This window comes from Flavobacterium sp. AK-345 (genome assembly GCF_058310175.1).
The window spans coordinates 1-115343 of record NZ_JBZEER010000001.1; the positions used below are offsets into that span (position 1 = coordinate 1).

At 33.3% G+C, this 115343-nt stretch carries 104 protein-coding genes (1 of these 104 running past the window's edge); 67 read left to right on the forward strand and 37 right to left on the reverse strand.

Features of this window, described 5'->3' with window-relative positions; all coding sequences use genetic code 11:
• Nucleotides 1–76: 76 nt before the first annotated feature.
• From tpiA to AC4FQ3_RS00035, 7 genes are all read right to left on the reverse strand, one after another.
• The gene (gene tpiA, locus AC4FQ3_RS00005) at nucleotides 77–829 is read right to left on the reverse strand and encodes a triose-phosphate isomerase (RefSeq protein WP_042564318.1); all 753 of its coding nucleotides are present in this window, start codon (nucleotides 827–829) and stop codon (nucleotides 77–79) included.
• 87 nt (nucleotides 830–916) lie between these two features.
• Complete coding sequence (locus AC4FQ3_RS00010) at nucleotides 917–1411, reverse strand: TlpA family protein disulfide reductase (protein WP_491181003.1); 495 nt, start codon at nucleotides 1409–1411, stop codon at nucleotides 917–919.
• Between the two features lie 400 nt (nucleotides 1412–1811).
• Entirely contained in the window at nucleotides 1812–2474 is a 663-nt protein-coding gene (locus tag AC4FQ3_RS00015) for an alpha/beta hydrolase (protein WP_491180397.1), read from the reverse strand.
• A 73-nt stretch (nucleotides 2475–2547) separates the two neighbouring features.
• Nucleotides 2548–2700, reverse strand: coding sequence for a hypothetical protein (locus AC4FQ3_RS00020; RefSeq protein WP_491180398.1), 153 nt, complete (start codon nucleotides 2698–2700; stop codon nucleotides 2548–2550).
• On the reverse strand, nucleotides 2697–3170 hold the full coding sequence (locus AC4FQ3_RS00025) for a DUF6934 family protein (protein WP_491180399.1): 474 nt from the start codon (nucleotides 3168–3170) through the stop codon (nucleotides 2697–2699). The genes AC4FQ3_RS00020 and AC4FQ3_RS00025 overlap by 4 nt, the downstream gene beginning before the upstream one ends.
• Before the next feature lie 109 nt (nucleotides 3171–3279).
• The gene (locus AC4FQ3_RS00030) at nucleotides 3280–4380 is read right to left on the reverse strand and encodes a BT_3928 family protein (protein ID WP_491180400.1); all 1101 of its coding nucleotides are present in this window, start codon (nucleotides 4378–4380) and stop codon (nucleotides 3280–3282) included.
• Nucleotides 4381–4467: 87 nt separating this feature from the next.
• Nucleotides 4468–5010: a DUF1599 domain-containing protein gene (locus AC4FQ3_RS00035; protein ID WP_042564323.1), complete on the reverse strand. Its 543-nt coding sequence runs from the start codon at nucleotides 5008–5010 to the stop codon at nucleotides 4468–4470.
• 144 nt (nucleotides 5011–5154) lie between these two features.
• On the opposite strand from AC4FQ3_RS00035, the gene folP reads away from it, so the two are divergent.
• Both folP and AC4FQ3_RS00045 read left to right on the forward strand, forming a co-directional pair.
• Nucleotides 5155–5979 (forward strand): dihydropteroate synthase, encoded by an 825-nt coding sequence (gene folP, locus AC4FQ3_RS00040; RefSeq protein WP_491180401.1) that lies wholly within the window; start codon nucleotides 5155–5157, stop codon nucleotides 5977–5979.
• A gap of 145 nt (nucleotides 5980–6124) precedes the next feature.
• Nucleotides 6125–6757 carry a hypothetical protein gene (locus AC4FQ3_RS00045; protein ID WP_491180402.1) on the forward strand — a complete coding sequence of 211 codons (633 nt, stop codon included), beginning with the start codon at nucleotides 6125–6127 and terminating at the stop codon, nucleotides 6755–6757.
• A gap of 43 nt (nucleotides 6758–6800) precedes the next feature.
• Here the strand turns inward: AC4FQ3_RS00045 and rlmH are convergent, their stop codons facing one another.
• The 9 genes from rlmH to AC4FQ3_RS00090 all read right to left on the reverse strand — a co-directional run bounded on the left by rlmH (nucleotide 6801) and on the right by AC4FQ3_RS00090 (nucleotide 14717).
• Nucleotides 6801–7274: a 23S rRNA (pseudouridine(1915)-N(3))-methyltransferase RlmH gene (gene rlmH, locus AC4FQ3_RS00050; protein ID WP_491180403.1), complete on the reverse strand. Its 474-nt coding sequence runs from the start codon at nucleotides 7272–7274 to the stop codon at nucleotides 6801–6803.
• A 108-nt stretch (nucleotides 7275–7382) separates the two neighbouring features.
• A complete protein-coding gene (locus tag AC4FQ3_RS00055) occupies nucleotides 7383–7685 on the reverse strand; it encodes an antibiotic biosynthesis monooxygenase family protein (protein ID WP_073393703.1) in 303 nt (100 codons plus the stop codon).
• Nucleotides 7686–7763: 78 nt separating this feature from the next.
• Nucleotides 7764–9179 carry an amidohydrolase family protein gene (locus tag AC4FQ3_RS00060; RefSeq protein ID WP_491180404.1) on the reverse strand — a complete coding sequence of 472 codons (1416 nt, stop codon included), beginning with the start codon at nucleotides 9177–9179 and terminating at the stop codon, nucleotides 7764–7766.
• Nucleotides 9180–9568: 389 nt separating this feature from the next.
• Nucleotides 9569–9853, reverse strand: coding sequence for a GNAT family N-acetyltransferase (locus AC4FQ3_RS00065; RefSeq protein ID WP_491180405.1), 285 nt, complete (start codon nucleotides 9851–9853; stop codon nucleotides 9569–9571).
• A gap of 5 nt (nucleotides 9854–9858) precedes the next feature.
• Complete coding sequence (locus AC4FQ3_RS00070; protein WP_042564328.1) at nucleotides 9859–10254, reverse strand: OsmC family protein; 396 nt, start codon at nucleotides 10252–10254, stop codon at nucleotides 9859–9861.
• Nucleotides 10255–10256: 2 nt separating this feature from the next.
• Nucleotides 10257–11138, reverse strand: a complete 882-nt coding sequence (locus tag AC4FQ3_RS00075; protein ID WP_042564329.1) for a pirin family protein — start codon at nucleotides 11136–11138, stop codon at nucleotides 10257–10259.
• A gap of 228 nt (nucleotides 11139–11366) precedes the next feature.
• On the reverse strand, nucleotides 11367–12122 hold the full coding sequence (locus AC4FQ3_RS00080) for a YwqG family protein (protein WP_042564330.1): 756 nt from the start codon (nucleotides 12120–12122) through the stop codon (nucleotides 11367–11369).
• A 33-nt stretch (nucleotides 12123–12155) separates the two neighbouring features.
• A complete protein-coding gene (locus AC4FQ3_RS00085; protein WP_491180406.1) occupies nucleotides 12156–13256 on the reverse strand; it encodes a DNA alkylation repair protein in 1101 nt (366 codons plus the stop codon).
• A 168-nt stretch (nucleotides 13257–13424) separates the two neighbouring features.
• Entirely contained in the window at nucleotides 13425–14717 is a 1293-nt protein-coding gene (locus AC4FQ3_RS00090) for an esterase/lipase family protein (RefSeq protein WP_491180407.1), read from the reverse strand.
• A 217-nt stretch (nucleotides 14718–14934) separates the two neighbouring features.
• Here AC4FQ3_RS00090 and nadC point away from each other — a divergent pair, with 217 nt between their 5' ends.
• From nadC to priA, 6 genes are all read left to right on the forward strand, one after another.
• Nucleotides 14935–15792, forward strand: coding sequence for a carboxylating nicotinate-nucleotide diphosphorylase (gene nadC, locus AC4FQ3_RS00095; protein ID WP_491180408.1), 858 nt, complete (start codon nucleotides 14935–14937; stop codon nucleotides 15790–15792).
• An 80-nt stretch (nucleotides 15793–15872) separates the two neighbouring features.
• Complete coding sequence (locus AC4FQ3_RS00100) at nucleotides 15873–16796, forward strand: YihY/virulence factor BrkB family protein (RefSeq protein WP_042564333.1); 924 nt, start codon at nucleotides 15873–15875, stop codon at nucleotides 16794–16796.
• Nucleotide 16797: 1 nt separating this feature from the next.
• A complete protein-coding gene (locus AC4FQ3_RS00105; RefSeq protein WP_491180409.1) occupies nucleotides 16798–17229 on the forward strand; it encodes a DUF2147 domain-containing protein in 432 nt (143 codons plus the stop codon).
• Between the two features lie 13 nt (nucleotides 17230–17242).
• Nucleotides 17243–17998, forward strand: coding sequence for a subclass B1 metallo-beta-lactamase (gene bla-B1-FLAV / locus AC4FQ3_RS00110; RefSeq protein WP_491180410.1), 756 nt, complete (start codon nucleotides 17243–17245; stop codon nucleotides 17996–17998).
• Between the two features lie 75 nt (nucleotides 17999–18073).
• Nucleotides 18074–18310, forward strand: a complete 237-nt coding sequence (locus AC4FQ3_RS00115; protein ID WP_491180411.1) for a hypothetical protein — start codon at nucleotides 18074–18076, stop codon at nucleotides 18308–18310.
• Between the two features lie 116 nt (nucleotides 18311–18426).
• Entirely contained in the window at nucleotides 18427–20877 is a 2451-nt protein-coding gene (priA, locus tag AC4FQ3_RS00120) for a replication restart helicase PriA (RefSeq protein WP_491180412.1), read from the forward strand.
• On the opposite strand, the gene AC4FQ3_RS00125 is transcribed toward priA, so the two are convergent.
• Nucleotides 20878–21576, reverse strand: a complete 699-nt coding sequence (locus AC4FQ3_RS00125; protein WP_042564338.1) for a LytR/AlgR family response regulator transcription factor — start codon at nucleotides 21574–21576, stop codon at nucleotides 20878–20880.
• A gap of 176 nt (nucleotides 21577–21752) precedes the next feature.
• On the opposite strand from AC4FQ3_RS00125, the gene rpsF reads away from it, so the two are divergent.
• From rpsF to AC4FQ3_RS00175, 10 genes are all read left to right on the forward strand, one after another.
• Entirely contained in the window at nucleotides 21753–22094 is a 342-nt protein-coding gene (gene rpsF, locus AC4FQ3_RS00130) for a 30S ribosomal protein S6 (RefSeq protein ID WP_007810575.1), read from the forward strand.
• A gap of 5 nt (nucleotides 22095–22099) precedes the next feature.
• Nucleotides 22100–22396: a 30S ribosomal protein S18 gene (gene rpsR / locus AC4FQ3_RS00135; protein WP_002987043.1), complete on the forward strand. Its 297-nt coding sequence runs from the start codon at nucleotides 22100–22102 to the stop codon at nucleotides 22394–22396.
• 65 nt (nucleotides 22397–22461) lie between these two features.
• Nucleotides 22462–22902, forward strand: a complete 441-nt coding sequence (gene rplI, locus AC4FQ3_RS00140) for a 50S ribosomal protein L9 (protein ID WP_042564339.1) — start codon at nucleotides 22462–22464, stop codon at nucleotides 22900–22902.
• A gap of 100 nt (nucleotides 22903–23002) precedes the next feature.
• A complete protein-coding gene (locus AC4FQ3_RS00145) occupies nucleotides 23003–26173 on the forward strand; it encodes an outer membrane beta-barrel protein (RefSeq protein WP_491180413.1) in 3171 nt (1056 codons plus the stop codon).
• Between the two features lie 117 nt (nucleotides 26174–26290).
• Nucleotides 26291–26764: a DUF6495 family protein gene (locus tag AC4FQ3_RS00150; RefSeq protein ID WP_042564341.1), complete on the forward strand. Its 474-nt coding sequence runs from the start codon at nucleotides 26291–26293 to the stop codon at nucleotides 26762–26764.
• 1655 nt (nucleotides 26765–28419) lie between these two features.
• Complete coding sequence (locus AC4FQ3_RS00155; protein WP_491180414.1) at nucleotides 28420–39786, forward strand: Ig-like domain-containing protein; 11367 nt, start codon at nucleotides 28420–28422, stop codon at nucleotides 39784–39786.
• Between the two features lie 45 nt (nucleotides 39787–39831).
• Nucleotides 39832–40764: a PorP/SprF family type IX secretion system membrane protein gene (locus AC4FQ3_RS00160; protein ID WP_491180415.1), complete on the forward strand. Its 933-nt coding sequence runs from the start codon at nucleotides 39832–39834 to the stop codon at nucleotides 40762–40764.
• 11 nt (nucleotides 40765–40775) lie between these two features.
• Nucleotides 40776–42713 carry an OmpA family protein gene (locus AC4FQ3_RS00165; protein WP_491180416.1) on the forward strand — a complete coding sequence of 646 codons (1938 nt, stop codon included), beginning with the start codon at nucleotides 40776–40778 and terminating at the stop codon, nucleotides 42711–42713.
• Between the two features lie 259 nt (nucleotides 42714–42972).
• Complete coding sequence (gene ligA, locus AC4FQ3_RS00170; protein WP_491180417.1) at nucleotides 42973–44979, forward strand: NAD-dependent DNA ligase LigA; 2007 nt, start codon at nucleotides 42973–42975, stop codon at nucleotides 44977–44979.
• Nucleotides 44966–45661 carry a lysoplasmalogenase family protein gene (locus AC4FQ3_RS00175; protein WP_471733420.1) on the forward strand — a complete coding sequence of 232 codons (696 nt, stop codon included), beginning with the start codon at nucleotides 44966–44968 and terminating at the stop codon, nucleotides 45659–45661. Before ligA ends, AC4FQ3_RS00175 begins: the two co-directional genes overlap by 14 nt.
• Here AC4FQ3_RS00175 and AC4FQ3_RS00180 read toward each other — a convergent pair.
• Nucleotides 45647–46558 carry a bifunctional metallophosphatase/5'-nucleotidase gene (locus tag AC4FQ3_RS00180; RefSeq protein ID WP_491180418.1) on the reverse strand — a complete coding sequence of 304 codons (912 nt, stop codon included), beginning with the start codon at nucleotides 46556–46558 and terminating at the stop codon, nucleotides 45647–45649. The two genes, AC4FQ3_RS00175 and AC4FQ3_RS00180, sit on opposite strands and share 15 nt — an antisense overlap.
• Before the next feature lie 107 nt (nucleotides 46559–46665).
• A complete protein-coding gene (locus tag AC4FQ3_RS00185) occupies nucleotides 46666–47445 on the reverse strand; it encodes a 5'-nucleotidase C-terminal domain-containing protein (protein WP_042564348.1) in 780 nt (259 codons plus the stop codon).
• Nucleotides 47446–47491: 46 nt separating this feature from the next.
• Here AC4FQ3_RS00185 and AC4FQ3_RS00190 point away from each other — a divergent pair, with 46 nt between their 5' ends.
• The 17 genes from AC4FQ3_RS00190 (at nucleotide 47492) to AC4FQ3_RS00270 (ending at nucleotide 63757) form a co-directional block, all read left to right on the forward strand.
• Entirely contained in the window at nucleotides 47492–48004 is a 513-nt protein-coding gene (locus AC4FQ3_RS00190) for a DUF6913 domain-containing protein (RefSeq protein WP_491180419.1), read from the forward strand.
• Nucleotides 48005–48018: 14 nt separating this feature from the next.
• Nucleotides 48019–48912 (forward strand): 4-hydroxy-tetrahydrodipicolinate synthase, encoded by an 894-nt coding sequence (gene dapA / locus AC4FQ3_RS00195; RefSeq protein WP_491180420.1) that lies wholly within the window; start codon nucleotides 48019–48021, stop codon nucleotides 48910–48912.
• Nucleotides 48913–49036: 124 nt separating this feature from the next.
• The gene (locus tag AC4FQ3_RS00200; RefSeq protein WP_042564351.1) at nucleotides 49037–49831 is read left to right on the forward strand and encodes an outer membrane protein assembly factor BamD; all 795 of its coding nucleotides are present in this window, start codon (nucleotides 49037–49039) and stop codon (nucleotides 49829–49831) included.
• 9 nt (nucleotides 49832–49840) lie between these two features.
• A complete protein-coding gene (locus tag AC4FQ3_RS00205) occupies nucleotides 49841–50158 on the forward strand; it encodes a DNA-directed RNA polymerase subunit omega (RefSeq protein ID WP_008463064.1) in 318 nt (105 codons plus the stop codon).
• A 9-nt stretch (nucleotides 50159–50167) separates the two neighbouring features.
• On the forward strand, nucleotides 50168–51376 hold the full coding sequence (gene coaBC / locus AC4FQ3_RS00210) for a bifunctional phosphopantothenoylcysteine decarboxylase/phosphopantothenate--cysteine ligase CoaBC (protein WP_073393723.1): 1209 nt from the start codon (nucleotides 50168–50170) through the stop codon (nucleotides 51374–51376).
• Nucleotides 51377–51452: 76 nt separating this feature from the next.
• Nucleotides 51453–52340, forward strand: a complete 888-nt coding sequence (gene porD / locus AC4FQ3_RS00215) for a type IX secretion system protein PorD (RefSeq protein WP_073393724.1) — start codon at nucleotides 51453–51455, stop codon at nucleotides 52338–52340.
• 54 nt (nucleotides 52341–52394) lie between these two features.
• Nucleotides 52395–54047 (forward strand): DNA repair protein RecN, encoded by a 1653-nt coding sequence (gene recN, locus AC4FQ3_RS00220; protein ID WP_491180421.1) that lies wholly within the window; start codon nucleotides 52395–52397, stop codon nucleotides 54045–54047.
• Between the two features lie 17 nt (nucleotides 54048–54064).
• Complete coding sequence (locus AC4FQ3_RS00225; protein WP_042564355.1) at nucleotides 54065–54586, forward strand: hypothetical protein; 522 nt, start codon at nucleotides 54065–54067, stop codon at nucleotides 54584–54586.
• An 18-nt stretch (nucleotides 54587–54604) separates the two neighbouring features.
• Nucleotides 54605–55795 (forward strand): enoyl-ACP reductase FabV, encoded by a 1191-nt coding sequence (gene fabV, locus AC4FQ3_RS00230; protein ID WP_491180422.1) that lies wholly within the window; start codon nucleotides 54605–54607, stop codon nucleotides 55793–55795.
• Between the two features lie 126 nt (nucleotides 55796–55921).
• Complete coding sequence (locus AC4FQ3_RS00235) at nucleotides 55922–56920, forward strand: glycosyltransferase family 2 protein (protein WP_073393728.1); 999 nt, start codon at nucleotides 55922–55924, stop codon at nucleotides 56918–56920.
• Nucleotide 56921: 1 nt separating this feature from the next.
• A complete protein-coding gene (gene coaE, locus AC4FQ3_RS00240; RefSeq protein ID WP_042564358.1) occupies nucleotides 56922–57518 on the forward strand; it encodes a dephospho-CoA kinase in 597 nt (198 codons plus the stop codon).
• A 59-nt stretch (nucleotides 57519–57577) separates the two neighbouring features.
• Nucleotides 57578–59164, forward strand: a complete 1587-nt coding sequence (locus AC4FQ3_RS00245) for a sensor histidine kinase (protein ID WP_042564359.1) — start codon at nucleotides 57578–57580, stop codon at nucleotides 59162–59164.
• Between the two features lie 3 nt (nucleotides 59165–59167).
• Nucleotides 59168–59884, forward strand: coding sequence for a response regulator transcription factor (locus AC4FQ3_RS00250; protein WP_042564360.1), 717 nt, complete (start codon nucleotides 59168–59170; stop codon nucleotides 59882–59884).
• Nucleotides 59885–60496: 612 nt separating this feature from the next.
• Nucleotides 60497–61258: a hypothetical protein gene (locus AC4FQ3_RS00255; RefSeq protein ID WP_302095591.1), complete on the forward strand. Its 762-nt coding sequence runs from the start codon at nucleotides 60497–60499 to the stop codon at nucleotides 61256–61258.
• Nucleotides 61248–62639 carry an RtcB family protein gene (locus AC4FQ3_RS00260; protein WP_491180423.1) on the forward strand — a complete coding sequence of 464 codons (1392 nt, stop codon included), beginning with the start codon at nucleotides 61248–61250 and terminating at the stop codon, nucleotides 62637–62639. The genes AC4FQ3_RS00255 and AC4FQ3_RS00260 overlap by 11 nt, the downstream gene beginning before the upstream one ends.
• A 13-nt stretch (nucleotides 62640–62652) precedes the next feature.
• On the forward strand, nucleotides 62653–63342 hold the full coding sequence (prfH, locus tag AC4FQ3_RS00265) for a peptide chain release factor H (RefSeq protein ID WP_491180424.1): 690 nt from the start codon (nucleotides 62653–62655) through the stop codon (nucleotides 63340–63342).
• A complete protein-coding gene (locus tag AC4FQ3_RS00270) occupies nucleotides 63329–63757 on the forward strand; it encodes a hypothetical protein (protein WP_491180425.1) in 429 nt (142 codons plus the stop codon). Before prfH ends, AC4FQ3_RS00270 begins: the two co-directional genes overlap by 14 nt.
• Nucleotides 63758–64031: 274 nt before the next feature.
• Here AC4FQ3_RS00270 and AC4FQ3_RS00275 read toward each other — a convergent pair whose 3' ends face one another.
• From AC4FQ3_RS00275 to AC4FQ3_RS00310, 8 genes are all read right to left on the reverse strand, one after another.
• Nucleotides 64032–64778 (reverse strand): acyl-[acyl-carrier-protein] thioesterase, encoded by a 747-nt coding sequence (locus AC4FQ3_RS00275; protein WP_491180426.1) that lies wholly within the window; start codon nucleotides 64776–64778, stop codon nucleotides 64032–64034.
• A 60-nt stretch (nucleotides 64779–64838) separates the two neighbouring features.
• A complete protein-coding gene (gene miaA / locus AC4FQ3_RS00280; RefSeq protein ID WP_491180427.1) occupies nucleotides 64839–65759 on the reverse strand; it encodes a tRNA (adenosine(37)-N6)-dimethylallyltransferase MiaA in 921 nt (306 codons plus the stop codon).
• Nucleotides 65760–65910: 151 nt separating this feature from the next.
• Nucleotides 65911–66753, reverse strand: coding sequence for an ion transporter (locus AC4FQ3_RS00285; RefSeq protein WP_491180428.1), 843 nt, complete (start codon nucleotides 66751–66753; stop codon nucleotides 65911–65913).
• A gap of 31 nt (nucleotides 66754–66784) precedes the next feature.
• On the reverse strand, nucleotides 66785–68146 hold the full coding sequence (locus tag AC4FQ3_RS00290; RefSeq protein ID WP_042564368.1) for an exonuclease domain-containing protein: 1362 nt from the start codon (nucleotides 68144–68146) through the stop codon (nucleotides 66785–66787).
• Between the two features lie 84 nt (nucleotides 68147–68230).
• Nucleotides 68231–68887, reverse strand: a complete 657-nt coding sequence (locus tag AC4FQ3_RS00295; protein ID WP_491180429.1) for a YggS family pyridoxal phosphate-dependent enzyme — start codon at nucleotides 68885–68887, stop codon at nucleotides 68231–68233.
• The gene (locus AC4FQ3_RS00300) at nucleotides 68878–69402 is read right to left on the reverse strand and encodes a hypothetical protein (protein WP_491180430.1); all 525 of its coding nucleotides are present in this window, start codon (nucleotides 69400–69402) and stop codon (nucleotides 68878–68880) included. The genes AC4FQ3_RS00295 and AC4FQ3_RS00300 overlap by 10 nt, the downstream gene beginning before the upstream one ends.
• A gap of 12 nt (nucleotides 69403–69414) precedes the next feature.
• Nucleotides 69415–70302, reverse strand: a complete 888-nt coding sequence (locus tag AC4FQ3_RS00305) for a 3-hydroxyacyl-CoA dehydrogenase family protein (RefSeq protein WP_491180431.1) — start codon at nucleotides 70300–70302, stop codon at nucleotides 69415–69417.
• Nucleotides 70303–70390: 88 nt separating this feature from the next.
• Entirely contained in the window at nucleotides 70391–71356 is a 966-nt protein-coding gene (locus tag AC4FQ3_RS00310) for a Gfo/Idh/MocA family protein (protein ID WP_463461483.1), read from the reverse strand.
• A 143-nt stretch (nucleotides 71357–71499) separates the two neighbouring features.
• Here AC4FQ3_RS00310 and AC4FQ3_RS00315 point away from each other — a divergent pair, with 143 nt between their 5' ends.
• On the forward strand, nucleotides 71500–72141 hold the full coding sequence (locus AC4FQ3_RS00315) for a protein-L-isoaspartate(D-aspartate) O-methyltransferase (protein WP_042564372.1): 642 nt from the start codon (nucleotides 71500–71502) through the stop codon (nucleotides 72139–72141).
• A gap of 28 nt (nucleotides 72142–72169) precedes the next feature.
• Here the strand turns inward: AC4FQ3_RS00315 and AC4FQ3_RS00320 are convergent, their stop codons facing one another.
• The 3 genes from AC4FQ3_RS00320 to smpB form a co-directional block, all read right to left on the reverse strand.
• Complete coding sequence (locus tag AC4FQ3_RS00320) at nucleotides 72170–73174, reverse strand: helix-turn-helix domain-containing protein (protein WP_073393741.1); 1005 nt, start codon at nucleotides 73172–73174, stop codon at nucleotides 72170–72172.
• An 85-nt stretch (nucleotides 73175–73259) separates the two neighbouring features.
• Nucleotides 73260–73898: a DUF4136 domain-containing protein gene (locus AC4FQ3_RS00325; protein ID WP_042564374.1), complete on the reverse strand. Its 639-nt coding sequence runs from the start codon at nucleotides 73896–73898 to the stop codon at nucleotides 73260–73262.
• Between the two features lie 74 nt (nucleotides 73899–73972).
• On the reverse strand, nucleotides 73973–74428 hold the full coding sequence (gene smpB / locus AC4FQ3_RS00330) for an SsrA-binding protein SmpB (RefSeq protein WP_491180432.1): 456 nt from the start codon (nucleotides 74426–74428) through the stop codon (nucleotides 73973–73975).
• A gap of 161 nt (nucleotides 74429–74589) precedes the next feature.
• On the opposite strand from smpB, the gene AC4FQ3_RS00335 reads away from it, so the two are divergent.
• Both AC4FQ3_RS00335 and AC4FQ3_RS00340 read left to right on the forward strand, forming a co-directional pair.
• A complete protein-coding gene (locus AC4FQ3_RS00335; RefSeq protein ID WP_491180433.1) occupies nucleotides 74590–75228 on the forward strand; it encodes a hypothetical protein in 639 nt (212 codons plus the stop codon).
• Between the two features lie 100 nt (nucleotides 75229–75328).
• A complete protein-coding gene (locus tag AC4FQ3_RS00340) occupies nucleotides 75329–75556 on the forward strand; it encodes a VF530 family protein (RefSeq protein WP_073393744.1) in 228 nt (75 codons plus the stop codon).
• On the opposite strand, the gene AC4FQ3_RS00345 is transcribed toward AC4FQ3_RS00340, so the two are convergent.
• From AC4FQ3_RS00345 to AC4FQ3_RS00355, 3 genes are all read right to left on the reverse strand, one after another.
• Nucleotides 75557–76111 (reverse strand): DUF3575 domain-containing protein, encoded by a 555-nt coding sequence (locus AC4FQ3_RS00345; protein ID WP_042564595.1) that lies wholly within the window; start codon nucleotides 76109–76111, stop codon nucleotides 75557–75559. It abuts the gene before it with no gap.
• A gap of 135 nt (nucleotides 76112–76246) precedes the next feature.
• A complete protein-coding gene (locus AC4FQ3_RS00350) occupies nucleotides 76247–76795 on the reverse strand; it encodes a GNAT family N-acetyltransferase (protein WP_463461478.1) in 549 nt (182 codons plus the stop codon).
• A gap of 10 nt (nucleotides 76796–76805) precedes the next feature.
• Nucleotides 76806–77657: an aldose 1-epimerase family protein gene (locus tag AC4FQ3_RS00355; RefSeq protein WP_073393745.1), complete on the reverse strand. Its 852-nt coding sequence runs from the start codon at nucleotides 77655–77657 to the stop codon at nucleotides 76806–76808.
• Nucleotides 77658–77843: 186 nt separating this feature from the next.
• Between AC4FQ3_RS00355 and AC4FQ3_RS00360 the strand changes: the two genes are divergently transcribed.
• The 15 genes from AC4FQ3_RS00360 (at nucleotide 77844) to AC4FQ3_RS00430 (ending at nucleotide 95664) form a co-directional block, all read left to right on the forward strand.
• Nucleotides 77844–80111 (forward strand): M1 family metallopeptidase, encoded by a 2268-nt coding sequence (locus AC4FQ3_RS00360; RefSeq protein WP_491180434.1) that lies wholly within the window; start codon nucleotides 77844–77846, stop codon nucleotides 80109–80111.
• A gap of 552 nt (nucleotides 80112–80663) precedes the next feature.
• The gene (locus tag AC4FQ3_RS00365; protein ID WP_302095609.1) at nucleotides 80664–81305 is read left to right on the forward strand and encodes a GNAT family N-acetyltransferase; all 642 of its coding nucleotides are present in this window, start codon (nucleotides 80664–80666) and stop codon (nucleotides 81303–81305) included.
• 62 nt (nucleotides 81306–81367) lie between these two features.
• Nucleotides 81368–82561, forward strand: a complete 1194-nt coding sequence (locus AC4FQ3_RS00370) for an argininosuccinate synthase (protein ID WP_042564382.1) — start codon at nucleotides 81368–81370, stop codon at nucleotides 82559–82561.
• The gene (gene argC / locus AC4FQ3_RS00375) at nucleotides 82554–83531 is read left to right on the forward strand and encodes an N-acetyl-gamma-glutamyl-phosphate reductase (RefSeq protein ID WP_491180435.1); all 978 of its coding nucleotides are present in this window, start codon (nucleotides 82554–82556) and stop codon (nucleotides 83529–83531) included. Before AC4FQ3_RS00370 ends, argC begins: the two co-directional genes overlap by 8 nt.
• A gap of 161 nt (nucleotides 83532–83692) precedes the next feature.
• Entirely contained in the window at nucleotides 83693–84832 is a 1140-nt protein-coding gene (locus tag AC4FQ3_RS00380) for an aspartate aminotransferase family protein (protein ID WP_491181004.1), read from the forward strand.
• Between the two features lie 83 nt (nucleotides 84833–84915).
• Nucleotides 84916–86109, forward strand: coding sequence for a glutamate-5-semialdehyde dehydrogenase (locus AC4FQ3_RS00385; RefSeq protein ID WP_491180436.1), 1194 nt, complete (start codon nucleotides 84916–84918; stop codon nucleotides 86107–86109).
• Nucleotides 86110–86310: 201 nt separating this feature from the next.
• Entirely contained in the window at nucleotides 86311–87072 is a 762-nt protein-coding gene (gene proB / locus AC4FQ3_RS00390) for a glutamate 5-kinase (protein WP_491180437.1), read from the forward strand.
• 81 nt (nucleotides 87073–87153) lie between these two features.
• On the forward strand, nucleotides 87154–88101 hold the full coding sequence (locus tag AC4FQ3_RS00395) for an N-acetylornithine carbamoyltransferase (protein ID WP_042564387.1): 948 nt from the start codon (nucleotides 87154–87156) through the stop codon (nucleotides 88099–88101).
• A gap of 46 nt (nucleotides 88102–88147) precedes the next feature.
• Nucleotides 88148–88840, forward strand: coding sequence for a hypothetical protein (locus AC4FQ3_RS00400; RefSeq protein WP_491180438.1), 693 nt, complete (start codon nucleotides 88148–88150; stop codon nucleotides 88838–88840).
• Nucleotides 88841–88879: 39 nt separating this feature from the next.
• The gene (gene argB, locus AC4FQ3_RS00405) at nucleotides 88880–89653 is read left to right on the forward strand and encodes an acetylglutamate kinase (RefSeq protein WP_491180439.1); all 774 of its coding nucleotides are present in this window, start codon (nucleotides 88880–88882) and stop codon (nucleotides 89651–89653) included.
• Nucleotides 89654–89867: 214 nt separating this feature from the next.
• Entirely contained in the window at nucleotides 89868–90938 is a 1071-nt protein-coding gene (locus tag AC4FQ3_RS00410) for a M20 family metallo-hydrolase (protein WP_491180440.1), read from the forward strand.
• A gap of 207 nt (nucleotides 90939–91145) precedes the next feature.
• Nucleotides 91146–92426, forward strand: coding sequence for an argininosuccinate lyase (argH, locus tag AC4FQ3_RS00415; protein WP_491180441.1), 1281 nt, complete (start codon nucleotides 91146–91148; stop codon nucleotides 92424–92426).
• A 355-nt stretch (nucleotides 92427–92781) separates the two neighbouring features.
• Nucleotides 92782–93357, forward strand: a complete 576-nt coding sequence (locus AC4FQ3_RS00420; protein ID WP_491180442.1) for a hypothetical protein — start codon at nucleotides 92782–92784, stop codon at nucleotides 93355–93357.
• Between the two features lie 145 nt (nucleotides 93358–93502).
• Nucleotides 93503–94504, forward strand: a complete 1002-nt coding sequence (locus AC4FQ3_RS00425; protein ID WP_491180443.1) for a DUF2157 domain-containing protein — start codon at nucleotides 93503–93505, stop codon at nucleotides 94502–94504.
• Complete coding sequence (locus tag AC4FQ3_RS00430; protein ID WP_491180444.1) at nucleotides 94501–95664, forward strand: hypothetical protein; 1164 nt, start codon at nucleotides 94501–94503, stop codon at nucleotides 95662–95664. The genes AC4FQ3_RS00425 and AC4FQ3_RS00430 overlap by 4 nt, the downstream gene beginning before the upstream one ends.
• 104 nt (nucleotides 95665–95768) lie before the next feature.
• On the opposite strand, the gene ytxJ is transcribed toward AC4FQ3_RS00430, so the two are convergent.
• Nucleotides 95769–96158 carry a bacillithiol system redox-active protein YtxJ gene (gene ytxJ, locus AC4FQ3_RS00435; protein WP_042564394.1) on the reverse strand — a complete coding sequence of 130 codons (390 nt, stop codon included), beginning with the start codon at nucleotides 96156–96158 and terminating at the stop codon, nucleotides 95769–95771.
• Between the two features lie 209 nt (nucleotides 96159–96367).
• On the opposite strand from ytxJ, the gene clpB reads away from it, so the two are divergent.
• The 7 genes from clpB to AC4FQ3_RS00470 all read left to right on the forward strand — a co-directional run bounded on the left by clpB (nucleotide 96368) and on the right by AC4FQ3_RS00470 (nucleotide 103590).
• Nucleotides 96368–98971, forward strand: a complete 2604-nt coding sequence (gene clpB / locus AC4FQ3_RS00440) for an ATP-dependent chaperone ClpB (protein WP_491180445.1) — start codon at nucleotides 96368–96370, stop codon at nucleotides 98969–98971.
• A 148-nt stretch (nucleotides 98972–99119) separates the two neighbouring features.
• On the forward strand, nucleotides 99120–99611 hold the full coding sequence (locus tag AC4FQ3_RS00445; protein ID WP_491180446.1) for a T9SS type A sorting domain-containing protein: 492 nt from the start codon (nucleotides 99120–99122) through the stop codon (nucleotides 99609–99611).
• A gap of 21 nt (nucleotides 99612–99632) precedes the next feature.
• The gene (locus AC4FQ3_RS00450) at nucleotides 99633–100673 is read left to right on the forward strand and encodes a DUF8740 domain-containing protein (protein ID WP_491180447.1); all 1041 of its coding nucleotides are present in this window, start codon (nucleotides 99633–99635) and stop codon (nucleotides 100671–100673) included.
• 156 nt (nucleotides 100674–100829) lie between these two features.
• Entirely contained in the window at nucleotides 100830–100952 is a 123-nt protein-coding gene (locus AC4FQ3_RS00455) for a hypothetical protein (protein WP_042564396.1), read from the forward strand.
• 54 nt (nucleotides 100953–101006) lie between these two features.
• Nucleotides 101007–101897 carry a DUF808 domain-containing protein gene (locus AC4FQ3_RS00460; protein ID WP_491180448.1) on the forward strand — a complete coding sequence of 297 codons (891 nt, stop codon included), beginning with the start codon at nucleotides 101007–101009 and terminating at the stop codon, nucleotides 101895–101897.
• A 123-nt stretch (nucleotides 101898–102020) separates the two neighbouring features.
• Nucleotides 102021–102434 (forward strand): hypothetical protein, encoded by a 414-nt coding sequence (locus AC4FQ3_RS00465; protein ID WP_042564398.1) that lies wholly within the window; start codon nucleotides 102021–102023, stop codon nucleotides 102432–102434.
• Nucleotides 102435–102699: 265 nt separating this feature from the next.
• Nucleotides 102700–103590 carry a carbon-nitrogen hydrolase gene (locus AC4FQ3_RS00470; RefSeq protein WP_042564399.1) on the forward strand — a complete coding sequence of 297 codons (891 nt, stop codon included), beginning with the start codon at nucleotides 102700–102702 and terminating at the stop codon, nucleotides 103588–103590.
• Between the two features lie 121 nt (nucleotides 103591–103711).
• Here the strand turns inward: AC4FQ3_RS00470 and AC4FQ3_RS00475 are convergent, their stop codons facing one another.
• Nucleotides 103712–104977 carry an OmpA family protein gene (locus AC4FQ3_RS00475; RefSeq protein WP_491180449.1) on the reverse strand — a complete coding sequence of 422 codons (1266 nt, stop codon included), beginning with the start codon at nucleotides 104975–104977 and terminating at the stop codon, nucleotides 103712–103714.
• A gap of 224 nt (nucleotides 104978–105201) precedes the next feature.
• The gene (locus tag AC4FQ3_RS00480; protein WP_491180450.1) at nucleotides 105202–106725 is read right to left on the reverse strand and encodes a choice-of-anchor I family protein; all 1524 of its coding nucleotides are present in this window, start codon (nucleotides 106723–106725) and stop codon (nucleotides 105202–105204) included.
• A 187-nt stretch (nucleotides 106726–106912) separates the two neighbouring features.
• Here AC4FQ3_RS00480 and AC4FQ3_RS00485 point away from each other — a divergent pair, with 187 nt between their 5' ends.
• Together AC4FQ3_RS00485 and AC4FQ3_RS00490 are read left to right on the forward strand one after the other, a co-directional pair.
• Nucleotides 106913–107953, forward strand: a complete 1041-nt coding sequence (locus tag AC4FQ3_RS00485; RefSeq protein WP_491180451.1) for an agmatine deiminase family protein — start codon at nucleotides 106913–106915, stop codon at nucleotides 107951–107953.
• Nucleotides 107954–108186: 233 nt separating this feature from the next.
• Entirely contained in the window at nucleotides 108187–109365 is a 1179-nt protein-coding gene (locus AC4FQ3_RS00490) for an endonuclease/exonuclease/phosphatase family protein (RefSeq protein WP_491180452.1), read from the forward strand.
• Nucleotides 109366–109454: 89 nt separating this feature from the next.
• Here the strand turns inward: AC4FQ3_RS00490 and fahA are convergent, their stop codons facing one another.
• A complete protein-coding gene (gene fahA / locus AC4FQ3_RS00495) occupies nucleotides 109455–110738 on the reverse strand; it encodes a fumarylacetoacetase (protein WP_491180453.1) in 1284 nt (427 codons plus the stop codon).
• A gap of 108 nt (nucleotides 110739–110846) precedes the next feature.
• Between fahA and glyA the strand changes: the two genes are divergently transcribed.
• The 5 genes from glyA to AC4FQ3_RS00520 form a co-directional block, all read left to right on the forward strand.
• Nucleotides 110847–112121: a serine hydroxymethyltransferase gene (glyA, locus tag AC4FQ3_RS00500; RefSeq protein ID WP_073393767.1), complete on the forward strand. Its 1275-nt coding sequence runs from the start codon at nucleotides 110847–110849 to the stop codon at nucleotides 112119–112121.
• A gap of 153 nt (nucleotides 112122–112274) precedes the next feature.
• Nucleotides 112275–112868 (forward strand): MiaE family protein, encoded by a 594-nt coding sequence (locus tag AC4FQ3_RS00505; protein ID WP_073393768.1) that lies wholly within the window; start codon nucleotides 112275–112277, stop codon nucleotides 112866–112868.
• A gap of 253 nt (nucleotides 112869–113121) precedes the next feature.
• Nucleotides 113122–114162: a GMP reductase gene (locus AC4FQ3_RS00510; RefSeq protein WP_042564408.1), complete on the forward strand. Its 1041-nt coding sequence runs from the start codon at nucleotides 113122–113124 to the stop codon at nucleotides 114160–114162.
• Nucleotides 114163–114182: 20 nt separating this feature from the next.
• On the forward strand, nucleotides 114183–114683 hold the full coding sequence (locus tag AC4FQ3_RS00515; RefSeq protein ID WP_491180454.1) for a GNAT family N-acetyltransferase: 501 nt from the start codon (nucleotides 114183–114185) through the stop codon (nucleotides 114681–114683).
• Between the two features lie 53 nt (nucleotides 114684–114736).
• A protein-coding gene (locus tag AC4FQ3_RS00520) for a hypothetical protein (RefSeq protein ID WP_491180455.1) crosses the window boundary here: on the forward strand, nucleotides 114737–115343 show its beginning. Its footprint extends 875 nt past the window's final position; the window shows 607 of its 1482 coding nt (coding positions 1–607); the start codon lies at nucleotides 114737–114739; the stop codon falls past the right edge of the window.

A 115343-nucleotide genomic window follows, 5' to 3' on the forward strand; every position in this document is an offset into this window, starting at 1 on the left:
CTAAAATCTAAAATCTAAAATCTAAAATCTAAAATCTAAAATCTAAAATCTAAAATCTAAAATCTAAAATCTAAAATTAGATAGCCGTTACAATCGCTAAAAAGTCATCAGCTTTTAAGGCAGCACCTCCAATTAAACCACCATCTACGTCTGGTTTACCGAAGATTTCTTTAGCGTTATCCGGTTTCACAGAACCACCGTATAAAATAGAAACTTCATCAGCGATATCAGCTCCAAAAGCTTTACGGATTGTTTCTCTGATAAATTCGTGCATTTCCTGCGCTTGTTCAGGAGAAGCAGTTTCTCCGGTTCCAATTGCCCAAACTGGCTCATAAGCTAAAACAACTTTAGACCAAGATTCTTTTGCAATATGAAAAATTCCGTCACGCAATTGGTTTTCAACAATGTTGAAGTGATTTCCAGATTGACGATCTTTTAGTTCTTCACCAAAACAGAAAATTACAGTCATATCATGTTTCAAAGCTGTATCAACTTTGCTTGCGATCAATGCATCTGTTTCGTGAAAAATAGCACGACGCTCAGAGTGACCAAGAATTACAGTGTTTACACCAATACTAGTTAACATGTCTGCAGAAATTTCTCCTGTAAAAGCTCCGCCTTCCGCTTGGTGAACGTTTTGTGCAGCAACACCAATAGTTGTATTTTTTACTTTAGCAGCAGCTGCTTGTAAATTTACAAATGTTGGAGCAACAATTACTTGCGCAGTTGTTTGTGCTGGAATTTTTGTAATTAATTCACTTAATAATTCTTCAGTTTGTCCTGCGTTTTTATGCATTTTCCAGTTTCCTGCAACAATCTTTTTTCTCATTTTGGTAGTTTTTATTATTCTTTTTTTTTGTTTTTATTTCAGTATTAAATTGAATTCAGCATTGACATTGCCATTGCCATTCAAATTTTATTTTAAACCTTTTAAAGTTTCATTGATTTTATCAAAATCAGTTTCTATGGCACGGTATAATACAATTTTACCTGTTTTATCAACGATAATGTATCTCGGAATCCAATCTAAATCAATTGCTTTTCCAAAAACACCTTTCATACCGTCGTTCATCATAAAATGATCGCCTTTTAATTCGTGTTTTTCAATTCCGGCTTTCCATTTGTCAGCCGTTTTATCTGCCGAAAGGAATAAGTAAGAAACATCAGGATTATTCGCCTGAAGTTCTTTTAATTTAGGCATTGCTTTTACGCAATCACCACACCAGGAAGCCCAAACTTCGATAACCAAAGTTTTTCCTTTGTATTTTTTAAGAATGTTCTTGAAAGAAGTCTGACCTCCATCAAGGGTTAATAATTTTTCAGACAAAGCCTCTTTTGAAAAACTTGTTTTCTGAGCTTGTGAGCATGAAAAAGTAATAAATGCAATAACAATTAGCGCTATTTGTTTCATATTAAAATAATATTTGTAATGTACTTTAAATTGCTTTTCAGGAAATGAATCTGCAAATTCAAACCAGAGCAATTTCATAAATTAAGGTTCCGAACAAAGTTAAACAAACAAATCGAATGCCAAATGGAGATTAACAAAATTTGAAGACTCGTTTATTTTATCACAAAACGGGAAATTTCGGTTAAAAAAAGAGCTTTGAAATCGTAATAGTTCACTTGGAAAACTCGAAATTTTATTATTTTCAGGAAAATGGTTTTTTAAGAAAATGAAAAAAAAGATATTTTTAATGAAAGAAGGTTTTTTTTGGAGCAAAAAAACGTCAGATTTAAGCAAAAAAAGACTTCAGTAAAATTTTCTAATTTAGAATTTACTGAAGTCTTTTAAATATGATTTTTAGAATTTAATTCAAATCATAATTGCCATTTGCCCATTTCTTGCTTGGAACAATCCATTCGTCCAAAGCTTTATATAAAAAGCCATGTTTTAGATTGGTATGCAATTCGATTTCCTTGAAATGATTTATCTTAAGTTTTGAAGTTTCTTTTCTTTTAATCGCCGAAACCCCATAAATATCTGATTTTTCATAAATCGTTAAAATGTTTCCACAGAAATTAATATCCGGAATTTGTTCGATATCGCTGTCTATAAAGCATCCAATAAAAACAAAATTTACATCTGGATTAGCTAACAAAGTAGAAACATATTCTGCAATATAACCACCTTTTGAAGTGCCGATTACTGTAATTTTATTTGGAGGAATACCTTTTTTAAGAAGTTTTTTAATTTGTTTTACTGTTTTTTCAGCATAGTCATATGCATTAGTGTTTTTCTTTCTTTTTTCGCTGATAACAATAAAATTATCTTTTTTAAATGAATCTATAATCTCGTTATACTCTGCTTTTCCATATTCAGGATGGGCAACACTTAAATCGTTTTCTTCGACAAATTTATTATGAAAGAAGAAGATGTAACGTTGATCTTTATTTGTGGTTTGAGATTGGCTAACTGCAATAAAACTTGATAAAAGTACTAGTAAAAGAAACAGTAATTTTTGTAATTTCATAAAACTAATTTTTTTTATAAAAAAAAGTCCAATTTAACAAAGGACTTTATAGTATAATAATTGGCTATAAAAGTTATAAATTCAAATTAAAGGTGAGTTTATTTACTTCTTCTTGTTTATTTGATTGTATAATTTTTAAATCGTCCAATTTTTTATCAATTTTTATTTTAGAATTTATAGAAGTATTTTTGTTTTCAGTTAAAACTTTCTTTACTGTAGTTTTCATAATTCTTTTCTTTTTATAATAAAACCAAAAAAATCACCATTTGATTTGAAAGGTACGCTGTTAACGTTTCCAAACTCATTCTTTATTGATCCAAAGATAATAAAAGTTTCGGACAATTCTTCTAAATTAATTGAAAGTGCCCTTCTGTATAAACGTGTTCTCGCGAGTGTACTGCCTTTAAAAAAGACCATCTTTTTAGGATACTTTTCTGTAAAAATATAAACTGAGTTGGCAACTGTTGCTAAAATTTTATTTCGATCTCCATTATTTGTAATTATTGAATCATCTAAAATATATCTTTTGTGAACTTCATTATATATCAAATCTCCGAATGCCAGATTATAAATTTCTTTAGATTGAGTTGCATTAAAAATTATGACTTTCGTTATTTCTCCATTAGGACCAATGCTTTTAAATTCAAAAATAGTTGTTTCAGTATTTCGATAAAGTTCATATTTTAAATGATTCATTATTTTAATTTAAATCTACAAAAATACAAAAAATAAGTAAAAAAAAAGCTACAAAATAAATTGTAGCTTTTTTGAATTATATGTTTTATTAGAGACTATATCGAGAGTCTTAAAGATTTAAATCATCAACATCATTATAATGAACTTTCTGAATCACAGTTCCGTTCTCTAAAACCACAATACTAGGATTTGCTCTTTCGATTGTTTTTAAAGTTGTAGCATCGCAGAAATAAAAATCAACATTTATGCCATATTGTTTTTTAGCTTTTGCAATTTCATCAGCTCCGGAAGCTGTCATCGCGATAACTTTATATCCTTTTGATTTTGCCTCTTTATTTACATCTTCTAACTTTTTCATTCCTTCAGGATTTGATAAAGCCAAATCGTATGTCACAAAAATCAATAATTTTGGTTCTTTCAGCAATTCTTCTTTATAATCAGAATCGTCTTTTGTCATCGAAAAATCATGAATTGGCGGAACATAACCTTCTGTAATTACTTTATCTTTTCTGTCAACAAAAGTCGCACCTTCAGGAATATTCATTAAATCTTTCTCTGTAAATTCTTTTTCAACGCCATTTACTTTGTAGATAAAAATCATTTCAACTACAGATTTAGGAGCTCCTTCGGGAATTTCCATTCCTTTCTCGATGTTGCTTCCTACTTTAAACGGACGGAAATCTTTTATCGGATTATGGTTTAAAACCCAAACAGTCATAACAACACATAATACGATAGCAATTAGCGTAATAATATTGGTAACTGTCTTTGAGAATAAACGTTTTACCAGCTTTTTATTGATAAATAAGATCAGAATAAAGAAAAGTAAAACAATATCTTTTGTAAACGATTGCCAAGGTGTTAAGTGTAAGGCATCTCCAAAACATCCACAATCTTTAACTACATCAAAATAAGCAGAGTAGAAGGTAAGGAATGTGAAGAAAACGATTAAAAGCAATAAGGCCCAAATGGTAAGTTTTGATTTGTAGCCCACCAATAACATTACACCCAAAACTACTTCTAAAATCACTAAAAAGATAGCCAAACCTAAAGCTAAAGGCTCTAAAAAAGGCATATTAAAAACCGGCTCACTAAAATATTCGGCCAATTTATAAGAGAAACCAACCGGATCATTCAGTTTAATTAATCCTGAAATGATAAATAATACACCGACAAATAATCGGGAGAATTGAGTAATGATGTTTTTCATGGGGAAAGTATTAAAATTTAAATCTCAATAAAGAAATTCCAAATTCCAATTCTATAAATTGGGTTTTGGAATTTAAAAATTGGAATTTTATTTGTTTATAGGATTTAGGATCAAAGCAAAAACAGAATAATTAATCATATCCTGATAATTCGCGTCGATGCCTTCAGAAACTAAAGTTTTTCCTTTATTATCTTCAATTTGCTTTACGCGAAGTAGTTTTTGCAGAATCAAATCCGTCAATGAACTTACTCGCATATCGCGCCACGCTTCGCCGTAATCGTGATTTTTAGCTTCCATTAACTCTTTGGTTAACTTAACTTTAGCGTCGTATAATTCGGTTGCTTTTTCTACATCAAGATCAGGTTGGTCAACAACGCCTAATTCTAACTGAATCAGGGCCATGATCGAATAATTAATGATCCCGATGAATTCTCCTTTTTCATCTTCATCAACTTTACGAACTTCGTTTTCCTGTAAACTTCTGATTCTTTGTGCTTTTATGAATATCTGATCGGTTAATGATGGCAATCTTAAAATGCGCCATGCACTACCATAATCTTTCATTTTATTGATAAATAAAGTACGGCAAACCGTAATTACATTATCAAATTCAAGGGAAGTATTCTTCATTTATTGCTGTATATTTGCTAAAATTTCTTCAAAAATAAGGATAAAATTAAAGAGTTTATGAAAAAAGTTTCAAGTTTAAAGTTTCAGGTTGAAGTAGATTGCGCAAGCTGAGTAACTTGAAACCTGAAACAAAAATAACAAGAGATGCTAATTAACTGCAAAGGCCAACTTATTGATTTGTCTATTCCTAAAGTAATGGGAATTTTGAACGTGACGCCAAATTCATTCTTTGATGGCGGAAAATATAAAAATGAAGACGAAATAATCTCGCAAGCAGATAAAATGCTTTCAGAAGGAGCTACGTTTATTGATATTGGTGCTTATTCGAGCAAACCAAGTGCCGAATTTGTTACCGAACAGGAAGAAATTGACCGAATTGTTCCTGCCATTGAATTGATTTTAAAGCATTTTCCGGAAGCTTTATTATCAATCGATACTTTTAGAGCCGAAGTAGCAAAAGCAAGTATAGAAAGCGGTGCAGCAATTATAAACGATATTGCAGCGGGAGAATTAGACGATAAAATGTTTGATGTAATTGCAAAATATAATGTTCCGTACATTATGATGCACATGCGTGGAAACCCGCAAACAATGCAGAGTATGACGCAATACGATGACATTGTAAAAGAAATGCTTTTCTATTTTTCTGAGAAAGTAAAACATGCAAGAAGTCTTGGAATCAATGATTTGATCTTAGATCCCGGTTTCGGATTTGCTAAAACAACCGATCAGAATTATGAAGTCATGCAGAAAATGGAACTTTTTAATTTATTAGAATTGCCTGTTTTAGCCGGAGTTTCAAGAAAATCTATGATATATAAAATGCTAAATAATACAGCGCAAGAAGCCTTAAACGGAACAACGTTTCTGAATACCATTGCATTGACAAAAGGAGCTAAAATTTTGCGTGTGCACGATGTAAAAGAGGCGACGGAATGTGTGACTTTGTTTGAGAAAATGAGTTTGTAAAGAGAATAACTGTTTAGTTTGTCAATTTCGACGGAGGAGAAATCACACTAAAAACTTACGCACAGTACGTCGCTCTTTGGATGCGATTCCTCGTTCCTCGGAATGACAAACCTTTGAGTCAATTAATATTTTAATCAAAATAAATATGAAATACTTTAGCTTAATATTTATATTTCTTCTCTTTTCCTGCGAAGAAAAAAAAGACGTTCTACTTCCAAAATCAAATATTTCAATAGTTAAAAATGTCGAAGATCTTTCACCAATTTATATCTTTTTAAAAATAGAAGGAAAAGATACAATTGCAGAAGTAAACAGAAAAAACAGCATTATTTCAACCAACTGGATTTTTAATATTGACAAACGTTTACCATTAAAATTGGTAATTCCGGAAGTAATAAAACTACAGGAAAAAAAGCGTGGCGAAAAAGCACACAAAAATGAAAAAGCTGAAAATTACTATTCCTACGCAGATTCTGTTGGAAAGAATTTAGCCTTTTTGCCTTTCACGAAAGTGTATTATAAAATGGAAAAGCCAAATAAAGAAAATTTTGTATTTCGTTTTAGAAAAGGAAAAGAGCAAGTTTTGATGGGAAATAAGGAAATAAAAATATCAGAAATATTACAACGTTTTTATAGTATAAAGTTTGAAAGGGTGCCAGATGTGGTGTTTTTATTTGATAAGAACATGAGTTATGAAGAATATATCCAACATAAAATTTTACTGCAAAAATATGTGTCATACAATCTTGATAAACTCCCGGTAGAATTCATCTTCTAAACTTGAAACAAAGAAAACCTGAAACTAAAAAAACAAAGCTTTTTTATTGATGATGATAAGGTTCATTTCTTAAAATCGTAAATCCGCGATACAATTGTTCGATAAAAAACAAACGAACCATTTGATGTGAAAATGTCATTAGCGAAAGCGAAATTTTTCCCTGCGCTTTGCTGTAAACCGTATCGGAAAATCCGTAAGGGCCGCCAATTACAAAAACCAAAGTTTTGATTCCCGAATTCATTTTCTTTTGCAATTCTTCAGAAAAACCAACGCTAGAGAAGTTTTTACCGTTTTCATCCAATAAAATCAACTGATCTGTTGGTGTTAATTTGGACAGAATCAATTCGCCTTCTTTTTCTTTTTGCTGACTTTCAGATAAATTCTTCACGTTTTTGATATCCGGAATTATCTCCAAATCAAATTTGATATAAAACGACAAACGTTTGGTATAATCGTCGATTAAATTCTGCAGCGATTTATTGTCGGTTTTGCCAATGGCGATAAGTTTGATGTTCATGTTTATATTTTGTTTTTTGCCACTCCCGATAGCTATCGGGATTCACGAATGAGTATGAATTAAAAATAAATAATCTGCGTTAATCGGTTCAATCATATAATCAGTGGCCTATTTTTTATTCTCAAAAACGGTTTCGAAATGTTCTACAATAGGAAACGGTTCATAATAATGATGCAAAATATTTTTCCATTCCAGATAAGCTTCAGAAGTTCTAAAACCTACGGTATGATCTTCGAGTGTATTCCAGTCAACCAATAAAAGATATTTATTTTCGACTTCAAGACATTTCTGTAAAGTATGACCTAAATAGCCATCAATTGATGAAATATACTGACTTGCTTTTGCAAAATCAATTTCAAACTGATTTGCTAAATCTGGTTTTACGAAAAGGAATGCGGCTTCTAGAATCATAGTTAAATTTAATTTTATCTGCGTTAATCTGCTTAAATCTTTTTAAAATCTGCGTGCAATTTCGCAAAGATTAGACAGTTAGTTTTTAGAAAATTTCCCTTCAAAAGCTTTAAATCTATTATCCAAATCTTTGATTAATTGCTTTTTAACCGCTTCATCCTGAATAAAACTGTAGTTAATACTGTTGTAAACATATTGTTTTATAGTTGCGTATGAAACATCAGGATATCTTTTTGCCAATAAAACATATTGTTCCGTCATATTGGTTCTTAAAATTCCTGCATCATCAGTACTGATTACAATTGGCACATTAAATTCTTTGTAAAGTGTAAACGGATGACGGCTATCTTTTACCTTCAAAATGAATTCATTACTAACTAAATTAATCTCAATCGGAATATTGTTCTTTGCCATATATTGCAATAAATCATATGAATTTGCTTCGTACGCAATATCAACTCCGTGACCAATTCTGTTGGCTCCGGCAATATGAATTGCATCGTTAATATGCCAGGTTAAATTTTCTGGAAGAACCAAACCTAAAGTTAATTCGCCCGCGTGAAGTGTGTATTTTACGTCTGGAAATTTTGAGTGGCAATATTTAAACATGACCATGTGAAGCCAATAATCTTTCATGGAATTTTCACCGTGTTCCGGCGAAACGATGTTTACGCCCGCAACCAATTTGCTGTCGTTGGCAGAGATAAATGCAATCGTCAGGTTCTTAAATAAATCAACAGGATCCATAAAACGAAGTACAAAGTTTTGATAACGCATGGTAAAACGCTCATCATCAATTTTTAAGTCTTTATGAAGTTTTGCTATAAAATTAGTATTGAAATCTGTTGCATATTTTTTAGCGTCTTTTTTCTGAAGTGATTTATACAAATCGTCTAAAAGTTTTAGAACTGCTTTTTCATCTTTTTGAGATGAAGCCTGACGCAATTTCGAATTAAAATCAGATAAATCAGCAACATTCATATCGCACGGAATCGTTGATAATTGTGTTTCGATATAACTTACATTTTCTGCAAGGGCGCGTTTTTTTAATTCGAGTATTCCTTCGGCAAAATGACCTTGTATAGTTGGTTCAAATTTTTGAAAAGAGTCAAAAAACTGATCATCAGAAGGCACAGAACCATTATAATCTTTAACCGACCAGGTTTGCATAACTTGCTGTTCGTAAAAAGCCAGTTTTCCTTCATTTTTTAGCGAAGAGAAAGTTTGCCAATTCCCTTTTGCAGGTTTTGTTTTAGAAGTTGCCATCGTTTCTATATTCAGATAAAAATCTTCTGCAATAGCTCTTTCTAAAAGAGGTTCTGCATAAATTGATCCCGAAAAATGATGGTGTAAATCGCCGCCTTTAGGCATTTGCTGAAAAAAAGCTGTTAAGAGAGCTTCGTTATTTCTGATTTTTTCTAAATAATTTTCAGCTGATTGAGAAAAGCCGATTTGTGCTATGAAAAAAAAGAAAAGTGTAATTATCCTTGACATACTCTAAGTTTAAATTACATGCAAATGTAAGAGTTTCGGAGGAGATTAAAAAATTTGATTTAGGGATGCGGGTTTAAGGTTGTGAATTTAACCGCAGAGATAACAAAGTTTTTTCGCAAAGTTCACAAAGTTTATTGTGGAGTGTTTGTAGAAAAGTTGGCAAAGTTCACTAAGCTTTGCGCCATTTTTGTCATCTCGACGGAGGAGAGATCACACTAGTAGCTCGACAAAGATTGGTGATTTAGATTACGGAGTTTCGAGTGTGATCTCTCCTCCGTCGAGATGAGATGTAAGACGTTATGAAATGCGAAAGACGCACTGCTGTGCGTCTCTACAATAATATTCGTTAGAAAAACCTCTGAACCTTTGTACCTCTGTAACTTTGAACCTTATGAAAAAAGCACATCACGAATTTCCTCAACCTTATCAAAAACGCTTTTTGCAAAGGGACAAAGCGGAATGATTTTTAAGTTATTGGTTCTGGCATATGCTACAGCGGCCATAACTAGTTTTTTGCCAACACCTTTTCCGTTAAATTCTTCACTTACTTCTGTATGATCGATGATGAATTTTGAATCTCCAGCCCAGGTATACGTCATTTTCCCGGCTTCTTTTCCTTCTTCTACAGCTTCAAAATAGCCTCTTCTTGTATCGTTAATTTGTTGAATTTCCATGGTAATTATATTAATGTGGTTTTAATTTCGATTGAATGTGTCAGTGTTTTATGAATTGGGCAACTATTTGCTATTGTTTCTAATCTTTGTCTTTGTGTTTGGTCGACTTCGCCAATTACTTCGATTTTTCGGGTAAATAATGATACATTTCGATCAGAATCTCTTTCAAAATCAATTTTGACATTTATTTCAGAAACATCCCATTCTTTACGATTAATATACATTCGCAAAGTAATTACGGTGCACGAAGCCAGTGAAGCTGCCAAAAGTTCTGTTGGATTTAAGCCTAAATTCTTGCCGCCCAATATTTGAGGTTCATCAGAAATTAAAATATTTCCACTAGCAGATGTGACTTCCGTTCGATACAAACGTGTATCAATTTGTGCTGATATAGTATCCATTATTATTTGATTTTAGGTTCTGGTAAAGGCACAAATTCGGTTTCGCCCGGAACTTTTGGAAAAGTTTGTTCTCTCCAGTCTTGTTTGGCTTTTTCGATTAAGTTTTTATCCGAAGAAACAAAATTCCAAAAGATAAAATGTTCTTCAGGAAATGGCTGTCCACCAAAGATGTAAACTGTTGAATTTGCAGCTATTTCAAACTCACAAAGCGTACTGTCGTTTGTAATTAAAATTTGTTTCGGATCATAAACATGTTCGCCGCTTTTAATACTTCCTTCCAAAATATACAAGCCACTTTCGCCAAATAAATCTTTGCCGATGTTTATCTTTTTAGCCTCTGTACTTTTAATTTCAATAAAATATAACGGGCTATAAACCGGAACCGGCGATTTTTTTCCAAAGGCTTCTCCAGCAATTAATTTGTATGAAACGCCATCTTCTTCCCAACTCGGAATATCATCTGCTTCTATATGGGCAAAATTCGGATCCATTTGTTCCAATTCTTTTGGTAGCGCAACCCAAATTTGTAAACCGTGAAGCATTTTATCAGAATGTCTTAAATATTCCGGCGTTCTTTCAGAATGTACGATTCCTTTTCCGGCCGTCATCCAGTTTACAGCACCCGGTTTTATTTCTAATTCTGTTCCTAAACTATCGCGGTGCATAATACTTCCTTCAAACAAAAATGTCAATGTCGAAAGTCCAATGTGCGGATGTGGAGGAACATCCATATTTTCATGATCACTTAAATGTGCCGGTCCCATATGATCGATAAATACAAATGGTCCAACGGCTCTTTTTTCACGGAAAGGCAATAATCTGCCTACCATAAAATTGCCAATACTGGCAGAACGTTCTTCGATAATTAAACTGATATTTGACATGGTATTTGTTTTAGTTGAAAGCAAAATTACAGTTGTAGTCACAATCTGCAACTTAATTTAGATTAAGAAAATTTGTTTTTGGTATGAATTATAAAAGTAAGGAAATAGAATTATAAAGATTCTATTTGAATTGAAAATATAACACGAATTGCACAAATTAACACACATAAATTAGTGAAAATTGGTGCAATTTGCGATAATTTTTATGGCTAAAACAAGATTAGTTAATTAGCAACAATCCCAATTAAAATATGCTTTTTCAAAGTTTTTATTAAGTAAATCTTCTTTGTTTATAAAGAAGTTTGCAACGCCACTATCACCAAACATTATTTCTTCATCGGTATCTATTTGCAGCAGTAAAACATCATTTTTTAATTTATCATCATATTCTCTTGGATCTGATTGCGTAAAATAGGCATAACCTCCAATTTTATGACCTTCATAATACAACAATTTTTGAATTTCTTTTTTTTGGATATCATCCAATTTTTCTTCAAATTCCCAATAATCCAGACCGTTAAAACTATAATCAAATCTAAAATCTAGAACACCTCCATATTCTTCTTGTTTTGAAAAAGTTAGGCTATGTTCACAATAAACAGGAAAATCGGAATATAATTCTTCAGTTAGAAAATCAAAATTAGTTTGATTGTTTTCGATTTCTGTATGATATAAAACTTTATAATCATTCATGTCGTACCAATCTTCTGATGGAATATAAAATTGCAATATCCCTTTTTCTGGATAATTTTCTAATTTAGGTATTTCCGAAAAATTAAGCTGCGCCAACAAAACCATTGGTTTTCCTGCTTTGTCTTTTGGATATTCCATATTAATTGGCAAATATGGTTTTCCTAAAAATTTGCTTTGGGTAAAAGGCAAAGTACTTTCTTCTTGTATAGGTTTTGCATTAATTTGAATAAAGCCTAACTTATACTTTAATAAATCACTTTCAAATTCTTTTAAATAGTCGGGAAATGTCATTTTAGTTTTTTTTAGGTTTAATGTTTAGAGTATTTATTCAATCAACTCAAATTCCAAAGCCTCACTTTCAGTTCCATTAATAATAATAGACAATTGATGTATTCCTGTATGAAAAACACGGGTTGTAATTAGTTTAAAAGACTGTTTTCTTTCGACTTTGGTTAATTGATGTGGCTGATAGATTTTCTCACTGATTTTAAAGACTTTTTTCGCCAAATGTCCTTTTGATTTTTTATAATGAACGGCGTATTCCAAACGAATTGTTTTGGCTTCGTCATTTTTATTATTTAAGTGAAATTGAAACTGCAGATAATCTCCAACTTTCACAATTGGCGTTTTGATTTCAAAGTTAGAAAGTTCAATATTTGTGCTTTCTAAACCATAATGGCTCAGGATTTCAGGATGTCCTTGTTTTAATAAAGTTCTGCAGCCGTGTTTGATAATCGCGTCGGTTTCTTTGCTTAAACCGCGCCATTTTTTTGCAATTTCTAATACAATTTCAGGATTATCTTTTACAATATCATTTAAGTTATTGGCAACACTTCGGCGTACATATTCTGACGGATCATTTTTAAGATTTTCTAAAATTGGCAGAATAGAAGCAGGGTCTTTTTTTAGGAACGGAATCGCCATTGCCCACGGTAATCTCGAGCGTGAACCTTCACTGGCTAAACGACGTACGTGATGATTTTCGTGTAAAGACCATTTCACCATTTCGCCTATCATTTTTTCCTGATATTTTAAAATAAAAGGGCGAACGGCAAATTCGCAGCTTATAAATTGTGTGATAGATACAAAGGCTTTCGCCGAAGTTTTAAAATCATCTAAACCATATTTTTCAATATAATCAGCAAAAAATATGAACGCCAGATTTCCTTCGGTAAAATTATTTTGCTTTAAATTTTCGATGATTTTATCAATTAGAGAAACTGCTTCAGGGAAATTTTGAGGCATAAATTGATGCAAAACAACTGTGGTATATTTCATGCGTTCTTTCCATTCCTTTTGAGCAAAATTGCCTTCGTAAATGGCTTCGATGAATTTTTGTTTATCGAATGTTGAATGTACTTCGGCAACGGCCTGACCAAATTTTTCGTAAAAAGTAACGGAGTAAATATCTTTTATTAATCCCATTTTGTAATAATATTGAACTTCAAAGATATTTAATATTGATCGCTTTTATCGCATTTAATTAGGTAAAGTTTTTGTGTGATATAAGAAGGTATTAAAAAAAGAAAAAGTCTAAAAAGCAATTTAAAATTATTGCTTTTTAGACTCTTAAATATTCTTTTTATCAGATTTTTATTTAGGCAGGTAAGATAAATCTTTAGCTATACCCAGGTAAAAATTATTCAACGAAATAGTTGTAGATTGTAATAAATCTGGTGCTACAACACTTAAGTGATCTTGGCCATTGATAGTAGGATGTACGTCCCAAACACCTTTTTGAGCTAATTTTCTGTTAGCGGGATCCATTAATACATAATCGTGCCCAAGAGGGTATTGACTAGAAACTACACTTACAAGACCATCGTTAGGTCTCCAGCTGTTGAAACCTTCTGGTAAGTCTGCACTAGTTTTACCAATATGAGCTGATTCAAGTTGAAATAATAAACTCATACTAGGTATTGGAGTCCAATTTCCATTAGATTGCTGTTTTGTATCATTGAATGTGTATGATGCATAATATACATTAGGAGAGCTCTTAACCCATTGGTTTTGTTGCTGCATGGTTGTTACTTTCATATCATACATGCAATTGTCTTTCGAGTCCCAAAAACGAGCTGTTACTGGTGTTCCAGATGCTGTTTTAGCAGATATTCTGTCAAAATATGCTTTTACAGTTTCCTTTGGTTGTCTTTGTAATCCCCAATGTCCAAGATCAAAATTGTAAAAAGTATTTTGCTCTAATCCAATTCCTCCAATAGTTCCGATACCCAGAACCATTTTCATAAGTACTTCTCTGAAAGAATCAGAATCTACGGTTAAAGCACCATTTTGTACACCTGCTATAGAAGTATGACTTGCTACCCAATTCTTTTTATTTCCTTTGAATAAATCAGAAGTTGGAGTTTCATTATGACTAGGAACATAAGCCATTTCATCTGCGTCTCCGTTTTCTAATAATTGAATTAAAAATCTTGGAGATGCTCCTCCTAAACTGTGTCCTACAAAATGTACTTTGTTTGTAGCACTCCATTGTTTGTAAAATCCGGTGTATGTTTCGCCAAAACGATTATGCCCGTGTTTCAAAGCATGAGCAGCTCCGTAATCAACTCTGCCGCCTACAATGTTGTAGTAAAGTTCAACAGCACGATCCCAGTTACTTGATAATGGTCCTACTGATGCAGTAAAGGTTTTATAACCATTAAAATTTAAGTAAGTTTGAGTATCGCCAAATCCTCCCCAATACTTGTAACCGAACATTTCATCACGCCCCCAGCCGCACATTCCGTGTACTAATACTATAGGATACGTATTTTGACGTTTAGTTGGATAAGCTGATAAATCAGGTTTTGAAACTGAAGTAAGTTCTTCTCTATCACAAGAGGAGAAAATTGCAATACAAAATAGAAATAAAGTAATTTTTTTCATGTTTAAACGGTTTAATATTAAAATTAAGGGGTAATGATTAGAACTGCAAAAATTGTCTATAAACAAAAAAAAAGCTTACCCCTAAAGGTTTTTAGAGTAACAAATTAAGACAGTTCCTGTACTCTGAATTAAAACAATCTATTCTTACTTTTCAGAATGAAACTTTCAAATCCCCAAAATATATCCTACTTTAGCATCTTATAAAAATTTAATAAAAATGATTAGCGATATACAATTTCAAACGGAATTAAAATTATTAATTAGTAACGCAATTCGCGAAGATGTGGGTACGGGAGATTATAGCTCATTGGCCTGTATTCCTGAAACGGCTCATGGTCAGGCTAAATTATTAGTAAAAGATCAGGGAATTATTGCCGGTGTTGCAATTGCTAAAATGATTTTTGAATTTATAGATCCAAAATTAAAAGTGAAGACTTTTATTGAAGATGGAATGCATGTAGAATATGGAGATGTGGTTTTTGAAGTTTCAGGAAGTTCGCAATCCATTTTAAAATCTGAAAGAGTTGTTTTGAATACCATGCAGCGTATGTCTGCAATTGCCACAAAAACAAGTCAGTACGCAAAGCTTTTAGAAGGTACCGGCGCAAAAATATTAGATACCCGAAAAACGACACCAAATTTTAGGGTTGCAGAAAAATGGGCAGTAAAAATTGGAGGTGGAGAAAATCATCGTTTTGCACTTTATGATATGGTAATGCTAAAAGACAATCATATTGATTTTGCAGGCGGAATTACGCTTGCAATTAAGAAAACAAAAGAATATTTGAAGACCAATAATTTAGATCTGAAAATTATCGTTGAAGCCAGAAATCTTGACGAAATTCGTGAGATTTTATTAAGCGACGGTGTTCATAGAATTCTAATTGACAATTTTAATTATGAAGATACTAAAACAGCTGTAGCTTTAATTGGTAACAAAACGAAAACAGAATCTTCAGGAAATATCAATGAAAAAACAATTCGTGAATATGCTTTATGCGGTGTAAATTATATATCGTCCGGAGCATTAACACATTCTGTTTACAACATGGATTTGAGTCTTAAAGCTTTTTAATGAAGTTATGAGTTTTGAATTATAAGTTATGAGTTAGGTTTGCAATCTAAAATCTGAACTCTAAAATTAAAATCATAAATATGTCCCAAGAGATAGAAGCCCGGATTGAAAAAGTTCCTGTATTGCGTTCTGTAGTAAGGCTTTTAAAGCAGATAAAATTACCCTGGTTAGAAGGTTTTTCGTTATACGATTTGCTCGAAATGTATACTTTAGGTATTCTTGAGGGTGCATTTTCGTATCATGCAAGTGCCGTTTCGTTTAGCTTTTTTATGGCATTATTTCCTTTTGCACTGTTTATTTTAAACTTAATTCCATTTATTCCAATAGATAATTTTCAGGCAGATTTTTTGTTATTTGTACAGCAAAGTGTTCCGCCAAATACCTATGATGCTATTAATAAAATTATAAGTGATATTTTAAATAATAGTCACTCTGGTTTATTATCGTCAGGATTTTTACTTTCTATTTTTTTAATGGCAAATGGTGTAAACGGAATTTTAAGTGGTTTTGAATCGTCTAAACATGTTTTTGATAAACGCGGTTTTTTTAGTCAATATTTAGTGGCATTGGCGATTTCACTTGTAATGACCATTATATTATTTGTAACTGTGGCTACAATTGTTGTTTTTGAGGTCTTTATTCAAAAAACAATTATTCAGGATGTGTTGAGTGATAACATTCCGCTGATTATTTTAGGGCGATATGCGTTTGTTTTGGTAATGATTTTGGTAACGTCTTCAATATTATTGCGTTACGGAACAAGACAATACAATAAAGTGCCTTTTATTAGTATTGGGTCAGTTTTTACAACGGTCTTAATTGTTATATCTTCGTTCTTTTTTGGGATTTGGGTTATAAAATTCTCAAAATACAACGAACTTTATGGTTCTATTGGCACATTATTAATTCTAATGTTTTATATTTGGATAAACTGTATGATTCTGCTTTTAGGGTTTGAATTGAATGCTACTATCAGAAAATTAAAACAAAAAAAAAATAAATAGTATGAAAAATTGGATGTTAACAATTGGATTGTGTTTTCTAACCTTAGGCACAATTCAAGGCCAAAGTGTCATTGGAAAATGGAAAACAATTGATGATGCGACTGGAGAAGCTAAGTCAGTAGTAGAGATTTACGAAAAATCTGGAAAAATTTATGGTAAAGTATCAGATATACTTCGTGCTGATCATAAAAAAGATATATGTGTCAAATGCGAGGGTGCAGATAAAAATAAACCTATTTTAGGAATGGTGATCATTAACGGACTTAAAAAAGATGGTTCTGAATATAGCGGAGGAACAATTCTGGATCCTACAAACGGAAAAAAATACAAATGTTATATTGAACTTGAATCTGCCGATAAACTAAAACTTCGAGGTTATGTTGGGATTTCTATCATGGGAAGAACACAATACTGGACGAGAGTAAAAAATTAATTTTATAATTAAAATGCGAAAATTAGCATCAATAATTTTATTCTTAGTTGCGCTGTCAAGCAGTTTTGGACAATCTAAGAATTCGCCATTACAAATAAGTCATCTTACAGGTGACTTTTATGTTTATAGGACCTTTCATGATTATAACGGAACTATGATTTCTGCGAATGCAATGTATCTTGTTACAGATAAAGGAGTTGTGCTTTTTGATGCACCATGGGATAAATCGCAATTTCAACCTTTATTAGATACTATTAAAGCAAAGCATAATAAAGAAGTAATTATGTGTTTTGCAACGCATTCTCATGATGACAGAGCGGGAGGTTTAGACTTTTACAGACAAAAAGGAGTAAAGACTTATTCAGGTAAATTAACGGATAATATTCTTAAAAAGAATAACGAGAAAAGAGCTGAATTTATAGTTCCTAATGATACTATATTTACTGTTGGCCAGCATACTTTTGAGGTATATTATCCGGGAAAAGGTCACGCACCAGATAATATTGTGGTTTGGTTTGATAAAGAAAAAATACTTTACGGAGCCTGTTTTATAAAAAGTGCTGATGCCAAAGATTTGGGTTATCTGGCTGATTCTGATGTAAAAGAATGGAAAAAATCAATCGAAAAAGTAAAGACGAAATTTAAAAATCCAATCTATATTATTCCGGGTCATGAAGACTGGACAAATACAGAATCGCTGAATCATACTTTGAAATTGGTTGATGAATATCTTGCTCAGAAATCTTCTGGTAAACCAACAAAAAAGTAATTGTATATTAGATTTTGATCTATTTTTGATTAATAAAAAATAGCTTAATTTTGCTTATATTTGAAATAGAGTAAGATGACTGTTACAGATAAAAAAATAATTGAAAGCTATTTAATTTTGTTTAAAGGACTTAGCTTTAGTAATAAAATTGAACTTATTGAAAGATTGATAAAATCTTTAAAAGTTAATAAATCAAAAGGAAACGGCTTTTATAAATCGTTTGGTGCTTTTGTTTCTGAAAAATCTGCAGAACAAATTGTTTTAGAGATTAAATACGACCGAAAATTTAAAAATACTGAAACTAAATTTTAATGGGATTATTTACTTGACACAAGTATTTCTTTGGATGTAATCCAAATAGAAAATTGGTTAGAAAATTATTAATTTTCATCACTAAAGTTATTTTTTAAATCCTATAAAATATCTACATGTTTTTTGTCGAAGTCGTTCTACCACTTTCTCTAGCCAAAACCTTTACATATCGTATTTCTGAGGCTGAATTTCATTTCATTAAAAAAGGAATGAGAGTCGCGGTGCCTTTTGGTAAAAGTAAAATTTATACAGCATTGGTAATTGATATTCATGAAAATGCTCCGACTTTATATGATGCCAAAGAAATTCATCAAATTTTAGACGAAAAACCTATTGCGACCGAAATTCAGATTAAACACTGGCTTTGGGTGGCAAATTATTATATGTGTGGCATTGGCGATGTATATCGCGGTGCTTTCCCAAGCGGATTATTGCTTGAAAGTGAAACAATTATTTCGCATAAAACAGATGTTGTTGTAAATCAAAACGAACTTTCAGATGAAGAATTTTTGGTTTATGAGGCTTTACAGCAACAGAGTTCTTTAAAAGTTCAGGAGATTATTTCAATTTTAAATAAGAAAAATATTTTGCCGGTTCTTCAAAAAATGATGGCCAGGGATATTATTGTTTTAGAAGAAGAAATAAAAGAAAGTTACAAACCAAAATTGATTCGCTATGTAAAATTGCATAGTAAATACGAATCTGATGAAGGTTTGGGACAATTGCTTGAAATATTAAAAAGCGCCAATAAACAAAAAGAAATTGTTTTGGCTTTTTTTCAATTACGTGCTTCTGAGAAGAAACCAATAACAGTAAAAAAACTGGTTGAGATTTCGAAATCTACTTCTGCAGTAATAAAAGCGTTAATTGAAAAAGAAATTTTTGAAGAATATTTTCTGCAACACGACAGGATTTCTTTTGATGGAAAAGCTTCAGAAAAACAGTTGCAATTAAGTGATGCCCAGGAAGGTGCTTTTACAGCAATTAAAGATAATTTTCTGGAAAAAGAAGTTTGTCTGCTTCATGGTGTAACATCAAGTGGTAAAACAGAAATTTACATCAAATTAATTGAAGAATATCTAGAAACGGGCAGGCAGGTTTTGTATTTACTGCCTGAAATTGCGCTTACGACTCAATTAGTTTCTCGTCTTAGACTTCATTTTGGAGACAAAGTGGCGGTTTTTCATTCAAAATATAGTAATAACGAAAGGGTAGAAGTTTGGAAACAAACACTCGAAAATTCTGAAAAAGCACAAATTGTAATAGGAGCAAGATCGGCTTTGTTTTTGCCTTTTACTGATTTGGGTTTATTGATTGTAGATGAAGAACATGAGCAGACTTTTAAGCAAACAGATCCGGCGCCTCGTTATCATGCGCGGGATGCAGCAATTGTTTTGGCTAATTTTCATCAGGCAAAAGTTCTTTTGGGGTCTGCAACGCCAAGTATTGAAACCTATTTTAATACGCAAACTGCAAAATATGGTTTGGTAACGCTTACAGAACGTTATAACAATGTTCGAATGCCCGAAGTTGTTTTGGTAGATTTAAAAGACAAACACTTCAGAAAAAAAATGACGGGTCATTTTAGCGATCTTTTAATCGAAGAAATAGCCGAAGCTTTGTCATTGGGTGAACAGGTAATTTTATTTCAAAATAGAAGAGGATATTCACCTATTATTGAATGTATGACTTGTGGGCATGTTCCGCATTGTCAACAGTGTGATGTGAGTTTGACTTTTCATAAACATAAAAATCAATTGCGCTGTCATTATTGTGGTTATTCAATTGCAAAACCAACACATTGCCATAGTTGTTCGAGTATAGATTTGACAACGAAAGGTTTTGGAACAGAACAAATTGAACAGGAATTAATTTCTCTTTTTCCGAATGCAAAAACCGGAAGAATGGATCAGGATACAACGCGCGGAAAATATGGTTTTGAAAAAATTATTGATTCATTTAAAGGCCGCGAAATAGATATTTTGGTAGGGACACAAATGCTGGCTAAAGGTTTAGACTTTGATAACGTAAGTTTAGTGGGTATCATGAATGCCGATAACATGCTGCATCATCCAGATTTTAGAGCTTTTGAGCGCAGTTTTCAAATGATGACGCAAGTTGCGGGAAGAGCAGGAAGATCAGAAAAACAGGGTAAAGTCGTGATTCAGACTTATAATCCAAATCATAATACAATACAACAGGTTACTACGCATAATTATGCGGGTATGTATAAGGAGCAATTGTATGATCGTCTGATTTATAGGTATCCTCCTTATTTCAGAATTATAAAGTTAACTTTAAAACATCGGGATTTTGATAAGCTAAAAGAAGGATCTATGTGGTTGTATCAGGTTTTGAGTCAAAATCTGAGTATGCCCGTTTTGGGACCGGAAGAACCGGCAATTAGCAGAATCAGAAATGAATATATCAGGACGATATTAATTAAGATTCCGCAGGAACTACATTTAGGGAACACAAAAAAAACTATTCAGAAGATGTTGAATAGTTTTGAGGCGGTTGCTCAATACAGAGCTATAAAAGTTACTGTAAACGTCGATTTTTATTGATTAAGAAGATGTAGAGAGTGCTTTTACCAAATCTTCTTTTTTGTTTCGGCTTAATGGAATCTTGGTAATTCCAATTTCGGCAAATTTGCTGTTGAAACGTTCTACTTTGTCAATATTAATGATATAAGACTTGTGTACGCGGATAAATTTATCTTTAGACAGGTCGTTTTCAAAAGATTTCATTGTTGAAAGAACCAAATTGCTATCGTCTTCGGTAACAACTCTTACGTAATCTCCAAAAGCTTCAATCCATTTGATTTTGGCTGTAAAGATTTTAAGTTTTTTTAGATTGCTTTTGATAAAAATATGTTCGCCTTCTTCTTCTTTTACCTCTTTTTTAAGTAGATGCATATCAATTGCTCTTTTTACAGAAGCATTGAATCGGTCTACTGCAATAGGTTTTTGCAGATAATCGGTGGCATCATAATCAAAAGCTTTTAGAGCATATTCTGCTTTAGAAGTTATAAATATAATTTGTGGTTTAGTTTTTAATCCGTCCAGAAAATCAAAGCCATTTATAACCGGCATTTCTATATCAAGAAATATTAAGTCTATATTATTTAAGGAGATACAGCTTTTCGCCTCGATTGCGTTCGAAAAGTCACCAATTAAATGCAAGCCTGGGTGATTATTGACTAATTTAGCAATAATTGTCCTCTGTATAGAACTATCATCTACAACAACACAATTTAGTTTCATAACATTTAAATTTATATAAATCAGGATAGCAGTAGTAAATATATTAATTTTTTTAGGAAAAAAACTAAAGTAGATCTTTATTTTTTACTTTACATCGAATAAACGTAAAAAAGAGTTGTTTATTTAAATATAATGATTACTTTTGCACCCAATTTTAACAAATAAATATTGTATTTATGAATCATTATGAAACTGTTTTCATTTTAAATCCCGTTTTATCTGAAGTTCAGGTGAAGGAAACAGTAACGAAATTTGAAGAATTTCTTACTAGTAGAGGAGCTGAAATGGTGTCAAAAGAGGATTGGGGTCTGAAAAAAATGGCTTACGAAATCCAAAACAAAAAAAGTGGTTTTTATCACTTATTCGAATTCAAAGTAGCTGGAGAAGTTCTAATTGCTTTTGAAACTGAATTTAGACGTGACGAAAGAGTTATGCGTTTCTTAACTGTAAGTTTAGACAAACATGCTATTTCATGGGCTGAAAGAAGAAGAGCCAAATTAAAATCTACTAAAGCTTAATTATTATGTCTACAATAGAGCAATCTGCAAAAGGAAAAAAAGACGGAGATATCAGATATTTAACGCCTTTAAACATTGAAACAAACAAAACTAAAAAGTACTGTCGTTTCAAAAAATCAGGAATCAAATATATCGATTATAAAGATGCTGATTTCTTATTGAAATTCGTTAATGAGCAAGGAAAAATTCTTCCTCGTCGTTTAACTGGAACTTCATTAAAATACCAAAGAAAAGTTTCTGTAGCTGTAAAAAGAGCTCGTCACTTAGCTTTAATGCCATACGTGGCCGATTTATTAAAATAATTAAAAACTCTAGTCGCTGGTTTCTGTTATGCAGAACCTAACTTCTAAAATATAAGGACAACAACATGGAACTTATTTTAAAACAAGACGTACAAAACTTAGGATTTAAAGATGATGTAGTATCAGTTAAAGCTGGTTACGGTCGTAACTTTTTAATTCCTCAAGGATTCGCGCATTTAGCTACACCTTCTGCAAAGAAAGTTTTAGCTGAAAACCTAAAACAAAGAGCACACAAAGAAGCTAAAGTTGTTGCTGATGCAAAAGCATTAGCTGAAACTTTAAAAGCTCTTGAAATTAAACTTACTGCAAAAGCTGGTGGAGAGAAACTTTTTGGTTCTATCACAAACATCGATATTGCTGAAGCTTTAGAGAAATCAGGTAATGCTATTGATAGAAAATTCATCACTAGTGGTATCGTAAAACGTACAGGAAAATATTCTGCTAGCATCCGTTTACACAGAGATGTTATCGTTGATTTACCATACGAGATTATCGCTGAAAAATAACATTTTGTTAACTTCTTGTTAATAAAATATAAAAGCCACTCTAACGAGTGGCTTTTTTTTGTCTAATTTTGAGGGAAATAACTCACTCAAAACTAAGAAAATGAAAAAAATCTTTGCATTATTGTTATGTTTGCTGGCCTTAACCGCGGTCACGGGACAAACAACAACTTCGAGTATTAAGGGTATTGTAAAAAGTTCAACCAACGAACTATTGCCCGGTGCTAGTATATTAGCCATTCATACTCCGACTGGGGGTAAATATTCTGCCGTTTCAAATGAAGATGGAAGGTTTAATATTTTGAATATGAGAATTGGAGGACCTTACAAAATTGTTGTAACTTTTGTGGGCTTTCAAGATCAGGAATATAATGATATCTATCTTGATTTAGGAAAACCATTTAATATAGATGTTCTGCTTGCAGATGCGAGCCAGGCGCTGGAAGAAGTAAAGGTTGTTGCTAAAGACAAGGTTTTTAAAAGCGGAAAAACAGGTGCCGAAACTACAATTGGCAGAAGAGAATTAACGGCATTACCAACAATTTCAAGATCTGCAGAAGATTTTACGCGTTTGGAGCCAACTGCAAGCGGCGGATCTTTTGGAGGAAGAAATGATCAGTATAATAATTATTCTTTAAATGGTGCGGTATTTAATAATCCGTTTGGTTTGGATGCTGCAACTCCCGGAGGACAAACGGGTGCTCAGCCTATTTCATTAGATGCGATCGAACAAATTCAGGTGGCGACTGCTCCTTATGATGTTACTTTATCCGGATTTACCGGAGCTTCTGTAAATGCAGTTACAAAATCCGGAACAAATGAGTTTCATGGTACTGCATATGCTTTTTACAGAAATCAGGATCTGACCGGCGATAAAATTAAAGGAGAAAAAATATTTGTGCCAACATTAGAACAAACTCAGGCAGGTTTTAGTTTAGGAGCTCCTATTATTAAAGATAAATTATTCATTTTCGGAAATTTTGAAATTGATAAAAGAAGCGATTTAGGTTCAAATTTCGTTGCGAATAATAACGATGGTGTGACCGGAATTAATGAATCAAGAGTTTTAGAATCTGATTTAATTGCGGTTTCTAATGCTTTGGCAGGTTTGGGATATAATACAGGAGCTTATCAGGGTTTTATTCATGAATCAAACTCAAATAAAGGAATTATTAAAGTCGACTGGAATGTCAGTGATAATCATAAATTGGCGGTTATTTATAATTTTCTTGATGCTTCAAAAGATAAACCTGCGCATCCAACAGCTCTTGGTTTTAGAGGACCGAATGCTTCAATTTTACAATTTCAAAATTCCGGATATCAAATTAATAATAACTTAAGTTCTTTTTTAGTTGAATTAAACTCAAAATTCAGTGAGAAAGTTTCGAATAAGTTTCAGGCAGGATATTCGCATTTTAATGACTACAGAGTTCCATTTTCTGTTCCGGCTCCTGTAATTAATATTCAGGATGGCGCGGGTTCTAATTATATTATTGCTGGTCATGAACCATTTTCGATCAATAATACTTTAGATCAAAAAGTAATTCAAATCACCAATAATTTGACTTATACGGTTGGTAAACATGCTTTTACTTTTGGAACTTCTTTTGAAAAATTCGGATTTAAAAATTCATTTAATCTGGGTGGTTACGATAACTTCGGAAACCCGAATGGTTATGCGGGAACTTTTTTCACTCCCTATTTCACAACACAAGATTTCTTAAATGATGCTGCTCAGCCTTATGCAACCAGTATCATAGCACAAAACCTTCAATATGCTCAGGATGTTTTTAATACCAAAAGTAACTTTGAAGTAGGAACTGACGGTGGATGGAAACTGGCGGAATTAAATGTAGGACAATTGGCCTTTTATGCACAGGATGATATTAGTGTAAGTGATGATTTTAAATTGTCTGTAGGTTTAAGAATTGATAAACCGTTGTATTTTAATACAGCAGATTTGATTCAGAAATATATAGACACTGATAATGGAGGTTCTGGAAGAGATAATAGTATTGATTATTATAATCCGCAGACAGGTCAGGCTGTTAAATTGATTTCTACAGATTTACCAAGCGATAGAATTCTTTGGTCGCCTAGAATTGGATTTAACTGGGATGTAAAAGGCGATGCTACTTCTCAACTTCGTGGAGGATCTGGGATTTTTACAGGAAGAATTCCGTTTGTTTGGTTAGGAAACCAGGTTAGTGGTGCCGATGACAGTTTCTTTCAAATTATGGATCCTGATTATAAATGGCCGCAAGTCTGGAGAAGTAGTTTAGGATTTGATCATAGATTTGAAAGCAATTATATTGTAACAGTTGATTTATCTTATAATAAGGATATAAATGCGGTTCAGGTTCAAAACTGGGGCTTAAAACCGCCAACAGGAACTTTAGCCGGTGTTGACAACAGAGCCATTTATGTTGCTGCTGATAAAGGAGCAAACAATGCTTATGTAATGACAAATTCTGATAAAGGAAGTGCTTTTAATGCTTCTGTTAAATTGCAAAAAACTTTTGAAAACGGTCTGTATGCAAGTGTGGCTTATAATTATTTAAAATCAAAAGATGTAAACTCTATTGAAGCTGAAATTACGGGAGATGCTTTTTCTTTTAATCCTGCATTAGGAAATGTAAATACTGCTGCGCTTTCGAATTCTAAATATGGAGATAATCATCGTTTTATAGGGGTTGCATCTAAAAAATGGAAATACGGAAAAGATAAATGGGCAACAACAGTTTCAACTTTTCTGGAATATGCTCAGGGCGGACGTTTTAATTATACCTATGGAGGGGATATTAACGGAGACGGTTCAAGTGTTAACGATTTAATTTATATACCAACAACTGCAGAAATTGCAACGATGAATTTTAGCGCCCCGGGACAAGGGGAAGCTTTTGATAAGTTTATTTCTCAGGATAAATATATGAGAGACAGAAGAGGACAATATGCAGAGCGCTATGGGGCAATATCTCCATGGAGAGGAAGATGTGATGTTAAATTATTGCAGGATTATAATTTCAGAGTTTCTTCTGCATCCGAAAAAACGAACACGATCCAGTTTAGTATTGATATTTTAAATTTTGGTAATTTACTTAATTCTGATTGGGGAGTTGTTCAGGTTCCTACGAGTGTTCAGCCAATTGGTGTTACAGTTGCGGGAAATACACCAACTTATACTTTTAATAATACGCAAACCAAAACGTTTAGTTATGATGCCAGCTTAACATCCAGATGGCAGGCTCAATTTGGTATCAGATATATCTTCTAGGAAGTAAAAAAAAGTTATAAATTTGCCCTCGCATTTGTGAGGGCTTTTTTTATGGATTAAAAATTAGAAATAATCTGTTAGAGCTTTTTTAAAGCGTTTAAATCAAAGAAAAAATAAATGAAATACGCAAGATTAACAAAAGAGCAATTTGATGAATTGCATGCGGAATTTGCTAGTTTTTTAGCAACTCAGGCAATTGATAAAGCTGAGTGGGATTCTATTAAAGAGAATAAGCCGGAAGTGGCAGAACAGGAGCTGGATGTTTTTTCGGATTTAATTTGGGAAGGTGTTTTGTCAAGAGCCGAATTTTTAGAGCATTTTTCTAAAAATCACATCTTTTTATTTCAATGTTTTGAAACTCATGTTCAATCAATAGTCTTGAAATCGTTAGTTCCGGATACTGATTTTTTAACAAAAGAAGGGTTGCAATGGCTGAGCGATAATATGTTTACTGAAACAATTGAAATGAAAGTAGGCAAGAAAGTTTTTACTGAAGATAGAAATGCCTCAATATTTGAATTAATTCAGCAAGGCGCTTTTTTAAGCGACGGACAGCTTTTTAAGCAAATTAATACGATTATTGAATCGTAATCGTTGTAGTTGAACTGTTTAAAAGGTAAATGATTGATGTTAAAATATTTACCTTTTTTACCTTATTTAACTTTTGTTTAGACTTTTTTATTTTTTTTACACCGTATTTTTACCTGTTTTTTTCGAATTGTTCAAAAATGTCTTCTTTACACTTGTTATTGTAGGTTTTACTTTTCAATTTTTTGTATTTATATTGATTTTAAACATGTTACCAAATTTAAAAAGTAATCATAAACTTACATTTTTGTATTTTTACGAAAAAATATGGTTTTATTTATGATTTCTATAACAGTCCTTTTTTTGATTTAATGCCTTGATTTTATTGAGATTTATATCTTTTTTGTTTTTTTGAATTTTAGTAATTTAAAAAAGATAAGAGTTTTGTACTTGTTTTATATTTAGGTTTTTCTTAATTTTAGTAAAGGAAAAAAGTTAAACAAAATGTGTTTGTACTTTTTGAAATAAAAAACAAACAGCAAAGGCATAATTGAATTGGTTAAAAAAAAATGAACTTAATTATTGTTTTTGAGGTTGATTAAAAGCTGAAGATTTAATATAAACTTAATTCATTTACTTATGGAATTGAAATTTACTCTTTTTATCAAGTTTGCATTAGGTATTCTTATTCTTCTGTTTTTATTTATTTCTCTTTTGGGTAAAATTCAATTTACTCCAAAATCCATTTTTAATTCACTGGCAAATTTGTTTTATAATTTTAAACATAATAGAAGCTTTTTATTTCCAAACCCCAGTAGAGGGTTTGTTAATGAACAGCATTGTTGTGTTTCATTTTAAATTCAATTTGTTTTTGCATAAAAAATCATGATTCAATTTTAGAACCTAAATTCTAAATAAACAAATTTGTAGATCGCCTAATCAACTTTCTATGATATTGAATCATACTCTATATTATTAAACTCCCCCCGTATTACTTAACCTAGAATTTTCTTTATGAAAATTAGTTCAGGTGCAAATCACTCCGTTTGGAAGATTGATCCAGATCAATATTTCCTAAAAGTTTTGAGACCATCTTTTATTCGTTTGGGATAAAAAGTGCTCTTTAGTATATTTTGATATATACTATACAATATGATTTTTACAAAATCTAATTTAAAATTTTAGTTAGGTAAGGTTTTAAATTTCGGTTTAACTAGTTGATTATTAATTTTTTTTATGATTGCTTAGGTATAATATGTGCCTATCGCAACAGGTGTTTTATTGTCCATTTTCTAATCTTCCAAATTATGAAAAAAATCTTTACTTTTTGTAATCTCATCTTCCAGAAGAGATTGTTAGGACTATTTTTTTTATTACTTCTATGTAATAATGCATTTGAGCCGACCTTTTGCAAACCAGCATCCAATACGAATAGTATTTCTGGTATATGTATTGGTTCAGGTGTAACGAACCCTACAGTTGCCTACGACAATGACGCAGGCTCAACCACATTTTTTATTCGTTGGGGATAAAAAATGCCTTTCGTGTGTTTTGATATACACAATACAATTTTTTACAAAATCTAATTTAAAATTTTAGTTAGGTAAGGTTTTAAAATTTGATTTAATCAATTGATTATTAACGTTTTTTATAATTGCTTAGGCATACGTGCCTATCGCAACAGGTATTTTATTGTCCATTTTCTAATCTTCCAAATTATGAAAAAATTCTTTACTTTTTGTAATCTCCTCTTTCAGAAGAGATTGTTAGGGCTGTTTTTTTTATTGCTTCTATGTAATAATGCATTTGGACAAACCTTTTGCAGACCAATATCCAACACTAATAGTGTTTCCGGGATCTGCCTTGGTACAAGTGTAACTAACCCTACAGCGGCCTACGATAACGACGCAGGCTTAACGACATTTACAACTCTGAGTACGGTCGTCGGAGTGTTGTGTTCTGCACAGGAAACTTTGGTTTTTAACCAAACGGCAAGTGCAGGCGATCAAATTGTTTTGTATATAGGTAGTGGTGCCGGATTGCTTAATCTGTCATTATTATCTTCGGGTACAGTTCAGGCCAAATTAAATGGTACCAATGTTGGTTCTGCAGTAGCGATTAATGATCCGTTACTTAATTTGTCATTGTTGCCGGGAAACACTATCGGAGTATTAAGATATACTTTAACAGGTCCTGCAAATCAGGTTCAAATTCAGTTAGGAGGGCTTGTTAGTGTACTGACTGATTTAAGAATTTATGATGTTCGTTTAGAATTTGTGCCTCCAACAGTAACGGGAGGTTTAAGTCAAACGATTTGCTCTGGAAGCTCAACTACATTAACAGCAACTCCGGCAGCTGGAACTACAATAGCCTGGTATAGTTCACCAACTTCAACTACGGCTTTGTCAACTACAAATTCTTATACTACGCCTGTTTTAACTGCTAATACTACTTATTATATTGGTGTTGCCAGAGCAGCGGGCTGTGAAGGAAATGAACGTGTACCTGTTGTAGTTAATGTGTCAAATCCTGTTGCTCCGGCGATTAGTACAACCGGTACGGCGATCTGTTCGGCTGGCGCAACACAACAAACTACATTATCAGTTGTTAACCCAATTCCGGGAACGACTTACAATTGGTATAATGTAGGTTCGGGAGGTGTAGCTTTAGCTTCAGGAATTACTTACTCTCCAACTGTTCCTTTGGGAACTACAAGTTTTTATGTTGAGGCTGCAATAGGAAGCTGTTTGAGCCCTGCAAGAACTCAGGTAGATGTAATTTCGAATGCTGTTCCTGCTCTTCCAACGGTTTTAACGCAAAGTGTTACTATTCAATCTGGACAAAATGCTACATTAACCGCGGCAACTCCTCAGGCGGGAGTTACATTAAATTGGTATGATGTTGCAACAGGCGGAACAGCACTTGCTATAAATACGCCAACTTATACAACTCCTGTTTTAACAGCAACAAAAACTTTTTATGTTGAGGCTCAAAGTGCGTCAGGAAACTGCGTAAGCGCAACAAGGGTTCCTGTGACAGTAACAGTTATACCATCGGCTTTGGGCGGATGTTTAGAAGCTGGCAGTCAGCAAACACTTCAAAACGGTTTATGTTTGCTATGCAACAGTACTAATCCTAATAACTCTGTTGACGGAAATACCGCAACAGCAGCAAGAATTTCGGTTCCCGTTGGTTTAATTAACGGATGGGTTCAACAGACCTTGCAATTTAATAATCCTGGCAAAGCGGGTGATATTGTTGACGTAGAATTAGAATTGCCTGGCGGACTTACTGATCTTCAATTATTAGGAGCGGTTAGTTTGGCAACTTATAATGGAGTAACTTATAATAATGACAGAATATCAGTTACGAATCCGCTGGTAACTTTGCAATTATTAACAGGTAATCGTTTTAGAGCGAGTGTAGTTGCAGGTGCTAATTTTGATCGTGTTGAAATTCGATTAGGAGGTTTGGCCACTGTTTTAACAAGTGTAGATATTTATCAGGCAACTTACAGATATAAAGCGCCAACTGTGGCAGGAAATACAACTATTTGTAGTGGACAAACGACTACTTTAGTTGCTAATATTGCAGTTGGAGAAACTATTAACTGGTATAATGTAGCAACAGGCGGTGCATCACTTGCTAATACAGCTGCTTATACAACACCAGCTTTAACAACATCAACTACCTATTATATAGAAATAGCAAGAAATGGTTGTGTTAATAGTGAGCGTTTTCCGGTATTAATATCAATTGATAATCCGGTTGCTCCGGTTATTGCTGCAGGTGGTACAACAATTTGTAGCGGTCAGACTACAGTATTAAATGTAGATACGCCAGTTGTAGGAACTGTATATACTTGGTATGATGTAGCTTCTGCCGGAAATTTATTATTTACCGGAAATTCTTTTACAACACCAAATTTAACTGCCAACACAACTTATTATGTTGAAGCAGGAATTGGAAGTTGTGCAAGTGCAACCCGTACTCCGGTTACTGTAACGGTTAATCCTCTACCGGCAGTACCAATAGCAGCTTCATCTAGTGTAATTATTCAATCAGGGCAAACTGCAACTTTACAAGTATCAAGTCCGGACTCTAATGTTACATTTGATTGGTATAATGTGCCAACTGGAGGAACAGTATTGGCTGGAGGAACAGGAACAGCTACTTATACAACTCCTGTCTTAACAGCAAATCAAACATATTATGTAACTGCCAGAAATACAACTTCAACTTGTATTAGTAGTACAAGAACGGCGATAAATGTTATAATAAGTAACACTGTAAGCAGTTGTTTACAGGTAAATGCTCAGGTAACGTCAAGAGGTGGACTTACAGGATGTTTATTATGTAGCTCAGCTAATGAAGGAAACTCTATTGATGCCAATGATGCAACAGCAGCAAATCTTTCAGTTCCTGTTGGTTTAGTAAATGATTACATACAACAAATGCTAACATTTTCTACGGCAGGACACGCGGGCGATATTATAGATGTAGAATTAGGAATTCCAGCCGGAATTGTAAATGTAACTGCTCTTTCTTATATTAGCTTAAGAAGTTATAATGGAGTAACTCCAAATGCAGATCAGGTTAATGTTGGATCATTAATTGATATTCAATTGTTGTCTTCTACGCGTTTAAAAGCCAGTTTTGTGGCAGCAGGACCTTTTACAGCTGTTGAAGTTAGACTAGGCGGCGTGGCTACTTTATTAACAAGTTTAGATATTTACGGAGCTTCTTACAGATTCAATCCTGCAACAGTTACTGGTGCTGCGTCTTCAATTTGTAGCGGACAACCGGCAACTTTAGCAGCTAGTTCAACAGTAGCAGGTGAAACATTTACCTGGTATGATGCTCCAAGTGCAGGAACTCAGCTTTCAGCTACAGCATCATATACTACACCAAATTTAACAGCAACAACAACTTATTATATAGAAGCAACACGTGACGGAGCTTGTACTAATAGCGTTCGTCAACCTGTAACGGTTACTGTGGCGCCATTTGCAACTGCTGCAGATGTAACAATACCAAGTCCGCAGGAAGCTTCATGTGCTGGAGAAGTTACTTTGTCTCCTACATCTCCTTTAGCAGCAGCACAATTTAGATATTATACAGATCAAAATAAAACACAAGAAATTATAACAGGAACTACTGTTGCAGCGCAGCCGGGAGTAACTTTTACAAAAGATCCAACAACCGGAGCATTAGCAATTGCAGGTTTAAACGCTGCAGGAGCTCCTTATAATTATTATGTTTCTGTTTCAAACAGTGCGACTTGCGATAATGATATCAATACTTTAAAAGAAGTAGTGGTTAATTTTCCAACAGTTACGCCTTTAGTTGTAATTGGTACACCTCTAGTAGGTTGTGGTACTGTAAATTTAGCAAATGCCATTACAGGTTTTGATACATCAGGAAACACAACATATACTTTTTATGATCCATCAAATAATGTTTTACCTGCAAATGCTGCAGCAAATATAAATACAAGTGGTGTTTACTCAATTCAGGCTCAAGGTAACGGTGTTACATGTCCATCTGCTATTTTGCAAGTAACAGTGACTATTAATCCGTTGCCAAGTTTGGTTGTAACACCTTCAATTTCAGTAAATGTAGGAGCTACAGTAGCATTAAATGCAACATCAGACGGAACTTTGGCATGGTTTGATCCACAAGGAAATCCAGTAGCAGGACCACCGTTTACAACAGGGGTTTTAAATACTCCCGGCATCTATACTTATACAGTAGTTGCTAAAAGCGCTTTAAACTGTACAGTTACAGGAACAGTTTCTATTAATGTTATAGACCCTGCTACTTGTCAATCTTTAACAGAAAGAGTTTATGCCAATGCGCAAACTTCAGGTTCTATTATAACAGGAGGAGTAACCAACGGAGCAAATGCTGTTGATGGTAATCCGCAAACTTATTCAACAATTACAACCGGATTAGGACTTTTAGGAGTTGGTACAACCTGGCAAACTTTAACCTGGCCTGCAAATATTGCAAAAGGAACTCCGGTTACTATTAAATTAGGATCTGAGTATAGCGCAGTTGCAGTGGGACAAAACCTATCAGTAGTTGGAACTTTGAACGGAGTTGATATCGGACCTTTACAATCTGTGTCGGGATCATTATTAAACTTATTATCAGGTGATAATAGTTTCGAATATACTTTTGTTCCGGCAAATGGTTCCGGACCTCAGGCTTATAATGGAGTGAGAATTCAGTCGGCTTCTCTTTTAAGTGTTGCACAAAACACAAAAGTATTTGATGCTTATTACAACATATCTGTTCCAACAGTTACTTGTACACCAGGAGATATTCAGGATGTTTATTATGGGGCAACAGATTTAGGTCTTCCAATAGGAGCATTAACCGCTACAGTTGGAGTTGCTGATGCATTTAATGTTGCTGATAATGATATAACCACTTTTGCAACAATGTATAGCGGAGTTGGAGCATTGGCTGCAGCCGATTTAACAGTTGCCTTTAAAACACCGGCAATTGCAAGTGATACACTAAGAATAGTAGTTTCAAAACCGGGTGTTTTATTAGATGTTAATTTATTGACAGGATTTACGATTCAACGTTACTTAGGTAATGTTGCAGTAGGAGCTCCTATTGAAAATACGAGTACATTTTTAAGCGTAAGATTATTACCGGGAAATACAATGTCAATGGTACTTGTATCTTCTCAGCCAGAACCTTATGATCGTGTGAGAATTCGTTTTGGAGGTGTCGCAGGAGTTTTAGAATTCCTTAGAGTTCATACTGTTGAACGTGTAGGAAATACAAAAGTCATAGGCAGCGATCTTAATAATAAAGTAACGGTTTGTCCGGGATCACCTGTCACACTGCAAATTCCGGCCGATGCCTGTTCTACTTATAAGTGGTACGATTCGCCTACGGGAGGTTCTGTAGTAGCAACGGGAGTTACTTATACAATTCCAGGCACATTGGCTGCAGGAATTTATAAATACTACGTACAGCCTGTTCGTTATGGTTGCGAAACTTTTGCCAGAGGAGAAGTTACTGTTGAGGTTAGCGCTTCAACTCCTGAAAATGCCTTAACAGATATTACGTTAAACGGAGCTACGACAACTTCAATTTGTTCTCCAACAGGAACCGTAACTTTAGCAACGAGCTTAAGCGGAACAGCAACCTTAACAAATCCAATTTACTATTGGTATAGTTTTGACGGAACAACTGCTCAGTTAATTCCAGGGGAAACAACTCCACAATTAGTTGTGACTGGTTTAGTTCCCGGAACATATACTTATTATGTAGGAGTTAGTTCAGATGAATTTTGTCAAACTGCTGAAGCAGATAGAAAACAAATAACATTTACAATATTGCCTCCATCAAATGAAACTGATATTTCGGTTGATGATATAACAGTTTGTCATGATGTAGCTGCGGTATTGACACCAACAGCAACTACATTAACAAATCCGGTATTTACATGGTATTTAGATAATGCTAAAACACTGCCAATTGCAAATGGAGCTGTAATAAGTGGAGCAACTTATACAATTGATGCAGCCGGAGTTTTAACAATCACAGGTTTAACCCGTGCTGTAAGTCCGATTACTTATTATGTAGGCGTTTCAAGTGATACAACTTGTGAGAACATTGCAGGAACACTTCAGGCAGCTACTGTAATAATAAACGATCCGCTTACACCAACCACTACAGATGATACACAAGATTTCTGTTTGGTAAATGCGCCAACAGTTGCCAATATTCAGGTAAACGAAGCTAATGTAGTTTGGTATAGTACCGCAACAGGCGGAACAGCGATTCCTCCAACAACAGCTTTAACAAGCGGTGTTTATTATGGAGCAGCTGTAGATCTAGTAACAAATTGTGAAAGCTCAGTTCGCTTAGAAGTTACAATAAACGTAAGTGATCCTGGCACACCAACCACTACAGACGATACACAGGATTTCTGTTTGGTAAATGCGCCAACAGTTGCCAATATTCAGGTAAACGAAGCCAATGTAGTTTGGTACAGCACTGCAACAGGAGGAGTGGCAATCGCGCCAACTACAGCTTTGGCAAACGGAATTTATTATGGAGCTATTCTAGATCCTGTAACCAATTGTGAAAGCGCCGTAAGATTAGCAGTAACAATTACGGTTACAGATCCATTAACGCCAACAACTACAGATGATACACAAGATTTCTGTTTAGTGAATGCACCAACAGTTGCCAACATTCAGGTAAACGAACCAAATGTAGTTTGGTATAGTACAGCAACAGGCGGAACAGCACTTGCACCAACAACAGCTTTAGCAAACGGAATTTATTACGGAGCCATTTTAGATCCTGTAACAGGTTGCGAAAGTTCAGTTCGTTTAGCAGTAACAATTACAGTAAGCGATCCTGGCACACCAACCACAACAGATGATACACAAGACTTCTGTTTGGTAAATGCAGCAACAGTTGCTAATATTCAGGTAAACGAAGCAAATGTAGTTTGGTACAGCACTGCCACAGGTGGAACAGTCCTTGCATCAACAACAGCTTTGGCAAACGGAGTTTATTACGGAGCTATTTTAGATCCGGTAACCAATTGTGAAAGCGCTATAAGATTAGCGGTAACAATTTCAGTTGCCGATCCTGGCACACCAACCACAACAGATGATACACAAGATTTCTGTTTGGTAAATGCGCCAACAGTTGCCAATATTCAGGTAAACGAAGCTAATGTAGTTTGGTATAGCACTGCAACAGGCGGTGTAGCAATAGCATCAACTACAGCTTTGGCAAATGGAATTTATTACGGAGCTATTCTAGATCCTGTAACCAATTGTGAAAGCGCTGTAAGATTAGCAGTAACAATTACGGTTACAGATCCATTAACGCCAACAACTACAGATGATACACAAGATTTCTGTTTAGTGAATGCGCCAACAGTTGCCAACATTCAGGTAAACGAAACAAATGTAGTTTGGTACAGTACTGCCACAGGAGGAACACCAATTGCATCAACTACAGCTTTGGCAAACGGAATTTATTACGGAGCCATTTTGGATCCTGTAACAGGCTGTGAAAGTTCAGTTCGTTTAGCAGTAACAATTACAGTTACAGATCCGGGTACGCCGACTACTACAGATGATACACAGAACTTCTGTTTGGTAAATGCACCAACAGTTGCCAATATTCAGGTAAATGAACCAAATGTAGTTTGGTACAGTACTGCCACAGGCGGAACTGCACTTGCGCCAACAACAGCTTTGGCAAACGGAGTTTATTACGGAGCTATTTTAGATCCAATAACAAATTGTGAAAGTTCAGTTCGTTTAGCAGTAACAATTACCGTTACAGATCCGGGTACTCCAACTACTACAGATGATACACAGGATTTCTGTTTAGTGAATGCACCAACAGTTGCTAATATTCAGATGAACGAAGCCAATGTAGTTTGGTATAGCACTTTAACAGGCGGAGTGGCAATCGCTCCAACCACAGCATTGGCAAACGGAATTTATTACGGAGCAATTTTAGATCCTGTAACGAATTGTGAAAGTGCAGTAAGATTGGCAGTAACAATTACCGTTACAGATCCATTAACACCAACTACAACTGATGATACACAAGATTTCTGTTTAGTGAATGCGCCAACTGTAGCTAACATTCAGGTAAACGAACCAAATGTAGTTTGGTACAGCACTGCCACAGGCGGCGTAGCAATTCCTGCCACAACAGCTTTAGCAAACGGAATTTATTACGGAGCCATTTTAGATCCTGTAACAGGTTGCGAAAGTTCAGTTCGTTTAGCAGTAACAATTACAGTAAGCGATCCGGGCACGCCAACCACAACAGATGACACACAGGATTTCTGTTTAGTGAATGCGCCAACAGTAGCTAATATTCAGGTAAACGAAGCCAATGTAGTTTGGTATAGCACTTTAACAGGTGGAGTGGCAATTGCGCCAACCACAGCATTGGCAAACGGAATTTATTACGGAGCTATTTTAGATCCGGTAACCAATTGTGAAAGCGCTATAAGATTAGCGGTAACAATTTCAGTTACCGATCCTGGCACACCAACCACAACAGATGATACACAAGATTTCTGTTTGGTAAATGCGCCAACGGTTGCTAATATTCAGGTGAACGAAGCTAATGTAGTTTGGTATAGCACTGCAACAGGCGGTGTAGCAATAGCATCAACTACAGCTTTGGCAAATGGAATTTATTACGGAGCTATTCTAGATCCTGTAACTAATTGTGAAAGCGCTGTAAGATTGGCAGTAACAATTACTGTTACCGATCCATTAACACCAACCACTACAGATGACACTCAGGACTTCTGTTTGGTGAATGCACCAACGGTTGCCAATATTCAGGTAAACGAACCAAATGTAGTTTGGTACAGCACTTTAACAGGCGGAGTGGCAATTGCGCCAACCACCGCTTTGGCAAACGGAATTTATTACGGAGCTATTTTAGATCCTGTAACAGGTTGCGAAAGTTCAGTTCGTTTAGCGGTAACAATTTCAGTTACCGATCCTGGCACACCAACCACAACAGATGATACGCAAGATTTCTGTTTAGTGAATGCGCCAACAGTTGCCAACATTCAGGTAAACGAGCCAAATGTAGTTTGGTATAGCACTGCAACAGGCGGTGTAGCAATTCCATCAACTACAGCTTTGGCAAACGGAGTTTATTACGGAGCTATTTTAGATCCGGTAACCAATTGTGAAAGCGCTATAAGATTAGCGGTAACAATTTCAGTTACCGATCCTGGCACACCAACCACAACAGATGATACACAAGATTTCTGTTTGGTAAATGCGCCAACGGTTGCCAATATTCAGGTGAACGAGGCAAATGTAGTTTGGTATAGTACACCAACAGGTGGAACAGCAATACCAGCTACAACAGCTTTGGCAAACGGAATTTACTACGGAGCTATTTTAGATCCTGTAACCAATTGTGAAAGTGCAGTAAGATTAGCAATAACAATTACCGTTACAGATCCATTAACACCAACAACTACAGATGACACTCAGGACTTCTGTTTAGTGAATGCACCAACGGTTGCCAATATTCAGGTAAACGAACCAAATGTAGTTTGGTACAATACTGCCACAGGTGGAACAGCAATACCAGCTACAACAGCTTTGGCAAATGGAGTTTATTACGGAGCTATTTTAGATCCGGTAACAGGTTGCGAAAGTTCAGTTCGTTTAGCGGTAACAATTTCAGTTACAGATCCGGGTACACCAACCACAACAGATAATACACAAGATTTCTGTTTGGTAAATGCATCAACAGTTGCCAACATTCAGGTAAATGAAGCCAATGTAGTTTGGTACAGTACTGCCACAGGCGGAGCGGCACTTGCACCAACAACAGTTTTAGCAAGTGGAGTTTATTACGGAGCTATTTTAGATCCTGTAACCAATTGTGAAAGTGCCGTAAGATTAGCAGTAACAATTACAGTTACAGATCCGGCTACTCCAACCACAACAGATGATACACAGGACTTCTGTATTTCTAATGCGCCAACGGTTGCTAATATTCAGGTGAACGAAGCAAATGTAGTTTGGTATAGCACACCTACAGGTGGAGTTGCTATTGCACCAACAACAGCTTTAGCAAACGGAATTTATTATGGAGGAATTTTAGATCCGGTTTCAGGTTGTGAGAGTACTACAAGATTACTTGTAACAGTAACAATAAACAATCCTACCGCAACACCAACAACAACAGATGATACACAGGATTTCTGTTCAATAAATGCACCAACAGTTGCCAACATTCAGGTTAATGAGGCAAATGTAGTTTGGTACAGTACTGCAACTGGTGGTACAGTAATACCAGCTACAACAGCTTTAGTGACAGGAACATATTATGGAGCTATTTCAAGTACTATAGGATGTGAAAATTCACTACGATTATTGGTTACAGTAAATGTAAATACACCGGAAGTTGTAACTACAACAGATACAACACAGGAATTTTGTTTATCAGCAGCACCAACAGTTGCTAGCATTCAGGTAAACGAGCCAAATGTAATTTGGTATGCTACTGCAACAGGAGGAACTCCATTAGCAGCAAATACAGCACTTACTGCAACGACCTATTATGCAACAACGGTTAGCAATACAACAAATGGTTGTGAAAATGCGACACGTTTAGCAGTAGCGGTTAGTTTCATAAATGATGCCGCATATCAAATTACGGCAAGTGACGATACACCATGTGTTTTCCAAGGCGTAACCTATTCAGTGGCAAACGGAAAATCCGATTATGTTTGGTCAATTACAAGCGGAACCGGAACGATAACTGCCGGTGGAGGAAATTCAGACGGATCTGCAACAATTTCATGGGGAGATGTTGGTACAGGAACAGTTTCAGTAACCTACACCAATACATGCGATGAAACTACTACAAAAACACTAAATGTGACAGTAGCGACATGTTCAGATCTTACGATAACGAATACGGTTAGTAATCCAACTCCTAATTTTGGTGAAGAAATAGTATTTACAATAACCGTCAATAATGTTGGCGAAGGAACTATTATCAACACAATTGTTAGTGATTTAATTCCTAGTGGATATGAATTAGTTTCAACTTCTACATCAAGCGGAGTGTACGATCCTTTAACCGGACTTTGGACAATTCCAACTTTAAATGCAGGAGAAAGCGAAACACTAGAAATCAGAGTGATTGTGATGCCAAATGGTGAATATACAAACGTATCAACGATCGAAATTTCAACTCCTTTAGATGTTGATCCAACAAACAATACGGCCACAGCTTTTGTAGAACCAGTTTGTTTAACGGTTTACAATGAGTTCACGCCAAATAGTGACGGAGCAAATGATCTTTTCAGAATTGATTGTATCGAATCATATCCAAACAACGAATTAAAAGTATATAACAGATATGGTGCATTAGTATACAGCAAAAAACATTATGAAAACGATTGGGACGGAACAGCAAATGTATCCGGAGTTATAAATAGAGGAGATATGTTGCCAACAGGTACTTATTTTTATGTGATAGACATGGGAGACGGAAAGGTTAAAAAAGGATGGTTATCTATAATGAGATAAGCCCCATAATTAATCCTCTAATTAATAAACTAAATAAGTATCGTTATGAAACTATATATAAAATCATTAGAAACGTATTTAATCTTAATATGTTCTATTATAACATTTAGTGCTACTGCACAACAAGATCCGGAGTATACACAATATATGTATAACACCATGGCCGTAAACCCTGCTTATGCAGGGTCTACAGGAGCCTTAGAAGCAACACTTTTGTATCGTTCACAATGGATTGGTATTGATGGTGCGCCAGAAACACAATCGTTCTCGATTCACGGACCACTTGCCAATGAAAATATCGGTTTGGGATTAAGTGTCGTTAACGACAAAATTGGTCCGTCTGATGAACTGTATCTTGATGGAAATTTTGCCTACTCAATACCTCTTGGTTATGAAAAAAGATTAGCCTTCGGACTTAAAGCCGGTATGAGAATGCTAAATGTAGACTGGTCTAAAGGAAGATATTACAACCAAAACGATGTTTTATTAAACCAAAATATCGACAACCAAATGAAATTAGCGGTTGGAGCAGGAATCTATTACTATACAGATAAGTGGTATTTAGGACTTTCGATTCCTAATTTTATAGAAAATAACTATTATGATGATGTACAGGAATCAGTAGATTATGATCGTTTGCATTATTATTTAATGGGAGGTTATGTTTTTGATTTGAATCCGAATTTAAAATTCAAGCCTGCATTTTTAGTAAAAGCAGTGAGCGGAGCACCGCTTACTGCTGATGTTTCGGCGAATTTTATGATTGCAGAAAAATTTGTAATTGGTGGAGCTTATAGAACAGATGATTCGGTAAGCATCCTGGCTGGTTTTCAAATCTCCAGAAGTTTTTACATCGGATATGCTTTTGATTACACCGTAAGCGAATTAAACAAATACAACGACGGTTCGCACGAAATCATATTGCGTTATCAGTTTAACAAAGGCGAAAGTAAAATTAAATCACCTCGATTCTTCTAAAAGTAAATCCCATGAAAAAACTATATATCCTAAGCCTGGTATTGAGCTTTACGATTTGTTTAGCTCAGACTACCAATTTAAAAAAGGCCGACGCGTTGTTTAAAAATTATTCTTATGCTGATGCTTCAAAAGCATACGAGGAAATTTTGGCAAACATCAAAAATCCTTCGGCACAAACTTTAAAAAATGCTGCAGACTCGTATTACTTTATTTCCGATTCAAGAAATGCATTGAAATGGTACAAAAAGTTATATGAAGCCCAAGGGAATAATTTAACAGATATCTACTATTTGCGTTATATTCAATCGATGAAAGCCGTAATGGACTATGAGGAAGCAAATAGAGTTACCAAAGAATATCTTGATAAAAAAGGAGATAAAAACGAGATCAACCGATACTTGGTTCAAAAATTTCAACTAGATAGTCTCTCTAAATCAAAATCGCTTTATGAAATAAAAAACCTTGCTATAAATAGCAGTAAATCTGATTTCGGAACGACTTATTTTCAGGACAAAATTGTTTTTACTTCTGCGAGGGATACAACAAAATTTAGCGAAAAGTTGTATACCTGGAACAATCAGCCATTTCTGAATTTATATGTTGCAGAAAGAAACCCGGCCGATGCAAGTTTGTTTAACGAAACGATATTTTTACCAAACGTTATGTCAAAATATCATGAAGCTACAGCCACTTTTGATGCCAGCGGAAAAACAATTTACTATACCACTAACATTGTCAAAAAAAATAAATTGGTTATAGACGAAACTAAGACCAATAATTTTCAGATTATAAAAGGAACTTTAGATGGAAATAAACTGGAAAATCCACAAAAAGTATTTTTTGACAGTGATGAATATTCAGTAGGGCATCCATCTTTAAGTGAAGACGGACAATGGCTTTTCTTTGCATCAGATATGCCCGGGGGAGTTGGTGAAAGTGATTTGTATTTTGTAAAAATTGCTGCAGACGGAACAATGAGTTCACCACAAAATCTGGGACCAAAAATTAATACTATTGGTAATGATGTTTTTCCATATTTCAGTAAAGGAATACTCTATTTTTCTTCAGACGGACATTACGGTTTAGGTGATCTTGATGTTTACGAAAGCAAATTTTTACCTGACGGAAGTTTTTCAAACCCAAAAAATCTCGGACCTCCAATAAATAGCAATAAAGATGATTTTGCTTATATAATTGATAAAACAGGTCATGCAGGTTATATGTCATCCAACAGAGAAGGAGGAAAAGGCGATGATGATATTTATTCCTTTATAAAAGGAGATCCGGTTTGCAACCAAACTATTTCCGGAATTGCCATCGACAGAAAAACCAGAAAACCGCTTACAGATGTTACCATTATGGGATACAATTCTTTCAGCGATGTTTTGGGAGAAGTAAAAACCAATTTTGAAGGTAAATATGCTTTGACTGTTCCATGCGGAAAAACAGTTAAAATGATTGCAGCAAAACCGAATTACAGCAGCGACGAAAAAACGGTAGAAACCACAAATGAAAACGAAGGTGAAATTCCGAACATTAATTTCGAACTAAGTAATTATGATGATTTGGTTGTGAAGAAAAAAGGAGTCGAAAAAGTCGACGTAAACCCAATTTATTTTGATTACGACAAATCTGATATTACCCCTTTGGCAGTTGAAGAATTAACAAAAGTAGTTTTCGTCATGCAGAAGTTTCCTAATATCCGTATCAAAATTGAATCCCATACAGACTCTCGCGGAAAAGACGCTTATAACTTAAAACTTTCAGATAACAGAGCAAAATCAACCCGTGATTATCTTATTTCACAAAATATTGATGCTTCACGAATTGAAAGTGCCATTGGTTATGGCGAAAGCCGATTAATCAATAAATGTAAAAATGGAGTAAAATGTACAGATGCAGAACATGTACTAAACAGACGTTCTGATTTTATCATTATCCAAAAATAAAACCTATTTCTATTTAAAACTTTTTTATCAGTCCTGATAAATGTTAAAACCATTTGGAAGTTGGTTTTTGTTTGATTCTTTTTAAGATTTTTTGATTCTTTTAAAGAATAATGGACAAGAAGAAAATCAAGTTGCATCTTTTTGCAACTTGATTTTTGATTTTAAAACTTTCAGGTTTTTAAACGCTTTTCAACAAAAATATCCTAATTTTGAAGTTACAGTTATTCTAAATTACAATCAGCACCATTTTAATATTTTTATGAGTATTCAAGACAAAATTCAGGCTTTAAGAAACGAACTTAACCAACACAATTACAATTATTATGTACTTGATAATGCCACAATTTCAGACTATGATTTTGATATTAAATTAAAGGAGCTGCAGGATTTAGAAAATAAACATCCCGAATTTTTTGATGAAAATTCCCCAACGCAAAGAGTAGGAGGAACAGTAACCAAAAATTTTAAGACCATTGCACACCAATATCGCATGTATTCTTTGGATAATTCTTATTCAAAAGAAGATTTAGTCGATTGGGAAAACCGAATTCAAAGAGTTCTGGGAAATGTTGATTTACAATATACCTGTGAATTAAAATACGATGGAGCGTCTATAAGTATTTCATACGAAAACGGAAAATTAGTCCAGGCTTTAACCCGCGGAGACGGTTTTCAGGGTGATGAGGTTACAAATAACATCAAAACCATAAAATCTGTTCCGTTGCAATTAAAAGGCGATTATCCGGATAAATTCGATATTCGTGGCGAAATTATTTTGCCATATAAAGGTTTCGAAAAAATGAATCAGGAATTAATCGAAATTGGCGAGACTCCTTATTCAAATCCAAGAAATACAGCATCGGGAAGTTTAAAATTACAAGACAGTGCTGAGGTTGCCAAGCGTCCGCTAGAATGTTTATTATATACAGTAACCAGCAACAATTTACCCTTTTCAACACAGTTTGAAGGATTAGAATCTGCAAAAAAATGGGGTTTTAAAGTACCAAGCGAAGCAAAATTGGTAAATAACCTTCAGGAAGTTTTCGATTTTATTGATTATTGGGATGTACACCGTCACAAATTACCATATGAAACCGATGGAGTTGTAGTAAAAGTAAACAGCATTCAGCATCAGCAGGAATTAGGTTATACTGCAAAATCACCACGTTGGGCAATTGCTTATAAATTTAAGTCAGAACAGGTTTCCACCAAATTAAATTCTATTACGTATCAGGTTGGCCGTACCGGAGCCATAACACCCGTTGCTAATTTAGTGCCGGTTCAATTGGCAGGAACCATTGTAAAAAGAGCATCTTTGCACAATGCAGATCAAATTGAGAAATTAGATATCAGAATAAATGATACCGTTTTTGTTGAAAAAGGAGGTGAAATTATTCCGAAAATCATTGCAGTAGATTTAGAAAAACGTCCTGAGAATTCAGAGCCAACACAATACATTACATATTGTCCCGAATGTCATACCGAGTTGGTTAGAAATGTTGGGGAAGCCAATCATTATTGCCCTAATTTTTACGGCTGTCCTCCGCAGATTATTGGACGAATCCAGCATTATATTTCAAGAAAAGCAATGGATATTGAAGGTCTTGGCGGCGAAACTGTTGCCTTGCTTTTCAAAAATGGCTTAGTTCATAATTATGCCGATTTATACGAATTAAAAGTAAATGATATTTTGCACTTAGAAAGAATGGCGCAAAAATCAGCCGAGAATTTGGTAAACGGCGTTGAGAAATCAAAAGAAATTCCGTTTCAAAGCGTTCTTTTTGCGCTCGGAATTCGATTTGTTGGAGAAACCGTAGCCAAAAAACTAGCCAAACATTATAAAAATATCGATGCGCTAAGCAAAGCTACTTTAATGGATTTGATTTTAGTTGATGAAATAGGGGAAAGAATTGCCAGAAGTGTAGTTGAATTTTTTGAAAATGAAGAAAACCAAATAATAATTGAACGCTTAAAAAGTTACGGAGTTCAATTTGAAATTGTTGAAAATATAAATCCGGATGCAACAGAAAAATTCATTGGAAAAACATTTGTCGTTTCAGGTGTTTTCGAGCAGTTTTCAAGAGATGATTTAAAGAAAACAATCGAGGACAACGGGGGAAAAGTGGGAAGTTCAATTTCTGCAAAAACAGATTTTGTAGTTGCCGGAGATAATATGGGGCCAGCCAAATTAGAAAAAGCCACTAAATTAAATGTACCTATATTATCTGAACAGGATTTTATAAATAAACTAAATGAAAGCGAATAAACCGTCGTTAATTTTATATTTTTTAGCACTGCTGTTTACAATTATTTTTAATTGTATGCAGCATGATGTTATGGCAGTTTACGCTAAATCTATTGTGTTGCCTGCTATTTTTTTTTACTTTTTGATTAGCAGTGATTATAAAATAGGAAAAACCGAAGCACTAGTTTTCTTATTTTGTTTTATTGGCCAGGTTTTCGAATTGATGGATGTAGAAATTTCAGAAATTGGCGGTGTATTAAGTTTTCTGATTGTTTATATATTGCTTTTAAGAATTTTCATTACCAGACACGAAAGAATAAAATTCAGGAAAAGAGATATTTTGCCAATATCAATAGTAGTAATTTTTATTGTTTATTTATTGATTTCTGTCCTGAGTTTGCAATCAGACAATATGAAAAAGTTTAACTGGCTTTATACTTTTTACGGAATAATTCTAAGTCTTTTATGTTATTATGCATTTGTAAATTACATCACAAAAGGTACTTATATAGCTTTTTTAATGAGCCTGATGGCTATTAGCTATATGTTGTCGGATATGTTTTTTATTTTCTGCGAATACTTCTCGTACTCCATTGTACTTATTTTAATTCGTGATATAACCCAAATTCTGGCATACTATTTTATGGTTGCCTATTTTCTTAAAAAAGCAAAATCGCATAAAAAAATGTTATACGATAATTGATTTCCCTTGGTTTGTATGTGCTTTATTCTTATCAAAATAAAAGTCAATTCGGCCTAAATTTATTCCGTAACAGCCCACTTGGTTGACTAATACATTTTCGCCCACTTTGTTTTTTACGATCGTTGGTTTATCTAAAAAAGTATGCGTATGTCCGCCAATAATTAAATCAATATCCTGAGTTAACGCTGCGAATTTTAAATCAGAAATTTTAGATTCATCTTCTTTGTAGTTATAACCTAAATGCGAAAGGCAAATTACCAAATCACATTTTTCTTCCTTCTTCAATAATTGTGTCATATCCTGTGCAATTTCTACAGGATTATTATATACAGTTTCCTTATACATTTGTTTGTCTACCAAACCTGCAAGCTCAATTCCTACGCCAAAAACGCCTACTTTAATTCCGTTTTTATTGAAAATTTTGTACGGTTTTACAAGCCCGTTCATTACCGTATTCTTAAAATCGTAGTTTGAATTGATAAACTCAAAAGTTGCATGAGGCATTTGCGCATGCAAACCATCAAGGCCATTGTCAAAATCATGATTCCCAATAGTTGAGGCATCATATTTCATCATGCTCATTAATTTAAACTCCAATTCTCCACCATAATAATTAAAGTACGGAGTTCCCTGAAAAATATCGCCCGCATCCAATAAAAGTACATTTGGGTTTTCTCTGCGAATAGTTTCAATAAGTGCCGCACGACGAGAAACACCGCCTTTATTCGGGTTAAGAGGATCATCAGCCGGAAAAGGATCAATATGACTGTGAACATCATTTGTGTGTAAAACAGTTAAATGCTTAATATCGTTACTTTCAAAACTGCTTAATGATAAACCTAAACTTAATAAGGCAGTACTTGCAGCTGTTTTTTCGATAAATTCTCTTCTTTTCATTGTATATATATTTTCAGGAAAGATCTTGTAGTTTGTTTTTTTGCCACAAATTGCACGAATTGGCACTAATTTTTTTAAAATAATTCGTGAATTCGTGGCTAACTTTTTTATTCTTCAGTAATTCGAATATCTCTTGGAACCGGAATTGTATCAACTTCCTTAAAATAATCAATAAATACATTTCGAATTTTATAATTTAAATCAAATTTTTGAACACTTTTAGCAAAGAAAACCATGCTGTCACCGCCATTAGCCAAATAGTCATTTGTGACAACATAATAAATTTTATTAAGGTCAAGAGGTTTTCCCTGAATCAAAATGTTTTTTGCGGTCTTGTCTTTTGCAATTGTAAAAGTCATTCCAGACAGTGGCTGTGCTTTTTGTACCTTAATAATATAAGAAGTTATTTCAAGAATCTGTTCTCCTTTTAATGCCATTACGACCAGACTGTTTTCAAAAGGCATAATTTCAAAAGCAGTTCTGCTGGTCACATTACCTTTAGGTAAAACCGCTCTTATCCCGCCATGATTCAATAAACATAAATCGATACTTTTTTTCTCACGGGCTTTAAAAACAAGATTTCCTCTTTCTACACAAACATCAGCCATTAAATTACCAATTGTTGTTTGCCATTTCCCTGTGCTTTTATCCAAAGTTTCAGGGCAATAAGCCAAAACGCTGTCCAAATCTTTATTGATATGCTCTCTATATGGTTTTATGAAGTTCTCAATTTCAGGGGTTTCGGCCTGTTTTTCGGTAACTGGAAGCTGCTTCCCTTCGATTTTTGTTAAGTTGTAGTTTTTGTTACTGCAGGAAACTATAAAAAAAAGTGTTAAGAATATAACAAAAAGTTTTAAAACTCCGTTATACTTTTTTAGATTTACCATCTTAAATGCGACTTAAATAATTAATTTTGTAATTTGTAAAAGTACTATGTTTTTAAATTATATAAAGGAATTTTTTGTAAAAAAATCATTAAAAAATAACTTACATAAAGTAAAAAACGAAGTATTTACAAGTAATATACAAACAATTGGATTGCTGGTTGATGAAAGTAAAATTCGATATGCTAAAGAGTTAATTAGCGAATTAATCTTAAAAGGAATTAAACCGGAAAACATAAAAATTGTTCAGTATAGAGGCAAATTAAAGAAGAAAAAAACGTATTCAGAAACTACTTTTGGTAAAAAACATATCAATTGGAAAGGCAGAATTACGGTAGATTTCTTAAATGAATTTGTCGAGACAGAATTTGACCTTTTGATTAGTTATTATGAAGTTGAAAAACCAATTTTGATGATGATAACCAGCAAATCAAAAGCGAAGTTTAAAGTCGGGTTTGCATCAGTCGATGAAAAATTAAATCGATGGATGATAAATACTGATTTAGAGAATTATAAACTTTTCATTTCCGAATTGTTTAAGTATTTAAAAAGTATAAAATAAATTATAAATAGAATATGCAATCATTAATAGGAACAGGCGTTGCACTTGTAACACCATTTAAAAAAGATTTCTCAATTGATTTTGAAGCGTTACAGCGAATAGTAAATTTTTCGATTGATGGAGGAGTTGAATATCTTGTAGTAATGGGAACAACGGCAGAAAATGCTACCCTGACACAAGACGAAAAAGAACAGGTAATTAATGCGGTAATTGATATTAATAAGGGAAGATTGCCAATTGTACTTGGTGTTGGAGGAAACAATACTATGCAGGTTGTAGAAGAATTAAAAACAAGAGATTTTTCTGCTTTTGAAGCTATTCTGTCTGTTTCACCATATTATAATAAACCAACTCAGGAAGGTATTTATCAGCATTTTAAAGCTATTGCCGAAGCATCTCCAATTCCGGTAATTTTATACAATGTACCAGGAAGAACGTCAAGCAATATGCTGCCATCGACAGTAGTTCGTCTTGCCAAAGATTTTGACAATGTTGTGGCTATAAAAGAAGCTGCCGGTGATGTTGTGCAGGCAATGCAATTAATAAAAAATGCACCAAAAGATTTTCTTGTGATTTCAGGAGATGATATGATCGCTTTACCAATTGTTTTAGCGGGTGGAGCAGGTGTAATTTCCGTAATCGGGCAAGGTTTTCCTAAAGAATTTTCAGAAATGATTCGTTTAGGTCTTAATAAAAAAGTAAATGAAGCGTTTAAAACACAATACTTTTTATCAGATTGTATTGATATGATTTTCGAACAGGGAAATCCTGCAGGAATCAAACAAGTGTTTCAAGCCCTTGGTATTGCTGAGAACACAGTACGTTTGCCATTAGTTTCTGTAGACGATTCGTTGGCAAACAGATTAAACGAATTTGTAAAACACAGTATCAAAGTAGAGCAGGATTAAGGGTATTTTAATATACCAAAAAATATTTTGTAGTAGCTAAATTAATAACTAAATTTGCCACCGGAACTTCGGTGTGATTTTGCTTTGGCACAATTGTCTAAGAAATCATAATAAAAGTAAGAAAATGAAAAAAATAGTATCTCTATTAATTGTTGTTGTCCTTTTTTGTTCTTGTAGTGATTACCAAAAAGCATTGAAAAATGAAGATGTTGCGGCAAAATTTGAAATAGCAACAAAAATGTATGAGGCAGGTAAATATAATAAAGCTATTCGTCTTTTTGAGCAACTAGCGCCAACTTATAGAGGTAAACCTCAGGCAGAGAAATTGTTTTATATGTTTTCTCAGTCATATTATAAAACAAAACAATATTATTTGGCCGGCTATCAGTTTGAAAGTTTTGTTTCTGGGTATCCACGAAGCGAAAAAGTTCAGGAAGCAGCATTTTTAGGAGCTTTCAGCTATTCAAAATTATCACCAATTTATAGCCTGGATCAAACAGATACAGTAAAAGCCTTAGAGAAATTACAGGCTTTTATAGACAATTATCCAAATTCAGAATATCTTCCTCAGGCAAATGCAGCTGTACAGATTTTGAACGGTAAACTTGAGAAAAAAGCATACGAAAATGCAAAAGGTTATAATACGATTTCAGATTATAAATCGGCATTAATTGCGTTTGATAATTTTATCGCTGATTTTCCCGGAACACCTTTTAAAGAAGATGCATTGTTTTACAAATACGATTCAGCATACCAATTAGCAATAAATAGTGTTCCTTCAAAAATGCAGGAACGTTTAAATGTTGCCAAAGCAGCTTACAATAACTTAATTAAGTTTAACAGCGCTACAAAATACAAAAAACAGGCAGACGAAATGAATGCCAGAGTTGAAACTGATTTACAAAAATTTACTAAATAAAATAAAGTCATGGATTTAAAAAAGACGAATGCTCCTGTAAATACAATAACATACAATAAAACAGTTATTGAAGAGCCAACAGGAAATGTGTATGAAGCAATTACCATTATGGCTAAAAGAGCAAACCAAATTAATTCTGAAATTAAAAAAGAATTAACTGAAAAATTAGAAGAGTTTGCTACTTATAATGACAGTCTTGAAGAAGTTTTTGAAAATAAAGAACAAATTGAAGTTTCTAAATTTTACGAAAAATTGCCTAAACCACACGCTTTAGCTGTTCAGGAATGGTTAGACGGTAAAACTTACCACAGAAGTTCAAACAAATAATACAGTATAATGTCAGTTTTAAACGGAAAAAAAATTTTACTGGGAGTTTCTGGTGGAATTGCAGCGTATAAAACAGCCACATTAGTACGACTCTTTATAAAAGCAGGTGCACATGTCCAAGTGATAATGACACCTGCTTCTAAGGATTTTGTAACTCCACTTACGTTATCTACGTTATCAAAAAATCCTGTACACTCTACTTTTTTTAATGAGGATGATCAAGATGCAGTTTGGAACAATCATGTTGAATTAGGTCTTTGGGCTGATTTAATGATAGTTGCTCCCGCAACTGCCAATACATTATCTAAGATGGCAACAGGAAACTGTGATAATCTTTTAATTGCTACTTATTTATCGGCTAAGTGTCCTGTTTATTTTGCTCCGGCAATGGATCTGGATATGTACAAACATCCTTCAACACTATCGAGTTTTAAGGCTTTAAAGCAATTTGGTAACGTTATGATTCCTGCAGAAAATGGCGAATTGGCCAGCGGTTTATCCGGAGAGGGAAGAATGGCAGAACCTGAAAATATCATTGCTTTTCTTGAAGCTGATCTGGAAAGTAAGTTGCCATTAAAAGGAAAAAAAATACTAATAACAGCCGGCCCAACATATGAAGCAATAGATCCTGTACGTTTTATAGGTAATCATTCTTCTGGAAAAATGGGATTTGATATTGCAAATGCCGCAGCCAATTTGGGGGCTCAGGTTATTTTAGTTTCGGGACCAACACATTTTAAGGCAAAAAATACTTCAATTGAAGTGGTAAACGTAGTTTCTGCACAAGAAATGTACGATGCCTGTCATGCACATTACAACGATGCAGATGTTGCGATTGCTGCTGCTGCCGTTGCTGATTATAAACCTAAAACAGTTGCTCTTCAAAAGATTAAGAAAGCTGCTAATGAATTTTCGATTGAACTCGAAAAAACAAAAGATATTCTGCAATCATTGGGAGCCATTAAAAAAAATCAGTTTTTAATTGGATTTGCTTTAGAGACCGAAAATGAAATTGAAAATGCTAAGTTGAAAATTCAGAAAAAAAACTTAGATTTGATAGTTCTTAATTCTTTGCAGGATGAAGGCGCAGGTTTTAAAAAAGAAACCAATAAAGTTACCTTTATTGATAAAGATTTTAAAATTGAACCAATGGAATTAAAAACAAAAGAATCGGTTGCGGTTGATATTTTAAATAAAGTAATTTTACATTTTTCTTAAATACCACAGATTTTTTAATCAAAAAACGGAATAAGAATAGCTAAATCGAATTTCGATAAAGCAAACATTACCTTGTATGAACAATAGAATAGTTACTCTTTTAGTATTTTTAATATTTGGCTTTGCCCAGGCGCAACAGCTAAATTGTACTGTAACTATAAATACTGAAAGACTCCCAAACCCTAATCAACAGGTTTTTAAAACACTTCAGACCTCATTATCTGAATTTGTAAATAAAACAGACTGGACAGGAGCGCTTTTAAAACAAAATGAAAGAATTAATTGCTCAATGTATATTACACTTTCGTCAAATAGTTCAGACCAGTTTACAGGTACAATTCAGGTACAATCTTCCAGATTAATTTATAATTCAACATATTCTTCGCCTGTCTTAAATTATAATGATAAAGACTTTAATTTTACTTATACAGAGTATCAGCCTTTATTGTTTAATCCAACTACTTTTGAGTCAAATTTAGTATCTGTTATCTCTTTTTATAGCTATATAATTTTGGGATTAGATGCCGATACTTTTCAAATGGGTGCCGGAAGTCCGTATTTTGAAACTGCTCAAAATATTGCCAACGTTGCACAGCAAGGAGGTTCTAAAGGCTGGAGCCAGACTGATGGACTTCAAAACCGTTATTATTTAATAAATGATCTGGTTTCACCTACATATAGTGATTTGCGTCAAACTAGTTTTTTATATCATACAGGATTGGATAATATGACTGTTGATTTAAAAACATCAAAAGAAAAAGTGAAATCGTCTATAGCATTAATAGGGAAATTAAACTCAGTTAAGCCAAATGCTTTTTTAACCCGGGTATTTTTTGATGCTAAATCAGATGAAATTGTTTCTATTTTTTCTGGTGGGCCAAGTATTTCGGTTACAGATTTAACAGACGTTTTGAATAAGGTTTCGCCATTAAATTCTACTAAATGGTCACAAATTAAATTTTAATTGACTTTTCAATTTTAACTTTATTCATTAATTTTATTTTCACATATTTATCCTATGATAACTTCGCTGTCGATTAAAAACTACGCCCTGATTGAAAAATTGTCTATTGATTTTTCAAAAGGTTTTTCTATAATTACAGGTGAAACAGGAGCTGGTAAATCTATTATATTAGGTGCTTTAGGATTGGTTTTAGGAAAAAGAGCCGATTTGACTTCCTTAAAAAATAAAGAAGAAAAATGCGTAATTGAAGCTCATTTTGAAATTTCAAAATATAACTTAAAAGAATTTTTTGAAGCAAATGATCTTGATTATGAGGATGACACTATAATCAGACGTGAAATTTTGCCTTCGGGAAAATCACGTGCTTTTATAAACGATAGTCCTGTAAATCTTCAGGAATTGCAAGACTTAAGTTTGTTTTTGATTGATATACATTCGCAGCAGCAAACTCAGGAATTATCAGATGAAAGTGTTCAGTTTAAAATAATTGATGCCATTGCTAATAATTTTGATACAATTTCAGCTTATCAAAAATTATTAAAAACATATAAATCAGATAAATCTAAATTAAACGCTTTATTAAAAAAGCAAAGTGATTCTGGCAAAGAACAGGAATACAATACTTTTTTATTGAATGAATTGGTTGCAGCCAAATTAAAATCAGGTGAACAAGAAGAATTAGAAGCCGATTTTGAGAAGCTTAATAATGTTGAAATTATTAAAGAATCAATCGACAAATCATTAGTAATTGCAAATGAAGAGCAATTTGGGGTTTTTCATAATCTGAATGAAATCAAGGCTTCATTGCAGAAAATTACACCATTTTCGGTAGAGTATCAAAATTTATTTGAAAGAATTACAAGTATAACTATCGAATTTGATGATGTTTCAAGAGAATTACAAAATGCTTCTGAGAAATTATTAAATGATCCTGAAAAATTAGAATTAACCAACCAAAAATTGCAGTTAATTTATAATTTACAGAAAAAGCATCAGGCAAATACTGTTGATGAATTATTGGAAATTCAGGCAAATCTTGAAAATGCAGTTATTGAACTGGGTAATATAGAAGAAGAAATTGAAATTCTTTCTAAAGCAATTGAGCAAAAAGCGCAGGAGTTAGATGTTTTTTCAGAAACAATTCGTCAAAACAGACTAAATTCAATTCCGGTATTATCAAATCAGTTAATCACGATTTTGGAAACGCTGGGAATGCCAAATGTTCGATTTAAAATGGATCTTTTACCATCTGAAACATATTTTCAAAATGGAAAAGACGAATTGCAATTTTTATTTTCTGCGAATAAAGGAACTGATTTTGGTTTGTTGAAAAAAGTAGCTTCAGGCGGGGAAATGTCACGTATTATGCTGGCTGTAAAAGCAATTTTGGCACAGTATTCAAAATTACCAACTTTAATTTTTGATGAAATTGATACTGGAGTTTCTGGAGAAATTGCCATTCGAATGGGCGAAATCATGAAAGAAATGAGTGCAAAGATGCAGATATTTGCTATTACGCATTTGCCACAAATTGCTGCAAAAGGTGATTCGCATTTTAAAGTTTTCAAATCTACTGTTGCAGAAGATACACAATCAGAATTAAAACTTTTATCGCCGGACGAACGTATTACAGAAATTGCACAAATGCTTTCAGGAGCCAATATTTCTGATTCGGCATTAAATCATGCAAAAGAATTATTAAATTAAGATTATAAGGTATAGGTATGGAAAGTTTAAGCTTTTACGAAAATCAATTTATTAAGGCAGATTCATTAATATCTGAAGGAAATATTGCCGACGGAAAAGAGATGCTGGAAGAAATATTATCTCAATATCCCGATTTTGGAAAAGCCCACAATCATTTAGGGTGGATTTACTACAATAAGTTAAGTAACTATGATAAAGGAATTTATCATTATAAACTGGCAATGAAATTTGAACCAAAATATCCTGCGCCGTATTTAAACTACACTTATTTGTTAATAGATATTGGTCGATATGCGGAAGCTAAAGAGCATATTGATTTTACATTTAACAATCTTGAAAATGTAGATTATTCTTCATTTAACAGTGAATTAGGAAGAATGGCTGAATATGAAAGCAATTATACTGCAGCTTATAATTTCTATAAGTTGGCGAAGAAAAATGCTTTAAATCCAAATTTTATAGACAATATGAATGCCAACATGAAAAGGGTTAAGGATAAAATGTCTATTTTTGAAAAATTAAAACTGAAATTGAATTAATACAATAAATAATACAAGATGATTATAGAACCTAGAATGCGAGGATTTATTTGTTTGACTGCACATCCTGATGGAAGCGCGCAAAACGTAAAAAATCAAATAGAATATATAAAATCGAAAGGTCCAATTAACGGAGCAAAAAAAGTACTGGTAATTGGTGCTTCAACAGGTTTCGGATTGGCTTCAAGAATCACAAGTGCTTTCGGGTCTGATGCAGCTACAATTGGAGTGTTTTTTGAAAAACCGCCAGTTGAAGGTAAAACAGCTTCTCCGGGTTGGTATAATTCAGCAGCTTTTGAAACTGAAGCTCACAAAGCAGGTTTATATGCAAAAAGTATCAATGGAGATGCTTTTTCAAATGAAATCAAAAGAGAAACCTTAGATTTAATAAAAGCAGATTTAGGACAAGTTGATCTTGTAATTTATAGTTTGGCTTCGCCAGTTCGTGTGCATCCAACTACAGGAGTGACGCATCGTTCTGTTCTAAAACCAATCGGACAAACATTTACAAATAAAACAGTTGATTTTCACACAGGAAACGTTACAGAGGTTTCAATTGCTCCTGCAAATGAGGAAGATATTGAAAATACGGTAGCAGTAATGGGAGGTGAAGACTGGGCTATGTGGATTGATGCTTTAAAGGCTGAAAATTTACTGGCTGAAGGAGCTACAACAGTTGCTTATTCTTATATAGGGCCATCATTGACGGAAGCTGTATATAGAAAAGGTACAATTGGACGCGCAAAAGATCATTTAGAAGCTACTGCATTTACAATTACAGATAGTTTGAAATCTATAGGAGGTAAGGCTTATGTTTCTGTAAACAAGGCATTAGTGACTCAGGCAAGTTCTGCAATTCCGGTTATTCCGTTGTACATTTCTCTTTTGTATAAAATTATGAAAGAAGAAGGAATACATGAAGGTTGCATCGAGCAAATTCAGCGTTTGTTTAAAGACAGATTATACTCAGGATCAGAAGTTCCTGTAGATGAAAAAGGAAGAATCAGAATCGATGATTGGGAAATGCGTGATGATGTTCAGGCAAAAGTTGCTAAACTTTGGTTAGAAGCAACGACTGAAACTTTACCTGCAATTGGTGATTTGGCAGGATATAGAAATGATTTCTTAAATCTATTTGGTTTTGAATTTGCAGGAGTTGATTATAAAGCCGAAGCAAATGAAGTTGTAAATATTGAAAGTATAAAATAAGTACAAATTAGTACTACATATAAGAAACCATTCGTTGCGGCGAATGGTTTTTTTGTTAATATAACATATCTTTACTGAAATTTTGAAATTTAAAACAATCGCCACTTTAATAACGCATATTCCATTATGATTTTTTCTTTAATTATACCCGTGTATAATCGTCCGGATGAAGTTGATGAACTTTTAGAAAGCCTAACCAAATCTGATTATAGTGAAGCTTTTGAAATTGTTCTGATAGAAGATGGTTCTTCCATTCCCTGTAAAGATGTTGTGATGACATATCAGGGAAAGCTAAATATTTCTTATTATTTTAAAGAGAATTCAGGGCCGGGAGATTCAAGAAATTTTGGTATGCAGAAAGCCAGAGGTGATTATTTTATCATTTTTGACTCAGATTGTATAATTCCTCCAAATTACTTAACCGAAGTTCATAAAGAGTTAGATAAGAATTATGTTGATTGTTTCGGTGGACCGGACAGAGCATTAGCCAGTTTCTCAGATATTCAGAAAGCCATTAACTTTGCAATGACTTCATTTCTTACAACCGGTGGAATTCGTGGCGGGTCTGAAAAAATCAATAAATTTCAGCCTCGCAGCTTTAACATGGGGATTTCTAAGAAAGCATTTGAGGCTTCAAAAGGTTTTGGAAACATTCATCCTGGCGAAGATCCCGACTTATCTATCCGTTTATGGAACCTTGGTTTTCAAACCAGACTGTTTCCTGAGGCTTTTGTGTACCATAAACGAAGAATTGACTGGGAAAAATTTGCTGTTCAGGTAAATAAATTTGGCAAGGCAAGACCAATATTAAATAGTTGGTATCCAGAACATAATAAGCTTACTTTCTTCTTTCCGACCGTGTTTATATTAGGTTTATTATTAGCTTTTTTACTGTTAATTTTCAATATTGATATTTTATTACAATTATATTTCGTATATTTCGTTATAATATTTCTTACGGCAAGTATTCAGAATAAAAGTATCAAAATTGGGTATTTATCTGTTATTGCTGTCTGGAAACAATTTTACGGATACGGAACTGGCTTTTTAGAATCTTTTATAAAAATTATCCTTTTAAAGAAAAAACCACAAGAAGCTTTTCCTCGTATGTTTTTTAAAGTATAGTATGACAAAAGTTATTGGTTTGACAGGAGGAATTGGTAGTGGTAAAACAACCATTGCAAATTACTTTAATGAAATGGGAGTTCCGGTTTATATCGCAGATGATGGTGCAAGAAATGTAATGAAATCTGACCATATTATTGAGGAGATAAAAACCTCGTTTGGTGAAGCCTTATTTGAAAATAACATTTTGAACCGTGCTAAACTTGCTGAAATTGTATTCAATGATAAAGATAAGCTGGCTGAATTAAATGCAATAGTACATCCTGCTGTAAAAAAAGATTTTGAGGTATGGTTATTGCAACATAAAAGTTACCAATATGTAATTTATGAAGCTGCTATATTATTTGAAAGCGGGCGTTATAAAGAATGTGATTTAATTATAACAGTTACTGCGCCCGAAGAAGTTAGAATTGAAAGGGTCTTAAAACGCGACAATACCACAAGAGAACAAGTTTTAAGCCGAATGAAAATGCAATGGAATGATGAAAATCGAATTTCCAGAAGCAATTTTGTTATTAATAACGATAATCTTAAAAATGCTAAGGAAGAAGTTGTTAAAATTCTTAAAATTTTAGATATTAAACAAAATCAGTCTTAAATGTTAATATTTGGTTAATGTATTATTTAGTATATTGTTAAAATATTAATTTTGTTTCGATGAATAAATTATTTTTTAGAATACTTGTTTTATTGATGAGTTTGTCCTTAATAGGGATAATTCTGGTTCAGGTATTTTGGTTCAATTCTTCGTTTAAAAATAACGACGAGCAATTTAAATACCACGTTACCCAAGTGATTGGGAGTGTTGCTGATAAACTTGAACAGCAGGAAGAGTATAGTTTTTACGATAAATACAATCGCATAAAAGACAGTACAGGTAAAATTCCAAAGAAAGAAGATTTATTGGAAGTTCTTTACGTTCAAAGAAACACAAAAACAAATAAAACAATTGTTTATTCTAACACACTTACGTCTGAAGATTACGACATAAGCGGATCGCTTTTTAATAAAAAGTTTAGCAGCGAAAGATTTAAAAACTTTAGCTCTAAAAGAGTAACTGAAATTTATAATAATAATAACAATATCGATAATAATGCTTTAGGACAAAGTATTATTCCGGATTTAAAGATTGAAAAATCAGGAAGTCTGGATATTTTAAATAAAGTTCAGCAACAGATTCAATATAAAGATATTGCTTCTCTAACTCCAATCGAAGGAAGAATTACAAAAGATAAGCTGCAAAAGCTATTAAAAAAGGAACTGGAAGAATACGGTGTAAAAACCAAATTTGAATTTGGCGTTCTTAATAGTGGTTTAGCAACAAAAATAAAATCTGATGGTTTTCATTATGATAAAGATGCGAGCTATCATATACCAATATATACAGATAATGAAGGAAATAGTAAATATGAACTATTTATAACGTTTCCTCACAAAAAGAAATTTTTATTATCAGAATTATTGAGTATTACAATATTATCAATTGTTTTTACACTGATTATAATTGTAGCTTATACAAGTGCATTGAATCAATTGTTACGTCAAAAGCATATTTCTGAAATCAAAACAGATTTTATAAATAATATGACGCATGAGTTTAAAACTCCAATTGCAACAATAAACTTAGCGCTTGATGCGATAAGAAACCCCAAAATTATTGAAGATAAAGAAAAAGTTTTTCGCTATCTTCAAATGATCAGAGACGAAAATAAAAGAATGCATGCTCAGGTTGAAAATGTTCTCCGAATTTCTAAATTAGAAAAAAGAGAACTTGATATCACCAAAGAGCCAACTGCTATTCATGATATAATTGATGACGCAATTGAACACGTGAATCTAATTTTAGAAGATCGACACGGAACAGTTGTAAAACATCTAAATGCCGCGAGAACAACATGTTTGGTAAATGAAGTTCATTTTACAAACGTCTTGGTAAATATTTTAGAAAATGCAATAAAATATTCTCCGGATATTCCGGAAATTGAAATTTTTACAGAAAATGTTAAAGACATGATTCTGATAAAAGTTAAAGATAATGGACTTGGTATGAGTAAAATAGCTCAAAAAAGAGTTTTTGAGAAGTTTTACAGGGAACATACCGGAGATTTACATAATGTAAAAGGCCACGGTTTAGGTCTGGCTTATGTAAAAAGAATAGTTGAGGATCACAATGGTCAAGTATATGTTGAAAGCGAAAAAGGAAAAGGTAGCACCTTTATAATAAAAATACCATTAATAAATTAAAATATGGAAAATAATAACAAAAGAATACTTTTAGTAGAAGATGACCTTAATTTTGGGGCAGTTCTTAAAGATTATCTAATGTTAAATGACTTTGAAGTTACTTTAGCTAAAAACGGTATGGAAGGTTTCGAGAAATTCAAGAAGGACGTATATGACTTATGTATTCTTGACGTAATGATGCCTTATAAAGATGGTTATACTTTAGCCAAAGAGATTAGAGAGAAAAATAGCGAAGTGCCAATTATATTTTTAACTGCAAAATCTATGAAAGAGGATGTGTTAAAAGGGTATAAAGCAGGAGCTGATGATTACTTAAATAAACCTTTTGATTCAGAAGTTTTATTAATGAAAATCAAAGCTATTATTCAAAGAAAATCGGCTGATACAAAAGCAGAACAAGTTCAGTTTGAGTTTAATATTGGTAAATTCCATTTAAATTCTAAACTTAGATTTTTAACTTTCGAAAACGAAGAGCCAATAAAATTATCTCCAAAAGAAAATGAATTGCTTAAAATGTTGATTCTTCATGAAAATGATTTAATGCCAAGAGAATTAGCATTAACGAAAATCTGGAGAGATGACAACTATTTTACTTCAAGAAGTATGGACGTGTACATCGCTAAATTGAGAAAATACCTAAAATCTGATGAAGATGTTGAAATTCTTAACATTCACGGAGAAGGTTTCAGATTAGTTGTTAAAAGCAAAGTATCTGAATAAGTTATAGAATAACAAACTAGTTCATCCAAAAAAAAAGAAAGCTCTGAGAAATCAGGGCTTTTTTTATGCTCAAATTTTAGTTTACTGCTTAAAGATTTCACGTCAATAATACTTTTTGAGCATCGTTTGTTCTAGAATTGAAGTGATAAACGTTGCGAAAATTGGAATTTGGAATTTATTTTTGAAATTTAATATTAAGGTATAGTAGTTTGTTTTCCAGATAGATATTATCGGTTTTTTGAATTTCTGAAAAACGATAAATATTTTTTACATGAATTTTCTCTAAATAAATTTGGAAAAACAAAAAACAATTCTGAATATTTGCAAACGAAAAAATAATAATAACCCTGTAAAACGAAGAAAAATGTTTGTACTTACATCAACATCTCAAAGCTTCACACCAAACGAATTTGGTGCAGCGCTTCTTCGTGGCTTATTTCAATCTTAGAAAGTAATTTTTAGATATATAAAAAGCCCGAAGACATTTAGTTTCGGGCTTTTTTTATTCTAGACACTTCAAATTTTCCCGAATAATCGATTTTTATTATTTATCCGTATGGATAAAATGCCGTAGCCAGTTTGGCTATTAATTTAATACGTTATAATTTTTTTATGGAAAATTATACAGTAGAGGAGTATGCTTTGTGCTCTCGCTTTAAAAGTAAAAGGAGAAAAGAAAGAGCAGTAAAAGAAGATTTTGAAAAACAATTAATTCAGTTAAGAAAGCTTGAAGATCAACTCTGGAAAAAACGTAGAGATTTACCATTAGTTCTATTAAAAAGTCCCTATCAAAAAGGTTGGCAACGCAATTTTGTATTAAGAGATGATATTAAAAGATCAAATGAATCTTCTTTTTACCAAATTTTACTGGAGAAGATAAATACGGTTCAGTATTCTTCTGAAAAATCTTTTAAGAAAAAGAAAAAGAGGAAAAGAAAACACGTATATGTTGAAAAACTTCAAACTGTAAAAGAGTTTTCTGAATCAGAATGGAGAAGTCCAAAATTAGCATTGACAGAAAAAGAGAAAATGCATTTTTATAAGAGGGAACGATGGTGTCCTAATTGTAAACGTTATAAAATTCATTATGTATTTAATGAACCATGGCGTTATGTATTTAGCGTTAGGCCAAACATGATAACGCATACTAAAATGGTTGATGAACTCTTGGAAAGTGAAATTCGAATTTTAGACAATTATATTGTAAATCAAAATTTAAGACACAAAATAAACAAATTAGTTCTGGGGAAAGCTCGTTTTTCGGGGTATTATCAATATGAAAACCCGAAAGAGAAAAACCCAATTAAAAATAAAAGCCTGCATGTATTGTATCAACAATATGCAGATGAAAATGATATAAATCATGGGAAATAAATTATCCGGAAAAGACCTGATTAAGTTAGGCTTTCCAAAAAACAATTCAATAAATATTGCTCTTGGGCAAATAAACAGATATAGAAAAAGAGAAAAAAAAGAATCCATTTTAGCAGAAGCCAAAGAAGTTTTGCTTTATCCTGAAAAATTTGAGGGAAATGGAACGTGGGGAAAAGTAGCTGAAGGTTTAATCAAACCGGTTCAGGTTCGAATGCACCAGCTTAAAACAACACGTGCTCCTTTTACAATTTTTGGTGAAAATGAAATTGATCAGCAAGCTAAATTCCAATTGTATGACTCTTTAAAATTACCAATTTCAATTGCAGGAGCTTTAATGCCAGACGCACATTCAGGATACGGATTACCAATTGGCGGAGTTTTGGCAACAGATAATGCTGTTATTCCTTACGGAGTTGGAGTTGATATTGGCTGTCGAATGAGTTTGTCAATTTTTGACTTACCAGCGTCGCATTTTAAAGGAAAAGAGCATCAGTTAGAAGCAATTTTAAAAGACAATACCAAGTTTGGAATGAACGAAACACATGCCACAAAAGCTGATCATGATGTTTTTTACAGAAGTGAATTTCAGGATATTCCGTTATTAAAGAACCTTTTGCCAAAAGCGTATAAACAATTGGGAAGTTCAGGCGGAGGAAACCATTTTGTAGAATTTGGAATTGCAAAAATTGATAATCCGGAAAACGAATGGAAGTTAGGAGTTGGTGAATATTTCGCTGTTCTTTCGCATAGCGGATCACGTGGTTTAGGTGCTAATATTGCGAAACATTATACGTACTTGGCAACGAAACAATGTCCGTTACCAAAAAATGTACAGCATTTGGCATGGCTGGATTTAAATACGCATGACGGTCAGGAATATTGGTTGGCGATGAATTTAGCGGGAGAATATGCCAAAGCCTGTCACGATGATATTCACAGAAGAATTGCCAAAGCAATAGGAAAGAGGGTAATTGTTACAATTGAAAACCACCACAATTTTGCCTGGAAAGAAATTGTAAACGGCCAGGAATGCATTGTACACAGAAAAGGAGCAACTCCAGCTGCTGAAGGACAATTGGGAATAATTCCAGGTTCAATGACAGCTCCCGGCTATATTGTAAAAGGGAAAGGAAATGCAGCAAGTTTAAATTCAGCCTCGCACGGTGCAGGTCGTTTATTTTCAAGAGCTAAATGTAAAGCTACTTTTACTCAAAGTGAAATCAAAAAAGTTTTGAAAGCTAATGAGGTCACTTTAATTGGAGGAAATATCGATGAAGCTCCGATGGCGTACAAAGACATTACAAAAGTAATGGCGAATCAAACGGATTTGGTTGAAGTTCTGGGAACTTTTACTCCGAGAATCGTTAGAATGGACCGCTAAAAAGAAATTAAAAATGGAAAAAATTATTCAGATAACGGCCGGTCGCGGACCTGCAGAATGCACTTGGGTGGTTGCCCAAGTGCTTAAAAAAGTGTTGGAAGAAGCTCAGGAACAGCAATTGGAAACGACGTTATTACAAAGAGAAGTTGGTTCTGAAAATGGAACTATTGAAACGGCAACAATTGCTGTGAAAGGAAAAAATGTGGCAGCATTTGTAAATTCCTGGATTGGAACAATTCAATGGATTGGACAGAGTCAGTTTCGTAAAATGCACAAACGCAAGAATTGGTTTATAGGTGTTTTTGAGATTGAACCGGAAAAAAATGCGTCCATTTCGGAAAATGATATTCAATATCAGGCAATGCGAAGTTCCGGTGCTGGGGGACAACACGTTAATAAAGTAAGTTCGGCAGTTAGAGCAACACATATTCCAACAGGAATTGCAGTTGTAGCAATGGACAGCCGTTCACAACACCAAAACAAAAAACTGGCAACAGAAAGATTATTAAAAAAATTAGAAGACGAAACTTTGCAACAACTTAAAAGTTATGTTGGAAAACAATGGGAGAACCAACTGAATGTTCAGCGTGGCAATCCGGTTAGGACTTTTACAGGAAGTGATTTCAAGAAAAATAAAGTGCTTAAAAGTTACAAAGGAATTCGACAGAAATTAAAAACAGATTTAAGAAATGAAAACAATTGATAAATACCTTTTTCAGGCTTTGGATAATTATCCGTATTCGCTTGAAGAAACGATTGAATCTTTAGATTACGCTTTTTCGTATGATGCAAAAAATACGATGGTTTTGTGTTTATACGGAAGAATCCAGGCGGAGCAATTATTGAATTATGAGGAAGCAAAAAGCTATTTTCAGGAAGCTTTGGCTATTAATATCTATGCTCTTGAAGTATATCCTTATTATTTGCATGTTTTAATTTTGAATGAAGATTACGAAGAAGCACAAAAGCTGATTGATTTTGCTTTAACCATAAAAGGAATAAATAAATCTGAAATTTTTGTAAAAAAAGCGATTCTTCTAGAAGCTCAACAAGAGTTTAAAAAAGCATTAAAGGAGATTAAAAATGCTAAACTTACAACCTTGCAGTTTGCTTTTTGATTCTGATATTACAGAAGTAGAGAAAAGAATTAAAGACAAAATTGAGTTGCTTGAAAAGAAAAAGAAGCCAAAGAAATCGAAAAAGAAATTAAAGTAATTTTAATAAAAAAAAAGATGCTAATTGCATCTTTTTTTTTATTAAGTATAATTTCCTGCAAGGTTTTCAAAACCTTGTAGGTTTTTTATCTGGGTTATGATATCGGATTTTAAATAAAATATTTGGCAAGTGTAATACCTACAAGGTTTTGAAAACCTTGCAGGAATGGATAGTAGTTTATTTCCAATGTAATTCTAAAGCAAAACATGTCTTTTCCCCTTTTGTAATGCTAAATGTCGCGGTCGTATGATTATCATCTTCACTTTCGTGAATTACGACATTATCTTTCAGCGAAAGTTCTTTCATGAAGTTCATTTCAAAGCTTTTCACTTGTTGTTTTAAAATTCTCTTTTCATCAACGTGATCAAGGCACCACTCTAAATATTTCACGTTATTAACGTGATTTACAATATCTAAATCTGATAAATAAACTGTTTTTTCAAAAATAGCCCCTTTTTCGTGATTGATATTGATTTTTGAAAAACCTTCAGTTGTGGCCCTATTTTCGGGAAACAATTCAAAATGTTCGTAAGGCAAAGCTAAAGCTTCTGGACGGCGTAATTGTGTATTAAAAACTGCCCAATACGTTTCACAGCCTACTATTTTTTTGTCGTTTACATACATTTCTAAAGCACGAACGGAACGAGAATTTTCTAAACTATTGATCCATGTTTTTACTGTAACAATATCCTGCCATTTTGGTAAAGCGCTAATTTCAACACGCATTCTGCTTAAAACCCATGCCTGATGAAATTCCTGCATATCAAAAAAGCTGATGCCACCAACTTCGGAATGTGCCGCGGCTGTTAACTGCAGGATATTACACAAATCGGTATATTTTAAGAAACCGTTTGGGGTGCATTGCGTGAAATTGATTTCCCAGTCTTTGCTTAAAACTGATGTGAAATTTGGAGATATTGGCATTTTGTAATTTTAGATTTATTTTAGAGAATAGAATAGAGTAAAGAAAAAATACTTTCGATTTTACTTTATAAGATTTTCTATATAATTGATTATATTTTTTCTGTCTGTCACGTAATCAAACCATTTAGTGTTTTCATCTCGTTTAAACCAGGTTAATTGTCTTTTGGAGAATCTTCGGGTGTTTTTTTTGATTTCTTCGATTGCAAAAGGCAAGGTAAAATCTCCGTCAAAATAACTAAATAATTCTCTATAACCCACGGTTTGTAATGCATTTAACGCTTTATTAGGATACAAAGTTTTTGCTTCTTCTAATAAACCTTCGTTCATCATAATATCGACACGTTGATTAATTCGATCGTAAATTACTTGTCTTTCAGATTCTAAACCAATTAAAATTGGAGTGAAGTTTCTATTGTTTTTCTTTTGATTTAGAAATGAGGAATAAGGTTTTTGTGTTCCAATGCAAACTTCTACAAAACGCATCATTCGTTGTGGATTTTGTAAAGTTTGTGGATTTTCTAAAGCTATTTTTTGAAAATATTCCGGATCTAAAAGTTGTAATTGTTCCTGTAAATAATTGATTCCGAGTTTTTCGTAATTAGAATTTACTTCTGCCCTTACGGAAGGATCAATTTCAGGAAATTCATCAAATCCTTTTAAAACAGCATCAACATATAAGCCCGAGCCACCAATTAAAATTGCAAATTCGTTTGTTTGAAATAATTCTTCTAATTTTAATAGTGCTTCTTTTTCGTAATCGCCAACAGTATAATTTTCAAAAATAGATTTATTTTGAATGAAATGATGTGTGGCGGATCGTAATTCTTCCTGATTTGGAACTGCAGTACCAATTGTCATTTCTTTAAAAAACTGACGGCTGTCGCAAGAGATTATTTCGCAGTTAAAATGTTTTGCCAAAGCAATACTTAAGGCTGTTTTGCCTATAGCTGTTGGTCCGACAATGGTAATTAAGTATTTCATATTTTTTAGCCCAGATGGAAATGGAAACCCCGGACTTATGTTTGTTCGTTTTTTTGGGATAAAAGAGCGACTTTAGAAGCTCCTTTTGTGCCTTAAAAAAACAACAAAGATAAGGAGGAGTTGCAATGTACAGCTGGATTAGCTTCTTAAATTAATTATTTGGTAATTGCGTTCCACATTCGTAACAGTATTTTGCGTTATCAAAATGTACTTGTGAATTGCATTTTCTGCATGTTTTTTTTCCGCTCACACTATTACTGTTTTTTAAACTGCTTTTTGCAAATTCTGCTGTAACGATTCCGGTTGGTACGGCTATGATTCCGTAACCCAAAATCATTACTAAGGCTGCAATGAATTGTCCTAAAGGGGTTTGTGGAGAAATGTCACCATAACCAACAGTTGTTAATGTTACAATTGTCCAGTAAATACTCATTGGAATACTTGTAAAACCAGATTCTTTTCCTTCTACTAAATACATTATTGAGCCGATTATTATGGTGCTTATCAAAACGAAGTAAATGAAAACAAGAATTTTTTCTTTGCTGGCTTCAATTGCTTCCCGAAGCTGAATTGATTGATGCGATATCTGCGGAATATGTAATATTTTGAACAATCTGAAGAAACGCAATGCCCTCACAATGGACAGTATGCTTGCTCCCGGAAAAAATATTGACAAATACATGGGCAAGACGGCGAGTAAATCTATAATTCCGTAAAAGCTAAAAATATATTTGATTGGCTTTTGAATCGAAATTATTCTTAGAATATATTCAATAGTAAAAAATATCGTAATAATCCATTCGCAAATAATAAGTTGGCTGTGGTATTTTTGATTGATTCCCTGAACGGTTTCCATCATTATCAAAAGAACACTCAACAATATCAATCCCAGAAGCACTAAATCAAACATTCTCCCTAAAATGGTGTTTGTACCATATAGAACAATCTTGATTTTTTCTCTGAAATGTTCGTATTTTGATTTCATTTTTTTCATAATTTACAAATATAATGAAAGTTTTTATTTGTTAAAAATGAAGTATTTTGACTGATTTGCTTTTGCGAACGTAATTTTGAATTATGTTTTTTACGTCGCGATTGTTTTGCATTGGGATTAAAATATTTTTCAAGATGTCGATATTCATAATCTGATAATTCAAATCATAATAAGCATAGCCTTTATATTGACCATTTTCGATTAATACCGCACTTCTTTCGTTAACATTTCGTCCTCTGTCAATGATAATCATGCTTTTGTTCTCAAAACTGTGTTCTGATATAAATTGTTGTACACGGCTATTGTATTCTTCTGCACTAATTTCGCCAATACAGGCACCGTCGCATTCTTTTATTTTATATTGAAAACATTCTTTTTTGGATTGATATAAACCTGTCAATTTTTGGCATAAATGATATTTCGCAGTGAATTTAAACAGCATATTTTTACCTTCTTGTAAAGAAATAAAGGATGTAATTTCTTTTTTACGTCCATCAGCTTTTTGAAGTTTTAGATTCAGATATCCGTTCGAATCTTTTTCGGCATATAAGGCAAAGGGGAAAAAAGTCTTTTTCTGTGATCGATTATGTCTTGGTCGATTTACTTTTATTTCTTCACTTTCTTTGAGTAACGCAATCAATTCGCTTCCGGTTTCATCATACGTAATGGTAAAAACTTCTGCCTGAATTTTTTTGCTTTTGGTTGTGATTCCGGTGAAATGCTGATTTACTCTTTTTCGAATGTTTTGGCTTTTGCCGATATAAATTAATGTACCGCCTTCATTATAAATATAATAAATACCGGTTTTAGAAGGCATTTGTCCCACTAAATCCATTAATTTTGGAGATATTCCTTTTTCGACTTCGAGTTTTATAAAATCTTTTACAATTGTTTTTTCAAGATCTTTTTCAAGAAGCATTTTGAACAGCTTTGTTGTAGCCATTGCATCTCCGCTGGCGCGATGCCTGTCTGCCATGGGAATTCCGAGTGCGCGAACCAATTTTCCTAAACTATAGGAAGGCTGTTCGGGAATTAATTTTTTGGCAAGTTCAACGGTACAAAGTGTTTTGGCTTCAAAATCGTAGCCTAAACGTCTGAATTCTGTACGTAAAATTCGGTAGTCGAAAGAAGCGTTATGAGCAACAATAATACAATCTGAAGTGATTTCTATAATTCGTTTAGCAACTTCAAAAAACTTGGGGGCAGAGCGCAACATGGCATTATTAATCCCAGTTAATTTTACCACAAAGGGCTGAATCGGAATTTCGGGATTTACAAGACTAATGAATTGGTCAACTACTTCGTGTCCATCAAATTTATAAATGGCGATTTCGGTAATTCCTTCTTCATTAAACTGTCCTCCAGTAGTTTCTATGTCTAGTATTGCGTACAAATTTAGTTTTCGGTATTCAGGTATCAGTATTCAGTTTTGTTGTAGAGGCGCACAGCAGTGCGTCTAACGATAGTGGATTTTTGATTAGCGACCTCCAAAAATGCTGCTTCCAATGCGCACCATTGTGCTGCCACATTCTATAGCAAGTTGGTAATCGCCGGACATTCCCATTGATATTGTAGATGCTTCTTGTAATGCATTTTTTTCTTTTATGGAATCAAAAATCGATTTTAAATGTTGAAATTCTTTTTTAATTTGGTTTTGATCTTCTGTAAATGTTGCCATTCCCATTAAACCTAAGGTACGAATATTTTTGAGTTCTTTGAACTCAGATGAGGAAATAAGTTCATTTAATTCATTTTCGTCTAAACCAAATTTAGTTTCTTCTTCGGCAATATGTATTTGAAGCAAACAATCAATAATTCTATTATTTTTTAAAGCTTGTTTGTTGATTTCCTGCAATAATTTTAAACTGTCAACACCATGAATCAAACTCACAAACGGTGCCATAAATTTGACTTTATTCGTTTGGACATGACCAATCATATGCCATTGAATATCCTTTGGCATTTCTTCCCATTTTTCAGCCATTTCCTGAATTTTGTTTTCTCCAAAAATACGCTGGCCGGCTTCGTAGGCTTGTATTAAGTCTGAAACGGGTTTGGTTTTAGAAACTGCAACTAATGTTACATGTTCAGGTAAACTTGCTTTAATGCTATTTAAATTCGATGCTATTGACATTTTTCTATTTTTTCTTGAATTCTCAATATAATTAGTCTTTCGTCTACAATTATCTTTTCATCCTTAAATTTCTTAAATTCATTGAAGATTTGTATTATTCCTTCGTCAGAATATGTTTCGAATGAATTTATGATGTAATTATCTTTTTTGTTTTTTATTTTTAGATAAAAAATTGCAGCACGTAATCCTTGCCTAGTAGAGCCACTACTCTGGATTTCGATAGAAGTTTCTTTTATATTTAGTGATTTTAACCATTTCGTATTAAATGTTTCACCATTTATAATAATCCTATTTTCCTCAAAAGTTATTAAATCAACATTACTTTTGCTTCTGTTAATAATTATAAAGCCACAGATTGCTAACAGAAACAACCCAATTGTAATTGTATAAAATTTTGAAAGATTAAAAAATATAATTAGAGATGAATAAATACCGAATTCAATTAGGAATGCCAAATTTCTTAATGTAAAAAGGCGTTGATTGAAATTTTTATATTGACTCTCAAATGTTATCATATTTAAAGATTTTTAAGCAAACTGCTTAGAAATTTTCTCAGCCTTTTTACTTTCACTGTAATCATAAAAACCTTCACCAGATTTAACGCCTAATTTTCCTGCTCTCACCATATTTACCAACAATGGGCAAGGCGCATATTTAGGGTTTTTAAAACCTTCGTACATAACGTTTAAAATCGCAAGACAAACATCAAGACCAATAAAATCAGCTAATTGAAGCGGTCCCATTGGGTGTCCCATTCCTAATTTCATTACCGTATCAATTTCGTAAACGCCGGCAACTTTATTATATAACGTTTCAATGGCTTCGTTTAGCATAGGCATCAAAATTCTGTTTGCTACAAAACCAGGATAATCGTTTACTTCAACAGGAGTTTTTCCTAGTTTTACAGACAAATCCATGATAATTTTAGTCACTTCATCGCTGGTATTGTATCCGCGAATGATTTCTACTAATTTCATAATTGGCACCGGATTCATAAAATGCATTCCGATAACGCGTTCAGGATGTGCAACTACAGCTCCAATTTGTGTAATGGATATTGAAGAAGTATTCGTCGCTAAAATTGTATTATGAGAACAAGCTTCGTTTAATTGTTTGAAGATATTTAGTTTTAACTCTACATTTTCTGTAGCGGCTTCAACAACCAAATCAACACCAACAACTCCGTCTTTAATATCAGTATAGGTAATAATATTGGTGATAGTTTTTGCAACATCTTCCTGAGTAATGGTTCCTTTAGACAACATTCTGTCTAAATTAGCGGCAATAGTTGCCATTCCTTTATCTAAAGATTTTTCAGAAACATCTATTAATTTTACGGTAAAACCACTTTGTGCAAAAGTATGAGCAATTCCGTTACCCATTGTTCCTGCACCAATTACAGCTATAGTTTTCATTTTATATATTGGTATTATATTTATGATTTAGCCACGAATTCACCAATTAAGTAGTGAATTCGTGGCTATTTTTATTTTTGATATTATATTATTTATCGAAACAATCAATAATCTGATAAGCAACTCTTAAAGCATCTGTAGCTTGTTCTAGTGTAACTACAGGTGTTGTATTTGTATTGATAGCATTTGCAAATGATTCTAATTCATCAAGAATTGCATTATTTTGCTCAACATCAGGATTTGTAAAATAGATTTGTTTTTTTACACCTTCGGCATTTTGCAGAATCATATCAAAATCTCCCGGAATTTCCGGCGCGTCTTTCATACGAACGACTTCACATTTTTTCTCTAAAAAGTCAACAGAAATGTAAGCATCTTTTTGAAAGAAACGTGTTTTACGCATGTTTTTCATCGAAATTCTACTTGCTGTTAAATTGGCAACACAGCCATTTTCGAATTCAATTCTGGCATTGGCAATATCCGGAGTATCGCTAATTACAGAAACTCCGCTGGCGTGAATATCTTTTACTTTTGAATGTACAACACTCAAAATAGCATCAATATCGTGAATCATTAAATCCAAAACCACAGGAACATCTGTACCACGCGGATTAAACTCAGCCAAACGATGTGTTTCTATAAACATCGGATTTTCGATCATGTTTTTTGTAGCAATAAATGCAGGGTTAAAGCGCTCAACATGACCAACTTGCCCTTTTACGTTGTATTCTTTGGCTAAAGCAATAATTTCTTCAGCTTCTTCAACAGTATTGGCGATTGGTTTTTCTATAAAGATATGTTTTCCTGATTTGATGGCCACTTTTGCACATTTATAATGAGAAAGCGTTGGCGTTACAATATCGATTACATCCACAGCGTGGATTAATTTTGCAATTGTGCTGAAGTTTTTATAGCCAAATTCTTTTGAAATTCTTTCGGCATTTTCCTGATTTTCGTCGTAAAATCCAACTAATTCGTATTTGTCAGATTGTTGTAATAAGCGTAAATGTATTTTACCAAGATGACCAGCACCTAAAACTCCTACTTTTAACATGAGAATGTATTTTAAACAAAAATATAATTTATTTGTTGAACGTGAAAATGAATGTAGTAAAGATTTAGCGATTTAATAATTAAAAATCAATATTTGATTTAGTATTTAGTTTATTAATTTTACCAAAATAAAATAAACCTATTTTGAAAGACACTGCCAAACATCAAGGACTTCGTAATCAATTAGTAAGCACTTTAGAACAAAAGGGCATTACTGATAAAGCAGTTTTGGATGCGATAAAAAAAATCCCAAGACACCTTTTTTTAAATTCAAGTTTTGAAGATTATGCTTATCAGGATAAGGCATTTCCTATAGGAGCGGGACAAACTATTTCGCAGCCTTATACAGTTGCATTTCAATCACAATTATTAGAAGTAAAAAAGGATCATAAAATCTTGGAAATTGGTACCGGATCTGGCTACCAAACCGCTGTTTTGTTTATGCTTGGCGCTAAAGTTTATAGTATAGAAAGACAAAATGAATTGTTTAAAGCAACTTCTAACTTGTTTCCAAAGTTAAATATTCGTCCAAAACATCTTTCGTTTGGAGACGGCTATAAAGGTTTGCCAAATCATGCTCCGTTTGATAGTATTATCGTTACGGCGGGTGCACCTTTTATTCCCCAGCCTTTAATGGCACAATTAAAAATAGGAGGAAGGCTTGTTATTCCGTTAGGTGAAGACGTGCAGATTATGACATTGTTAATTCGTAAAAATGAAACGCAATTCGAAAAACATGAATTTGGAGAGTTTCGATTTGTTCCTTTATTAGAAGATAGAAATTAAAGAGAAAGCCCATTTAGTAGGGCTTTTTTTATTGCGTTATTATTTGTAAAGCCCGGTTTAGGCTTTCTTTTTCAATTCTGAGTATATAATTTATGAAAATAGATTTATCATTCTTGGCTTGACTTTCTTCCAAAATAGATAAATATTCATTTTTGCTGTTTTGATCTTCTTCAATTGACGTAAACGCATAATTATTTTGAAGTAAAATCCAATTTAAAATCAAATTCGCCATTTGAAGATTTCCTTTTTCAAATGGATTTATTTCCAGTATTTTTAAATACACTTCACATGCAAAAATTGTGGGATGAAAATTGTTTTTATTTGTTTCACACCAATTAAAGAGCAAATTCATTTCGCGTGTAATCAATGGATCATCTTTGTACTTTCCTGTTTCAGATTCAATTCCTCTAAAAATTAAATTATGAATAGTGAGAAAATCTTTTTCGTTGAAATGTGTTTTCTTTTGGCTTAAATCTCTGATATATAATGTGGCTTCTTGAAAGTTAATAGCTTCAAGATGATTTTGTATACTTTTCCCCGTGATAGTCAACCCATCGTTTATAACAGATTTAGTTTCTTCCAGTGTTAAAGAATTTCCATTTAAAGAAATACTTTTAAAAATAAATTCTAATTCTAAAGTCTTTGAAATTTGTCGTAATTCAAAATGATTAAAGGATTGTAGTTTATTTTTTAATACTTCAATTTCATCTAAAATAGTTTGTACAGAAGATATAATTATAGCATTTATTTCTTTTTTAGTATTTTGAATTTCCTGTTCTGCTAAAATCAGAGCTTTTAATGCAAACTCATCATCGCCAATCTCATAAAGAATTTTTTCTTTAAGCCAGGCAGTCATTATAGTTTCATAATCAATTTCTAAAAGTTGAGACAGTTTTAAAATTTGATCCTTTGTTGGTTTTCGTGTTCCCGATTCAAATTTGCTAATCAATGCCTGATCAATACCAAGAAGTTGTGCCACTTCGCGAGTTTTTAATCGTTTTTGTTCCCGTGCAATTTTTAAAAGTGATTTCATTTTGATGAAAATTTAAGTCTTGACAAGTTTAGTCATTTTTAAATGTACAAAAAAAGCAATATTTTATTATTGCTTTTCTGTAATTTTATTTTGGAGGCAAAGAACCATCTTTTCTCATTTCTGCAACAACTGCTTGCATAATAGCATCAACAGTTTGTCCTAAATCTGTCACATATTCTGATTTTGTTGTTCCTGTCCAGATCAGTTTATTTTCTTTTAATGAAAAAATATTGGTTTCGACCATATACGATGTGGTTTCCTGATAATATCCGGGATCATAAAAACTAGGAGAATACATTCCGTACCAATTTCCGAAACCGTAACCATAGACATTTGTATACATTCCGTCAAAACCCCCGTAATACATTCCGGTATAAGTTCCCGGAACATAATTGGTTTCTTTTTCAGTGCTTACTAAGCGCATTGTAATCACTCCGTCGAAATTCTCATCTTGCAGGATTTTTAATTTTTGCTCTTTAGTAAGTTGAGAAGTACTTTCGTTTAGATATTGATATGAAGTTTTAAAAATTTCATTACTGGCAGCAATTCTATTTTCTGCCGTTCTTCTAGAAGCTTCATCTTTTACCAGAACAACAACCAAAACTTTTTTAAAATGTTCCTGAGCCACAGTAATTTTAGGATCTCTCCAACTACTTACAATAGAAGTATTACTGCCACAACCTGAAAGTATAATAGCAGCCAATAGAATTAAGTACTTTTTCATATTTTACTAATTAGAGTTATTGTAGTAAAAATAAGATAAAATATTTTAAAATTACTCTTTTATAGTAATTAGATTTAGTTGTAAGCTTTTTTAATTCTGTCTAAATCTCTTTTCGTGTCTTGCTCTTTAAGAGATTCACGTTTGTCGTAGTTTTTCTTTCCTTTACAAAGACCAATTTGCAGTTTAGCAAGACCTTTTTCGTTGGTAAACAATTTTAACGGAACAATAGTTAATCCTTTTGCCTGAACACTTTTATGAAGGCTTTTTAATTCTTTTCTATTTAAAAGCAATTTTCGCTCACTTCGGGATTTATGATTGAATTGATTTCCAAACGTATATTCTTCGATATAAGTATTAATAGCAAAAAGTTCCAGGTTACTAAATTCGCAAAAACTTTCTGTAATATTGGCTTTTCCTAATCGTATAGATTTAATTTCTGTACCGGATAAAACTATTCCGGCAGTATAAGTGTCGATTATCTCATAATCAAATCGAGCTCTTTTATTAAGTATATTGACTGTTTTTAACATAGTGTGCAAATGTAAAACAAAATTGAAAACTTTAGTAGTCCTAAGTTAATTAAAAATGGGAATATAAGATAATTAAAGATTTTTTTTAATCTATGATTTTAATCATTTTTAAGGAAATGCCTTCCTGCTAAGTTTGTTAAATAATTTAACTAAACTTTAAAATGAAAAAAATTGTAACATTAATTAGTATTGTATTAGTAGGTTTAACCGCAAAAGCTCAGGAAACAGGTCAGGGATTAAAAGAGGCCTGGTTCGTAACATCTCAATTTGGTTATCAGCAAACTAAAACCGCAGATAACAAAAACACAAATTTATCTGTTTTACCAATTGTAGGTACATTTGTAACCCCTTCGGTAGCTGTTGGAGCAGCTTTTGGATATATTAATATTAAAGCTGATTCAGAGGGTAAAACTGCAGCAAAAACAGATTTAATTGTAATTGAGCCATTAGTAAGAAAATATTGGAATGTAGCTGGTTCATTGTATTTCTTTGGTCAATTGGCTTTGCCTGTTATTACTGGAAAAGAAAAGGAAAGTGACTTAAAAGTAAATCAATTTGGTTTGTCTCTTTCAGGAGGATTTGATTATTTTGTAACAAAAAACTTTTCAGTCGAGTTCTCTTATGATTTGGCTAATTTTACTTCTACTACTCTTGACCCTAAAATTGGTGAAAAAACTACAGTTACTAATTTTGGATTAGCGCATGTGGCAAATGTAGACCCATTTTATAATACAGCATTGGCAGGAAGTAATCCAAATCTAACTTCTCCACTTTCTGTCGGATTTAAATTTATATTCTAATAGTAGTCGATTGAATTAAACTTGAAATCATTAATTTTGTAAAATGAAAAGACCATACTTTTTGGAGTATGGTCTTTTTTAATATTATAAAAGTAAAAAAATGCAAAATCAATCTAAAGATCCCTTACACGGGGTTACTCTTCAAAAAATAGTAGAAACATTAGTAGAATATTATGGTTTTGATACGTTATCAGAATTAATTCCTATAAAATGTTTTACTTCAAATCCGAGTATAAAATCCAGTTTAACCTTTTTAAGAAAAACGGATTGGGCACGCAAAAAAGTAGAAGATTTATATCTAAAAACACTGCCTAAGCTGGCAAAGTAATTATAATTTATACGAAATCATTACTCCGCCACGATATGGCAACCATTCACCACTTTTGTTCCAATGCGCCGCCGTTTCATATCTTCCCGGAGTTCCATCGTTGTAATATCCATGATAAAATCCCTGGTGCCATCCACCTCCGGCAAAGACATCGATAAGAAATTTATCATTTAGTTTGATGTTGTACCCAACTGAAACGCCCAGACGATAACCAAAGCCATGTTCATATTTATTTGAGTCAAAATAATTCCATTTTTGTAATTCATAAATATCCGGTCCGGCATGTCCGCCAACATAAAATCCGTTGTAATTTTCTTTAAAATGATAACGAAGTTCAGGAGTCAAAGTATAAAACTTCATTGGGCTATGACCGTTGAAAGATTCCCAAAAAGAAGCCATAACATCTACACTAAAAGTAAGTTTTTCTCCAACGCTTGTTTCAACTCCAATATTAGGTACGCCTACTATAGCCGTAGCGGCATTGAATTTAATATAAGTTTGACTTTGTGATTGAATAGAAAAGAAAAGAACAAACAGAACAAGTAATTTTTTCATAAACAAGATTTTCATGGTGATAAATAAGTTAAAAATTACTTATTTCGGATGCAAATATAACGCAACAAATACTTGCTGTATGTTAAAAAAAACAGAGTATTTCATTATATTTTTTGAAATAAAATCTTTAAAAGTTTACTTGTCTAACAATGAGTAAATTACTTTGTCCAGAAAGCGACCTTCATAAAATTCAGATTCTTTAAAATGAGCCTCTTTAACAAAACCGCATTTTTGCAAAACTTTTTCTGACGCAAAGTTTTCCGGATCGATAACAGCTTCTATAGAGTGCAATTTTAAATCATCAAAACCATATCTGTTTAACCTGTTTACGGCTTCAGGAATAATTCCTTTTCCGTGAAATTCAGGTAATAACATATAGCCAATTTCAGCGCGATAATTTTCTGGCTGCATTCTGTAAAAACCAATGATTCCTAATAGTTTAGGACTTTCTTTTAAAGTAATTGCCCAATTGATTCCAACATTGGTTTCAATTTTTTCTTCGATCATGGCAATATGTGCGAGTGCATCTTCGGTATTTTTTACCAAAGGTCTCGGAATGTATTTCATAGTTTCCGGATTCGAACGCAATTCAAAAATTTCGTTTGCGTCGTCATTCGTAATTCTTCTTAAAAGTAAACGTTCGGTTTCTATAGTTGGAAATGGAGAAAAGTTAAAATCCAGCATTTTTTTATTTTTATAATATTTGTATACTAAATTTTGAATTAAATGTTTGTTTGGCATCTAAAATCAAAATCCCTTCTTTTTCGAATAAATCACCTGAATTTTCGGCCGTGTCTGAATAACCATACCACGGCTCGATACAAACAAACGGAGCCTGATCTTTTGTCCAGATTCCTAAACTCGGAAAATCTTCAAAATCAACTTTTATATAAGGTTTTGAGTTCTCCAAGATGGTAAGCGAATTAGATTCTAAAGTTTTAAAAACCAACGCATCATTTTCAAACAATTTATAATTCAGCGGAACCAGATTTTCAATAGTTTGCAAACTTTCTGTTTTGTTGGAAATCAGATCATTTTCTAAAAGAGAATATTTTAAATCTTCTTCCTTCTCAAATTTAAAAGAATAATTCTCAAAATTTTCAGGTAAAGCAATTGCCGGATGCGCTCCTATAGAAAAAGGCATTTTGGTTTCACCTTTATTAATTACTTTATATGCAATGTCTAAAGTGGTTTCATTTAGCGTATAAATAAGTTGCAATTCAAAATCAAAAGGATATTTTTTCAGTGTTTCACTATTGGATTGCAATGAAAAAGTAGCACTGTTTTCGGTTTTATCAATTAATTGAAATTCCATATCACGCGCAAACCCATGTCTTGGCAATTGATATTCTTTTCCATTAATAGTATAAGTATTGTTTTTTAAAGTTCCGACAATCGGAAAAAGAATAGGAGAATGTTTTCCCCAAAAAGCAGGGTTTCCTTCCCAGATATATTCTTGGTTTTGATTGTCTTTTAAGGAAAACAATTCAGCTCCGGCATGTTTGATAGAAGCTTTAAGCGTTGAATTTGATATAGTTGTATTCAAAATAGTATAATTGAAAGAAATTAGTTTTAAAAGTGATGTAAATATATTTTATAAAATTTAGTTTTTTAAGAAAATCGCTTAAATTATTTTTTTGATAAATTTTTGCTAAACTTTAATTTAAGGTTAAGATTTTCTCTGTAAATAGCTTTTTTTTTCATTAATTTGCTACATAAACAGCTAAAAAATATGAAAAAACAATTCTCAAAAGCCTTATTAACCATGGCTTTGTTTGTAGGGATTTCTTCTGTTTCGGCGCAACAAACGCCAGCTACAACAGCAGTTACCCCTGTTAATAATTACAATTACCACGATGCTTTTGCACCACATTTTTACACTAAAAATGGTACGCCAACGCGTTCTGCCAGCGGTCAGCCGGGAGTTGAATATTGGCAAAACAGAGCCGATTATCAAATAACGGCAAGATTAAATGCTACATCAAATGAAATTAGTGGTACAGATGAAATCACGTATACTAATAATAGTCCTGATAAATTATCATTTGTCTGGTTGAATTTAGATCAAAATTTATTCAAAGAAGACTCAAGAGGAAATGCTGTTGTGCCTTTAACAGGAAGCCGTAACGGAGCGCAGGGTCAGGTTTTTGAGGGAGGAAATAAAATTAAATCGGTGAAGGTAATTTCTGGAAAGAAAAAAACAGAAACTGATGTAAAATATGTAGTTACAGATACAAGAATGCAAATTTTTCTTCCGGAAGAATTAGCTTCAAAAGGAGGATCTATAAAAATTAAAATCGAGTTTTCATTCATTGCACCTTTTGAAGGATCAGACAGAATGGGAGTTTTAGAAACTAAAAACGGAAAAATCTTCACAATTGCACAATGGTACCCGCGTATGTGTGTGTATGATGATGTAAGAGGCTGGAATACTGCACCCTATTTAGGAGCTTCTGAGTTTTATTTAGAGTATGGTGATTTTGATGTAAAAATCACAACTCCTGCCAATCATTATGTTGTAGGTTCTGGTGAATTATTAAATGGATCAGAAGTATTTTCTGCTGAACAATTTAAGCGTTATGGAGAGGCCAAACAAAGTGATAAAACAGTTGTAATTCGTTCTGCAGATGAAGTTGCTGCAACCGCAAATGCAAATGCAACCGCTGAAAAAACATGGCATTATCAAATTAAAAATGCACGTGATTTTTCATGGGCATCGTCTCCGGCCTTTATTTTAGACGGAGCAAAAATAAACTTGCCAAGTGGTAAAAAAGCATTGGCTTTATCAGCTTATCCGGTAGAAAGTTCAGGAAATGATGCATGGGGACGTTCTACAGAATATACAAAAGCGTCTATAGAGAATTACTCAAAAAGATGGTTCGAATATCCTTATCCTGCAGCTACAAACGTAGCAGGAAATGAAGGCGGAATGGAATATCCAGGAATTGTTTTTTGCGGATGGAAATCTAAAGGAGATGATTTATGGGGAGTTACAGATCACGAATTTGGACACATTTGGTTCCCGATGATCGTAGGTTCAAACGAGCGTTATTTTGCCTGGATGGATGAAGGTTTTAATACTTTTATCAACTCTGTAAGTTCTTACGATTTTAATAATGGAGAATACAAACAGCCAGCTTCAAACTTACATGAAGATGCAGAATATTATACAAGTCCAAAATTAGAAACGATTATGAGCTCTCCTGATAATATGAAGGAAGCGAATATTGGTGTTTTATGTTACGCAAAACCAAGCGCAGGATTGGTAATTTTAAGAGAACAGGTTTTAGGAGAAGAGCGTTTTGATAAAGCATTACGTACTTACGTAGAGCGTTGGGCTTACAAACATCCAACTCCGGATGATTTCTTCAGAACAATTGAAAATGTTGCCGGAGAAGATTTAAGCTGGTTCTGGAGAAGCTGGTTCGTAAACAACTGGAGATTCGATCAGGGAATCAACTCTATTAAATATGTAAAAAATGATCCTGCAAAAGGAGTTGTAATTACAGTTGAGAATTTCGACAAAATGCCAATGCCAATTGTTTTGGATGTAAAAACAAAAAGCGGAAAAGTAACCAGAGTTAAATTACCTGTAGAAATCTGGCAGCGTAACAACGATTGGTCTTTCAAGCATAATTCTACAGAAGAAATTGAAAGTATCACTTTAGATCCTGATCATGCTTTTCCTGATTATAACGAAAGCAATAACGTTTGGAAAGCGGGAAACGGTAAAATTGAAAAAGATATCATTCTTGATGGTTATTTAGGAAATTATGTTACTACCAAATCGCCATTGACAATTGAAATGACAGAGAAAAACAGCGTTTTAAGCGCAGAACTTCCAAACTATCCAAAATTTAGTTTATCTCCTGTTGCAAATGAAAAAGATACATTCGAATCAAAAAGAGCAGGTTTAAAATTCAAATTTAATGAATCAAAAACAGGTTTTGATATGATTGTTTTAGGTAATGGACAAGTAATTCCGTTCACTAAGAAATAAAAATAAAAAACATTAAAATGTTTAAAACCCGATAGTTATTATAGCTATCGGGTTTTGTTTTTTAGTTTGAGGTTTCAAGTTTCAGGTTTCAGAAAAAAAACTCAGTCCCGAGGCTTCGGGATAGAATCTTAGTAACTCAGAACCTTAGAAAAAACCAACATTCCATTAAAAAAATGTTAGAATTTTATTTTTTTGTTTTGTAAATTAAAAAATAGTGTACTTTTGCACCGATGAATAAAATAAGTTTACATATAACTTCTTTGTCACGGACAAACTCACCTGTAACTTCTCCCGAAGTACGGATACTATCTCTATAGTATTCACAGAGTTTTTCGCCGCGTATTTATTTATATTCATTTTTCATTTTGAAATCACATAATTTGTCCATTGGACAAACATATCCTAAAAGTATATCTTATTTTAATTATTTTCTAAATCAACTTTTTGATTTTGAGAATGTTACTTCTATTTTGTCTAACTTTATTGGATGGGTTTCAAGATTTCAAACTAAACAATACGTTTTAATTTTTAACTCTAACTTCAACTATTGAAATGAAAATCTCTATTGTTGTAACTCAGGAAGAACACTTCAAATTCGCACAGGAAATTTGCGATACGATAGAATCATCTGCCTTATTAAGAGGTACTGGGATTGCTAAAAGAACTCCTGAATACATTCAGAAAAAAATGTCGAACGGTGATGCGATGATTGCTTTAGCAGACGGAAAATTTGCAGGTTTTTGTTATATCGAAAGTTGGGAGCATGGAAAATTCGTGGCACATTCCGGCTTAATTGTACACCCGGACTATAGAAACTTAGGTTTGGCAAAACAAATAAAATCAAAAGTTTTTGATTATTCGCTGCAGAAATATCCGGACGCAAAAATATTCGGAATTACGACTGGTTTGGCGGTAATGAAAATCAATTCAGATTTGGGTTACAAGCCAGTACCTTTCTCAGAATTGACAACAGATCCAAGTTTTTGGGCGGGCTGTAAAACCTGTACCAATTTTCAAATTCTGCAAAGCAAAGAAAACAAAATGTGCTTGTGTACAGGAATGTTGTACGATCCAAAAGACAAGCCAAAAGGTCCGCCAAGACATCCTTTTAACGAAGCTGTTTTGAGCAGATTAAAGAAAATTAAACAAGCTTTATTCTTAAATAAAATAATGTCTTTCGTTTTTTTATCTTAAAAACAAATAAAAATAAATCTCAAACTTGCTACATACGAAAGTATTAGCCTAAATTATAAAAAATGAAAAAAGTTGTATTAGCTTATAGTGGAGGATTAGATACCTCGTATTGTTTGAAATATTTAAAAAATGAAAAAGGATACGAAGTTCATACCGTACTTGTAGATACAGGAGGATTTAGTGAAGAAGAATTAACAGCGATCGAAAAAAGAGCTTATGAATTAGGAAGTGCGCAACACGCCAACCTAACCATCATAGACAAATATTACGATAAAGCTATAAAATATTTGATTTTTGGAAATGTATTAAAAAACAACACATATCCATTGTCAGTAAGTGCAGAGCGTGTTTTTCAGGCAATTGAAGCCATTAAATATGCTAAAAAAGTAGGAGCAAGTGCCATCGCACACGGAAGTACAGGTGCAGGAAATGACCAGATTCGTTTTGATTTAATTTTTCAGACAATTGCGCCTGAAATTGAAATCATCACACCAATTAGAGATTTAAAATTGTCAAGACAAGAAGAAGTTGATTATTTGGCTAAAAACGGCGTTCACTATTCTTGGGAAAAAGCACAATATTCGATCAATAAAGGACTTTGGGGAACCAGCGTAGGAGGAAAAGAAACTCTAACTTCGAGCCAGCCTTTGCCAAGTGAAGCTTATCCTTCGCAATTGCAAAAAGAAGGGGAAGAAAAAGTGACTTTACACTTTGAACAAGGAGAATTAGTGGCTTTAAATGGTAAAAAAGATGTCCCTGAAAATAATATTGTAAAGCTTGAAAAACTGGCAAATGCTTATGCAATAGGCAGAGATATTCACGTAGGTGATACTATTATCGGGATTAAAGGAAGAGTTGGTTTTGAAGCTGCTGCGCCTTTAATTATCATAAAAGCGCACCATTTATTAGAGAAACACACGCTTGGGAAATGGCAGCAATACTGGAAAGAACAACTAGGAAACTGGTACGGAATGTTATTTCATGAAGGTCAGTTTTTAGATCCTGTAATGCGTAACATTGAGACATTCCTGCAAGACACACAAAAAACAGTGAACGGAACTGTAACGGTTTCATTAAAACCATATCATTTTTCGCTTGACGGAATCGAATCTAAAAATGATTTGATGAACACAGGTTTTGGCCAATATGGAGAAATGAACAATGCCTGGACATCTGACGATGCAAAAGGATTTATTAAGATTTTAGGAAATGCACAAAACATATTTTCATCTGTAAACCATTTAACTCATGATTAATATCGGAATAATTGGTGGTTCGGGCTATACGGCCGGAGAACTTATCAGAATATTAATGTATCATCCCAATGTAAACATCGATTTTGTTTACAGTACTACAAATTCGGGTAAACCGCTTTCTGTGGCGCACCATGATTTGATGGGAGATATTGAAATGAATTTTACTGATAAAATAAATCCGGATGTAAATGTTGTCTTTTTATGTCTTGGACATGGAAAATCGATTTCATTTTTGCAGGAAAATCAATTTGCAAGTCATACAAAAATAATCGATTTAGGAAACGATTTCAGATTGAACAAAGATGCTCATTTTGAAGGCAAGGACTTTATTTACGGTTTACCCGAATTGAATAAAGCAGACATCAAAAAAGCAAATTACATTGCAAATCCGGGTTGTTTTGCTACTGCTATTCAATTGGCTTTGTTGCCTTTAGCGAAAGCTAATTTGCTAAATAATGACGTTCATATTAATGCCACAACCGGAAGCACGGGCGCCGGAGTTGGACTTTCAGAAACTTCGCATTTCAGCTGGAGAAACAATAATATGTCGCATTATAAAGCTTTTGAACACCAGCATTTGGGAGAAATTTCAGAAAGCCTGGTTCAGTTGCAGGATGATTTTGAAAGCGAGTTGCTTTTTATTCCAAACAGAGGAGATTTTCCAAGAGGAATTTTTGCAACCTTATATACAACATCCGACGAAAGTCTGGAACAAACCGTTGCCAAATACGAGGAATTCTATAAAAATGAACCGTTTGTAACCGTTACAACGACAAATATCAATATGAAACAAGTCGTTCAAACCAACAAATGTATCATCAGTTTAATGAAAAAAGGAAACCGGATTTTGATCACCTCAATCATTGACAACTTAACCAAAGGTGCTTCAGGACAAGCCATTCAAAATATGAATTTAATGTTTGGACTGGAAGAAACCACGGGTTTACATTTGAAACCAAGCGGATTTTAGGAAAAATTTGTTTCAGGTTTAATGTTTCAAGTTTCACGTTCTGTACGTAACTTGAAATATAAATACTGAAACTTAAATCAGTTTCAAGTTTAAAGTTCCAAGTTTCACGTTCTGTGCAAACTTGAAACATGAAACTTGAAACAAAAAAAACAAAAATAGACATGAATTTATTCAACGTATACCCACTTTACGATATAACACCTGTAAAAGCACTAGATTGCACAATTACAGACAATAACGGAGTAGAATATTTAGACTTATATAGCGGACACGGCGTGATTTCGATTGGCCACACGCAACCAGATTATGTAGCCAAACTGAAAAATCAACTGGATCATTTAGGATTTTATTCGAATGCAATTCAGAATCCTTTGCAGGTAGAATTGGCTCAGAAATTAGGCAAACTTTCAGGATTAGAAGATTACGAATTGTTTTTATGCAGTTCCGGAGCTGAAGCCAATGAAAATGCCTTGAAATTAGCTTCTTTCCATAACGGAAAATCAAGAGTTGTAGCTTTTGATAATTCTTTCCACGGAAGAACTTCTGCGGCCGTTGCAGTTACAGATAATAAAAAGATTGTAGCGCCAATAAACGCACAACAAGTCGTTACTTTTTTACCACTAAACCAAATTGAATTAGTTGAAGCAGAACTTGCAAAAGGAGATGTTACAGCTGTAATTATCGAAGGAATTCAAGGCGTTGGAGGTTTAGATCAGGGAACAACAGAATTTTTTCAGGCTTTAGAAAAAGCATGTAAAAAACATGATGTTGTTTTAATTTTAGATGAAGTACAATCAGGATACGGAAGAAGCGGGAAATTCTTCGCATTCCAACATCACGGAATCAACGCTGATATTATTTCAGTAGCAAAAGGAATGGGGAATGGTTTTCCGGTTGGCGCTATTTTAATTTCTCCAAAATTTGAAGCAAGTTTCGGATTATTAGGAACAACTTTCGGCGGAAGCCATTTGTCTTGTGCAGCAGGAATTGCCGTTTTAGATGTGATTGAAAAACTTGATTTACAAAAGAATGTAAACGAAGTTTATGAATATTTCTTAGAACAAATCAAACAAGTTCCTGGAATTAAACAAGTAAAAGGAAAAGGTTTAATGCTTGGAGTTGAATTCGATTTTGATGTTTCTGCTTTAAGAAAAAAACTAATTATCGAGAAACATATTTTTACAGGAAGTGCCAACAACAAAAATCTGTTAAGAATTTTACCACCATTGACTGTAAAAAAATCAGATATAAATACTTTTATTGTAGCTTTAAAAGAGAGTTTGGAAGAACTTCAGAACTAAGTTTACCATATATTAATTCGTTTAATCGATTAACCAGTTAAACGATTAAACGAATTAACGATTAACCAATTAAACCAAAATAAATGAACCCATTATCAATCGAAAAACGCAATCTCGTTTTGCACTCTATGGCAAAGCTGGTCGAGCAGGAGCGGAGTCAAATAATTCTAACCAATCAGGAAGATTTATTAGCTTACGATGGTTCAGATTTAGCGATGGAAGAGCGCCTGAAAGTAGATAATAAAAAAGTCGACGAGATGATTTTATCGTTAAACCAATTGGCTTCTCAGGAAGATCCGGTTGGAGTAGAGCGTTTTCATTTTGTTCATGATAATGGAATCAAAGTAGTCAATAAAACCGCAGCATTCGGAACCATATTAATTATTTACGAATCGCGTCCCGATGTTACAATCGAAGCAGGTGGAATTGCTTTTAAATCCGGAAATAAGATTTTATTAAAAGGAGGAAAAGAATCTTTAAAATCAAACTTAAAGATTGTTGATTTATGGCATAAAGCTCTGGAAGAAAATGGAGTTTCGAAAGATTGGGTTGAATATCTAAATTATAATCGTGCAGAAACTCAGGCCTTTTTGGAAAAACCAACTCAAAAAGTTGATTTAATTGTTCCGAGAGGAGGAGAAAAATTAATTGAGTTTGTCAAACAACACGCCACTTGCCCTGTAATTGTAAGCGGTCGGGGAAATAATTTTGTTTATGTTCATCAAAATGCAGATACCGATTTGGCTTTAAAAGTAATTTTGAACGCTAAAACGTCTAAAATCTCAGCTTGTAATGCTTTAGATAAAGTTTTAATAGATTCAAGATTACCCAATTTTGAAGGTTTTGTTGCCACGTTAATCGAAGCTTTGGTTGAAAATAAAGTCGAAGTAATCGTTGATAAATCATTGGAAAATTTCGAAAATACCCAAACACTTCAAAACGAAGATATTTGGTATGAAGAATTTTTAGATTATAAAATTGTCATCGGAACAATCGATTCTGAGGAGCATGCAATCGAAAAAATCAACAAATATTGCGGCGGACATTCGGCAGCAATAATTACAAGAGATGAAAATGTTGCAAAACAATTCATGGAATCTATTGACGCAGCTGCAGTTTATCACAACGCATCAACCCGTTTTACAGATGGCGGACAATTTGGTCTTGGCGGAGAATTAGCGATAAGCACCGATAAATTGCATCAACGCGGACCAATTGGTTTACAACATCTTGTAACCAATAAATGGTACGTTTATGGAGAAGGACAAATCAGGTAATTGAGATAATTAGGCAATTAGATAATTAGATAATTTTAGATTGAGGATTTTAGGTAGAGGATTAAAACGATAATGATTTCAGATTTTAAAATTGGAATTTGGAATTTAAATTTTGGAATTTATTAAAGATAAACCTTTGCGCCCTTTGCGATAAAAATAAAACTTAGTGCCTTTGAGCCTTCGTGGCAAAACCAAAACAAAATGAGCAAAAAACGGATTTTATTAAAAATAGGAAGTAATACTTTAACCAAAGAAACCAATCATATTTCGCGGGGAAAGATCGAAGATATTGGTATGCAAATCGCCGCTTTAAACAAAGATTACGAATTTGTAATCGTAAGTTCAGGAGCCATTGCAGCGGCCAAACAGTTTGTAAAACTAGAAAGTAAAGGCAAAGAAATTGCATTGAAACAAGCTTTGGCTTCGATTGGACAACCCCATTTAATGCGGATTTTCCATGAGAACTTTAGTGATTTAGGTTTATTGACATCACAATGTTTGCTTTCTTATTCAGATTTCGAAAAAGATCAGTCGAAAGTCAATATTGTCAATACCATTAATGTTTTGGTCGAGAACAATTACATTCCGATTATTAATGAAAATGATACCGTTGCCACAGATGAGATTCGGTTTGGAGATAACGATAAATTAGCGGCATTAACAGCAGTGCTGCTAAATGTTGATATTCTGATAATTGCAACCAATACAAACGGAATTTACACGAAAGATTCGATTCACGATGAAAATCCTGAGACGATTAAATTGGTAAATGATTTAAAGACTTTGGAAAAAGAAATCGGCGAATCAAAATCATCACACGGAACAGGCGGAATGCAGTCAAAAATCGAAGCAGCCGGAATTGCAAAAGCCGCCAACATCGAAACCTGGATCGTAAACGGATTAAATGATAATTTTATTTTAAAGGCTTTAGAGGGAGAAATTCCTTTTACAAAAATTGTATAAAATGTTTATTTGTTTAATCGTTAATTCGGTTAATCGCTAGCAAATAAACAGTTAAACAAATAAACGATTAAACAAAAAATCATGAATTATATTTCAATAAAAGATATCGACTCATTATCAAAATGGGTAAAAAGCGCGATTAAAATCAAAAAGAATCCGCTTAAAAATCAAAAATTAGGAAAGAACAAAACCTTAGGAATGTTATTCTTTAATCCGAGTTTAAGAACGCGTTTGAGTACTCAAAAAGCGGCATTAAATCTAGGAATGAACGTTATGGTGATGAACTTTACCAACGAAGGCTGGACATTAGAGTTCGAAGACGGAGCCGTAATGAATTCCGGCGCTTCAGAACATATTAAAGAAGCAGCAGAAGTAGTTTCACAATACTGTGATATTATCGCCATTCGTGCTTTTGCTGGTTTAGTTGATAAAGAAAAAGATTATGCTGAAACTGTTATTTCAGGATTCTTGAAACACGCAACAGTGCCAATTGTAAACATGGAAAGTGCCGTTCGTCACCCGATGCAATCTTTGGCAGATGCCATCACGATGGAAGAATACAAAACGAAACACAAGCCAAAAGTTGTACTTTCGTGGGCACCGCATCCGAAAGCGTTGCCTCAGGCAGTTGCAAATTCATTTGTAGAAATGATGCAAATGCAAAAAGACATGGATTTTGTAATCACACATCCTGAAGGTTACGAATTGAGCCCGGAAATTACAAAAGATTGTAAAATCGAATACGATCAAAACAAAGCTTTCGAAAATGCTGATTTTGTTTACGTAAAAAACTGGAGTAACTTCAACGATTACGGAAAAGTAACCAACACAGACTCAAACTGGACTGTTACGGCTGAAAAAATGGCTCTAACCAATAACGGAAAATTCATGCATTGCCTTCCGGTTCGTCGTAACGTAATTGTAAGCGACGAAGTTATTGACAGCGAGAATTCAATTGTAATTCAGCAAGCGAATAACAGAACGTATTCAGCACAATTAGTTTTACAAAAGATTCTTAAGAAGTTATAAATTAAGGTCCAAAGGCACAAAGGTTCAAAGGTTTTAATAAATCAAAATGAATAAAATAGAAGAAATAATTTTAATAAACTCTAAACTGTCATCTTGGAATTTACTATACAAATACTTTGAACTTAGATGGAAGATAACATTGATTTTAGTTTCTATATCAAGTTTTTTATTTTTTATTTTTAGTCTTTATATTTTTTTTGCAAATGTATATTTAGGAATTATTTGTTTTATTATTGGAATTACATTGGGAATATATTTTTTTAAATTTTTAAATAAAAGTGAAAAGATAATATTGCAACGAAAATATGAGTATGTCAATTTAGATTTTAAGAAATTTAGATATAATGCCATTCGAGAAATTCAAAAAGAAGAATTCAAAAAGGCAGTTAATAACGAAAAAATATTCGATAAAGAAAATCTTTTATTTTTGATTGAATGTATAAAGCGAGAAATAGGGAATAAAAATTTTAAATATTCATTTTTAGTTAATTCAATTATTATTTTAACTGGAATATATTTTGGATCCTTTTTGGGTGGATTTGTGAATTTTGCCAAAGAACTAAAAGATTATCTGGAATTTTATAAAACAATAGGAATTCTAGTTTTTTTAATGCTGATACCTATTATTTTGTGTATTGAAATGACATTTTTAAAAGATATGGTAGAAACGAGGAGAATGAATAGAAATAGGTTAATACGAATTTTGGAAAACATTTATTTTGAAAAATACTCTTCATAAATTCATAAAAATTTAAAGACTTTAGAAACCTTAAAAAACATGCAAGTAACAGTAATAAAAATTGGTGGAAACATAATCGACAATCCAACAGAATTAGAGCAATTCTTAATAGATTTTTCTAAAATAGAAGGATATAAAGTTTTAGTTCACGGTGGAGGAAAATCGGCTACAAAAATGGCCCAAAGTATTGGTTTGGTACCTCAAATGATTGAAGGGCGCCGAATTACCGATGCTGCAATGCTTGATGTTGTCGTTATGATCTATGCCGGACAAATCAATAAAGATATTGTCGCACAGTTGCAGGCAAAAAATAACAATGCAATGGGATTTTCGGGAGCTGATGGGAATTTAATTCAATCTACAAAAAGGAATCACCCAACAATAGATTACGGTTTTGTTGGCGATGTAAAAAAAGTAAATACAGCTTTATTGAAAACGTTGCTTGAAGCTGGAATCGTTCCTGTTTTTTGCGCCATTACGCACGACAAAAATGGACAACTTTTAAACACAAATGCCGATACCATTGCGAGTGAATTATCAATTGCATTATCAGAAGTTTTTGATGTTACACTAACATATTGTTTTGAAAAACAAGGAGTTTTGCAAGATTCAGAAGACGATTCATCTGTGATTACAGCAATAAACGAGGAATTATACAATAAACTAAAAACAGAAAAAGTAATCCATTCCGGAATGATTCCAAAGTTGGATAATTGCTTTAATAGTTTGTCAAGAGGTGTTCAAAAAATCAAAATCGGGCATCACAAAATGCTCCAAAATCCAGATGTTTTGCATACAACGATTACATTATAAAAGATATAGCCACGAATTGCACAAATTTTCACGAATTAAAATTTAAAAAAAATAGCGAAAATTTGTGTAATTCGTGGCAAAAAAAGATAGCTGCGGAGGTTGTTTTAAATATTAATTTTAGAAATTTGTGCAAATTAAAAATGTCACGATTTAATTAAAAACTTTGTGACTTCGTCCCGATAGCTATCGGGATCGTGGCAGAGAACCTACACCTATGAAAAATATAGCAACGCTTACCAAAGAGGCAATTAACTTATTGAAAAATCTAATTGAAACCCCTTCATTTTCAAGTGAAGAAGATCAAACAGCACTTTTAATAGAAAATTGGTTCCATCAAAACGAAATTCCTTTTAAAAGAGAAAACAATAATGTGTGGGCTTTCAATAAATATTTCGACGAGAATAAACCGACACTTTTACTAAATTCACACCACGATACCGTAAAGCCAAATCAGGCTTACACAAACGATCCGTTTAAAGCCATTGAAAAAGACGGTAAATTATTCGGATTAGGAAGCAATGATGCCGGAGGATGTCTGGTTTCGTTATTGGCAACGTTTGTACATTTTTACGAAAATCAAAACTTATCACATAATATCGTAATTGTGGCTTCCGCCGAAGAAGAAAGCAGCGGAAAAAACGGTTTAAACAGCGTTTTAAAACATTTACCAGAGTTAGATTGCGCCATTGTTGGTGAGCCAACTTTAATGCAACTAGCTGTAGCTGAGAAAGGTTTGTTAGTTTTAGACGTAAAAGTAAAAGGAACTGCAAGTCACGCGGCGCATCAAAACGACGATAATTCATTATACAAATCTATTCCCGTAATGGAATGGTTTAAAAACTATAAATTCGACAAAATCTCTGATGTTCTGGGTCCTGTAAAAATGACCGTAACGCAAATCAGTGCCGGAAAACAGCACAATGTTGTGCCGTCAGAATGCGATATGGTTGTCGATATTCGCGTAACAGATCGTTATTCAAATACCGAAATTTTGGAGGTTGTAAAAGCCAATGTAAATGCCGAAGTTACGCCCAGATCAATGCATTTAAACGCATCGTCTATTCCGGTTGCGCATGGTTTAGTACAAGCTGGAATTGCTTTAGGAAGAACCACTTATGGCTCACCAACACTTTCAGATCAATCTGTTTTGAGTTGTCAGTCTTTAAAATTAGGACCTGGAGAAACCCTGCGGTCACATTCAGCAGACGAATTTATTTTCATTAACGAAATTGAAGAAGGAGTCGATTTGTATATTAAAATACTAACAGATTTCTTTAAATTATAATATTATTTAGGAGCTAATCCCGCTATCCGTTACAATCTTTTATTTTTTTAAAGAAAAAAAATAAAAGGATTTTCACTTCTATCGGGGCTAGAAAAACCAACAGTATAAACAATGGCATTAGAATAAATTAGAAAATTTAAACTCAACAAGATCCAAAATCTAAGAAGTCTAAAAATCTAATATCTAAGAAGTCTAAAAACAGAAGTTATGAAACTTTGGGAAAAAGGAATACCAACAGACAAACAAATCGAACATTTCACAGTAGGAAATGACCGTGAACTTGATTTAGTGTTGGCAAAATACGATGCTTTAGGTTCTATTGCACACGCCAAAATGCTTGGGCAAATTGGTTTATTAACTCAGGAAGAAACAACTTCTTTGGTTGATGCCTTAAACGATATCATCGCTGATATTGTGGTTGGAAATTTTGAAATCGAAGATAGTTTTGAAGATGTACATTCCAAAATAGAATATTTATTAACGGTAAAACTGGGCGATGCCGGAAAAAAAATCCACACCGCACGTTCTCGTAACGATCAGGTTTTAGTTGATGTTCATTTGTATTTAAAAGACGAATTAAAAGCTTTAAAAGAACAAGTAAAAACATTGTTTGACTTGTTAATGGAATCGGCAGAAAAGCATCAAAATGTTTTATTGCCAGGCTATACACATTTACAAATCGCAATGCCATCTTCATTCGGAATGTGGTTTTCTGCTTATGCAGAAAGCTTAATCGATGATGTAACGATGTTAAACGCGGCTTCAAAAATAGTAGATCAGAATCCGTTAGGTTCTGCTGCAGGTTACGGAAGTTCGTTTCCAATCAACAGAACGTTTACCACTCAGGAATTGGGTTTTGAAACCTTGAAATTCAATGCCGTTGCCGCGCAAATGAGCCGAGGAAAAGCAGAGAAAACCGTTGCTTTTGCAATGGCAAGTGTAGCTGGGACTTTATCAAAATTTGCAATGGATGTTTGTTTATATATGAGCCAAAACTTCGACTTCATAGGTTTGCCGGCACATCTTACAACAGGTTCAAGCATTATGCCTCACAAGAAAAACCCTGATGTTTTTGAATTAATCAGAGGAAAATGCAACAAAATTCAGGCACTTCCATACGAAATCACTTTAATTACAAATAATCTGCCAAGCGGTTATCACAGAGATTTACAACTTTTGAAAGAAGGCTTGTTTCCAGCGCTTCAAAACTTAAAAGCTTGTTTGGATATTGCTATTTTTTCGGTAAAAGATATTACGGTAAAAGACAATATTTTAAAAGACAAAAAATACGATTATCTTTTCACGGTTGATACTCTAAATGAAATGGTTGTAGCCGGAATTCCATTTAGAGATGCATACAAAGCCGTTGCAGAACAATTGGAAGCAGGAACATATCAATCTCCAAAAGAAACAAAACATACGCACGAAGGCAGTATTAATAATTTATGTCTGGATGCGATTAAAGATAAAATGAAAGCTGCTTTTTAAAAGTATTTCATTCATAAAAAAGGCCGATTTGTATTTACAAATCGGCCTTTTTTATATAGTTAGAGTCTTAATCAATTTTTAATAAATTAAAAATTATAATTTGAGATGTATGTTTAAATCGTATTTGATGTAGTAAAATATTTGCAATATTTTTCAAATTCAAGAATTCTATTACAATGAAAAAATATATCTATAAAGATTATAAAAAAAAAGGAAATATTTAAAGTATTCATCTTATTATAGTTAGTGTTTAGCCGATTAATATTAAATAATTAAGGTTATTTTTTTGTTAAAAAAATATTAAAATTTTTAAATTTTCAGATTACATTCGCACCAAATTTAAAAATTTATGAAAATGAACATTACAAAAAAATTTGCAGTAGTATTATTTATTTGCGCATCAATCTTCACTAGTTGTTCTAGTGATGATGACAAAAATGAAACTGAAGTTGTTGATACAGCAACTTTAAAAACTTTTAAAGATGTAACTTTTTCTTTAGACTATTCTGAAGGATTTGATGCAGGACGTTTCTTCTCAACAGAAACTGGTAAATCTTACAAAAAGAGCCAAATTGACGCTGCTACTTTGCCAAAGGTTGATATAGCTTTTTACGGAGGTAGTTCTTCTTTGAATTTTTTCGTTAGCCCTAATGATTCAGAAGATGGTCTTGGTAGTACGGCAACAAATACTGATTTCATTAATTATGTTACAAATCAGTATACTATTGACCAATTCAATAAATTAGAAAAAGGAGAAGATTTAAATAGTTTAACTATTACTGATGATGGTGAAGCATTTCCAGATAGTAAATTGCCACTTGTAGTTTTGTTTAAAAATGCTGCTGGTAAAAAAGGAGTTATCTACGTTAAATCTGTAACTAGAGTGGGTTCTAATCCTAGAATTGTTGCAGATATTAAAATCCAAAAGTAATTAAGAATCATATCTAAATTATAATATTTAAATGCGCCAGTAGTTTCTGGCGCATTTTTTTTGAATAAATCAGTTCTCAATTTTAAATAGAAAAATTCAGGCGAAATACATACATTTGAATAATTAGTTATCTTAAATTTATATTATGATAAAATTTGAAGAGCAGGCAACACAAAAACTTTTAGATAAAAATTTAATTACTGAAAATCAATATCAGGAAATTACAACTTATCGAGGTCTGAATATTTTTTCGCTTAATGCCGAATTAAAGTTTTTTCTTTATTTATCTGTTTTACTTTTTACTTCGGGAATTGGAGTTTTAATTTATAAAAATATTGACAGTATTGGGCATATCGCCATTCTTTCTATTCTCTTTATACTCATTTGCGTTTGCTTTTATTACTGTTTTAAAAATTCAAAAGGATTTCAAAAAGCAGAAACAGTTTTCGAAAATCCTGTTTTAGAATATTTGGTTTTGGCTGGCAATATTTTGACTTGTATTTTTATAGGATATCTACAGTTTCAATATGAGGCGTTTGGTACGCATTATGGTCTGGCAACTTTAATACCAACAATAGTCAGTTTTTCCTGTGCTTATTATTTTGATAACAAAAGCGTTTTAGCCATTGCAATAACTGGTTTGGCAGCTTATATCGGGCTTTCGGTAACACCTCAGGATTTATTAAAAAACATTAATTTTTATGAAGATCAAACTTTAAGCTATTCCGCAATAATGTTAGGCGTGTTACTGATTTTATGGACAGTTTATAGTTCAAGAATCCAGTTAAAAACACATTTCAATATTATTTATCTAACTTTTGCTTTGCATATTATAAGCATTGCAGCAATTAGTAGTCTGATCAATTATTTTGAAGATATAGTCTGGTTGTTTTTTGTGATTGCTTTGGCCGGGTCTTCTTATTATTTCTATAAAATCAGCTATGAATATAAGGCAATTTCGTTATATGTCTTTATGATTATTTACGCTTACATCGGGATAAATATATTCATTTTCAGAGTTTTAGAATTTATGGATTTTCGAGATTTATGGATATTTATTATTATAGCACTTCCAATATATTTTATTGGTTCTATAATATTGTTTATTAAACTAATTAAAAATTTCAATAAAGAAATTGCAGCATGATAGTATACGATAAAAATTTATTAGATAATTTGAGTCTTGTCGAAGAGGCAAAATCTTTACAATCGGCCGGTTTTATTAGTAAAGAACAAAAAGATTTAATCAAAAAAGAATTACCGGCTTTTAAAAGGCAAAGTAATATTTTGGTGCGATTAGGATTCTTTCTTTTAGGAGCATTTTTATACATTTCAATTTGCGGTGTAATTTCATTAGTGGGTTTAAGCGGCGAGAGAATTTTTTTTGAAATTTGCTGCTATATTTTTGCTGTAGTTGGTTTTGCTGTCGCAGAGTTTCTGGCAAATCAAAATTATTATGAACATGGTTTAGATGATGCTTTTATTTTAGGAGCTCTCTTAAATGTAGGATTTGCTATTGGTATTACGACTGAAGGCTATGAAATAGTAATTGCTTTTTTTGTTGCAATAGCTTCATTTATGATGTATAAAAGATATTTGCATTTAGTGTCAATGCTTATTTTCTGTATTGCTGTTTCTACACTTTTATTTTACGGAATGTTTGAGTTTGGTGCCATCGGAAAAGCCATACTGCCATTTGTTGCTATGTTATTTGCAACAGGTTTTTATTTTTTTACTAAAAAATTAATCAATAAACTAACTGAAAGTTATTACTATAAAGGTCTTTTGTGGTCAAACACTTTCTGTTTAATTTTGTTTTATCTTTCTTGTAATTATTTGGTAGTAAGAGAACTTTCTGCAGAACTTTTGGGAACTGAAGTTCTTCCCGGACAGGATATTCCGTTTTCTTATTTCTTCTATGCTTTTACATTTATTGTTCCGGCTGTTTATTTGGTACAAGCTTTAAGAACCAAAGACAGAATTATGCTTTGGATTAGTTTTTTAGCTATCGCTTTTTCAATTTATACAATACGATTCTATCATTCTGTTTTGCCAATAGAAGTAGCGCTCACACTAGGCGGAATGGTTTTATTTACGATAGCTTATTTTTCAATAAGAAAATTAAAAAATAATGAAGTTGGAGTGACTTTTAAACCGGACAGAATTAATAATTCAAATGCTTTATTGAATGCCGAAGCTTTAATTGTAGCGTCGACTTTCGGTTTAAAACCAGAAGTAAAAACAGAATCTCCAATGGAATTTGGAGGGGGAGGTTTTAGCGGAGGAGGCTCAGACGGAAGTTTTTAATTGTTTTACCATTAACATTTTTTTTACCATTAAGACATTAAGGTTCATTATGTATGAGCTTAATTTTTCTTAATATCTTAATGGTGAAAAGTTTAAGTTTAATATTAAACCTTACTTTTCAATGCTTCTGCATCAATATCGCTGTGTGAAACATCATAAACAGCTTTTCCGTTTTTGATTAAAATCAATTGAGGCGATTCGTGATATACATTAAATTTTTGTGCAATTTCATTCGAAATATCACGGTGTGCAATTAAATCAAGAAAGTAAGCATCAACTGTATCATTTAATTCAAATTCACGTTCAAATTGTTTTAAAGCCATTCGGCTAATACTGCATCTTGTGCTATGTTTGAAAATAACAACCGGCTTTTCGTTAGAAATAGCTTCAATTTCCTGTAACTGTAATACATCAGTCAATTCTGTCCAGTTCACATTGCTTTTAGGAGAATCTGTATTCTCTGAATTTCCGAAGATTGAATTTAAAAAACTCATATTTGACTTGTTTTATGACTTTTTGACGTTAATAATTAGCTAAAAAGCTGTTTTAAACGCCATTTTGTCTGTAATTTTAGTATGGAATGTATTTTGAAATATAGAAGCAAAGTTAGCTTATTTAAAGTTTAAAACTTAATGCAATAAATTCTAATTTTAATTTAATCGAATATCAAAAATAAAAAAGTCAATCCTAAATCGTAAAAAATATGAACATAAATAAATTTACAACTAAATCGCAGGAAGCCATTCAGCTTTCACAGCAACTCGCACAACGCAACGGGCAGCAACAAATAGAAAACGAACACATTTTTAAGGCTATTTTTGAAGTCGATGAAAATGTAGCGCCTTTTATTTTGAAGAAGCTCAACGTAAATGTGCCTTTGTTTTTGCAAATTTTAGATTCAACAATTCAGAGTTTTCCAAAAGTTTCAGGAGGAGATATCATGCTTTCCAGAGACGCCAATAAAGCTTTGAATGAAGCTGAAATTATCGCGCAAAAAATGAACGATGAATATGTTTCGATCGAACATTTAATTCTGGCAATTTTCGATTCGAAAAGTAAAGTAGCCCAAATTTTAAAAGATCAGGGCGTTACCGGAAAAGCCTTAAAAGCTACAATAGAAGAACTTAGAAAAGGCGAAAGAGTAACTTCAGCATCAGCAGAAGAAACCTATAATGCCTTAAATAAATATGCTAAAAACCTAAACGAATTAGCAAAAACAGGAAAACTGGATCCCGTTATTGGGCGTGACGAAGAAATTCGCCGTGTATTGCAAATTCTTACCCGAAGAACAAAAAATAACCCAATGTTAGTGGGTGAACCCGGAGTTGGTAAAACTGCTATTGCAGAAGGTTTGGCGCACAGAATTGTAGATGGCGACGTGCCTGAAAACTTAAAAAACAAAATTGTTTTCTCACTAGATATGGGAGCGCTTATTGCAGGTGCAAAATACAAAGGAGAATTTGAAGAACGTTTAAAATCAGTTGTAAAAGAAGTTACTGCTGCCGAGGGTGATATAGTTTTATTTATTGATGAGATTCACACGCTTGTAGGCGCGGGTGGAGGTGAAGGCGCTATGGATGCGGCTAATATCTTAAAGCCGGCTTTGGCACGAGGAGAATTAAGAGCGATTGGAGCTACGACTTTAGATGAATATCAAAAATATTTTGAGAAAGATAAAGCTTTAGAGCGTCGTTTTCAAAAGGTTTTGGTTGATGAACCGGATACGGAAAGCGCGATTTCAATTTTACGTGGAATCAAGGAAAAATACGAAACACATCATAAAGTTCAGATTAAAGATGAGGCGATTATTGCAGCCGTAGAACTTTCACAGCGTTATATTACCAATCGTTTTTTACCGGATAAAGCAATCGATTTGATGGATGAAGCAGCTTCTAAATTGCGTATGGAAATCAATTCAAAACCAGAAGAACTGGATGTTTTAGATCGTAAAATCATGCAGTTAGAAATTGAAATTGAAGCCATTAAACGTGAAAAAGAAGAAAGCAAACTGAAAATTCTTCACATGGATTTGGCTAACTTGAAAGAAGAACGCAACGAAATTTATACGAAATGGAAATCTGAAAAAGATGTTGTAGACGGAATTCAGGCTGTAAAATTAGAAATTGAAGATTTTAAATATGAAGCAGAACGTGCAGAACGTGATGGAGATTACGGAAAAGTAGCCGAAATTCGTTACGGAAAAATAAAAGAGGCACAAGAGCGCCTTGATGTTTTACAAAAACAATTACAGGAATATCAATCTGGTAATTCATTAATTAAAGAAGAAGTTACGCGCGAAGATATTGCCGAAGTTGTTGCAAAATGGACAGGAATTCCGGTAATGAAAATGCTTCAGACAGAGAGAGAAAAGCTGCTTCATCTGGAAGAAGAATTGCACAGAAGAGTCGTAGGTCAGGAAGAAGCAATTGAAGCCGTTAGTGACGCCGTTCGCAGAAGTCGCGCCGGATTGCAGGATATGAAAAAACCAGTTGGAACATTCTTATTTTTAGGAACAACCGGAGTTGGTAAAACCGAATTGGCAAAAGCATTGGCAGAATATCTTTTTGATGATGAAAATGCTATGACACGTATTGATATGAGCGAATACCAGGAACGTCACAGTGTGAGCCGTTTAGTTGGTGCGCCTCCGGGATATGTGGGTTATGATGAAGGTGGACAGTTGACAGAAGCTGTTCGTAGAAAACCATATTCAGTGATTTTATTAGACGAAATAGAAAAAGCACATCCTGATACTTTCAATATTTTATTGCAGGTTTTAGATGAAGGCCGATTGACAGACAACAAAGGTCGTTTGGCCGATTTTAAAAACACGATTATCATCATGACATCTAACATAGGAAGTCAGATTATACAAGAAAAATTTGAAAATCTAAAAGGAAGTGTTGAAGCTGCAACCGAAGCTGCAAAAGTGGAAGTTTTGGGATTATTAAAACAAACTGTTCGTCCGGAATTTATAAACCGTATCGACGAAATCGTAATGTTTACGCCGTTAACAGTTGATAATATTTCAAGAATTGTGAGTTTACAATTGAAGAGCGTTAGCAAAATGCTGGCTTTACAAGGCATTACAATGGACGCAACACCAGAGGGAATCAAATATCTTTCAGACAAAGGTTTTGATCCTGAATTTGGTGCGAGACCGGTCAAACGTGTTATCCAAAGAGAAGTTTTGAATCAGTTATCGAAAGAAATTCTCGCGGGAAATATTACAACAGACAGTATTATTTTAATTGACGCCTTTGATGGTAAATTGGTTTTTAGAAATCAAACACAGTCTGTTGAGTAATTTTTTTGTTAAAAGATAATGAAAAACACCAGTCGTAAAGATTGGTGTTTTTTTTGCGTATTTTTTATGATTCTTTATATCGTAACAATATTTTCCGTAAGAAATTAATATATATTTGGAGGAAATAAGTAACTATTAATCCAATTATATGAAAAGAAACCAACAAACTTTTTTTATTTTATTTATTGCCAGTATTTCGTTTACTACCAATAGTTATTCGCAAGAAAGTGTAGTAGTTGCCGGAGGAAGTGCCGAAGGTACGGGAGGAACATCGAGTTATTCGATAGGGCAAATTGTCTATACAAGCTTAACAGGTACAGATCAATATGTTGTGCAGGGTATTCAGCAGCCTTATGAAATAACTACATTGGGAAATGAGGAATTTACCGGAATCAATCTTGCCCTGACTGCATATCCAAATCCTACTGTTGATGTGCTTAATTTAGTGGTAACAACAGATAAATGGGATAATCTATCTTATAATTTATTTGATATAAATGGAAAAACAGTCTCCAAAAATTCACCCATTATAACCTCTGAAACAACTGTTCCTATGCAGCGATTAAATCAGGGAATTTATTTTCTGGCAGTAAATAGTAGCAACAAAACAATCAAAACTTTTAAGATTATAAAAAAATAACATTTTAATCAGCAGAAAAACATGAAAAAAATTACTCTCGCATTACTATTATTAAGTTCTTTTACAATTTTATTTGCACAGGCTCCGCAAAAAATGAGTTACCAATCTGTTATTCGTAAAACAGACGGATCATTGGTTATAAATACTTTAGTAAGTATAAAAAGCAGCATTTTATTAGGTTCGGCAAGCGGTACGGCCTCTTATGTAGAAACACAAACTACAACCACTAACAATAACGGATTAGCAACAATAGAAATAGGCGGCGGAACACCAGTTACGGGAACTTTTGCAGCCATAGATTGGGGTGCAGGATCACATTTTATAAAAACTGAAATTGACCCGGCAGGAGGAAGCAATTATAGCATTAGTGGTACAAGTCAGCTTTTGAGTGTGCCATATGCATTATACGCGGGAAGTAGCCAAAATAAAGGGAAAACGAGTATAGTAATTACAGGTGATATTACAGATGAGCAGGCAGCAGCCAAAATAGCGGCTGAATTTGGACAAAATACAGAAAATGTTTATGTTAATGGGACAACAAATTTGACAACCTTAAATTTAAGTGTAATAAAAAATTTAATAGAATTAAATATAAGCGATAATTTAAAATTAGCAGCCATAAATTTAAACAGTCTTACTGAAGTTTATAATGATTTTAGAATAGGTAATAACGAAAAACTTACTTCAATTTTAATTCCTGTTTTAAAAACGATACACGGATTTGATAATGATATTGTGGGGAATTCATCTTTAACATCTATTTCCTTACCAATGTTAACTAATGTAAAGGGAATTTATTTTAGTAGTAACCCTATTCTTAGTTCTATTGATTTACCATTATTATCTTCAGTTTACGCCAGACAAGGAAGTCTTAATTTTAATAATAATGCACTTCCAAGTTCTCAGATAAATTTGATTTTAAATAGAATCTTAAATATTTCTCCATCTTCAGGAAAATATATCCAATTGCAAGATCAAAACCCACCTGCCTCACCTACAGGACAGGGGATTATAGATAAAGCAACTTTGATAAATACAGGTAATAGCGTTTCAACAAATTAAATTTTTGAATGATTTTGATTTAAACAAAAACATCAGCCAGGCTGGTGTTTTTTTGTTCATAATAAAATCCGTGAATCATGAAACTTTTTTTAAAATTCATATAAAATAATTTTCTTTTTGAATTCTGATATTTACTATAACTTAAAATCAAACGTTATGAATAACTTATTTAGAGGATTATTGGCAGGTTACGGCGCAAAAAAATTAGGAGGCGGATGCTTCGGAACTATTTTTGTATTTATTATTATTTGGGTACTTTTAGGACAATGCAGTCATTAATTTGTAGGAGTTAATTAATTTAAAAGTATTAAATTCGCAAAAAATAAAAATAAAATGGCATCAGGTTTTTTCGTACTATTAGATGATATTGCAGCAATTATGGATGATGTTGCAGTAATGAGCAAAATTGCAGCAAAAAAAACGGCAGGTATCTTGGGCGATGACCTAGCTGTAAATGCCGAAAAAGCTTCAGGATTTGCATCATCAAGAGAGCTTCCGGTATTGTGGGCAATTAGTAAAGGTTCACTTCTTAACAAAATTATCATTTTACCAATTGCCTTTTTATTAAGTGCCTTTTTGCCTGTTGCAATCATTGTAATCCTTGTACTTGGAGGATTATTTCTGGCATATGAAGGAGCAGAAAAAATATACGAATTTATTTTTCCCCACAAGCACGAAGAATCAGAAGGAATAACAGAGGAAGTTTTAACAGAAGAAGAAATCCTGGTTGTTGAAAAAGGTAAAATAAAGTCAGCAATTGTAACCGATTTTATATTATCTGTCGAAATTGTAATTATCGCTTTAGGAACAGTAATCGATGAGCCTTTGATGCAACAAATAGTGGTAACATCAATAATTGCCGTAATTGCAACAGTTGGAGTTTACGGTATTGTTGCTCTGATTGTAAGAATGGATGAAGCGGGTTATAAACTTATTAAATTTAGTAAAAAAGAAAAAAGTATCTCAAAATTTATAGGTAATATATTGGTAAAAGCGCTTCCATTGGTTATTAAAAGTTTAACCGTAATTGGTACAATTGCATTACTTTTAGTTGCCGGAGGTATCTTCGTTCATTATATTCCATTCTTCCATCATATAGTACCTACAATTAAACTGCCTTCCATTTTAAAAGAATTTGTAATTGGTCTGGCGTTAGGATTTGTAGTTTTAGGATTTGTAAATCTTTTTAAAATGATATTTAAAAAGAAAGAAGTGGCAAAATAATTGATGATATAAAACGTTGATATGTTGTTGATTATTTTTAAAAATTCAATTTTAACAATTTTTTCAAGCAACCAAAACAACTTATTAGTATCTATGTAAAAAATAAGAATAAACAATCACCCTATGAAAAATTTTAAATTACAATCCATTGCACTTATAATGTTATTCGTAACTGTGTTAACTTCATGCAGCAGTGATAATGACACAGCTGAAGATCCAAAAGTTATTTATAAAACAGCTTACGCGACATCTGTTGTAGGTCCTACAACTGGAAAAGTAGGTCAGGAACTTAGTTATGATATAGAGTTTACGTCGGAAAATGGTTGTGGAGAATTTCACCAATTAGTAGAAGTAGAATATAATAAAGTTCTGGTTTATCAGGTAGAAGCTCAGTATCCTATAGCCACTTGCGCAAAAACAACTCCTGAAAGAAGAGTAACAGTCTATAAAATTACTCCACAAACTAAAGGAACTTTTTATTTAAGACTTGCCAAATCAGAAACAGAATACATTTCAACAACAGTTGTTATTGAATAATTTATTTTAATAAATTAATATTTTAAAACCGTTTTATAATTCATTTTATAGAACGGTTTTTTATTTTTTTGAAGCAGAAGAATTGTTTTCAAAAGAACATCAGTTCCGCTATTCGCTATATCTTTTTCTGTCCGCCGCGGCGGACAGAAAAAGGATACCGCTGCTATCGGGGCTATAAGAGAGGTTTAGTTTTCATAAGACCGTATTAACTCCCTTTGTCATTCCTCTAAAAATTACTATTTTTGCACTTCTAAAATTTTATGTCATGCCGAAAAGAAAATATAAAATAGCCGTTGTTCAGTTGAATCTTAACGACGTAGCCGAAAATAATCTTAAAAAATGTATCAGCTGGGTAAAAGATGCAGCCAATAAAGGTGCTGAAGTGATCTTATTACCTGAATTATATAGCAGTCATTATTTTTGCCAAAGCGAAGATGTAGACAATTTTGCATTGGCAGAACCACTTTACAGTACTTCATTTATTGCTTTTAGCGAATTGGCAAAAGAATTAGGAGTTGTAATTATTGTTCCTTTCTTCGAAAAAAGAATGGCTGGAATTTACCACAACAGTGCTTATATTATAGATACAGACGGAACAGAAGCTGGTTTATACCGTAAAATGCACATTCCGGACGATCCGCATTTTTATGAAAAATTCTATTTTACTCCGGGAGATTTAGGTTTTCAGGCAATTGAAACCAAAAAAGGAAAAATCGGAACACTAATTTGCTGGGATCAATGGTATCCTGAAGCAGCTCGTATTACAGCTTTAAAAGGAGCAGAAGTTTTATTTTATCCAACAGCAATTGGATGGCATCCAAAAGAAAAAGAACAATACGGAGAAAATCAATATGGCGCATGGATGAACGTAATGAAAGGTCATGCTGTTGCAAACGGAGTTTTCGTTGCCGCTGCAAACCGAATTGGTCTGGAGCAATATATTGATGGAACTGACGGAATTCAGTTTTGGGGAGCTTCATTTATAGCTGGTCCTCAAGGAGAAATTTTAGCTCAGGCTTCTCACGATAAAGAAGAAATCCTAATTGCAGAAGTTGATTTGGATTTACAGGAAAATGTTCGTCAAAACTGGCCATTTTTTAGAGACAGAAGAATTGATGCTTTTGGGGATATTACAAAAAGAGCGATAGATAAATAATATGTTTTAGATAAATAAAAAAAGGACAAAATGAAAATTTTGTCCTTTTTCTTTGCAAAGAAAAAGGCGGTTTCAAATAGTTGAAACCGCCTTTTTTGAAATTAATATAGATTCTGATTTATTATTTCACTTGGAAAGTAACTCTTCTAACGATTTGACGTGCTTCTTTAGAATTTTTATTCACAGAAGTATCTTCACCATTAGCGATTACATTAAGTCTCGAAGCATCGATTCCGGCATTTGTTGCCACTTTTTTCACGGCTTCAGCTCTTTTTCTTGATAATTCGGTATTGTAACTTGAATTTCCAATCTCATCAGCATATCCAATAATATCTGCTGTTTTTCCTGGATTGTTTTTTAAATATTTAACTAAGAAATCAACACCAGATAAAGACGCATTCGTTGGTTTAGAAGAGTTAAAGTCGAAGTATACATTTACGTATCCACCGTTAATTAATTCTTCTACAGTATTGTTTGTTAGATTATTATCGCCTTTTTTAGCATAAGTTTTGTCTAAATAGCTTTCTAATTCATCAGGAACACCATTTTGGTTGGTATCGATAGATTGTCCTTTTGTATTTACAGCAACACCAGTAATACTATTTGGTTCTAAATCGTATAAATCAGCAACCCCATCTTTGTCAGTATCTAACAGTCCATTTTCGATAAGACCAACTCTGTCTTCTAATTTATTTAATCTGTCATTTTCTTCCGCATACCAGTCAGCATGTTTTTCATTTTTACCTAAGTAAAAAGTCAAACCAACAGATGCATTTAGTAATATACCATCTAATGATCCTGTTCTTGATTCTCTCATTCCATCAAAGTTCCAGTTTTGTCTTGCATTTACAATTCCTGTAAAATCTCCTGTTAAGGCAACTCTGTTACTTAATTTGATTTGTCCTGTTAAGCCCAAAATCCCATGTCCCATGTAATCTTGTCCACCATATCCGGTTTCAGTGCTTATTTGTGCAACACCAACACCACCATGTGCTAATATACCAATTGTATTTGTCCAGGTTTCAAAATTTAGAGCTCTGCTAATGTTGATAACACCTTGTAAACTCGTGCGGACATATCTGCTTTCAAATTCTGGTGTATCATCGCGTTCCTGGAATTGATCATATCCTACATCTAGTTTTACACCAAAAGTTGGACTAAACATATATCTTACCCCCAGATCTGCGTGGAAAGGGTTAAGTGTTGCGGTGGAATAGCCATAAGTCATTGCTCTTATTGGTTTGTTTACACCGCCATTCAATTCAATAGACCATTTGTTATATGCAGGTATTTCAACAGAAGGTTGATTAGATGTTGTTGCCACATTTTGAGCTCCAGCCGCAAATGATAATAGTAAAATTGATATGGAAGCTAATTTCTTTTTCATGATTCGTTTAATTTTAAATTTGTTTTGGTGAGGTATTTCTAAACTCACCACAAACTTAGAATATGAATTTCAAAATCAGCTTCTATATATTTAATGTCAATATTATATAATTTCCACCTTTTAATTTGTTTTTGTGAGAATATGTTAAATAAATCTAAAAACAGGGGAAAAGCAAAAGCGAACAAAGTATTTTGTCCGCTTTTTTTTATTAACTAAGTATAAATTTACTTTAAATCAGGCTGATAAATTTTAATAGTTCCATCACCTTCGCTACTTACAACAAGTAAACTTCTTTTAGTTGGACTTTTTGAAGCAGGAATAAATAAAACTCCTTCTGGTGCATCACCAGTTTTTACAGTTTGCAAATATTGTGGCGATGCAGGATTGGTAACATCATAAGTCATAAAAGCATCTGATCTTTCAAGGCCAACAAACAATATATTTTGATTTCCCATTTTAGCAACAACAACAGCTTCTGGTTCAGAGCCTTTATCATCACTACGTTTATCATCATAAGTTCCCAGTTCATTCGTTTTTTTATCAACATCATTTTTACTGTCATAAACGATTTTCCCGGTATTTCCATTCCATATTGTAAAAGAACGTGCACCAAAAGTAACCATTTCATCTAGGTCTCCATCTCCGTCAGTATCGCCCATATCGGCAATAAGGTTCAATCTTCCTAAATTAGTTTCTAATTTTAAAGTAGCAGCATCAGGAAAAACAGTAGCGTCTAATGTCATGTCTTTCATTCTCTTAATATCTGTATTTGCCGTATATTCTCTCGCATCACCTTCATTTGCAGTAACAAAATAAGGAGTATTGTTTGCAGAAAAATGACTAATAGCATCCGGCATAAACATACCTTTTACTTTCCACGGATTAAAAGCAACTTTATCATCTTTATCGCTTACATCAATTGCATTATCAGCCGTATTAAAATCTTTAAACCCTAAAGGATAAATTGCTGTTATAGTTTTTGAAGTTAAATCAACTTTTGCAACACCATTATTTTCCTGCAGGGTTACCCATGCCGTTTTAGAATCATCAGAGATCGTTACATATTCCGGTTCAATATCCTGAGCAAAACTTTTGGCAACTTTTGAAATTCTAAATCCATCTTTTTTCAAAGTTTCGACCTGACCGCCAAAAGAAGCAAAATCGAGAGTTGTAACAGTATAATTATTAGCTACATCAATAATAGAAATAGTTCCGTTTGGATCCTGAGAATAATCAGTATTTGGTTCACCTTCATTAGCAGTCATGATATATTTTCCATCTGGCGAAAAAGTAATCATATCAGGCAAAGCACCAACGGTAACTTGTTTAATCAAGCTATAATCTGATGTATTAAAAACAACTACTTTCCCGTTTCCTTGTTTGTTAGCTGTTGATTCCAGAGCAACAGCCAGTTTTCCGTCATAAACAGCAACACTATTTGATGCACCTTCATAAGTAGTTAAATCAATTTTGCCAATCTTAACTGGTTTTGTCGGATCAGTGATATCAATTACATCAATTTGATTTGTTCCGCTATTGTTTACCGTAAATAATCTTTTCGTTTTTTCATCATAAGCCGAAATTTCTGCAGCAGCTTCTCCGCCAATCGTTATAGAACCAATTTCTTTAAAGGTTGCAGGATTTTCATTTACAACAACTTCAGGTTCTTCGTTGTTAGAATTCTCGTCATTATTACAGCTTGCAAAAATGGTTATTAATGCTAATAATGAAAGACTTACTTTTTTCATATTACTTTAGTTTTTAGTTTTGCCAAAAGTAATTAGCGATTGTAGCGTGTATATTAAGGCTTCATTATTTAATCTTTAACTTAATTTTTAGACGATAATGCTACAAATATAGATTTGAAGTCTTTTAAGCTATTTTATAATCCTTATGAATGATTATCTTTGTACTCTTTAATTTAGAAACTTTTTTATGACCACAAATAATAGAAGATTTCCGGCAGAATGGGAAAAACAACAAGGAATTGTATTGTGTTTTCCGCATAACGGAAATGATTGGCCGGGAAAATATGAAGCAGTTCAATGGGCTTTTGTAGAATTTATTAAAAAAGTAGCCACTTTTGAAACCGTTTTTTTGGTCGTAGCCGATGAAAAATTAAAAGAGAAAGTAGTAGGAATGCTTGAAAGTGCTCGTGTAAACCTTGTAAACATTTCGTATATCATTCATAAAACAAACAGAAGTTGGATGCGTGATTCCGGACCAATTGTTGTAAAAAATGGTTCGAAAAGAGAAGCATTAAATTTCAATTTTAATGGTTGGGCGAAATATAAAAATTACCAGTTAGATAAATTTGTTCCGAGTAAAATTGCTGATTTTATTGAAGTTCCGCTTACACAAGTAATGTATAAAGGAAAACCGGTTATTGTTGAAGGTGGTGCAATTGATGTAAATGGAAGAGGAACATTATTAACTTCTGAAGAATGTTTGATGCATCCCTCAATTCAGGTTAGAAATAAAAACTTTACCAAAGAAGATTACGAAGCTGTTTTTAAAGAATATCTTGGAGTTACAAACGTAATTTGGTTGGGAGATGGAATAGAAGGTGATGATACTCACGGACATATCGACGATTTATGCCGATTTGTAAACGAAGATACAATTGTCACTATTGTTGAAACTGATAAAAACGACGCTAATTACAAGCCTTTACAAGATAATCTGAAACGTTTGCAAAATGCAAAATTAGAAGACGGAAAATCGCCAACAATTGTAGCATTGCCAATGCCAAAACGTGTTGATTTTGAAGATCTAAGATTACCGGCAAGTTATGCTAATTTTTTAATTCTGAATAATTGCGTTTTAGTGCCAACTTTTAACGACAGCAACGATCGTGTGGCTTTAAATATACTTTCAGAATGTTTTCCGGATAGAGAAGTAATCGGAATTAGCTGTATCGATTTCATTTGGGGATTCGGGACTTTGCATTGTTTGAGTCAGCAGATTCCTGCTTAATTTTTTGCTCCCTAAAGCACAAAGACACTAAGTTTTTTAAGTTTAAATTTATTCAATAACTCCCCGTTTTTAACCGGAAGGAAAAATAATCTTTCTTAATATTATTTGGGTTGTCACTTTTATTGACAGCCTTTTTATTGACATATACTTAACATACAGGCTGGCGAACGTCCCAACAACATTCTTATATTCGTGTATTCAATAAATGCAGAAATGCAGATTCAATTTTTTTTATGAATAAAATATTTTTTATCTTTTCCATGCTTTCTGCAGGAACTCTTTTTCCACAGACTGCTCCACAAAAAGAACTTACATTTGCTACCTATAATGTGAGTATGGAATCCGAGAATTATTTTCCAAGAGGTACAAAGGGAAACTCAGAACAAGTATTGATCAATCAGCTTCATTCGGGAAATAATGTTCAAATCAGAAATATCGCCCAGATTATTCAGACCGTAAGACCGGATGTTATTCTGCTAAACGAGTTTGACTACATTAAAAATCCTAAACTTGGTGTAAAGGCATTTATTAAAAACTATTTAAAAGTGAGTCAAGGCGGAGCAAAGGCTATTGATTATCCGTATTACTATTACTCAACCGTGAATACCGGTCAGTCAAGTCCTTACGATTTGAATAATGACGGAAAGTTGGAAAATTTCGGAAATGATGCCTGGGGATTTGGTATGTATCCAGGTCAATATGCGATGATGCTTTTGTCAAAATATCCTATTGATGTTAAGGCAGTCCGCACTTTTCAAAATTTCAAATGGAAAGATATGCCGGGGGCATTGCTTATTAAAAAGCCGGATGGATCGGATTGGTATAGCAAGGAGGCATGGGAGCTTTTTCCATTATCTTCCAAATCTCACTGGGACGTTCCTGTTAAGATTAACAAAAAAACCGTTCATATTTTAGCCAGCCATCCCACTCCTCCTTCTTTTGATGGTGCTGAAGATCGTAATGGGAAAAGAAATCATGATGAAATCAGATTTTGGAGAGACTATATTTCAGACAATTCTGCTTCGTACATTTATGATGATAGAGGCGTAAAAGGCGGTTTGCCTGCGAATTCTCAATTTGTTATAATGGGTGATCAAAATGCTTCGCCGGTTGAAGGTAACGCTATTACTGAAGGTATAAAGTCATTACTTGCTCATCCGAAAATTAATAGCGAGTTTACACCTGCCAGTAAAGGCGGTGCTGAATACAGTCCTGAAAATGCTTTTGGAGTTAATCATACAGCCTTTTGGAGAATGCGCGCTGATTATGTGTTACCTTCTAAATTTGGTTTTAAGGTTATCAACAGCGGTGTGTTCTGGCCTGCAAAAGTTGAACCAATGTCAGAATTGGTTGAAAAACGTGAATCAAGTTCAGATCATCGTTTAGTTTGGGTGAAGGTTCTTTTGGAGTAAATAACTCTTTCTTGTATAAAAATAGAAAAACCTTGGTGAGAACCAAGGTTTTTCTATTTTTATATTTCTTCAGATTTTTTATCTGCTCTTCAAGGTCTGATAAAAGGAGGCAATAGTTGACTGCAAACTTCACCAAAACCAATTCTAACTTCGGCATTTTCGCAGAAACCTCTAATGATTACCGTATCATTATCTTCGATAAATTTACGTTCGCTACCATCTTTTAATTTAAGTGGATTTTTTCCGCCCCAGGTTAATTCTAACATTGAACCAAAACTATCCGGAGTTGGACCAGAAATAGTTCCTGAACCCATCATATCGCCAGAATTTACACGACATCCGTTTGAAGTATGATGCGCCAATTGCTGTGCCATAGACCAGTATAAATATTTAAAATTTGATTTAGAAACAACAGTTTCTTCCTGATCTTCAGGTTGTATTGAAACTTCTAAATGAATATCAAAAGCTTTTTTTCCTTTAGTTTGTAAATAAGGAAGCGGCGACGGATCTTGTTTTGGTCCTTTAGTTCTAAAAGGTTCCAAAGCATCCATAGTAACAATCCACGGAGAAATTGACGTCGCGAAGTTTTTAGCTAAAAATGGTCCAAGAGGCACATATTCCCATTTCTGGATATCGCGCGCGCTCCAGTCATTCAATAAAACCATTCCGAAAATATAATCTTCAGTTTCATAAGTTGGGATGTTTTCTCCCATTATATTGACGTCAGTTGTAATAAAAGCCGTTTCCAATTCAAAATCTACTAAACGAGACGGGCCAAAAACAGGATATTTTTCGCCTGCAGGCAAAGTTTGTCCCATTGGTCTGTGAACCGGAATTCCAGACGGAACAATAGTTGAACTTCTTCCGTGGTATCCTACAGGAATGTGTAACCAGTTTGGCAACAATGCATTTTCAGGATCACGGAACATTTTACCTACGTTTGTAGCATGTTCTTTACTGGAGTAAAAATCAGTATAATCACCAATTAAAACAGGCAATTGCATCTCGACATCGTCGATTTTAAAAATAACAATATCTCTGTCTTTTGTTGAATCCCTAAGTTTTGGATTTGTTTCGTCGAAAATTTCAGCGATACGGTTTCGAACCAAACGCCATGTTTTTTTTCCATCAGAAATAAAATCATTTAGCGTGTCCTGCATGAACATATCATCGGTTAAATCTATTCCTTCAAAATAGTTTAATTGTTGTAAAGCCCCTAAATCTATAGCGTAATCGCCAATTCTAGTTCCTACTGTAACGACATTTTCTTTGGTAAGAAATACACCGAAAGGAATATTTTGAATAGGGAAGTCACTATTTTCTGGCACTTCTAACCATGATTTTCTTTTGGTATCGTTGGCGGTTATTGGCATGTGAATGTTAATTATTTGTTGAAAAATTCTATGTCAAATATATCATAATCTAACAGTTTGACAAACGTTTTTTTGTATTTTTGCAGGAAATTAACGAAAAACGAAAAAATGCAACGCGACGAACAAATTTTTGACCTTATACTAGAGGAACAAGACAGACAAATTCACGGATTAGAACTAATTGCTTCGGAGAATTTTGTAAGTGACGAAGTAATGGAAGCAGCTGGTTCTGTTTTAACTAATAAATATGCTGAGGGATATCCTGGCAAAAGATACTACGGCGGTTGCGAAGTAGTTGACGTTATTGAGCAAATTGCAATAGACAGAGCTAAAGAATTATTTGGTGCTGAATATGCAAACGTACAGCCTCACTCAGGTTCTCAGGCAAATACTGCAGTTTATCATGCTTGTTTAAACCCTGGTGATACTATTTTAGGTTTCGATTTATCTCACGGTGGTCACTTAACTCACGGTTCTCCGGTAAACTTTTCAGGTCGTTTGTACCGTCCGGTTTTTTACGGCGTAGATGCAGAAACTGGTCGTTTAGATTATGATAAAATTCAGGAAATTGCAACAAAAGAACAACCAAAATTAATTATCGCAGGAGCTTCTGCTTATTCTCGTGATATGGATTTTGAGCGTTTCAGAAAAATTGCTGACAGCGTAGGAGCAATCTTATTTGCTGATATTTCTCACCCAGCAGGTTTAATTGCAAAAGGATTAATGAACGATCCAATTCCACATTGTCATATTGTTTCTACAACAACACACAAAACGTTGCGTGGACCACGTGGAGGTTTGATCTTGATGGGGAAAGATTTCGAAAACCCACAAGGATTAAAAACTCCAAAAGGAGAAATCAGAATGATGTCATCTTTATTAGATCTTGCTGTTTTTCCTGGAAATCAAGGCGGACCTTTAATGCACATCATTGCAGCTAAAGCGGTTGCTTTTGGTGAAGCGCTTAAAGATGAGTTCTTTACATACGCTATGCAATTGCAAAAAAATGCAAATGCAATGGCAGATGCTTTCGTAAAAAGAGGATACAAAATTATTTCTGGCGGAACTGATAATCACATGATGCTTATTGATTTAAGAAATAAAAATATTTCTGGTAAAGAAGCTGAAAACGCATTAGTAAAAGCAGAAATCACAGTAAATAAAAACATGGTTCCGTTTGATGATAAATCACCATTTATCACGTCTGGAATTCGTGTAGGAACAGCTGCAATCACAACTCGTGGTTTAGTTGAAGAAGATATGGAAACTATCGTAGCTTTAATCGACAGAGTACTTGCTGACCACACAAACGAAGCAGTTATCGAAGAAGTAGCAAACGAAGTAAACGAAATGATGAGCGAAAGACCGATTTTCGTATACTAATTAAAAAGGTTGAAACTTAATTGTTTCAAGTTTCAGGTTTCAAGTTTAAAGTTTTGTGACGCGTAATAAATACGTAAACAAAACTTTAAACTTTTTTCGTTCCTAAAAGAACTTGAAACAAAGAAAACTTGAAACAAAATAAACAAAAATATTATGGGCGTATTAAGATTACAATTGCCAACAGACCCAAGATGGGTAAATATTGTAGAAAAAAACATTGAAGAAATCCTGACAGATCACGCTTGGTGCGAGCAAAAAGCAGCAACAAACGCTATAACCATTATTACCAATAACTCTGAACATCAGGATTTGGTTAAAGATTTATTGGCTTTGGCCAAAGAAGAAATTGATCATTTTGAGCAGGTTCACAATATCATCATCAAAAGAGGATTAAAACTAGGACGTGAACGCAAAGACGATTATGTAAATGAATTGTATTTGTATATGAAAAAAAGCGGCGACGGAAGCCGAGTTTCCGGTCTTGTAGAAAGATTATTATTCTCAGCCATGATCGAAGCCAGAAGCTGCGAACGTTTCAAAGTTTTATCTGAAAATATTCAGGACGAAGAATTGGCCGTTTTCTACAGAGATTTAATGGAAAGTGAAGCCGGACATTACGTTACATTCATCACATATGCAAGAAAATATGGCGTTGGAATTGACGTAGAAAAACGTTGGAGAGAATGGTTAGCTTATGAAGAATCGATCATTACCAACTACGGAAAAGGCGAAACGATTCATGGATAAATTTATTAAAACTCCAATTTTTTAAATTCCAAATTCCAAAATTGAAGAAACTTTGTGAATCTCTGAGACACTTAGTGTATCTCTGCGAAATTTCTAAAATAAAAAATCCGCATAAATCCGCGTCTTCGCTTTAGCGAACCTGCGTCATCCGCGTGCCATTTTCGTTCCAAATAAAGCGCAAAGTTTAGCAATCTAAAATCTAAAATCTGAATTCTAAAATCGCTATATTTGAAAGTAACCAAACTCCAAACTCATGAGAATAGAAACTGATCTCAAATTAGGATTTAAAGATGTAATGATTCGTCCAAAAAGATCAACACTAAAAAGCAGATCTGAAGTCTCTTTAGAACGAAATTTTAAATTTTTGCACAGCACCACAAATTGGACAGGAATTCCGATTATGGCAGCGAATATGGATACAGTGGGAACCTTTGAAATGGCAGAAGTTTTGGCGAAAGAAAAACTTTTTACTGCCATTCACAAACATTATTCACCAGAAGAATGGAAGACTTTTTTATCGAAAGTTACACCGGATTTCTATGATTATATCGCCATTAGCACCGGAACCGGAAAAGAGGATTTTGCTAAAATTGGTCAGATCATTACAGAAAATCCTTTGCTTAAATTTATTTGCATAGATGTAGCAAACGGATATTCAGAACATTTTGTTCAGTTTTTAAAACAAACCAGAAAACAGTATCCTGATAAAGTTATTATTGCAGGAAATGTCGTTACCGGAGAAATGGTCGAAGAATTACTTTTGGCTGGAGCCGATATCGTAAAAGTAGGAATTGGCCCCGGTTCTGTTTGTACAACACGTGTAAAAACCGGCGTTGGATATCCTCAGCTTTCCGCAATTATAGAATGTGCCGATGCTGCTCACGGTTTAGGCGGACATATTATAAGCGACGGCGGTTGCAGTACACCGGGCGATGTAGCCAAAGCTTTTGGAGCAGGATCCGATTTTGTAATGCTGGGCGGAATGTTGGCCGGACATACAGAAAGCGGAGGTGAATTGATCGAAATTAATGGCGAAAAGTTTAAACAATTTTACGGAATGAGCTCAACAACCGCAATGGACAAACATGTTGGCGGAGTAGCAGAATACAGAGCAAGTGAAGGAAAAACAGTTAAAGTTCCTTTTAGAGGAAAAGTCATAAATACAGTTTTAGACATTTTAGGCGGATTAAGAAGTACCTGCACTTATGTTGGCGCTTCAAGATTGAAAGAATTAACAAAACGAACGACTTTCATCCGCGTAAGCGAACAGGAAAATCAAATTTTCACCAAATAATAAAAGTATTTTAATATAATATGATTACAATTACAGAAGCAACTATAAGTGATATTAAACAAATTCAGAATATAGTACATATAACATGGCCAATTACTTACGGTGAAATTTTATCTAATGAACAATTAGATTATATGTTGGATCTTTTTTATTCTGATGAAGCTTTAGCTCTTCAATACAATAAAAAAGAACAATTATTTTATATGATTTATGAAGATCAAACTGATAATATAGGATTTATCGGAATTGAACATAATTATAACGGAGAAGCTGTAACCAAAATTCATAAAATATATCTTTTACCAGAAACTCAAGGAAAAGGAATTGGTAAAAAAGTGATTGATGAAATTGGAATATTAGCCTTAAAAAATAATTCAAAAACGTTATTATTAAATGTAAACCGATTTAATTCGGCTTTAGGTTTTTATAAAAAAATAGGTTTTGAGGTTATTGATGAAGTAAATATTGAAATTGGAAATGGCTATTTGATGGAAGATTATGTGATGGAGAAGAAGATATAATTTGCTTTTTAATTAATGCTGTACTTATGACATTTTTCCAATAATTAATTTAAATGAAAGAAGTAAAACTTAACTATCAAAAATTTGATTGGGAAGGTATTCTGTTTCCAATAACAGTTACTGAAATTAAATCAGTTACAAATCATTATAATATACCATATGAATCGACTTTGGAAATTTTTAGAGATGATTTTTATTGCCTTAAAGGTGTTTTGAATGGTGTGACATCCAATAAAGATGATCTCGAGTATAAAGAAAATGAGGTGATTAAGTCCGTAGGGTTTATTTATGGAGAAACTTTAAATGTTAAATCAGAAGGTAAAGAATATTTAATTAAAGGTTTTGGAATTTCTCATACTTCAGAAATTCCATTTAAGGAAAAGAATCAAATTTTTATTCAGTTTGAATGTCAAATTTATATTGAAAGTATTGAAATTCTGTGTGAAGATGACAAATTACCGGATATTATATGTGATTATTTTCTTTGTTCAGTTCCAAGGATTCTTTTTAATAATATAACTAGAAGAAATAATAATAAAGAACAATTTAAGTTTAGAGATAATTTTGATAATTATATAGAGTTAAATGATGACTTTAAAAGAGGGTATAAAAGTTCTTGGGATTTTTCAATATTGTATTATATTGAAGAGAAAATAATTA

Bases quoted from the DNA above. Each gene is read 5' to 3' on its own strand.
- fahA (WP_491180453.1), bottom strand. From the start codon at position 110,738: ATGCCAATAACCGCCAACGATACCAAAAGAAAATCATGGTTAGAAGTG.
- AC4FQ3_RS00185 (WP_042564348.1), bottom strand. From the start codon at position 47,445: ATGGTAAATCTAAAAAAGTATAACGGAGTTTTAAAACTTTTTGTTATA.
- AC4FQ3_RS00470 (WP_042564399.1), top strand. From the start codon at position 102,700: ATGCCGAAAAGAAAATATAAAATAGCCGTTGTTCAGTTGAATCTTAAC.
- folP (WP_491180401.1), top strand. From the start codon at position 5,155: ATGCTAATTAACTGCAAAGGCCAACTTATTGATTTGTCTATTCCTAAA.
- porD (WP_073393724.1), top strand. From the start codon at position 51,453: ATGAACAATAGAATAGTTACTCTTTTAGTATTTTTAATATTTGGCTTT.
- AC4FQ3_RS00490 (WP_491180452.1), top strand. From the start codon at position 108,187: ATGAATAAAATATTTTTTATCTTTTCCATGCTTTCTGCAGGAACTCTT.
- AC4FQ3_RS00345 (WP_042564595.1), bottom strand. From the start codon at position 76,111: ATGAAAAAATTACTTGTTCTGTTTGTTCTTTTCTTTTCTATTCAATCA.
- AC4FQ3_RS00475 (WP_491180449.1), bottom strand. From the start codon at position 104,977: ATGAAAAAGAAATTAGCTTCCATATCAATTTTACTATTATCATTTGCG.
- nadC (WP_491180408.1), top strand. From the start codon at position 14,935: ATGATTAGCGATATACAATTTCAAACGGAATTAAAATTATTAATTAGT.
- dapA (WP_491180420.1), top strand. From the start codon at position 48,019: ATGCAATCATTAATAGGAACAGGCGTTGCACTTGTAACACCATTTAAA.
- AC4FQ3_RS00070 (WP_042564328.1), bottom strand. From the start codon at position 10,254: ATGGATACTATATCAGCACAAATTGATACACGTTTGTATCGAACGGAA.
- AC4FQ3_RS00060 (WP_491180404.1), bottom strand. From the start codon at position 9,179: ATGTCAAGGATAATTACACTTTTCTTTTTTTTCATAGCACAAATCGGC.
- rplI (WP_042564339.1), top strand. From the start codon at position 22,462: ATGGAACTTATTTTAAAACAAGACGTACAAAACTTAGGATTTAAAGAT.
- AC4FQ3_RS00080 (WP_042564330.1), bottom strand. From the start codon at position 12,122: ATGACATTTCCCGACTATTTAAAAGAATTTGAAAGTGATTTATTAAAG.
- AC4FQ3_RS00115 (WP_491180411.1), top strand. From the start codon at position 18,074: ATGACTGTTACAGATAAAAAAATAATTGAAAGCTATTTAATTTTGTTT.
- AC4FQ3_RS00420 (WP_491180442.1), top strand. From the start codon at position 92,782: ATGAACATTACAAAAAAATTTGCAGTAGTATTATTTATTTGCGCATCA.
- AC4FQ3_RS00200 (WP_042564351.1), top strand. From the start codon at position 49,037: ATGAAAAAAATAGTATCTCTATTAATTGTTGTTGTCCTTTTTTGTTCT.
- AC4FQ3_RS00460 (WP_491180448.1), top strand. From the start codon at position 101,007: ATGGCATCAGGTTTTTTCGTACTATTAGATGATATTGCAGCAATTATG.
- AC4FQ3_RS00205 (WP_008463064.1), top strand. From the start codon at position 49,841: ATGGATTTAAAAAAGACGAATGCTCCTGTAAATACAATAACATACAAT.
- bla-B1-FLAV (WP_491180410.1), top strand. From the start codon at position 17,243: ATGCGAAAATTAGCATCAATAATTTTATTCTTAGTTGCGCTGTCAAGC.
- AC4FQ3_RS00360 (WP_491180434.1), top strand. From the start codon at position 77,844: ATGAAAAAACAATTCTCAAAAGCCTTATTAACCATGGCTTTGTTTGTA.
- ytxJ (WP_042564394.1), bottom strand. From the start codon at position 96,158: ATGAGTTTTTTAAATTCAATCTTCGGAAATTCAGAGAATACAGATTCT.
- AC4FQ3_RS00180 (WP_491180418.1), bottom strand. From the start codon at position 46,558: ATGAAAAGAAGAGAATTTATCGAAAAAACAGCTGCAAGTACTGCCTTA.
- ligA (WP_491180417.1), top strand. From the start codon at position 42,973: ATGAGTATTCAAGACAAAATTCAGGCTTTAAGAAACGAACTTAACCAA.
- priA (WP_491180412.1), top strand. From the start codon at position 18,427: ATGTTTTTTGTCGAAGTCGTTCTACCACTTTCTCTAGCCAAAACCTTT.
- AC4FQ3_RS00225 (WP_042564355.1), top strand. From the start codon at position 54,065: ATGGAAAGTTTAAGCTTTTACGAAAATCAATTTATTAAGGCAGATTCA.
- proB (WP_491180437.1), top strand. From the start codon at position 86,311: ATGAGCAAAAAACGGATTTTATTAAAAATAGGAAGTAATACTTTAACC.
- AC4FQ3_RS00295 (WP_491180429.1), bottom strand. From the start codon at position 68,887: ATGTCAATAGCATCGAATTTAAATAGCATTAAAGCAAGTTTACCTGAA.
- AC4FQ3_RS00075 (WP_042564329.1), bottom strand. From the start codon at position 11,138: ATGTCAAATATCAGTTTAATTATCGAAGAACGTTCTGCCAGTATTGGC.
- AC4FQ3_RS00175 (WP_471733420.1), top strand. From the start codon at position 44,966: ATGAAAGCGAATAAACCGTCGTTAATTTTATATTTTTTAGCACTGCTG.
- AC4FQ3_RS00015 (WP_491180397.1), bottom strand. From the start codon at position 2,474: ATGAAATTACAAAAATTACTGTTTCTTTTACTAGTACTTTTATCAAGT.
- AC4FQ3_RS00145 (WP_491180413.1), top strand. From the start codon at position 23,003: ATGAAAAAAATCTTTGCATTATTGTTATGTTTGCTGGCCTTAACCGCG.
- rlmH (WP_491180403.1), bottom strand. From the start codon at position 7,274: ATGAACATCAAACTTATCGCCATTGGCAAAACCGACAATAAATCGCTG.
- AC4FQ3_RS00510 (WP_042564408.1), top strand. From the start codon at position 113,122: ATGAGAATAGAAACTGATCTCAAATTAGGATTTAAAGATGTAATGATT.
- tpiA (WP_042564318.1), bottom strand. From the start codon at position 829: ATGAGAAAAAAGATTGTTGCAGGAAACTGGAAAATGCATAAAAACGCA.
- AC4FQ3_RS00020 (WP_491180398.1), bottom strand. From the start codon at position 2,700: ATGAAAACTACAGTAAAGAAAGTTTTAACTGAAAACAAAAATACTTCT.
- AC4FQ3_RS00300 (WP_491180430.1), bottom strand. From the start codon at position 69,402: ATGATAACATTTGAGAGTCAATATAAAAATTTCAATCAACGCCTTTTT.
- AC4FQ3_RS00150 (WP_042564341.1), top strand. From the start codon at position 26,291: ATGAAATACGCAAGATTAACAAAAGAGCAATTTGATGAATTGCATGCG.
- prfH (WP_491180424.1), top strand. From the start codon at position 62,653: ATGGAAAAAATTATTCAGATAACGGCCGGTCGCGGACCTGCAGAATGC.
- AC4FQ3_RS00165 (WP_491180416.1), top strand. From the start codon at position 40,776: ATGAAAAAACTATATATCCTAAGCCTGGTATTGAGCTTTACGATTTGT.
- AC4FQ3_RS00365 (WP_302095609.1), top strand. From the start codon at position 80,664: ATGAAAATCTCTATTGTTGTAACTCAGGAAGAACACTTCAAATTCGCA.
- AC4FQ3_RS00400 (WP_491180438.1), top strand. From the start codon at position 88,148: ATGAATAAAATAGAAGAAATAATTTTAATAAACTCTAAACTGTCATCT.
- fabV (WP_491180422.1), top strand. From the start codon at position 54,605: ATGATTATAGAACCTAGAATGCGAGGATTTATTTGTTTGACTGCACAT.
- AC4FQ3_RS00425 (WP_491180443.1), top strand. From the start codon at position 93,503: ATGATAAAATTTGAAGAGCAGGCAACACAAAAACTTTTAGATAAAAAT.
- AC4FQ3_RS00325 (WP_042564374.1), bottom strand. From the start codon at position 73,898: ATGAAAAAGTACTTAATTCTATTGGCTGCTATTATACTTTCAGGTTGT.
- AC4FQ3_RS00260 (WP_491180423.1), top strand. From the start codon at position 61,248: ATGGGAAATAAATTATCCGGAAAAGACCTGATTAAGTTAGGCTTTCCA.
- AC4FQ3_RS00480 (WP_491180450.1), bottom strand. From the start codon at position 106,725: ATGAAAAAAGTAAGTCTTTCATTATTAGCATTAATAACCATTTTTGCA.
- AC4FQ3_RS00485 (WP_491180451.1), top strand. From the start codon at position 106,913: ATGACCACAAATAATAGAAGATTTCCGGCAGAATGGGAAAAACAACAA.
- coaBC (WP_073393723.1), top strand. From the start codon at position 50,168: ATGTCAGTTTTAAACGGAAAAAAAATTTTACTGGGAGTTTCTGGTGGA.
- AC4FQ3_RS00285 (WP_491180428.1), bottom strand. From the start codon at position 66,753: ATGAAAAAAATGAAATCAAAATACGAACATTTCAGAGAAAAAATCAAG.
- AC4FQ3_RS00155 (WP_491180414.1), top strand. From the start codon at position 28,420: ATGAAAAAATTCTTTACTTTTTGTAATCTCCTCTTTCAGAAGAGATTG.
- AC4FQ3_RS00340 (WP_073393744.1), top strand. From the start codon at position 75,329: ATGCAAAATCAATCTAAAGATCCCTTACACGGGGTTACTCTTCAAAAA.
- argC (WP_491180435.1), top strand. From the start codon at position 82,554: ATGATTAATATCGGAATAATTGGTGGTTCGGGCTATACGGCCGGAGAA.
- AC4FQ3_RS00010 (WP_491181003.1), bottom strand. From the start codon at position 1,411: ATGAAACAAATAGCGCTAATTGTTATTGCATTTATTACTTTTTCATGC.
- AC4FQ3_RS00105 (WP_491180409.1), top strand. From the start codon at position 16,798: ATGAAAAATTGGATGTTAACAATTGGATTGTGTTTTCTAACCTTAGGC.
- AC4FQ3_RS00065 (WP_491180405.1), bottom strand. From the start codon at position 9,853: ATGGAAATTCAACAAATTAACGATACAAGAAGAGGCTATTTTGAAGCT.
- AC4FQ3_RS00190 (WP_491180419.1), top strand. From the start codon at position 47,492: ATGTTTTTAAATTATATAAAGGAATTTTTTGTAAAAAAATCATTAAAA.
- AC4FQ3_RS00100 (WP_042564333.1), top strand. From the start codon at position 15,873: ATGTCCCAAGAGATAGAAGCCCGGATTGAAAAAGTTCCTGTATTGCGT.
- AC4FQ3_RS00305 (WP_491180431.1), bottom strand. From the start codon at position 70,302: ATGAAAACTATAGCTGTAATTGGTGCAGGAACAATGGGTAACGGAATT.
- AC4FQ3_RS00025 (WP_491180399.1), bottom strand. From the start codon at position 3,170: ATGAATCATTTAAAATATGAACTTTATCGAAATACTGAAACAACTATT.
- AC4FQ3_RS00030 (WP_491180400.1), bottom strand. From the start codon at position 4,380: ATGAAAAACATCATTACTCAATTCTCCCGATTATTTGTCGGTGTATTA.
- AC4FQ3_RS00515 (WP_491180454.1), top strand. From the start codon at position 114,183: ATGATTACAATTACAGAAGCAACTATAAGTGATATTAAACAAATTCAG.
- AC4FQ3_RS00085 (WP_491180406.1), bottom strand. From the start codon at position 13,256: ATGGGATTAATAAAAGATATTTACTCCGTTACTTTTTACGAAAAATTT.
- recN (WP_491180421.1), top strand. From the start codon at position 52,395: ATGATAACTTCGCTGTCGATTAAAAACTACGCCCTGATTGAAAAATTG.
- AC4FQ3_RS00055 (WP_073393703.1), bottom strand. From the start codon at position 7,685: ATGATTCTAGAAGCCGCATTCCTTTTCGTAAAACCAGATTTAGCAAAT.
- AC4FQ3_RS00090 (WP_491180407.1), bottom strand. From the start codon at position 14,717: ATGAAAAAAATTACTTTATTTCTATTTTGTATTGCAATTTTCTCCTCT.
- AC4FQ3_RS00445 (WP_491180446.1), top strand. From the start codon at position 99,120: ATGAAAAGAAACCAACAAACTTTTTTTATTTTATTTATTGCCAGTATT.
- AC4FQ3_RS00430 (WP_491180444.1), top strand. From the start codon at position 94,501: ATGATAGTATACGATAAAAATTTATTAGATAATTTGAGTCTTGTCGAA.
- AC4FQ3_RS00465 (WP_042564398.1), top strand. From the start codon at position 102,021: ATGAAAAATTTTAAATTACAATCCATTGCACTTATAATGTTATTCGTA.
- AC4FQ3_RS00045 (WP_491180402.1), top strand. From the start codon at position 6,125: ATGAAATACTTTAGCTTAATATTTATATTTCTTCTCTTTTCCTGCGAA.
- AC4FQ3_RS00235 (WP_073393728.1), top strand. From the start codon at position 55,922: ATGATTTTTTCTTTAATTATACCCGTGTATAATCGTCCGGATGAAGTT.
- AC4FQ3_RS00275 (WP_491180426.1), bottom strand. From the start codon at position 64,778: ATGCCAATATCTCCAAATTTCACATCAGTTTTAAGCAAAGACTGGGAA.
- clpB (WP_491180445.1), top strand. From the start codon at position 96,368: ATGAACATAAATAAATTTACAACTAAATCGCAGGAAGCCATTCAGCTT.
- AC4FQ3_RS00350 (WP_463461478.1), bottom strand. From the start codon at position 76,795: ATGCTGGATTTTAACTTTTCTCCATTTCCAACTATAGAAACCGAACGT.
- argB (WP_491180439.1), top strand. From the start codon at position 88,880: ATGCAAGTAACAGTAATAAAAATTGGTGGAAACATAATCGACAATCCA.
- AC4FQ3_RS00160 (WP_491180415.1), top strand. From the start codon at position 39,832: ATGAAACTATATATAAAATCATTAGAAACGTATTTAATCTTAATATGT.
- AC4FQ3_RS00450 (WP_491180447.1), top strand. From the start codon at position 99,633: ATGAAAAAAATTACTCTCGCATTACTATTATTAAGTTCTTTTACAATT.
- AC4FQ3_RS00505 (WP_073393768.1), top strand. From the start codon at position 112,275: ATGGGCGTATTAAGATTACAATTGCCAACAGACCCAAGATGGGTAAAT.
- rpsF (WP_007810575.1), top strand. From the start codon at position 21,753: ATGAATCATTATGAAACTGTTTTCATTTTAAATCCCGTTTTATCTGAA.
- miaA (WP_491180427.1), bottom strand. From the start codon at position 65,759: ATGAAATACTTAATTACCATTGTCGGACCAACAGCTATAGGCAAAACA.
- AC4FQ3_RS00255 (WP_302095591.1), top strand. From the start codon at position 60,497: ATGGAAAATTATACAGTAGAGGAGTATGCTTTGTGCTCTCGCTTTAAA.
- AC4FQ3_RS00245 (WP_042564359.1), top strand. From the start codon at position 57,578: ATGAATAAATTATTTTTTAGAATACTTGTTTTATTGATGAGTTTGTCC.
- AC4FQ3_RS00320 (WP_073393741.1), bottom strand. From the start codon at position 73,174: ATGAAATCACTTTTAAAAATTGCACGGGAACAAAAACGATTAAAAACT.
- AC4FQ3_RS00380 (WP_491181004.1), top strand. From the start codon at position 83,693: ATGAATTTATTCAACGTATACCCACTTTACGATATAACACCTGTAAAA.
- AC4FQ3_RS00395 (WP_042564387.1), top strand. From the start codon at position 87,154: ATGAATTATATTTCAATAAAAGATATCGACTCATTATCAAAATGGGTA.
- AC4FQ3_RS00310 (WP_463461483.1), bottom strand. From the start codon at position 71,356: ATGTTAAAAGTAGGAGTTTTAGGTGCTGGTCATCTTGGTAAAATACAT.
- AC4FQ3_RS00385 (WP_491180436.1), top strand. From the start codon at position 84,916: ATGAACCCATTATCAATCGAAAAACGCAATCTCGTTTTGCACTCTATG.
- AC4FQ3_RS00410 (WP_491180440.1), top strand. From the start codon at position 89,868: ATGAAAAATATAGCAACGCTTACCAAAGAGGCAATTAACTTATTGAAA.
- AC4FQ3_RS00250 (WP_042564360.1), top strand. From the start codon at position 59,168: ATGGAAAATAATAACAAAAGAATACTTTTAGTAGAAGATGACCTTAAT.
- argH (WP_491180441.1), top strand. From the start codon at position 91,146: ATGAAACTTTGGGAAAAAGGAATACCAACAGACAAACAAATCGAACAT.
- AC4FQ3_RS00455 (WP_042564396.1), top strand. From the start codon at position 100,830: ATGAATAACTTATTTAGAGGATTATTGGCAGGTTACGGCGCAAAAAAA.
- AC4FQ3_RS00335 (WP_491180433.1), top strand. From the start codon at position 74,590: ATGAAAAAAATTGTAACATTAATTAGTATTGTATTAGTAGGTTTAACC.
- smpB (WP_491180432.1), bottom strand. From the start codon at position 74,428: ATGTTAAAAACAGTCAATATACTTAATAAAAGAGCTCGATTTGATTAT.
- rpsR (WP_002987043.1), top strand. From the start codon at position 22,100: ATGTCTACAATAGAGCAATCTGCAAAAGGAAAAAAAGACGGAGATATC.
- AC4FQ3_RS00125 (WP_042564338.1), bottom strand. From the start codon at position 21,576: ATGAAACTAAATTGTGTTGTTGTAGATGATAGTTCTATACAGAGGACA.
- AC4FQ3_RS00035 (WP_042564323.1), bottom strand. From the start codon at position 5,010: ATGAAGAATACTTCCCTTGAATTTGATAATGTAATTACGGTTTGCCGT.
- glyA (WP_073393767.1), top strand. From the start codon at position 110,847: ATGCAACGCGACGAACAAATTTTTGACCTTATACTAGAGGAACAAGAC.
- coaE (WP_042564358.1), top strand. From the start codon at position 56,922: ATGACAAAAGTTATTGGTTTGACAGGAGGAATTGGTAGTGGTAAAACA.
- AC4FQ3_RS00270 (WP_491180425.1), top strand. From the start codon at position 63,329: ATGAAAACAATTGATAAATACCTTTTTCAGGCTTTGGATAATTATCCG.
- AC4FQ3_RS00370 (WP_042564382.1), top strand. From the start codon at position 81,368: ATGAAAAAAGTTGTATTAGCTTATAGTGGAGGATTAGATACCTCGTAT.